Source organism: Pseudomonas sp. RIT-To-2 (genome assembly GCF_029623465.1).
GTDB lineage: Bacteria > Pseudomonadota > Gammaproteobacteria > Pseudomonadales > Pseudomonadaceae > Aquipseudomonas > Aquipseudomonas silvicola.
Window position 1 is genome coordinate 1 of the sequence record NZ_JAPYKM010000008.1, and the last position, 111,065, is coordinate 111,065.

General features: G+C 62.9%; 111 protein-coding genes, 1 other RNA gene and 1 pseudogene (1 of these 113 running past the window's edge). 55 read left to right on the forward strand and 58 right to left on the reverse strand.

The features are described from left to right. Nucleotides 1-342 precede the first annotated feature (342 nt). From tnpC to QBK88_RS09185, 5 genes and pseudogenes are all read right to left on the reverse strand, one after another. Nucleotides 343-1,872: pseudogene (gene tnpC, locus QBK88_RS09165) on the reverse strand (IS66 family transposase). Between the two features lie 148 nt (nt 1,873-2,020). Continuing rightward, a complete protein-coding gene (locus tag QBK88_RS09170) occupies nt 2,021-2,461 on the reverse strand; it encodes a hypothetical protein (protein WP_277961823.1) in 441 nt (146 codons plus the stop codon). A gap of 204 nt (nt 2,462-2,665) precedes the next feature. Continuing rightward, nucleotides 2,666-4,159, reverse strand: coding sequence for a YifB family Mg chelatase-like AAA ATPase (locus QBK88_RS09175; protein ID WP_277961824.1), 1,494 nt, complete (start codon nt 4,157-4,159; stop codon nt 2,666-2,668). A gap of 199 nt (nt 4,160-4,358) precedes the next feature. Continuing rightward, nucleotides 4,359-5,270, reverse strand: coding sequence for a LysR family transcriptional regulator (locus tag QBK88_RS09180; protein WP_277961825.1), 912 nt, complete (start codon nt 5,268-5,270; stop codon nt 4,359-4,361). 115 nt (nt 5,271-5,385) lie between these two features. After that, nucleotides 5,386-5,646 carry an accessory factor UbiK family protein gene (locus QBK88_RS09185; RefSeq protein ID WP_277961826.1) on the reverse strand — a complete coding sequence of 87 codons (261 nt, stop codon included), beginning with the start codon at nt 5,644-5,646 and terminating at the stop codon, nt 5,386-5,388. A gap of 411 nt (nt 5,647-6,057) precedes the next feature. Here QBK88_RS09185 and glnK point away from each other — a divergent pair, with 411 nt between their 5' ends. The 4 genes from glnK to sutA all read left to right on the forward strand — a co-directional run bounded on the left by glnK (nt 6,058) and on the right by sutA (nt 8,840). Next, nucleotides 6,058-6,396: a P-II family nitrogen regulator gene (glnK, locus tag QBK88_RS09190; RefSeq protein ID WP_002555808.1), complete on the forward strand. Its 339-nt coding sequence runs from the start codon at nt 6,058-6,060 to the stop codon at nt 6,394-6,396. A 36-nt stretch (nt 6,397-6,432) separates the two neighbouring features. Further along, nucleotides 6,433-7,779 carry an ammonium transporter gene (locus QBK88_RS09195; protein WP_268146400.1) on the forward strand — a complete coding sequence of 449 codons (1,347 nt, stop codon included), beginning with the start codon at nt 6,433-6,435 and terminating at the stop codon, nt 7,777-7,779. A gap of 210 nt (nt 7,780-7,989) precedes the next feature. Further along, entirely contained in the window at nt 7,990-8,415 is a 426-nt protein-coding gene (locus tag QBK88_RS09200) for a secondary thiamine-phosphate synthase enzyme YjbQ (RefSeq protein ID WP_277961955.1), read from the forward strand. A gap of 101 nt (nt 8,416-8,516) precedes the next feature. After that, the gene (sutA, locus tag QBK88_RS09205; protein WP_268146398.1) at nt 8,517-8,840 is read left to right on the forward strand and encodes a transcriptional regulator SutA; all 324 of its coding nucleotides are present in this window, start codon (nt 8,517-8,519) and stop codon (nt 8,838-8,840) included. Between the two features lie 111 nt (nt 8,841-8,951). On the opposite strand, the gene QBK88_RS09210 is transcribed toward sutA, so the two are convergent. Genes QBK88_RS09210 through lptM form a run of 6 tightly spaced genes read right to left on the reverse strand, consistent with a single transcriptional unit; the run spans nt 8,952 to nt 13,544 of the window. Next, nucleotides 8,952-9,650, reverse strand: coding sequence for an HAD family hydrolase (locus QBK88_RS09210; protein WP_277961827.1), 699 nt, complete (start codon nt 9,648-9,650; stop codon nt 8,952-8,954). Beyond that, a complete protein-coding gene (gene xerC, locus QBK88_RS09215) occupies nt 9,647-10,546 on the reverse strand; it encodes a tyrosine recombinase XerC (RefSeq protein WP_277961828.1) in 900 nt (299 codons plus the stop codon). The genes QBK88_RS09210 and xerC overlap by 4 nt, the downstream gene beginning before the upstream one ends. Nucleotides 10,547-10,548: 2 nt before the next feature. Then, on the reverse strand, nt 10,549-11,286 hold the full coding sequence (locus QBK88_RS09220; RefSeq protein WP_277961829.1) for a DUF484 family protein: 738 nt from the start codon (nt 11,284-11,286) through the stop codon (nt 10,549-10,551). Nucleotides 11,287-11,299: 13 nt separating this feature from the next. Further along, on the reverse strand, nt 11,300-12,130 hold the full coding sequence (gene dapF, locus QBK88_RS09225) for a diaminopimelate epimerase (protein ID WP_158156033.1): 831 nt from the start codon (nt 12,128-12,130) through the stop codon (nt 11,300-11,302). A gap of 4 nt (nt 12,131-12,134) precedes the next feature. Then, on the reverse strand, nt 12,135-13,382 hold the full coding sequence (lysA, locus tag QBK88_RS09230; protein WP_277961830.1) for a diaminopimelate decarboxylase: 1,248 nt from the start codon (nt 13,380-13,382) through the stop codon (nt 12,135-12,137). A 9-nt stretch (nt 13,383-13,391) separates the two neighbouring features. Next, complete coding sequence (gene lptM, locus QBK88_RS09235; RefSeq protein WP_158156037.1) at nt 13,392-13,544, reverse strand: LPS translocon maturation chaperone LptM; 153 nt, start codon at nt 13,542-13,544, stop codon at nt 13,392-13,394. A gap of 246 nt (nt 13,545-13,790) precedes the next feature. On the opposite strand from lptM, the gene cyaY reads away from it, so the two are divergent. Continuing rightward, entirely contained in the window at nt 13,791-14,117 is a 327-nt protein-coding gene (gene cyaY, locus QBK88_RS09240) for an iron donor protein CyaY (RefSeq protein ID WP_268146386.1), read from the forward strand. A gap of 2 nt (nt 14,118-14,119) precedes the next feature. Beyond that, nucleotides 14,120-14,344, forward strand: coding sequence for a DUF1289 domain-containing protein (locus QBK88_RS09245; protein WP_277961831.1), 225 nt, complete (start codon nt 14,120-14,122; stop codon nt 14,342-14,344). Here QBK88_RS09245 and QBK88_RS09250 read toward each other — a convergent pair whose 3' ends face one another. The 4 genes from QBK88_RS09250 to argH form a co-directional block, all read right to left on the reverse strand. Next, nucleotides 14,345-17,188 (reverse strand): class I adenylate cyclase, encoded by a 2,844-nt coding sequence (locus QBK88_RS09250; RefSeq protein ID WP_277961832.1) that lies wholly within the window; start codon nt 17,186-17,188, stop codon nt 14,345-14,347. Between the two features lie 152 nt (nt 17,189-17,340). Next, a complete protein-coding gene (locus tag QBK88_RS09255) occupies nt 17,341-17,586 on the reverse strand; it encodes a TIGR02647 family protein (protein ID WP_268146378.1) in 246 nt (81 codons plus the stop codon). Between the two features lie 123 nt (nt 17,587-17,709). Then, the gene (locus tag QBK88_RS09260) at nt 17,710-18,006 is read right to left on the reverse strand and encodes a hypothetical protein (protein ID WP_268146376.1); all 297 of its coding nucleotides are present in this window, start codon (nt 18,004-18,006) and stop codon (nt 17,710-17,712) included. A 94-nt stretch (nt 18,007-18,100) separates the two neighbouring features. Beyond that, nucleotides 18,101-19,495: an argininosuccinate lyase gene (argH, locus tag QBK88_RS09265; RefSeq protein WP_277961833.1), complete on the reverse strand. Its 1,395-nt coding sequence runs from the start codon at nt 19,493-19,495 to the stop codon at nt 18,101-18,103. 94 nt (nt 19,496-19,589) lie between these two features. Between argH and QBK88_RS09270 the strand changes: the two genes are divergently transcribed. From QBK88_RS09270 to rsd, 8 genes are all read left to right on the forward strand, one after another. Then, the gene (locus QBK88_RS09270; protein WP_277961956.1) at nt 19,590-20,678 is read left to right on the forward strand and encodes a sensor histidine kinase; all 1,089 of its coding nucleotides are present in this window, start codon (nt 19,590-19,592) and stop codon (nt 20,676-20,678) included. Further along, nucleotides 20,675-21,421: a LytR/AlgR family response regulator transcription factor gene (locus QBK88_RS09275; protein WP_268146370.1), complete on the forward strand. Its 747-nt coding sequence runs from the start codon at nt 20,675-20,677 to the stop codon at nt 21,419-21,421. The genes QBK88_RS09270 and QBK88_RS09275 overlap by 4 nt, the downstream gene beginning before the upstream one ends. Nucleotides 21,422-21,512: 91 nt before the next feature. Next, nucleotides 21,513-22,454 carry a hydroxymethylbilane synthase gene (hemC, locus tag QBK88_RS09280; RefSeq protein WP_277961834.1) on the forward strand — a complete coding sequence of 314 codons (942 nt, stop codon included), beginning with the start codon at nt 21,513-21,515 and terminating at the stop codon, nt 22,452-22,454. Next, nucleotides 22,451-23,215 carry a uroporphyrinogen-III synthase gene (locus QBK88_RS09285; protein WP_277961835.1) on the forward strand — a complete coding sequence of 255 codons (765 nt, stop codon included), beginning with the start codon at nt 22,451-22,453 and terminating at the stop codon, nt 23,213-23,215. Before hemC ends, QBK88_RS09285 begins: the two co-directional genes overlap by 4 nt. Nucleotides 23,216-23,242: 27 nt before the next feature. Beyond that, the gene (locus QBK88_RS09290; RefSeq protein WP_277961836.1) at nt 23,243-24,367 is read left to right on the forward strand and encodes a uroporphyrinogen-III C-methyltransferase; all 1,125 of its coding nucleotides are present in this window, start codon (nt 23,243-23,245) and stop codon (nt 24,365-24,367) included. Beyond that, a complete protein-coding gene (locus QBK88_RS09295; protein ID WP_277961837.1) occupies nt 24,364-25,602 on the forward strand; it encodes a heme biosynthesis HemY N-terminal domain-containing protein in 1,239 nt (412 codons plus the stop codon). The genes QBK88_RS09290 and QBK88_RS09295 overlap by 4 nt, the downstream gene beginning before the upstream one ends. A gap of 243 nt (nt 25,603-25,845) precedes the next feature. Next, nucleotides 25,846-26,340: a disulfide bond formation protein B gene (locus QBK88_RS09300; protein ID WP_277961838.1), complete on the forward strand. Its 495-nt coding sequence runs from the start codon at nt 25,846-25,848 to the stop codon at nt 26,338-26,340. Nucleotides 26,341-26,589: 249 nt separating this feature from the next. Continuing rightward, entirely contained in the window at nt 26,590-27,063 is a 474-nt protein-coding gene (gene rsd / locus QBK88_RS09305) for a sigma D regulator (protein ID WP_277961839.1), read from the forward strand. 2 nt (nt 27,064-27,065) lie between these two features. Here rsd and QBK88_RS09310 read toward each other — a convergent pair whose 3' ends face one another. Next, complete coding sequence (locus QBK88_RS09310; RefSeq protein WP_277961840.1) at nt 27,066-27,731, reverse strand: FKBP-type peptidyl-prolyl cis-trans isomerase; 666 nt, start codon at nt 27,729-27,731, stop codon at nt 27,066-27,068. Nucleotides 27,732-27,970: 239 nt separating this feature from the next. Between QBK88_RS09310 and QBK88_RS09315 the strand changes: the two genes are divergently transcribed. Next, the gene (locus QBK88_RS09315) at nt 27,971-28,960 is read left to right on the forward strand and encodes an AlgP family protein (protein ID WP_277961841.1); all 990 of its coding nucleotides are present in this window, start codon (nt 27,971-27,973) and stop codon (nt 28,958-28,960) included. Here the strand turns inward: QBK88_RS09315 and QBK88_RS09320 are convergent. Beyond that, nucleotides 28,957-29,424: a TIGR02444 family protein gene (locus QBK88_RS09320; protein ID WP_277961842.1), complete on the reverse strand. Its 468-nt coding sequence runs from the start codon at nt 29,422-29,424 to the stop codon at nt 28,957-28,959. The genes QBK88_RS09315 and QBK88_RS09320 overlap by 4 nt on opposite strands. A 50-nt stretch (nt 29,425-29,474) precedes the next feature. On the opposite strand from QBK88_RS09320, the gene QBK88_RS09325 reads away from it, so the two are divergent. Together QBK88_RS09325 and QBK88_RS09330 are read left to right on the forward strand one after the other, a co-directional pair. Then, a complete protein-coding gene (locus QBK88_RS09325) occupies nt 29,475-31,385 on the forward strand; it encodes an ATP-binding cassette domain-containing protein (RefSeq protein ID WP_277961843.1) in 1,911 nt (636 codons plus the stop codon). 167 nt (nt 31,386-31,552) lie between these two features. After that, nucleotides 31,553-32,185 carry a LysE family transporter gene (locus tag QBK88_RS09330; protein ID WP_277961844.1) on the forward strand — a complete coding sequence of 211 codons (633 nt, stop codon included), beginning with the start codon at nt 31,553-31,555 and terminating at the stop codon, nt 32,183-32,185. Nucleotides 32,186-32,251: 66 nt separating this feature from the next. Here the strand turns inward: QBK88_RS09330 and QBK88_RS09335 are convergent, their stop codons facing one another. Continuing rightward, a complete protein-coding gene (locus tag QBK88_RS09335; RefSeq protein WP_268146348.1) occupies nt 32,252-32,782 on the reverse strand; it encodes a DUF5384 family protein in 531 nt (176 codons plus the stop codon). An 8-nt stretch (nt 32,783-32,790) separates the two neighbouring features. Continuing rightward, nucleotides 32,791-33,297 carry a hypothetical protein gene (locus QBK88_RS09340; RefSeq protein ID WP_268146346.1) on the reverse strand — a complete coding sequence of 169 codons (507 nt, stop codon included), beginning with the start codon at nt 33,295-33,297 and terminating at the stop codon, nt 32,791-32,793. Between the two features lie 250 nt (nt 33,298-33,547). Here QBK88_RS09340 and QBK88_RS09345 point away from each other — a divergent pair, with 250 nt between their 5' ends. Next, nucleotides 33,548-34,000, forward strand: a complete 453-nt coding sequence (locus QBK88_RS09345; protein ID WP_268146344.1) for a YaiI/YqxD family protein — start codon at nt 33,548-33,550, stop codon at nt 33,998-34,000. A 36-nt stretch (nt 34,001-34,036) separates the two neighbouring features. Here the strand turns inward: QBK88_RS09345 and elbB are convergent, their stop codons facing one another. Together elbB and QBK88_RS09355 are read right to left on the reverse strand one after the other, a co-directional pair. Further along, on the reverse strand, nt 34,037-34,690 hold the full coding sequence (gene elbB, locus QBK88_RS09350) for an isoprenoid biosynthesis glyoxalase ElbB (protein ID WP_277961845.1): 654 nt from the start codon (nt 34,688-34,690) through the stop codon (nt 34,037-34,039). An 80-nt stretch (nt 34,691-34,770) separates the two neighbouring features. Continuing rightward, entirely contained in the window at nt 34,771-35,355 is a 585-nt protein-coding gene (locus QBK88_RS09355; RefSeq protein WP_268146340.1) for a DedA family protein, read from the reverse strand. Between the two features lie 395 nt (nt 35,356-35,750). Here QBK88_RS09355 and ppk1 point away from each other — a divergent pair, with 395 nt between their 5' ends. Further along, the gene (gene ppk1, locus QBK88_RS09360; protein ID WP_277961846.1) at nt 35,751-37,976 is read left to right on the forward strand and encodes a polyphosphate kinase 1; all 2,226 of its coding nucleotides are present in this window, start codon (nt 35,751-35,753) and stop codon (nt 37,974-37,976) included. Here the strand turns inward: ppk1 and ppx are convergent. The 5 genes from ppx to QBK88_RS09385 form a co-directional block, all read right to left on the reverse strand. Beyond that, the gene (gene ppx / locus QBK88_RS09365) at nt 37,963-39,465 is read right to left on the reverse strand and encodes an exopolyphosphatase (RefSeq protein ID WP_277961847.1); all 1,503 of its coding nucleotides are present in this window, start codon (nt 39,463-39,465) and stop codon (nt 37,963-37,965) included. The two genes, ppk1 and ppx, sit on opposite strands and share 14 nt — an antisense overlap. Before the next feature lie 164 nt (nt 39,466-39,629). Beyond that, nucleotides 39,630-40,355: an amino acid ABC transporter ATP-binding protein gene (locus QBK88_RS09370; protein WP_268146334.1), complete on the reverse strand. Its 726-nt coding sequence runs from the start codon at nt 40,353-40,355 to the stop codon at nt 39,630-39,632. Next, nucleotides 40,342-40,992, reverse strand: a complete 651-nt coding sequence (locus tag QBK88_RS09375; protein WP_268151240.1) for an amino acid ABC transporter permease — start codon at nt 40,990-40,992, stop codon at nt 40,342-40,344. The genes QBK88_RS09370 and QBK88_RS09375 overlap by 14 nt, the downstream gene beginning before the upstream one ends. Then, nucleotides 40,989-41,654: an amino acid ABC transporter permease gene (locus QBK88_RS09380; RefSeq protein ID WP_268146332.1), complete on the reverse strand. Its 666-nt coding sequence runs from the start codon at nt 41,652-41,654 to the stop codon at nt 40,989-40,991. The genes QBK88_RS09375 and QBK88_RS09380 overlap by 4 nt, the downstream gene beginning before the upstream one ends. Before the next feature lie 15 nt (nt 41,655-41,669). Further along, on the reverse strand, nt 41,670-42,455 hold the full coding sequence (locus QBK88_RS09385; RefSeq protein ID WP_277961848.1) for a transporter substrate-binding domain-containing protein: 786 nt from the start codon (nt 42,453-42,455) through the stop codon (nt 41,670-41,672). 246 nt (nt 42,456-42,701) lie between these two features. Here QBK88_RS09385 and QBK88_RS09390 point away from each other — a divergent pair, with 246 nt between their 5' ends. The 6 genes from QBK88_RS09390 to QBK88_RS09415 all read left to right on the forward strand — a co-directional run bounded on the left by QBK88_RS09390 (nt 42,702) and on the right by QBK88_RS09415 (nt 50,006). Next, nucleotides 42,702-43,391: an FCD domain-containing protein gene (locus QBK88_RS09390; RefSeq protein WP_277961849.1), complete on the forward strand. Its 690-nt coding sequence runs from the start codon at nt 42,702-42,704 to the stop codon at nt 43,389-43,391. A 121-nt stretch (nt 43,392-43,512) separates the two neighbouring features. Next, the gene (gene trxA, locus QBK88_RS09395; protein WP_027979977.1) at nt 43,513-43,842 is read left to right on the forward strand and encodes a thioredoxin TrxA; all 330 of its coding nucleotides are present in this window, start codon (nt 43,513-43,515) and stop codon (nt 43,840-43,842) included. A 247-nt stretch (nt 43,843-44,089) separates the two neighbouring features. Continuing rightward, nucleotides 44,090-45,349, forward strand: a complete 1,260-nt coding sequence (gene rho, locus QBK88_RS09400) for a transcription termination factor Rho (RefSeq protein WP_027979976.1) — start codon at nt 44,090-44,092, stop codon at nt 45,347-45,349. A 155-nt stretch (nt 45,350-45,504) separates the two neighbouring features. Continuing rightward, nucleotides 45,505-47,502, forward strand: coding sequence for an acyltransferase family protein (locus tag QBK88_RS09405; protein ID WP_277961850.1), 1,998 nt, complete (start codon nt 45,505-45,507; stop codon nt 47,500-47,502). 69 nt (nt 47,503-47,571) lie between these two features. Further along, entirely contained in the window at nt 47,572-49,038 is a 1,467-nt protein-coding gene (gene ubiD / locus QBK88_RS09410) for a 4-hydroxy-3-polyprenylbenzoate decarboxylase (protein WP_277961851.1), read from the forward strand. Beyond that, the gene (locus tag QBK88_RS09415; protein ID WP_277961852.1) at nt 49,038-50,006 is read left to right on the forward strand and encodes a CDP-6-deoxy-delta-3,4-glucoseen reductase; all 969 of its coding nucleotides are present in this window, start codon (nt 49,038-49,040) and stop codon (nt 50,004-50,006) included. Before ubiD ends, QBK88_RS09415 begins: the two co-directional genes overlap by 1 nt. 8 nt (nt 50,007-50,014) lie before the next feature. On the opposite strand, the gene QBK88_RS09420 is transcribed toward QBK88_RS09415, so the two are convergent. Beyond that, entirely contained in the window at nt 50,015-50,491 is a 477-nt protein-coding gene (locus QBK88_RS09420) for a sn-glycerol-3-phosphate transporter (RefSeq protein ID WP_277961853.1), read from the reverse strand. A 345-nt stretch (nt 50,492-50,836) separates the two neighbouring features. On the opposite strand from QBK88_RS09420, the gene QBK88_RS09425 reads away from it, so the two are divergent. Further along, on the forward strand, nt 50,837-51,484 hold the full coding sequence (locus tag QBK88_RS09425) for a gamma-glutamylcyclotransferase (protein ID WP_277961854.1): 648 nt from the start codon (nt 50,837-50,839) through the stop codon (nt 51,482-51,484). An 82-nt stretch (nt 51,485-51,566) separates the two neighbouring features. Here QBK88_RS09425 and QBK88_RS09430 read toward each other — a convergent pair whose 3' ends face one another. Then, a complete protein-coding gene (locus tag QBK88_RS09430; RefSeq protein ID WP_277961855.1) occupies nt 51,567-52,715 on the reverse strand; it encodes a hypothetical protein in 1,149 nt (382 codons plus the stop codon). A gap of 107 nt (nt 52,716-52,822) precedes the next feature. Beyond that, nucleotides 52,823-53,800: an NADPH:quinone oxidoreductase family protein gene (locus QBK88_RS09435; RefSeq protein ID WP_277961856.1), complete on the reverse strand. Its 978-nt coding sequence runs from the start codon at nt 53,798-53,800 to the stop codon at nt 52,823-52,825. Between the two features lie 148 nt (nt 53,801-53,948). Between QBK88_RS09435 and QBK88_RS09440 the strand changes: the two genes are divergently transcribed. Beyond that, entirely contained in the window at nt 53,949-54,362 is a 414-nt protein-coding gene (locus QBK88_RS09440; RefSeq protein ID WP_277961857.1) for a flagellar basal body-associated protein FliL, read from the forward strand. A gap of 3 nt (nt 54,363-54,365) precedes the next feature. Here QBK88_RS09440 and QBK88_RS09445 read toward each other — a convergent pair whose 3' ends face one another. Then, on the reverse strand, nt 54,366-54,815 hold the full coding sequence (locus QBK88_RS09445) for an EVE domain-containing protein (protein WP_277961858.1): 450 nt from the start codon (nt 54,813-54,815) through the stop codon (nt 54,366-54,368). A 197-nt stretch (nt 54,816-55,012) separates the two neighbouring features. On the opposite strand from QBK88_RS09445, the gene QBK88_RS09450 reads away from it, so the two are divergent. Next, complete coding sequence (locus QBK88_RS09450; protein ID WP_268146307.1) at nt 55,013-55,153, forward strand: hypothetical protein; 141 nt, start codon at nt 55,013-55,015, stop codon at nt 55,151-55,153. Between the two features lie 91 nt (nt 55,154-55,244). Here QBK88_RS09450 and QBK88_RS09455 read toward each other — a convergent pair whose 3' ends face one another. From QBK88_RS09455 to QBK88_RS09470, 4 genes are all read right to left on the reverse strand, one after another. Next, nucleotides 55,245-55,847, reverse strand: a complete 603-nt coding sequence (locus QBK88_RS09455) for a 5-formyltetrahydrofolate cyclo-ligase (protein WP_277961859.1) — start codon at nt 55,845-55,847, stop codon at nt 55,245-55,247. 88 nt (nt 55,848-55,935) lie between these two features. Beyond that, nucleotides 55,936-56,114: non-coding RNA, 6S RNA (ssrS, locus tag QBK88_RS09460), on the reverse strand. Between the two features lie 31 nt (nt 56,115-56,145). After that, nucleotides 56,146-56,463 (reverse strand): cell division protein ZapA, encoded by a 318-nt coding sequence (locus tag QBK88_RS09465; RefSeq protein WP_268146303.1) that lies wholly within the window; start codon nt 56,461-56,463, stop codon nt 56,146-56,148. Next, complete coding sequence (locus tag QBK88_RS09470) at nt 56,460-56,669, reverse strand: TIGR02449 family protein (protein ID WP_268146301.1); 210 nt, start codon at nt 56,667-56,669, stop codon at nt 56,460-56,462. Before QBK88_RS09470 ends, QBK88_RS09465 begins: the two co-directional genes overlap by 4 nt. 131 nt (nt 56,670-56,800) lie before the next feature. Between QBK88_RS09470 and QBK88_RS09475 the strand changes: the two genes are divergently transcribed. From QBK88_RS09475 to gcvP, 9 genes are all read left to right on the forward strand, one after another. Then, nucleotides 56,801-57,352: a YecA/YgfB family protein gene (locus tag QBK88_RS09475; protein ID WP_268146298.1), complete on the forward strand. Its 552-nt coding sequence runs from the start codon at nt 56,801-56,803 to the stop codon at nt 57,350-57,352. 20 nt (nt 57,353-57,372) lie between these two features. Next, entirely contained in the window at nt 57,373-58,713 is a 1,341-nt protein-coding gene (pepP, locus tag QBK88_RS09480; RefSeq protein WP_277961860.1) for a Xaa-Pro aminopeptidase, read from the forward strand. Further along, nucleotides 58,710-59,903, forward strand: a complete 1,194-nt coding sequence (ubiH, locus tag QBK88_RS09485) for a 2-octaprenyl-6-methoxyphenyl hydroxylase (protein ID WP_277961861.1) — start codon at nt 58,710-58,712, stop codon at nt 59,901-59,903. Before pepP ends, ubiH begins: the two co-directional genes overlap by 4 nt. 58 nt (nt 59,904-59,961) lie before the next feature. Beyond that, entirely contained in the window at nt 59,962-61,179 is a 1,218-nt protein-coding gene (locus QBK88_RS09490) for a 2-octaprenyl-3-methyl-6-methoxy-1,4-benzoquinol hydroxylase (protein WP_277961862.1), read from the forward strand. Between the two features lie 133 nt (nt 61,180-61,312). Further along, nucleotides 61,313-62,314 carry an extracellular solute-binding protein gene (locus tag QBK88_RS09495; RefSeq protein WP_277961863.1) on the forward strand — a complete coding sequence of 334 codons (1,002 nt, stop codon included), beginning with the start codon at nt 61,313-61,315 and terminating at the stop codon, nt 62,312-62,314. 10 nt (nt 62,315-62,324) lie between these two features. Next, nucleotides 62,325-63,932, forward strand: a complete 1,608-nt coding sequence (locus tag QBK88_RS09500; protein WP_277961864.1) for an ABC transporter permease — start codon at nt 62,325-62,327, stop codon at nt 63,930-63,932. Between the two features lie 171 nt (nt 63,933-64,103). Then, a complete protein-coding gene (gene gcvT, locus QBK88_RS09505) occupies nt 64,104-65,186 on the forward strand; it encodes a glycine cleavage system aminomethyltransferase GcvT (RefSeq protein ID WP_277961865.1) in 1,083 nt (360 codons plus the stop codon). Nucleotides 65,187-65,230: 44 nt separating this feature from the next. Continuing rightward, a complete protein-coding gene (gene gcvH / locus QBK88_RS09510) occupies nt 65,231-65,614 on the forward strand; it encodes a glycine cleavage system protein GcvH (protein ID WP_277961866.1) in 384 nt (127 codons plus the stop codon). A gap of 83 nt (nt 65,615-65,697) precedes the next feature. Continuing rightward, the gene (gene gcvP / locus QBK88_RS09515) at nt 65,698-68,574 is read left to right on the forward strand and encodes an aminomethyl-transferring glycine dehydrogenase (RefSeq protein ID WP_277961867.1); all 2,877 of its coding nucleotides are present in this window, start codon (nt 65,698-65,700) and stop codon (nt 68,572-68,574) included. A gap of 153 nt (nt 68,575-68,727) precedes the next feature. On the opposite strand, the gene QBK88_RS09520 is transcribed toward gcvP, so the two are convergent. The 3 genes from QBK88_RS09520 to QBK88_RS09530 all read right to left on the reverse strand — a co-directional run bounded on the left by QBK88_RS09520 (nt 68,728) and on the right by QBK88_RS09530 (nt 71,361). Beyond that, the gene (locus tag QBK88_RS09520) at nt 68,728-69,048 is read right to left on the reverse strand and encodes a DUF2388 domain-containing protein (RefSeq protein WP_268146284.1); all 321 of its coding nucleotides are present in this window, start codon (nt 69,046-69,048) and stop codon (nt 68,728-68,730) included. A 76-nt stretch (nt 69,049-69,124) separates the two neighbouring features. Next, nucleotides 69,125-70,906: a type II/IV secretion system protein gene (locus QBK88_RS09525; RefSeq protein WP_277961868.1), complete on the reverse strand. Its 1,782-nt coding sequence runs from the start codon at nt 70,904-70,906 to the stop codon at nt 69,125-69,127. A 131-nt stretch (nt 70,907-71,037) separates the two neighbouring features. After that, nucleotides 71,038-71,361: a hypothetical protein gene (locus QBK88_RS09530; protein WP_277961869.1), complete on the reverse strand. Its 324-nt coding sequence runs from the start codon at nt 71,359-71,361 to the stop codon at nt 71,038-71,040. A gap of 126 nt (nt 71,362-71,487) precedes the next feature. Between QBK88_RS09530 and QBK88_RS09535 the strand changes: the two genes are divergently transcribed. Next, nucleotides 71,488-71,955, forward strand: coding sequence for an Lrp/AsnC family transcriptional regulator (locus tag QBK88_RS09535; RefSeq protein ID WP_268146277.1), 468 nt, complete (start codon nt 71,488-71,490; stop codon nt 71,953-71,955). A gap of 20 nt (nt 71,956-71,975) precedes the next feature. Here QBK88_RS09535 and QBK88_RS09540 read toward each other — a convergent pair whose 3' ends face one another. Further along, nucleotides 71,976-73,343, reverse strand: coding sequence for a CYTH domain-containing protein (locus QBK88_RS09540; RefSeq protein WP_277961870.1), 1,368 nt, complete (start codon nt 73,341-73,343; stop codon nt 71,976-71,978). Between the two features lie 138 nt (nt 73,344-73,481). Between QBK88_RS09540 and argE the strand changes: the two genes are divergently transcribed. Both argE and argA read left to right on the forward strand, forming a co-directional pair. Then, on the forward strand, nt 73,482-74,636 hold the full coding sequence (gene argE, locus QBK88_RS09545; RefSeq protein WP_277961871.1) for an acetylornithine deacetylase: 1,155 nt from the start codon (nt 73,482-73,484) through the stop codon (nt 74,634-74,636). A gap of 130 nt (nt 74,637-74,766) precedes the next feature. Beyond that, nucleotides 74,767-76,068, forward strand: a complete 1,302-nt coding sequence (gene argA, locus QBK88_RS09550) for an amino-acid N-acetyltransferase (RefSeq protein WP_268146270.1) — start codon at nt 74,767-74,769, stop codon at nt 76,066-76,068. A 48-nt stretch (nt 76,069-76,116) separates the two neighbouring features. On the opposite strand, the gene gshA is transcribed toward argA, so the two are convergent. The 3 genes from gshA to QBK88_RS09565 form a co-directional block, all read right to left on the reverse strand. After that, complete coding sequence (gshA, locus tag QBK88_RS09555) at nt 76,117-77,700, reverse strand: glutamate--cysteine ligase (protein WP_277961872.1); 1,584 nt, start codon at nt 77,698-77,700, stop codon at nt 76,117-76,119. A gap of 199 nt (nt 77,701-77,899) precedes the next feature. Beyond that, nucleotides 77,900-78,283: a PaaI family thioesterase gene (locus QBK88_RS09560; RefSeq protein ID WP_158156155.1), complete on the reverse strand. Its 384-nt coding sequence runs from the start codon at nt 78,281-78,283 to the stop codon at nt 77,900-77,902. Beyond that, nucleotides 78,283-80,604 (reverse strand): Tex family protein, encoded by a 2,322-nt coding sequence (locus tag QBK88_RS09565; protein ID WP_277961873.1) that lies wholly within the window; start codon nt 80,602-80,604, stop codon nt 78,283-78,285. The genes QBK88_RS09560 and QBK88_RS09565 overlap by 1 nt, the downstream gene beginning before the upstream one ends. Nucleotides 80,605-80,818: 214 nt before the next feature. Here QBK88_RS09565 and ompR point away from each other — a divergent pair, with 214 nt between their 5' ends. Both ompR and QBK88_RS09575 read left to right on the forward strand, forming a co-directional pair. Continuing rightward, on the forward strand, nt 80,819-81,550 hold the full coding sequence (ompR, locus tag QBK88_RS09570) for an osmolarity response regulator transcription factor OmpR (protein WP_268146263.1): 732 nt from the start codon (nt 80,819-80,821) through the stop codon (nt 81,548-81,550). A 107-nt stretch (nt 81,551-81,657) separates the two neighbouring features. Then, nucleotides 81,658-82,971 (forward strand): ATP-binding protein, encoded by a 1,314-nt coding sequence (locus tag QBK88_RS09575; RefSeq protein ID WP_277961874.1) that lies wholly within the window; start codon nt 81,658-81,660, stop codon nt 82,969-82,971. Between the two features lie 34 nt (nt 82,972-83,005). Here the strand turns inward: QBK88_RS09575 and rimK are convergent, their stop codons facing one another. From rimK to QBK88_RS09590, 3 genes are read right to left on the reverse strand one after another with little or no spacing between them, the layout of a single operon-like run. Next, nucleotides 83,006-83,911, reverse strand: a complete 906-nt coding sequence (gene rimK / locus QBK88_RS09580; protein ID WP_158156163.1) for a 30S ribosomal protein S6--L-glutamate ligase — start codon at nt 83,909-83,911, stop codon at nt 83,006-83,008. Further along, nucleotides 83,908-84,390: a retropepsin-like aspartic endopeptidase RimB gene (rimB, locus tag QBK88_RS09585; RefSeq protein ID WP_268146258.1), complete on the reverse strand. Its 483-nt coding sequence runs from the start codon at nt 84,388-84,390 to the stop codon at nt 83,908-83,910. The genes rimK and rimB overlap by 4 nt, the downstream gene beginning before the upstream one ends. Then, entirely contained in the window at nt 84,377-84,580 is a 204-nt protein-coding gene (locus tag QBK88_RS09590; RefSeq protein WP_277961875.1) for a hypothetical protein, read from the reverse strand. Before QBK88_RS09590 ends, rimB begins: the two co-directional genes overlap by 14 nt. A gap of 108 nt (nt 84,581-84,688) precedes the next feature. On the opposite strand from QBK88_RS09590, the gene QBK88_RS09595 reads away from it, so the two are divergent. Next, entirely contained in the window at nt 84,689-85,087 is a 399-nt protein-coding gene (locus QBK88_RS09595) for an RNA-binding S4 domain-containing protein (RefSeq protein WP_268146254.1), read from the forward strand. Here the strand turns inward: QBK88_RS09595 and QBK88_RS09600 are convergent. Further along, complete coding sequence (locus QBK88_RS09600; protein WP_268146252.1) at nt 85,084-85,881, reverse strand: phosphatase PAP2 family protein; 798 nt, start codon at nt 85,879-85,881, stop codon at nt 85,084-85,086. The two genes, QBK88_RS09595 and QBK88_RS09600, sit on opposite strands and share 4 nt — an antisense overlap. A gap of 110 nt (nt 85,882-85,991) precedes the next feature. Here QBK88_RS09600 and hslO point away from each other — a divergent pair, with 110 nt between their 5' ends. The 4 genes from hslO to QBK88_RS09620 all read left to right on the forward strand — a co-directional run bounded on the left by hslO (nt 85,992) and on the right by QBK88_RS09620 (nt 90,456). Continuing rightward, the gene (gene hslO, locus QBK88_RS09605; RefSeq protein WP_268146250.1) at nt 85,992-86,894 is read left to right on the forward strand and encodes an Hsp33 family molecular chaperone HslO; all 903 of its coding nucleotides are present in this window, start codon (nt 85,992-85,994) and stop codon (nt 86,892-86,894) included. A gap of 179 nt (nt 86,895-87,073) precedes the next feature. After that, a complete protein-coding gene (locus QBK88_RS09610; RefSeq protein WP_277961876.1) occupies nt 87,074-88,618 on the forward strand; it encodes a phosphoenolpyruvate carboxykinase in 1,545 nt (514 codons plus the stop codon). 177 nt (nt 88,619-88,795) lie between these two features. Beyond that, nucleotides 88,796-90,031, forward strand: a complete 1,236-nt coding sequence (locus QBK88_RS09615; protein WP_277961877.1) for a 3-hydroxyacyl-CoA dehydrogenase — start codon at nt 88,796-88,798, stop codon at nt 90,029-90,031. Next, nucleotides 90,028-90,456 carry an acyl-CoA thioesterase gene (locus tag QBK88_RS09620; protein ID WP_277961878.1) on the forward strand — a complete coding sequence of 143 codons (429 nt, stop codon included), beginning with the start codon at nt 90,028-90,030 and terminating at the stop codon, nt 90,454-90,456. The genes QBK88_RS09615 and QBK88_RS09620 overlap by 4 nt, the downstream gene beginning before the upstream one ends. 35 nt (nt 90,457-90,491) lie before the next feature. On the opposite strand, the gene QBK88_RS09625 is transcribed toward QBK88_RS09620, so the two are convergent. From QBK88_RS09625 to yrfG, 3 genes are all read right to left on the reverse strand, one after another. Beyond that, complete coding sequence (locus QBK88_RS09625) at nt 90,492-90,959, reverse strand: glycine zipper domain-containing protein (protein WP_277961879.1); 468 nt, start codon at nt 90,957-90,959, stop codon at nt 90,492-90,494. Between the two features lie 222 nt (nt 90,960-91,181). After that, nucleotides 91,182-92,000, reverse strand: a complete 819-nt coding sequence (gene fdhD / locus QBK88_RS09630) for a formate dehydrogenase accessory sulfurtransferase FdhD (RefSeq protein WP_277961880.1) — start codon at nt 91,998-92,000, stop codon at nt 91,182-91,184. Nucleotides 92,001-92,098: 98 nt separating this feature from the next. Next, the gene (gene yrfG, locus QBK88_RS09635) at nt 92,099-92,761 is read right to left on the reverse strand and encodes a GMP/IMP nucleotidase (RefSeq protein ID WP_277961881.1); all 663 of its coding nucleotides are present in this window, start codon (nt 92,759-92,761) and stop codon (nt 92,099-92,101) included. 91 nt (nt 92,762-92,852) lie between these two features. Here yrfG and nudE point away from each other — a divergent pair, with 91 nt between their 5' ends. Together nudE and cysQ are read left to right on the forward strand one after the other, a co-directional pair. Continuing rightward, a complete protein-coding gene (gene nudE, locus QBK88_RS09640) occupies nt 92,853-93,419 on the forward strand; it encodes an ADP compounds hydrolase NudE (protein WP_277961882.1) in 567 nt (188 codons plus the stop codon). Beyond that, nucleotides 93,416-94,243: a 3'(2'),5'-bisphosphate nucleotidase CysQ gene (gene cysQ, locus QBK88_RS09645; protein ID WP_268146235.1), complete on the forward strand. Its 828-nt coding sequence runs from the start codon at nt 93,416-93,418 to the stop codon at nt 94,241-94,243. Before nudE ends, cysQ begins: the two co-directional genes overlap by 4 nt. Before the next feature lie 85 nt (nt 94,244-94,328). On the opposite strand, the gene QBK88_RS09650 is transcribed toward cysQ, so the two are convergent. Genes QBK88_RS09650 through rfbB form a run of 7 tightly spaced genes read right to left on the reverse strand, consistent with a single transcriptional unit; the run spans nt 94,329 to nt 101,393 of the window. Beyond that, on the reverse strand, nt 94,329-94,784 hold the full coding sequence (locus tag QBK88_RS09650; protein WP_277961883.1) for a YiiD C-terminal domain-containing protein: 456 nt from the start codon (nt 94,782-94,784) through the stop codon (nt 94,329-94,331). A gap of 4 nt (nt 94,785-94,788) precedes the next feature. After that, nucleotides 94,789-96,177 (reverse strand): sigma-54-dependent transcriptional regulator, encoded by a 1,389-nt coding sequence (locus QBK88_RS09655; RefSeq protein ID WP_268146231.1) that lies wholly within the window; start codon nt 96,175-96,177, stop codon nt 94,789-94,791. Next, nucleotides 96,174-97,982, reverse strand: a complete 1,809-nt coding sequence (locus tag QBK88_RS09660) for a sensor histidine kinase (RefSeq protein WP_268146229.1) — start codon at nt 97,980-97,982, stop codon at nt 96,174-96,176. Before QBK88_RS09660 ends, QBK88_RS09655 begins: the two co-directional genes overlap by 4 nt. Nucleotides 97,983-98,024: 42 nt before the next feature. After that, a complete protein-coding gene (gene rfbD / locus QBK88_RS09665) occupies nt 98,025-98,900 on the reverse strand; it encodes a dTDP-4-dehydrorhamnose reductase (RefSeq protein WP_268146226.1) in 876 nt (291 codons plus the stop codon). Then, nucleotides 98,897-99,442: a dTDP-4-dehydrorhamnose 3,5-epimerase gene (rfbC, locus tag QBK88_RS09670; protein ID WP_268146224.1), complete on the reverse strand. Its 546-nt coding sequence runs from the start codon at nt 99,440-99,442 to the stop codon at nt 98,897-98,899. Before rfbC ends, rfbD begins: the two co-directional genes overlap by 4 nt. After that, the gene (gene rfbA / locus QBK88_RS09675; protein ID WP_268146222.1) at nt 99,439-100,314 is read right to left on the reverse strand and encodes a glucose-1-phosphate thymidylyltransferase RfbA; all 876 of its coding nucleotides are present in this window, start codon (nt 100,312-100,314) and stop codon (nt 99,439-99,441) included. Before rfbA ends, rfbC begins: the two co-directional genes overlap by 4 nt. Beyond that, the gene (gene rfbB, locus QBK88_RS09680; RefSeq protein WP_277961884.1) at nt 100,311-101,393 is read right to left on the reverse strand and encodes a dTDP-glucose 4,6-dehydratase; all 1,083 of its coding nucleotides are present in this window, start codon (nt 101,391-101,393) and stop codon (nt 100,311-100,313) included. Before rfbB ends, rfbA begins: the two co-directional genes overlap by 4 nt. A gap of 195 nt (nt 101,394-101,588) precedes the next feature. On the opposite strand from rfbB, the gene QBK88_RS09685 reads away from it, so the two are divergent. The 5 genes from QBK88_RS09685 (at nt 101,589) to QBK88_RS09705 (ending at nt 108,607) form a co-directional block, all read left to right on the forward strand. Next, nucleotides 101,589-104,486, forward strand: a complete 2,898-nt coding sequence (locus QBK88_RS09685) for an aminotransferase (protein WP_277961885.1) — start codon at nt 101,589-101,591, stop codon at nt 104,484-104,486. Between the two features lie 197 nt (nt 104,487-104,683). After that, on the forward strand, nt 104,684-105,562 hold the full coding sequence (gene aguB, locus QBK88_RS09690) for an N-carbamoylputrescine amidase (protein ID WP_268146216.1): 879 nt from the start codon (nt 104,684-104,686) through the stop codon (nt 105,560-105,562). 6 nt (nt 105,563-105,568) lie between these two features. Beyond that, nucleotides 105,569-106,675 (forward strand): agmatine deiminase, encoded by a 1,107-nt coding sequence (aguA, locus tag QBK88_RS09695; RefSeq protein ID WP_277961886.1) that lies wholly within the window; start codon nt 105,569-105,571, stop codon nt 106,673-106,675. Between the two features lie 183 nt (nt 106,676-106,858). Continuing rightward, nucleotides 106,859-107,059 carry a hypothetical protein gene (locus QBK88_RS09700; RefSeq protein WP_277961887.1) on the forward strand — a complete coding sequence of 67 codons (201 nt, stop codon included), beginning with the start codon at nt 106,859-106,861 and terminating at the stop codon, nt 107,057-107,059. Between the two features lie 270 nt (nt 107,060-107,329). Continuing rightward, on the forward strand, nt 107,330-108,607 hold the full coding sequence (locus tag QBK88_RS09705; protein ID WP_277961888.1) for an OprD family porin: 1,278 nt from the start codon (nt 107,330-107,332) through the stop codon (nt 108,605-108,607). A 38-nt stretch (nt 108,608-108,645) separates the two neighbouring features. On the opposite strand, the gene QBK88_RS09710 is transcribed toward QBK88_RS09705, so the two are convergent. Both QBK88_RS09710 and QBK88_RS09715 read right to left on the reverse strand, forming a co-directional pair. Beyond that, nucleotides 108,646-109,275 (reverse strand): CatB-related O-acetyltransferase, encoded by a 630-nt coding sequence (locus tag QBK88_RS09710; RefSeq protein WP_277961889.1) that lies wholly within the window; start codon nt 109,273-109,275, stop codon nt 108,646-108,648. 19 nt (nt 109,276-109,294) lie between these two features. Continuing rightward, nucleotides 109,295-110,200 (reverse strand): glycosyltransferase family 2 protein, encoded by a 906-nt coding sequence (locus tag QBK88_RS09715; RefSeq protein WP_268146206.1) that lies wholly within the window; start codon nt 110,198-110,200, stop codon nt 109,295-109,297. Between the two features lie 167 nt (nt 110,201-110,367). On the opposite strand from QBK88_RS09715, the gene QBK88_RS09720 reads away from it, so the two are divergent. Next, nucleotides 110,368-110,955, forward strand: a complete 588-nt coding sequence (locus QBK88_RS09720; protein WP_277961890.1) for a hypothetical protein — start codon at nt 110,368-110,370, stop codon at nt 110,953-110,955. Nucleotides 110,956-111,029: 74 nt separating this feature from the next. Here QBK88_RS09720 and QBK88_RS09725 read toward each other — a convergent pair whose 3' ends face one another. Then, nucleotides 111,030-111,065 carry the 3' portion of a DUF3828 domain-containing protein gene (locus tag QBK88_RS09725; RefSeq protein WP_277961891.1) on the reverse strand. The gene runs 408 nt beyond the window's last position, so the window shows 36 of its 444 coding nt (coding positions 409-444); the start codon falls outside the window, past its right edge; the stop codon is at nt 111,030-111,032.

Genomic DNA, 111,065 nt, shown 5'->3' on the forward strand with positions numbered 1-111,065 from the left:
CGTATTAGGCCATTTTCAGGGAATAGCGCCGATTGCCTGGCGAATTACGGCTTGCCATCGCTGCGCGGCAAGTTGATCGGAGCATCCTTAGCGATCATGAAATAGGCATAAGCGCTTAGCGTCCGGTTTATTAGTTGTGTTTGCAGCCTCCGCCCTGAATCACATTGGTATCCAAGCGAGCTTCGTATCTCGTTGCCAAGCCCATAGCCGTTTCACTGAGACGCCGCTTAACACACTTTTTCCAAGGCCGACGTGCTTGTGATTTCGTGCTAGGTCACTGGGGGAATGAGATGATTCGTAAGCGCTCCATGAACCCCACCTACCGCAAGGTGAGGCCATCTTTTACCGTGGCATTTTCGGTGAACAGTTCCACGGCAACAGCGCTTCATAATCTGCCACCGACTGCGCATGGGGCAGCCGCTCCAGTGCGTGGCGCAGCCACGTATAGGGCTCTTGGCCGTTGATCTTGGCGGTCTCGACTAAACTGTAGAGCTGAGCACTGGCGGCGGCACCCTTGGGCGTGTCGCTGAACAGCCAGGCTTTGCGGCCAATCACAAATGGCTTTATTGCGCGCTCTGCCGGGTTGTTGTCGATCGGCAAATACCCAGCCTCCACATAACGCTCCAGCCGACTCCAATTGCTCGCCAGGTAATTCACAGCCTTGCCGAGCACACTTTGCGACGTCACATGCGGATGCGTTTTGTCCAGCCAACTTTTCAACTGTCCCAGGATCGGTAGGCTCTTCTCCTGCCGGCCAGTCAATCGCTGCTCATCGCTGGCGTCCTTCAGTTCACGCTCGATGCCATACAGCTTATTGATCAATGACAGCGCCATATCCGCGCGCCCAGCTTTGCCCTTGGGCTGCACTTTCTGAGCGTCAACAAACTTGCGACGCGCATGTGCCATGCACGCCAATCGTTCGACACCCGGCTGCAACGCCAAGGCGTTGTAGCCCGCGTAATCGTCCGTCATCACATAGCCGCGATAACTTTCCAGCAAGCGCAACGGCACATCCTGCGCACGGCTGGAGGTGTAGTCGAACAGCACGACCTTCCGATCCGGTGGCCCACTGGCTTGCACCCACATCCAGGATTGGCTGGTCGGGTCTCGATCCGGTTCTTTAAGGACTTGGACGCGCGTTTCATCACAATGGATGACCGGGCTTTCCAGCAATCGGTCGCGTATCAGATTCAGCAGGGGTTGCAGGTGCTCACTGCACTGAATCACTCAGCGCGCCAAGGTCTGACGCGGAATTTCGATACCGTGTCGGCTCAGCACCGTTTCAAAACGGTGCAGCGGTAAGCCATCGACATACTTGGTAGTCAACAGCATGGCCAGCACGGTCGGGCTGGCCATGCTCTTTTCGATCAACTGAGCAGGTTTGTCAGCGGTGACCGGGGCAGTTTCGCAACCACGGCAGCCGTAAACTTTACGGATGTGTTTGATCACACGGATCTGCATTGGCACGATATCCAGCTGCTCGCTGGTTTCGTCACCGATCACGTGTTTGCGGCAACCGCAGGCACAGGTCAGCTCGTGCTCGGGCAGTTCGTGGATGACTTCAATGCGCGGTAGGTCAGCGGACAGCGGTTTGCGCTTGCCGCGACGCGGGCTCGGGGTAACCACTTCCTCGTCTTCATCGACCGGAGGTGTCGACAGGCTTTCCGGCTCGTTGAACAACGCGAGCTGCGGGGTATTGGTTTCAACTGTCTGCTCGGACTTGCGACTGAACAGACGGTCGCGCAGCAGCTTGACCTGCTCTTTGAGATCGACGATCTGGCCCTTATCGACCGTGCGCTCCATCAATAACTGCGCAAGCATCTGCTTAAGCAGTACGGGGTCATCGGGAAGGTCTTCGGGCATGGAAATCATGCCCCGGATCGTGCGGTACAGCCTCGTGCAAGCGGTTATCAAGGTTGGTCCGAATATCTGTGGTAGCTGGCTTGCCTGCGAACCGTTCGGGTCTCAACCGTTGCCAGCAAGCCAGCCACCACGCCTGAACCTGAAGTCACTTGAAGTTTTAAGCAGAACCTAGTCTGGCAATCAGGTTATTGACGGCATTGCCGAACGCGATTGACGACAGTAGTTCGGAAATTCCGGATATGAGTTGGATTTCATTCGAACAAATCAACTCTTGGCCGGCAAATTTCAAGGTGCATGGAAATCCCTCGACATGTTGTTTCCAGCCTGCCGCGACTTCTGACGCCGTCTTGTTTTTTTTAGTTAGCGAAAGCTGGAGTACGTCTTCCTGGAAGTACTCCGACTCAATACGGTTGAGTTTTTTCAATCGGTTAGCAGCTTGGCTGAGCGTAGAGGATGCGCGCTCCAGCTTTAGTTCACCGGGTTCAAAATCCTTCAGGTCTGAATTGATCTTCTCGAACACAGCATCAATTTTTATTAAAGTAAGCTTTGAGCTATTGGCCTTTGAAACGCTTTGTGTGACGAGATCAAGGAAACTCATGTTGCCACCTTCTTTAAGCTACACATAACTGGAAAATGGTCGGAGACATCTATCCAGTTTTCCTCAAGTGACAGTTCCACCACGCTATCTTCAATTCCATATGTGAGCCCTAGGTTGCGTTGGAGGCTGTCTGTTCTTGAAGGGCAGACGTTAAGCGTGCTCAGGTTGACGGTCAAGGCAACGCGGTAAAAGCAGAAATTTCCTTCACGAACTTGTAGGACGATACTGCAACGCCTCCGCCACATGCCCGCGTCCTATCTGCGCGACTTCCTCCAGATCGGCCAACGTCCGCGCCACCTTCAACAGCCGGTGCGCAGCCCGCAACGATAACGTCAGCCGCTCGCACGCGGTTTCCAGCCAGTGCTCATCGGCTGTGGATAACTTGCAATGGGCTTTCAGCCCCGGCAGGTCGAGGAAGGCATTGGCACAACCCTGGCGCTTGAACTGCCGTTCGCGGGCGGCGGCCACGCGGGCTGCGGCATGAGCAGTGTCGTCGCCGGGTTGCGGGGTGGGGTTCAGGGCCGTGGTTTCGCGGGCGACGGTCAGGTGCAGGTCGATGCGGTCCAGCAGCGGCCCCGATAGCTTGTTGCGGTACCGGGCGATCTGGTCGGTGCTGCAACTGCAGCGGCTGCTGGGGTCGCCGAGATATCCACAGGGGCAGGGGTTCATGGCGGCGACCAGTTGAAAGCGCGCCGGGAAGCGGATCTTGTCGCGGGCGCGGGCGATGACTATTTCGCCGGACTCAAGGGGTTCACGCAGCACCTCCAGTACCTTGCGATCGAATTCAGGAAGTTCGTCGAGGAAGAGCACCCCATGGTGGGCCAAGGTAATTTCCCCTGGTTGCGGACGGCTGCCACCCCCGACCAGCGCGGCGCCGGAAGCCGAGTGGTGGGGATGGCGGAACGGCCGCTGCGGCCAGTGCGTCAACGGTGCGAGGCTGGCGACTGATTGAATGGCCGCCACCTCCAGCGCTTCGCGTTCGTCCAACGGCGGCAACAGCCCGGGCAGGCGGCTGGCGAGCAGGGTCTTGCCGGTACCCGGGGGGCCGCTGAACAGCAGGTTATGCGCTCCCGCGGCAGCGACCAGCAATGCGCGCTTGGCGGCCTGCTGGCCCTGTACCTCGCTGAGGTCCGGGTAGGGGCGGTTGAGCAGGATGAGGCCATTGGAGCTGAACGGGCTGATACGCTGCTGCTCATTGAAGTGACAGACCAGCTCCAGCAGGTTGCTGGCGGCTATGACCACCAGCCCGGAGGCCAGGCTGGCTTCCTCGGCGTTCTCGCAAGGCACCACCAGCGCCCGTCCCGCCTCCCGCGCCGCCAGTGCCGCAGGCAGCACGCCCTGAACCGGGCGTATGGCGCCGGACAGCGCCAATTCGCCCAGGCATTCCACATCACGCAGTGCCGCGCTGGGAAACTGGCCACTGGCGGCGAGTATGCCCAATGCGATGGCCAGGTCGTAGCGCCCACCGTCCTTGGGGAGGTCGGCGGGTGCCAGGTTCTGGGTGATACGGCGTGCCGGGAAGTTGAGCTGCGAATTGACGATGGCGCTGCGCACGCGGTCCTTGCTCTCCTTGACCGAGGCTTCCGGCAGGCCTACCAGCGTGAGCGAAGGCAGGCCATTGGCAAGGTGGGTTTCCACCGTGACGGCCGGCGCGCCGACACCGACCTGGGCGCGGCTGTGGACGATGGCTAGGGACATGGTTGCTCCGTGCGTTGAAGGGGGGCCGCTTCCTGCGGTGTCTGAAGGGTAGTGGGTGGCGGGCCGGCTGGGCGCTGGATATTGCGGCAGGGTGTTTCCGCGGTGCCTGCTTCCCGAGCTTTGCCCGGTCCCACAAGGAGCCTTCAAAAGCGCTTGGCGTAGACAAGGCTCGCTACGGCATCGTTTGGAATCTGCCTGGTTACCTCGGCAAATCACTCATGAACGCCTCTAACCGCGACCTCAACCATCGCTCGCCAGGATCGGTGTCCATCACGCTCAGCCACACCATCGACAAATCCAGCGTCGGCGTATCGAACGGCAACGGCTCGGTGTACAGGTTCCCATACCCCACCATGGCATTCGCCGCATAGTCCGGCGCCCCGGCGAGCAGGTCGGTGCCTGCCAGCAGCGCGGGCAGGGCGCTGTATTGGGGTACCGAAAGCACGACGTTGCGCTTGCGTCCGATCTCTTCCAGCCACTCATCCACCACGCCACTGGTATTGGCCATGTGTGACACCAGCACGTGGGGGCGGGCGCAGTATTCGTCCAGGGTCAGGGGGTGGTCGGATTTGTCGGCGCGCAGGATGCGTGGCTGGATGCGGCGCAGCAGTTTGCGCTTGGCGTTCGCCGGCAGGCCGCGAGTCTGGCTGATGCCCACGGTGATTTCGCCGGAGGCGAGCAGGTCGGGGACCCGCCAGTAGTCGACGTGCTGGACCACGAACACCACCTTCGGCGCTTCCAGGCGCAGGGCGCGCAGCAAGGGCGGCAGCAGGCCGAATTCGACGTCGTCGGACAGGCCGATGCGGAAGGTGGAGGTGCTGATGGCCGGGTCGAAGTCGTGGCTGAGGCTGATGGCGATGGACAGGGCGTCCAGGGCCGGGGACAGGTGGCGGGCCAGTTCTTCGGCGCGGGCGGTGGGCTCCATGCGGTGGCCGACGCGCACGAACAGCGGGTCGTTGAACATGGTGCGCAGGCGGTTGAGCGCCGAGCTGATGGTGGGCTGGCCAAGGAACAGCTTTTCCGCGACGCGGGTGACGTTGCGTTCCAGCATCAAGGTCTCGAACACCACCATGAGGTTGATGTCGGCCTTGCGCAATTCGTTGCGGTTCATCGGCGTGTGCCTCCAGTCCTTCAGATGAAGGCTGGAGTGTAGAGCGTGTGGGAGCCGGCTTGCCAGCAAGCGTTGGGGAAAAGCGCGCTGGCAGGCCAGCTCCCGCAAAGGCTGACTATGGGGTGGGGGGCGTCAGGCGCGCTTCCAGTTCAGCCATCTTGGCCTCCAGCGCTTCCAGGCGCGCGCGGGTGCGTGCCAGCACGACCATCTGGCTGTCGAATTCTTCCCGGCTGACCAGGTCCAGTTTGCTGAACCCGCTTTGCAGCAGCAGCTTGAACTGGCTTTCCAGTTCCGCGCGCGGTTGGGCGGTGTCGCTGCTGAACAGGCGCGAGGCGTGGTCGCCGAGGGCGTCGAGGAAGGCTTTGGGCGCAAGCATGGTGAAATTCCTGAATCTGATGGCCTGGAGTGTACCACGGGGCCGTCTATAGTCAGTTCGTGGCGCGCGCACGGTTTTTGCGCATCGCCGTGATCCACGGCGCACCAGTTTGGCGCGCAACCGTTGATCAGGTGTGGGGCAAAGCAGGGCGCTGGCGGTAAATAGGCCGAATTTGTTGAGTTGCGCGGACATGGCAAGGTTTCTGCTTAGACACCATTGACCCATGCACTGATGCAGTCGATGTGACGAATGCAGTGCGCAGGCGGAGCGGGAAGTGTTTCGTCAGGAGCGGTTCTGGTGGTCGGTCAGGGGATGCAGGATCGACGACGCGTTACAAAGCCAGACACTGCGCTTAGACTTGAGCTGGGTTTGTTTTCCTGGGGCAAGTCCACTAATTCGGGAGAAAGTTTCATGAAGCTAGTCACTGCCATCATCAAGCCGTTCAAATTGGACGATGTACGCGAGTCGTTGTCCGAAATCGGCGTGCAGGGCATTACCGTTACCGAGGTGAAAGGCTTCGGGCGGCAGAAGGGTCACACCGAGCTGTATCGCGGCGCGGAGTACGTGGTCGACTTCCTGCCCAAGGTGAAGATCGATGTCGCCATTGACGACAAGGATCTGGACCGTGTGATCGAGGCGATCACCAAGGCCGCCAACACCGGCAAGATCGGTGACGGCAAGATTTTCGTGGTCAATCTGGAACAGGCGATTCGCATCCGTACCGGCGAAACCGACACCGACGCGATCTAAGCCGCCCCAAACCCCAACGCCCCAGGAGATAACAACATGACTCTGCGTCGCTTCGCAGGGCTAGGAGCCCTTTTGTCCCTCGTTTTGCCAACGCTTGCGATGGCTGCAGACGAGGTGGCAACCCCAGCCGCCCCCGTGCTCAACTCCGGCGACACCGCCTGGATGCTCACGTCCACCGCGCTGGTGCTGTTCATGACCATTCCGGGCCTGGCGCTGTTCTACGGCGGCATGGTGCGGTCCAAGAACATCCTCTCGGTAATGATGCAGTGCTTCGCCATCACGGGCCTGGTCAGCATTCTGTGGACCATCTACGGTTACAGCATGGCTTTCGACACCACCGGTATGGAAGCGGGCGTAGTCAACTACAACTCCTTCGTGGGCAGCCTGGCCAAGGCTTTCCTGGCCGGCATCACCCCTGCCAGCATCACTGGCCCCGCAGCGCTGATTCCTGAAGCGGTATTCGTCACCTTCCAGATGACCTTCGCCATCATCACCCCGGCGCTGATCGTCGGTGCCTTCGCCGAACGCATGAAGTTCTCGGCCATGCTGGTGTTCATGGGCATCTGGTTCACCCTGGTCTACGCACCGATCGCACACATGGTCTGGTCCGGTCCTGGTTCGCTGCTGGGTGACTGGGGCGTGCTGGACTTCGCCGGTGGTACCGTGGTGCACATCAACGCCGGTATCGCTGGCCTGGTGGCGTGCCTGGTGCTGGGCAAGCGCAAAGGCTTCCCGACCACCCCGATGGCTCCGCACAACCTGGGCTACACCCTGATGGGCGCTGCCATGCTGTGGGTAGGCTGGTTCGGCTTCAACGCCGGCTCCGCCGCGGCCGCCAACGGCACCGCCGGCATGGCCATGCTGGTTACCCAGATCGCCACTGCCGCCGCCGCACTGGGCTGGATGTTCGCCGAGTGGATCACCCACGGTAAACCCAGCGCTCTGGGCATCGCCTCGGGCGTGGTCGCAGGCCTGGTAGCCATTACCCCTGCCGCCGGTACCGTGGGCCCGATGGGCGCGCTGGTCATCGGCCTGGCTGCTGGCGTGGTGTGCTTCTTCTGCGCCACCACCCTGAAACGCAAACTGGGCTACGACGACTCCCTGGACGCCTTCGGCGTGCACGGTATCGGCGGTATCCTGGGCGCTATCCTCACCGGTGTGTTCGCCGCACCGTCGCTGGGTGGCTTCGGCACCGTGACCGACATCGCCGCACAAGTGTGGATTCAGTGCAAAGGCGTGGCGTTCACCATCGTCTACACCGCGGTGGTCACGTATGTGATCCTCAAGGTGCTGGACATGGTCATGGGCCTGCGCGTCAACGAAGAAGAAGAGTCGGTGGGCCTGGACCTGGCTCAACACAACGAGCGTGGCTACAACCTGTAACCACCCATGAAAAATGCCCGGCTCGCCGGGCATTTTTTTGCCCGCGATTTGTCATTTGCTCAGGGCGCAAACGGTTTGCGCGCGGGAACTTCCAGCTTGTTGCCGGCATCGATTCGGTGTAGGCATTTGGCTTACACGCATTGATGAATTTAGCCCCTTTGCTTTTTCCCAGAGCGCGCTAGAATGCGCCCCGAACGTGTGGAGAATGGTATGTGGCAGCAACGGTTGATCACCTTGAAGCCAAGGCCGCGCGGCTTCCATCTGGTAACGGATGAACTGCTGGCCGACTGGCCCGAGTTGCGTGCATGCCGCATTGGCCTGCTGCACCTGATGCTGCAGCATACGTCGGCGTCGTTGACCATCAACGAAAACGCCGACCCCGCGGTTCGTCGTGACTTCGAGCGTTTCTTCAACCGCCTGGTACCCCAGGGTAACAGCGGCTATGAGCACAACGACGAAGGCGCGGATGACCTGCCGGCACACTTCAAGGCCAGTTTGCTAGGCTGTCAGTTGACGTTGCCAGTGCGGGACGGGCGGTTGGCGGTGGGTACCTGGCAAGGCGTGTATCTGGGTGAGCACCGTGATCACGGCGGTGCTCGCAGGGTGGTCGCCACGTTGCAGGGCGACACCCGATGACCGTCGGCAAACCGACGGATATGAATTTTTCCTGGCAGCCATCGACAGAAGGTCAGGCTGGGCTATAAATAATCTGCTTTTCGCAAGTCATGAGGTAGAACATGAGCGACGATGATCTGGAAAACGACGAACTCGAAGTAGGTGACGAGGACGATACCGAGGAAGGCCTCGAAGCGGCGGCTGAAGACGTTGCCGACGACGATGGCGGCGACGTCCCTGCACCCGCGGCCAAAGGCAAGTCCAAGGCTGCGGTGTCGGTAGACGAACTGCCTAGTATTGAAGCCAAGAACAAGGAGCGCGATGCCCTTGCCCGTGCCATGGAAGAGTTCCTGGCCCGTGGCGGCAAAGTGCAGGAAGTGGAGGCCAATGTGGTCGCCGATCCGCCCAAGAAGCCGGACAACAAATATGGCAGCCGCCCTATCTGAGTCCCTGCTTCCCTGAAAAAGCCCGCCGTCGCTGCGGGCTTTTTCATGCCCGGGATGTGTGGCGCCCGGTGCTGCCGGCGCATAGCGGGCCCTGCAGGACCGCGCGGGGCGTTACTTCCAGCTTGCCAGAACCTGGGCGATTTCCAGCAGGCTACGCACCTCGGCATCCGGCTTGTGGTCCGCTTCCCACGGCTTGCCCTGTGGGTTGTACCAGATGGCCTTGAGGCCGGCTTGCTGCGCGCCCAGGATGTCATCGCCGGGGTGGTCGCCCACATGCACGGCTGCGCTGGCGGCCACGCCACCACCGCGCTTGAGCGCTTCGATGAAGGGGGCCGGGTCTGGCTTGCCGATGCCCAGGTCTTCGGCGCACAAAGCAAAGGCGAAGTGGTCGGCCAGCCCCAGGCGGCGCACGTCGGCGTTGCCATTGGTGACCACGCCCAGGGTGTAATGCTGGCCCAGTTGCTCTAGGGCCGGCAGTGCGTCGGGGAACACCTCGATCTGATGCCGAGCGTGCAGGAACACCTCGAAGCTCTTCTGCGCCAGGTGCGCCGCCTCTGGCTCCGGGTAACCAGCTTCGCGCAGTGCGTGCAGCAGCACCAGGCGGCGCAACGCACTGATGCGGTGCTTGAGACCAGGCTCGGCATCCACGAGGCGTTTGCGAATGGCGAACAGATGTTCCACCTCGATCGGGCCCAGTTTTGGTGCGTGCTCGCCCAGCCAGTCTCGCAACACGGCTTCGGCGGTGACAATAACCGGGGCGGTGTCCCACAGGGTGTCGTCCAGGTCGAAGGTGATCAGCTCGATGCTCATGTGTCACTGTCCTTGCTGCGTTTGGCCCGTGGGTGGGCGCTGTCATAGACGGTTGCCAGGTGCTGGAAGTCCAGGTGGGTGTAGATCTGCGTGGTGGCGATGTCGGCGTGGCCCAGCATTTCCTGTACCGCGCGCAGGTCCTGTGATGACTCCAGCAGATGGCTGGCGAAAGAGTGCCGCAGCATGTGCGGGTGGAGGTTCTGGCCCAGCTCGCGTTCGCCAGCGGCCTTTACCCGCAACTGAATGGCCCGTGGCCCCAGGCGGCGGCCTTGCTGGCTGACGAACACGGCGTCATCGGCCGGGTTGCTCAACCCGCGCAGGGGCAACCACTGCTGCAGAGCGTCGCGGGCCTTGCGGCCGACCGGCAGCACGCGGGTCTTGCTGCCCTTGCCATGCACTTGTACCAGGCCGTCGGCCAGGTCCAGTTGCTCCAGGTTGAGGCTGGTCAGCTCGGACAGACGCAGCCCGGAGGAGTAGAACAGCTCCAGCATGGCCTGGTCGCGGTGGGCGAGGAAATCGTCCTCAACGGCACCTTCCAGCAATTGCAGGGCACGGTCGGTGTCCAGAGTACGCGGCAGCCGGCGTTCGCCCTTGGGGGGCGACAGGCCGTTGGCCGGGTCGTGGTTGCAGATGCCTTCGCGGTTCAGGTAGCGGTATAGCCCGCGCACTGCCGACAGCAGGCGCGCCAGGCTGCGTGATGATTGCCCTTGCTGGTGCAGGCGGGCGACCAGGCGGCGCAGTTGCTGGATGTCCAGGGCGCCCCAGTCGCGCAACTGTTCCTTCTCGCAAAAGGCCAGCACCTTGTCCAGATCGCGGCGGTAGGCTTGCAGGGTATGGTCGGACACCTGCCGCTCACTGCGCAAGTGAGCGCAGTAGGCATCAAGGTGCGCCTGCATGGTCAGCGTACCGAGCGCAGGCTGCTGGTGAAGCGCGGTACCACGCGGCCCAGGACCTCGGCGATATAGTTGAGGAACAGCGTGCCCACCGAGCTTTTGTAATGCTGCGGGTCGCGGCTGCCGATGGCCAGCACCCCATGCAGGCCCTGATGGCTCAGGGTGGCCACGGCGGTGGAGCCGACTTGCTTGCGCTGTTCCTCGCCAAACAGGAAGTCCAGCTCATGATCGCGCAAGGTGCCGCTGACCGGCTTGCCGCCCGACAGCAGCGCGCCGATGGCCTGGTGCGCTTCGCCCGTGCTGACCCAGCGGCCCACTGGCGTGGCGATGTCGCTGAACAGGATGAGGCTGACGAAGGGTACCTGGAATTCCTGGCGCAGGCTGTCTTCCACGGCGATCACCACTTCTTCCAGGCTGCCTGCATCGAGAATGTCGAGAATCAGCCGCCGGGTCTTGTCGAACAGGCGGTCGTTGTCACGGGCCACGTCCATCAAATGAGAGAGGCGGTGGCGCATCTCGATATTGCGCTCGCGCAGTACCTTCATCTGCCGCTCCACCAGCGACACGGTGTCACCGCGCTGGTGGGGCAGGCGCAGGCTGACCAACAGGTCTTCCTGCTCGGCGAAGAAGTCAGGGTTGGCGCGCAGGAAGGCTGCGACCGCCTCGGCCCCGGGGGCCGACGCCGTATTGCCCTCGACGGTATCAAGGGGCTGTGGTGCAGGTGCCTGGGGCTTGTCGGTCATGGTCGTTGCTCACTCATAGACGCACTTGGCCTTCGTAGACCCGCACAGCGGGGCCGGTCATCAGCACAGGCTGGCCGGGGCCAGCCCACTCTATGGACAGGCGCCCGCCGGGCAGGTCGATCAACAACGGTGAGTCCATCCAGCCCTGGCTGATGGCTGCCACGGCGGCAGCACAGGCGCCAGTACCACAGGCCTGGGTTTCCCCGGCACCACGTTCCCACACCCGCAGTTGCGCGCGCTGGCGGTCGACCACGTGCAGGAAGCCTACATTCACTCGCGCAGGAAAACGCGGGTGGTGTTCGATTTTTGGCCCCAGTTCGTGGACTGGCGCGGCGTTGATATCGTCGACCTTCAAGACGGCGTGGGGGTTGCCCATGGACACGGCGGCGAGGTTTACCACCTGGCCATCCACTTCCACATCGTAGTTCTTCGCCTGGGCATCGGCCACGAACGGGATATCAGCGGGAACCAGCCGTGGCGGGCCCATGTCGACGCTGATCTGGCCGTCGTTGCGGATATCCAGTTCGATGATGCCGCTCTTGGTTTCCACGCGAATGCGTTTCTTTGCGGTCAACCGCTTGTCCAGCACAAAGCGGGCGAAGCATCGCGCGCCGTTGCCACATTGTTCCACTTCCGAACCGTCGGAGTTGAAGATGCGGTAGCGGAAGTCCACGTCCGGGTTGCTCGGCGCTTCGACGATCAGCAGCTGGTCGAAGCCGACGCCAGTGTGGCGGTCGCCCCACTGCTTGGCGTGCTTGGGCAGGATATGCGCGTGTTGGCTGACCAGGTCCAAGACCATGAAGTCATTGCCCAGCCCATGCATTTTGGTAAAGCGCAGCAGCATGGGTTTACTCCGGCAACAGGCTTTCGCCCGCGAACAGTTCAGCGACCGTTTCACGGCGGCGCACTTCATGGGCCTGGTCACCAGCGACCAGAATCTCGGCGGCACGCCCGCGGGTGTTGTAATTGGAACTCATGACGAAACCATACGCCCCGGCGGAGCGCACGGCCAGCAGGTCGCCTTCTTCAAGAGCCAATTGGCGGCCCTTGGCCAGGAAATCACCGGTTTCGCAGATCGGCCCGACGATATCGTAGGCGCGGCCTTCGCCCGTGCGTGGCTGCACGGCGCTGACGTCCATCCAGGCTTCATACAGGGCCGGGCGGATCAGGTCGTTCATGGCCGCGTCGACCACGGCGAAGTCCTTGTGCGCGGTGTGCTTGAGGTACTCGACGCGCGTCAGCAGCACACCGGCGTTGGCGACGATGTAGCGGCCTGGTTCGAATACCAGGGCTAGGTCGCGGCCTTCCAGGCGCTCGCGCACCGCCTTGATGTAGTCGCCGGCCAACGGTGGTGCTTCGTCGCGATAACGCACGCCCAGGCCACCACCCAGGTCGATGTGCTGCAGGAAGATGCCGCAGTCGCTCAGGCGGTCGACCAGGCCCAGCAGGCGGTCGAGGGCGTCGAGGAAGGGTTCCAGGCTGGTCAGTTGCGAGCCGATGTGGCAATCGACGCCGATCACGTCCAGGTTCGGCAACTGCGCGGCGCGCACGTAGACATCCTCGGCGGCGACGATGTCGATGCCGAACTTGTTCTCGGCAAGGCCCGTGGAGATGTACGGGTGGGTACCGGCGTCGACGTCGGGGTTGACCCGCAGCGACACCGGGGCGCGTACGCCCAGCTCGGCGGCTACCGCCTGCAGGCGTTCAAGTTCTTCGGCAGACTCGACATTGAAGCAATGGACGCCCACTTCCAGGGCGCGGCGCATGTCTGCGCGGCTCTTGCCAACGCCGGAGAACACCACGCGGTCGGCACGGCCGCCAGCGGCCAGGACGCGTTCCAGCTCACCACCGCTGACGATGTCAAAGCCTGCGCCCAGGCGTGCCAGAAGGTTCAGCACGCCCAGGTTGGAGTTGGCCTTGACCGCGAAGCAGACCAGGTGCGACATGCCGGCAAGGGCGTCGGCATAGGCCCGGTACTGCTGCTCGATGTGCGCACGGGAATAGACATAGGTTGGCGTGCCGAAACGCTCGGCGATGGAGGCCAACGACACGCCTTCCGCGAACAGTTCACCGTCGCGGTAGTTGAAAGCGTCCATGGTCTTCCCTTACATCATGTGTTTGTGCGATTTCGACGGGTTGTCTTGTTCAACGGTGGATTTTTGCCCGTCAGGCAGGTACAGAGGGCCTTTCTGGCCGCAAGCGGACACGAGGCAGGCAACCGCGACCAGCGCAGCGAGGGCGGAAATCAGGCGCTTCATGGCGAAATCCTTTGTAAAAGCGTTAATTGCGCCCGAGTATACCGGCCACCCGGCAGCTTGCCTATGCAACCCGGATTGAGGGGGGGTGGCATCCTGCGGCCCCTGGACCGCGCCCAGTGTGCTGCTGCGCGAAGGCAGCGCAACGTTGAATGCGCAGTTCCACAGGTCGTAATACTTTGCATTCGGGGCGCGCTGCTCGTATCTTCGCGCGCTTGCAGTGTGCAGACACGTATAGAGGTTCCCACCATGAGTTTGACCGAAGCGCGCTTTCACGACCTGGTCGATGCCACCCAACAGGCATTGGAAGAACTGTTCGAAGACCATGCCGATGACATTGAGATTTCGTCCGGCCTGATGACCATCAAGTTCGACAACGGCAGCCAGCTGATCATCAGCCGCCAGGAGCCGCTGCGCCAACTGTGGCTGGCCGCGCGTTCCGGTGGTTACCACTTCGACTATGACGAGGAGTCGGGCAAGTGGGCCTGCGAGAAGTCCGAAGAGCTGCTGGGCGAGATACTCACCCGCGCCACCTGGGAACAGGCTGGCGTGAAGCTGGACTTCGAAGAGATCTGAGCGTGACCACTCCCACCCCGGCGGTGCGCCCGCCCAAGCCCCTTTACAGCAACGTCAGCCCGGCGGTGCCTTCGCCATGCATCAGCCTTTGCCGGCTGGACGAGGAGAAAGTCTGCAAGGGCTGCTTCCGCCATGTGGAAGATATCCGCGAATGGCGTTCGGCGGACGACGAGCGCCGTCGGCAGATCTGTCACCAGGCCAGCGAGCGCCGCGCCAGCGTCGGTTGATCACAGCTGGCTCAAGGCGTGGTTCAGCGACCGCTCCAGGTCCGCTTTGTAGCGCAGGTACAGGTGGGTGGCGCCCGGGGCGTCGCCCAGCAGCCCGCACAGGTCCAGGTCGGTGATGTAGCAGCGGTAGGCCGTGGCCTCGGTGCGCTGGGCCAGGATCTGCCGCGCGACCACGGCGTACAGCTGGTCACCGTGTTCGAGCTCGGAAAATTCCCGCTGGTTGCAATACAAGGTCACCTGGATCCTGCCCGGCGCTGAGCGCTCGACAATCGCCTGCACGTCATAGAAACGCTTGTCGCCGGCTTCCTCCGGGCCGGGCCGCGGCTCAATACCGCGCGCCCGCCCCGCGCCCGTGGGCAACAGTTGATAGTAGAGCACCTCCAGTGCCGGGTGGGCGCTGGCTTCAACCGGCAACAGGGCGTTGCGGCGGTACAGCACCGATTGCAGGAAGCGTTGCAGCGGCACCAGCAAGCTGGGCTCGTCGTGGAACGGCAGCCGCTGGTGCCACAGGGCATTGAGCTCGTCCAGCACGTAGACGTCCGCCCAACTGTCCTGCAGGCGGTAGAACAGCTGGATGCTCTCGGGCTGGCCCAAGGGCAGGATCAACCCCAGGTCGTGTTCATCCAGGGCGTGGCTGTCAAGGTGCAGCGGGCTGTAGCTGGCCAGGTCCTCGCCCAGGTACTGCACCAGTGCCGCCACGGTCGCAAGGGCCACATGGCGAACCTTCCCCGGCACCAGTTCCAGCACGTGATAGTCCTGCTGTACCCGGATCAGGTAGCGGTGATTCAGGCCCTTTTTCAACAGCGCCTGGGCGGTATTGAGCAGGGCTTCCACGCGCTGGGCGATGGCGGGGGCACGGTTGTGGCAGAAGCAGCGCACCCGTACCCGCGGCGGCTGGCCAGGTGGCAGGTGGTTCAAGTAATCGCGCAGGCAGTCGAGCAGGGCGTGGGGGCCATCGAAACGCTCGGTCAGCACTTCGCTCCAGCTATTGAGGGTGACCTGGTCCAGGGTCAGTACGAGGTTCTCGCGCACGCCGGCATAGCTCAACGAGTCGGTGCGCTCGGTGGTCATCAGGATGTTCAGGTCGCGGTGGTGCTTGAGTGGGTCGACACCCACGTTGACCAGCAACAGTACTTCCACGGGCACGCTTTTGCGCAGCAACTGCTCATCCGCCACGGTGGTCAGGGGCAGGGGAATGCTCTGCTGAAGGCTGGCGATCAGGTTGAACAGTTCGAACTCGGTCAGGTCGCTCTCGCCAGGGTGCAGGGCCAGGCGCGTGCTGCTGTCGATCACGCCGTTGCGGTGGCACCAGGTGAGCAGCTGCAGCAGTTGCCGGTTGCGCTTGAATGGGGCGAAGTGCTCCCACTCGTAGGCTCCCAGGTTGCCGTTGTACAACCCCCACTGAGTGTGCCCCGGTTCCTTGCGATTGGGCGATTGCACCAGGGTGAGGGTGTCTTCGGCCAGGTCCGGGGCGATGCCCGGGTTGATGAATTCGACCTTGCCGGCCTTGCGCTCGAACGCGGCGTACAGCCTGCGGCCAAGAATATTGAGGTCGCGGTTGTTGATCAGGCTGACAGCCTGTTCGCTGCGGGCAAACTGGTTGAGGAACCGGTAGCTGTAGTTCAGCTCGTTGACCAGCGCCCGGCGCTCGCTGACCACCTGGCGTACTTTCCATTGGCTGCGGCTGTCCAGCAGCGCCAAGTGCCGCGGGTCCCAGTTCCACTCGGCCGCCAACCGCTGCAGCAGCAGGCGCTGCCAACTGGGCGGGCGCTGCCGTGACACGGCGCTGAGCTTCTTGTTGACCTTCAGGTACAGCGCGCGGCGCACCAGCTCAAGGCGGTCGACGTCGCCGCGAGCCAGCAGGTACTCCTCGATGCGGCGGTAGACCACCATGTAGGGGTCCAGCTCATCCAGGTCGACCTGGTTGGCGAACACTGCCTGTTTGAAGCGCAGGCTCAGGCATTGGACAGTGGGGTGTTCGCTGGCATAGACCTCGGTGAGCAACAGCTTGAGCACCGACTTGTACGGCGACTCGATGCCCTTGAACAATTGCCACAGGCCGGCGCCGACGAATTCGCCCGCAGGGATATGGGCCAGGTGGCCCAGGTCCAGCACTTCATCGGCGCGAATGAAGCGCTTGCCCAGTAGGGTGTCGGTGTACTCGGCGTAGCGCCGCTCCTCATAGACGGGCACCAGCCACCACAGCGGCGTGCGGCCTGCCAGCCAGATGGCGGTGCGGTAGAACTCATCCAGCAGCAGGTAATGCTGGCTGGTGCCGCAGTCTTCGGAACTGAGCTGGCTGTCGCGTTCGCCGCGCACGAAGCGCGGCGGGTCAATCAGGAAAAAGTGCGCCTCGGCGCCCTGGGTCGCGGCCCAGGCTTCAAGCAACTGACATTTCTTGCGCAGCTCAGCCACTTCCTCGCCGGTCAGTTCGGTGTCGTGGCACACCCAGAAGTCCATGTCGCTCTGTTCCGCCTGGGCCAGGGTGCCCAGGCTGCCCATCAGGAACAACCCATGCAGCGGCCGGGGCGGGCTGCCATGGCGCACCTTGTAGGAAAACGAGCGGGTCAGGCGTTGTGCCTCGGCCAGGGTCTCTGCGTCAGGCTCGAAATTCGAGAGGCCCGCAGGGGTGGCGCCGGACACGTAACCGGGCAGCAGCGGATGGTTGACGTGGAAGAACAGCGGCAACAGTTTCAGCACTTGTTGCTGGCGGCTCGACAGCCCTTCCAGGGCGCGGTCCAGGCGGCCGCGGTTGAGGGTCAGGAAGCGGGTGCGCAGTTGCCCGAGCACCTTGCGGTCTATTCCCTCATCCAGGTCGGGGCGTATTTCATGGTTGCGCGGCATCGGAAGCTCGAATCGACGGCTGGGCGGCGTGACTGTGGAACGACGGAACACCCGCCTTCACCCCGTTATCGGCAACCTTGAGCGTAATTTGAGCCTGTACGATGAAAAACGGAACGCCGGTGCCAGGAGGGCGCCGGCGTGGTTCGCCGCGTTCAAGCGGCTTCAGTGACGCCCAGTACCGTCAGCAGGGCTTGTGCATGCTGTGCGGCCTGCAGCCCGCCACTGGTCAGGTAGCCACCATCGACCTGGGTGATCAGTTCCTTGTCGTGCAAGCGTTTGGCGGCCGCTATGGCCTGTGGCGTGGCGGTGTGATGGATCTTGAGGCCTTCTTGCGTGTTGTCCAGATTGAACAGCGCGAGGATTTCCAGTTCGGCGACCAGCTCAGGGGTATACGACATAGGTACTCCGGACTTTTCCAGGAATAGACGGCCGCCAACGGCAGGCCGTGGAGGCCCCGGTTTCCTTGCGGGGCAGCGGGGCAATTCCAGTGTAGTAAGGCCGAAGCATTCCTGCCGGGAAAGTCAGTCTTGCTCGGCCTTGGCCTCGGGGGGCAGTTCAGGCAGTGCGCGCAGGGCTGCTTCATACCAAACGGTATCGAATGCGCGGTCTTCTTCCAGGATCTTGTCGATTTCCACGGCCAGTACGTGAGCCATCATTTCCAGGATATCTTCACGTTCGTAGCCGACCAGCGTCAACTTGTTGAACGTGGCCTTGGCGGCGGGCGGGTTGTCGCTTTCGATCTGGTTCTCGATGGCCTGGATCAGGGTGTCTTCGGCGAATTGTTCGTCGTCGTTCTGGATATCGGTAGGCTCGCTCATGGCGCGGCTCCTGAAAGGGGGTGGTCGGAAGAGCTCCTGTGGGACCGAGCTTTGCCCGGTCCCACAGGTAGAGCGTCTGCCGTGGGTGGTGCTATCAGCGCTGGGCCAGCAGCGACTGGCCGCGGATAACGGCGGCGCGGACCTGGGCCGGCGCGGTGCCGCCGATGTGGTCACGGGCGTTCACCGAGCCTTCCAGGGTCAGTACTTCGAAGACGTCCTGGTCGATCTGGTCGCTGAAGCGGCGCAGTTCTTCCAGGCTCATCTCGGCCAGGTCCTTGCCACTGTCGACACCGTATTTCACCGCATGGCCGACGATTTCGTGGCAGTCGCGGAACGGCAGGCCACGGCGCACCAGGTAATCGGCCAGGTCTGTCGCGGTGGAGAAACCGCGCAGTGCCGCTTCGCGCATGATGGCGTGCTTGGGCTTGATGGCCGGGATCATGTCGGCGAAGGCGCGCAGCGAGTCGCGCAGGGTATCGGCGGCGTCGAACAGTGGTTCCTTGTCTTCCTGGTTGTCCTTGTTGTAGGCCAGGGGCTGGCCTTTCATCAGGGTCAACAGGCCCATCAGGGCGCCAAACACGCGGCCGCTCTTGCCACGAACCAGTTCCGGCACGTCAGGGTTTTTCTTTTGCGGCATGATCGAGCTGCCGGTGCAGAAACGGTCTGGCAGGTCGATGAACTGGAACTGGGCGCTGGTCCACAGCACCAGCTCCTCGGAGAAGCGCGACAGGTGCATCATCGCCACGCTGGCGGCAGCGCAGAATTCGATGGCGAAGTCACGGTCTGACACGCTGTCCAGCGAGTTGCCGCCCACGGCTTCGAAGCCCAGCAACTGGCAGGTCAGCTCGCGGTCGATCGGGTAGGTGGTACCGGCCAGCGCAGCACTGCCCAGCGGCATGCGGTTGGTGCGCTTGCGGCAGTCCACCAGGCGCTCGTAGTCGCGGCTGAGCATTTCGAACCAGGCCAGCAGGTGGTGGCCGAAGGTCACGGGCTGGGCAGTCTGCAGGTGGGTGAAGCCGGGCATGATGGTCTCGGCTTCGCGCTCGGCCTGCTCCAGCAAGCCTTTCTGCAGGCGAGTGATCTCGCCCAGGATCAGGTCGATCTCGTCACGCAGCCACAGGCGGATGTCAGTGGCCACCTGGTCATTGCGGCTGCGGCCGGTATGCAGCTTCTTGCCGGTGACGCCGATGCGGTCGGTCAGGCGTGCTTCGATGTTCATGTGCACGTCTTCCAGGTCCACGCGCCACTCGAAAGTGCCGGCTTCGATTTCGCCCTGGATGGTTTTCAGCCCGTCGACGATGCTGTCGCGCTCGGCATCGGTGAGCACGCCGACCTTGGCCAGCATGGTCGCGTGGGCGATCGAGCCCATGATGTCGTGACGGTAGAGTCGCTGGTCGAAGTTGACGGAGGCGGTGAAGCGGGCGACAAAGGCGTCGACGGGTTCACTGAAGCGGCCGCCCCAGGACTGGTTGGTCTTGTCAGTACTCATGAATTCGCTCGTTGAAGGCGTGAACGGGAAATTGCCTGCAATAATAACAGGGCTTCAATCCTGACGGGGGTTGAGTGCCCAGTGGAATGCGCATATGCCTACAGATGGACGCAACCCGGCACGCCGCGAGCGTGCGCAACAGGAATTTTTCCTACCGGTGCTGTGCGAAGCCCAGGCGCTGCTGGTGCTGGTGATGCTCGCCGAACTGCTGGTGATGGTATTGGTATTGGCCGAGCCCATGGCCGCCGGCTTCGACTGGTCGCGGTTGGCGCTCACCTCGCTGTTCGTGCAGTGGATAGTGTTGCTCTCGGCGGCCGTGCTGTGCGGGTTGCGGCCCTGGCTGGCAGGCCTGAACCCTGGCGTGGCCGGCGGGTTGTGCTGTGCCCTGGTGGTTGCCCTGACCGTGGCCGCCACCGGGCTGACCGACTCTTTGCGGTTGGCCGGTTACCCCTCGGACATTTCCTTCGCCAGTTTCAATCGTTACCTGCGCCATGGGCTGATTGCGCTGATCATCTCGGCGTTGTTGTTGCGCTACTTTTACTTGCAGAGCCAGTGGCGCATCCAGCAACGCGCAGAACTGCAAGCACGCCTGGAAGCCTTGCAGGCCCGTATCAAGCCGCACTTTCTGTTCAACACCCTCAACAGCATCGCCAGCCTCGTGGCAGTGGATGCGGTGCGGGCCGAACAGGCGGTTCTGGACCTGTCCGACCTGTTTCGCGCCAGCCTGGGGAAGGCTGGCACCCTGGTGACCTGGGGGGAGGAACTGGCATTGTCGAAACGATATTTACGGATTGAGCAATATCGTCTTGGCGAGCGTCTACAGTTGGACTGGAGGATCAACGCAATTCCCGATGACTTGCCGATTCCGCAGCTAACCTTACAACCGTTACTGGAAAACGCTCTGGTTCACGGCGTGGCCCCTCGCATAGACGGGGGTGTGATCCGGGTAGAAGCTGACTATAAAGGGGGAGAGTTCATATTGTGTGTAAGCAATCCCTACGACGAAACTGCCTGCGGGCAGGTTTCGAGCGGTACTCACCAGGCACTGTCGAATATTGGTGCTCGACTTGCGGCACTTTTTGGCCCGCGCGCGAGTCTGAGCGTGGATCGCCGTGACGGTCGTCACTTCACCTGTCTACGCTATCCTTGTGCGAGACTCACGCAGGAATCCAGTGCAATATGAATGTCCTGATCGTTGATGACGAACCCCTAGCCCGCGAGCGCTTGAGCCGACTGGTCAGCGATCTCGAGGGATACAGTGTCCTGGAGCCCAGCGCCACCAATGGCGAAGAGGCCCTGACCCTGATCGACAGCCTCAAGCCGGATGTGGTCTTGCTCGACATCCGCATGCCCGGCCTTGACGGACTGCAGGTTGCAGCCAAGCTGTGCGAGCGCGAAGCGCCGCCGGCGGTTGTGTTTTGTACAGCCCATGACGAGTTTGCCCTTGAGGCGTTCCAGACCAGTGCCCTGGGCTACCTGGTCAAGCCGGTGCGCCCCGAGCACCTGCTCGAAGCGTTGAGAAAGGCCGAGCGCCCCAACCGCGCGCAACTGGCCGCCCTGACCCGCCCGGCCGCCGAAAGCGGCAGTGGCCCGCGCACCCATATCAGTGCCCGCACGCGCAAAGGCATCGAGCTGATTCCGCTGGATCAGGTCATCTACTTCATCGCCGACCACAAGTACGTGACCTTGCGCCACGAGGGCGGCGAGGTGCTCCTGGACGAGCCCCTGAAGGCCCTGGAGGACGAGTTCGGTGACCGCTTCGTGCGTATCCACCGCAATGCCCTGGTCGCCCGAGACCGTATCGAGCGCCTGCAGCGCACGCCGCTGGGGCATTTCCAGTTGTTCCTCAAGGGGCTCAACGGTGATGCGCTGATCGTCAGCCGCCGCCATGTGGCCGGTGTGCGCAAGATGATGCAACAGTTGTGAGGCGCGCCGGGGAGGGCTTGCCCGCTCCGAGCGCCATGCTGTTCCCGGGATGCTGGTATGATCGGCCTATCTACCCAGCACGGATTGATTCATGCCTACTCGCGAGATCCGCATCGCCACCCGTAAAAGCGCCCTGGCCCTGTGGCAGGCCGAGTACGTCAAGGCGCGCCTGGAAGAGGCGCACCCCGGCCTGGTCGTGACCCTGGTGCCCATGGTCAGCCGCGGCGACAAGCTGCTCGACTCGCCCCTGTCGAAAATTGGCGGCAAGGGCCTGTTCGTCAAGGAGCTGGAGAACGCCCTGCTCGACAACCAGGCCGATATTGCCGTGCACTCCATGAAGGACGTGCCCATGGACTTCCCCGAGGGCCTGGGCCTGTTCTGCATCTGCGAGCGTGAAGACCCGCGTGATGCCTTCGTTTCCAACAGCCACGCCAGCCTGGCGGCATTGCCTGCCGGCAGCGTCGTGGGCACCTCCAGCCTGCGTCGCCAGACCCAGCTGCTGGCGCGGCGCCCCGACCTGCAGATCCGTTTCCTGCGTGGCAACGTCAACACCCGCCTGGCCAAGCTGGACGCAGGTGAGTACGACGCCATCATCCTGGCAGCCGCGGGCCTTATCCGCCTGGGCTTCAAGGATCGCATCACCGACAGCATCAGCATCGAAGACAGCCTGCCAGCGGGTGGGCAAGGTGCCGTGGGCATCGAATGCCGCACCGCCGACAGTGAGATCCATGCCCTCCTTGCGCCGCTGCACCACCATGACACTGCCGCGCGGGTCACTGCCGAGCGTGCCTTGAACAAGCACCTCAACGGCGGCTGCCAGGTGCCGATCGCCTGCTACGCCGTGCTGGAGGGCGAGCAGCTCTGGCTGCGCGGGCTGGTAGGCGAACCCGATGGCGGGCGCCTGCTCAGTGCCCAGGCTCGCGCACCCCGTGCCGATGCCGAGCGCCTGGGAGTCGAGGTCGCCGAAGCCCTGTTGCATCAGGGGGCCGATCAGATCCTCAAGGCGGTATACGGCGAGGAAGGCCATCCGTGACGGCCTGGCGCCTGCTGTTGACCCGCCCGGCCGAGGAATCGGCCGCGGTGGCGCAAGAGCTCGCCGCCGCTGGCCTACATAGCGCCAGCCTGCCGTTGCTGGACATCCAGCCGTTACCCATCAGCGAAACAATGCGCGCCCAGGTGCTGAACCTGGCGCAATACTGCGCGGTGATCGTGGTGAGCAAGCCCGCGGCACGGCTTGGCCTGGACCTGATCGACCAGTACTGGCCGCAACCGCCCATGCAAAGCTGGTTCAGCGTGGGCGCCGCTACTGCGGCGATTCTCGATGACTACGGCCTGCGCGTGCATTTCCCGCCCCAGGGTGACGACAGCGAAGCCCTGCTGGCCCTGCCGGCATTGGCCGAAGCATTGGCCCAACCTTACCCCAAAGTGCTCATCCTGCGTGGTGAGGGCGGGCGTGAGCGCTTGGCCGAGCACTTGCGCGACCAGGGTGCTACTGTCGATTATCTGCAACTCTACCGCCGTTGCCTGCCGCACTACCCGCCGCAGGCGTTACACCAGCTGGTCACGGCGGAACGCCTGAACGCGCTGGTGGTCAGCAGTGGGCAGGGTTTCGAGCATTTGCAACAGTTGGCCGGTGAACACTGGCCCCAATTGGCCGGGTTGCCGTTGTTCGTGCCCAGCCCGCGAGTTGCCGCCCAGGCCCAGGCCGCCGGCGCTCGCCATGTAGTGGATTGCCGTGGTGCGAGCACCGCGGCCTTGCTGGCGGCCCTGCGTGAACACCGCCTACCCGGGTGAAACCTGCCCAATGCAAAGGATGGATACGTGAGCGAAACAGTCTTGCCCCAAGATGATGTGCAGTCGACGCCCGAGGCGGCTGTCCTCCCTGCGCCAAAGAAGTCCGGCCGCGGTGCCGCCGGTATCGCGGTCGTGGCACTGCTGCTGGGCGCCGCGGGCGTCGCGGTTGGCGGCTGGAGCGCCTGGCAATTGCGCCAGCTGCAGGCCGGCCACCAGGCGCAATCCGGGCAATTGCAGGCGCTGGACAACCAGGCCCAGGCCTTGAGCCAGGGCGAACAGGCCTTGACGACGCGCCTGGGTACGCTGCCCAGCGCGGATGAACTGGAAGAGCGCCGTCGCCTGGTGGCCCAGCTGCAGGGTGACCAGCAGCGCCTGAGCCAGCGCCTGGAAAGCGTGCTGGGTGCCAGTCGCAAGGATTGGCGCCTGGCAGAGGCCGAGCACTTGCTGCGCCTGGCCAGCCTGCGCCTGTCGGCCTTGCAGGACATTGTCAGTGCCAAGGCACTTGTGCAGGGGGCCGATGAAATCCTGCGTGAGCAGGACGATCCGTCTGCCTTTGCGGCGCGCGAGCAACTGGCCAAGTCCATGGCCTCTCTGAACAGCGTCGAGCAGCCAGACCGTACCGGGCTATTCCTGCAGTTGGGCGCCTTGCGTGACCAGACCGTGGGGTTGTCGGCGCTGGCGCCGGAGTTCCAGGCTCAGGGCGACGCCGAACGCGTGCGCCTGGCTGATGATGGCGACCGCTGGGAACAGTGGTGGGCGAAGATTTCCAGTTACTTTCGCGTCGACTTCCGCCCTGACGAAAACATTCGTCCCCTGCTGGCTGGCCAGAGCCTGAACCAGGTACGCCTGGCCTTGAGCCTGGCGCTGGAACAGGCCCAATGGGCGGCACTCAATGGCGAGCCAAAGGTCTTCGGCCAGGCCCTGGATGAAGCCCGCAGCATTCTGCTGGCCAGCTTCAACCAGGACAACACCGAAAGCCGCTCCATGCTGGCGCGCATCGACGAATTGAAAGGCCAGCCGGTGTCAGTGGTCACCCCGGACCTCAACAGTAGCCTGGAGGCGGTGCAGAATTACCTGGAACACCGGCACATGCCCGCCGAAGCATTGATGACCCAGCCGGGGGCTCAGCCTAAACAGGAGGCGCGCCCATGAAGCGCGTCTACGTCATTCTCTTTCTGGCCGTTGCCATTGCTGTGGGCCTGGGCCTGGGGATAGCCAAGCACCCGGGCTATGTGCTGATCGATTACCCACACGTGTTCCGCTACGAGTCGGGGTTGTGGTCGACACTGGCAGCGCTGGTAGCCATCGTACTGGTGGTGTTTGTGGTCTGGGTGTTGCTGCACCTGGTATTGACCTCTGCGGGGGTGGTCAACCCCTGGTCGGGCCGTAACCGCGAGCGTCGTGTGCAGATCGCCGTGGAGCAGGGCCAGCTAGACCTGGCCGAGGGCCGCTGGGCCAGTGCCCAGCGCAACCTGCACCGGGCGGCTGAAGGCGAACGTCAGCCCCTGCTGTACTACTTGGGCGCGGCCAAGGCAGCCAACGAACTGGGCCGCCATGAAGACAGCGATAACCTGCTGGAACGCGCGCTGGAACGCCAACCCCAGGCCGAGCTGGCCGTGGCATTGACCCACGCGCAGCTGCAAGTGGACCGTGGCAACGCCGAGGGTGCCCGGGCCACCCTGGAAGCCATGCGCGAGCGTCACCCGGGCAACGTTCAGGTACTGCGTCAATTGCAGCACCTGCACCAGCAACGGGGTGACTGGTCGGCGCTGATCCACCTGTTGCCCGAGTTGCGCAAGAGCAAGGCAGTGACGGCAGCTGAACTGACTGAGCTGGAACATCGGGCCTGGGGTGAAAACCTCACGCTGGTGTCGACCCGCGAAGAAGGCGAGGCGGCCCTGGAGGCCTTGAAACGCGCCTGGGAACAACTCAGTGCCGGGCAGCGGCAAGAACCTGCGCTGGTGTTGGCCTATGCCGATCAACTGCGCCAGCTGGGTGCCCAGGCCGAGGCCGAGTCAACCCTGCGCGCCGCGCTCAAGCGTGGTTATGACAGCCACCTGGCTCGCCTGTATGGCCTGGTGGTGGGCAGCGATCCGGCCAAGCAACTGCACACAGCCGAAGGCTGGCTGAAAGAGCATGCCGATGATTCGAGCCTGCTGTTGACCCTGGGCCGCCTCAGCCTGCAGAACAGCCTGTGGGGCAAGGCGCGTGACTATCTGGAAAACAGCCTGCGCCTGCAGCGTAATCCGGAAGCCTGCGCGGAGCTGGCGCGGCTGCTGGCGCGGTTGGGTGAAACCGAACGCAGTAACCAGCTGTTCCAGGAGGGGTTGGGCCTGCTCGACGAACGCCTGCTGGCGCTGCCCCTGCCAGAGCCTGCCCGTGCCTGACAAGCATCCCCCGATCCTGTAGAAGCTGGCTTGCCAGCGAGCTTATTTGCAACGCCAAACAGCTCGCTGGCAAGCCGCTTCCTACTAGGTTCGCAAAGTCCTACAGAGACTTCTCCAACGTCTTCCTCAGCTTGTCGGATTACCCTTACACGATCCCCGGAAATGCCTCTCGGGCAACCGGTTGATAGCCTTTGCGCCTTTCCTCTAACGTAGTTTTCCACCTACTGCGTTACTGGATTTGTCATGGTATTGGCTAGCTCGCGCTCCTTGTTTTTGCTGGGTTTTGTTCTGTCCACCGTCATGCTGGGGACGGCGTACTACCTTGAATGGCAGGTCGGTTTGATCCCGTGCTCCCTCAGCCAGGTGCAGCGGCTGTGCGTTGCGTGTTTCGGCATTTCCAGCCTGGTTGCTTTCGTCCACGCCGTGTCACGGCGCGGTGCGCGCCTGTATCTGGCAGGCCACACGCTGCTGCTGTGCATGGGGTTGGCAGCCTCGCTGCGTCACCTATGGGTACAAGCCAATGGCGAGCAACCCAAGGTGGTTTGCCAGCCGGGGCTCGACTATCTCTTTGCCTCGCTACCCTGGCATGACGTGCTCAAAACCTTGTTGCTGGGCACCCCGGAATGCGCCCGCGTCAATTGGACGCTACTGGATCTCAGCGTTCCAGAGTTGAGCCTGTTGGCATTGGCGGGGCTGGCACTGGTGACGGTGCTGGGCTGGCTGCAAGCGCTGCGTTGAGCGCTGGAGTAGCCTTGAGCTGCGGTTTTGGCTCCAGCCTGCGGGGGCCATGCAGTACCGGAGCGTATGAAACGCTTGTATGAACTTTATCGCCGAGGCACCTTGAAGCTACAGGCGCGCGGGCATAATCTCCCAGCACGCACCATAGAAAACAGCTGCTTTGATTGCTGCGCTTTTGCGAACGGTTCCTCTTCCACGTTGTCTGGAAATGGGCCGATGGCGGCATGACCCAAAAGGGAAGAAAAGACCATGTTGGAAAGTTGTCAGAATGCTCAGGAACGCTGGGGTGGGGTGCACAAGCTGATTGATCGCTGGCTGCAGGAGCGTCAGAAGCTGGTGGAAGCGTTCGATACGTTAGGCGAGACGCCGGAGGCGCTGGCCGGTAACCGCAAGAAGCTCAAGGAGTTCTGCGGCGTGCTGGTCGACTACGTGTCGGCGGGGCATTTCGAAATCTATGAGCAATTGATCGCCGAGGCCAAGGCGTTCGATGACGAGCGCGGTCTGGAGCTTGCCGATACCCTCTTTCCGCGCATCGACCTGATCACCCGGTTTGCGCTGGACTTCAACGATCATTGCGACAAGGGCGATTGCTCCTCCGCGCCGGACCTGATCAGCAAACTCAAGGAGCTGGGTTCAAGGCTGCACGAGCGTTTCGAGCTGGAAGACTGCCTGATCGAAGTGCTGCACAACGCGCACAAGGAAGAAGCCGCGGTCCAGGCCTGAGATCAGGCGCCCACGTCCAGCAGGCTGATTTCGAACACCAGAGGGGTATAGGGCGCGATCAGGTCGCCCGCGCCGTCGGCTCCGTAAGCTTGGTCCGACGGTATCACCACTCGCCACTTCGCACCCTTGGGCATCTGCTGCAAGGCGCTGCGCCATCCGCTGATCACGCTGTCGAGCCGGAACCACTGGGGTTGCTGGTTCTGATCGAACACCGTGCCGTCCGGCAGCATTCCCACGTAGGTCACCTGCACCCGGCCATCGGCCGTGGGGTGTGGCCCGTTACCGGATGCCAACTCACTCATCAGAATGCCATCGGCAAGTTCATGGACGCCGGCCTTGGCGCGCTCGGCAGCCATGAAGCGTTGCTCAGCCATCATCGCTTTTTCCGTGGGGGAGGGCGCCGGCGCTTCATTGGCCTGGGCATCGCGCTCGCGCAGAATCTGTTCGATACGTTCGGGGGGCAGGGCCAGGGGCTTGTTTTCATAAGACTGTTGCAGGCCCTCGACCAGCGCCTGTATGTCTACCCCGGGCGCTTCTTCACGCAAGCGCTCGCCCAGGCTGGCGCCAAGGCTGTAGCCCAGGTCGTGGGGGCTGGTGGCAGCAACGGGCTCGGCGGCATATGCGGCGGTAATCAGCAGCCATGGCGAAAAAAGCAGGTAACGCGACATGGAGAATATCCCTGTTCGAAGGCGGGCAATTATGCCAGTCTCGCAAGTTGCCAGGCGAAGAGTTTTGCGCCCGATGACGGCAGACTTTCACACAACTTCTACACTTGTTTTCGAACGGCCCTAACAACAACTTTGCCCAGGCATGAAACGTGGCTCGATCGGCACTGTCAACAATGTCTAGCGGTGACACTTGCACAGGTCTAGTATGAGCCGCAATCACGTCAGCCAGGAGGTAACCCATGTCGGCTAACAAGAAGCCAGTCAATACCCCGTTGCACTTGCTCCAACAGCTTTCGAGCAGCCTGCTCGAACATTTGGAAGGCGCCTGCTCCCAGGCCCTGGCTGATGCTGAGAAACTACTCGCCAAGTTGGAAAAGCAGCGCGGAAAGGCTCAGGAAAAACTGCACAAGTCGCGTAGCAAACTTCAGGATGCTGCCAGCGCTGGCAAAGCCAAGGCGCAGGCCAAGGCAAAAGCGGCTGGTGAAGAACTTGAAGCACTGCTCGATGCGCTGAAAGAGCGTCAGGCTGAAACACGCCACTACATCGTGCAACTCAAGCGTGACGCCCAGGAAAGTTTGAAGTTGGCGCAGGGTGTGGGGCGTGTGCATGAAGCGGCCAGCAAGGCGCTGAGTTCGCGTTCGGCCAAGCCTGCGGCCGCACCCGCGGCGAAGAAGGCGCCGGCGCGCGCTGCCAGCAAAGCCTCGGCGGCCAAGGCTACTGCGGCCAAGCCAACCGCCAAGCCTGCCGCTGCAGCCAAGCCTGCGACCAGAGCTGCTGCTGCAAAACCGGCAACCAAATCGGCAGCGGCCAAACCTGCTGCCAAGCCAGCGGCAGCGAAACCCGCCGCCAAGGCTGCTGCAAAACCGGTTGCTGCCAAACCGGCCGCCAAGCCTGCGGCTGCCAAAGCGCCGGCCAAAACCGCTGCCAAGGCGGCCCCGGCCAAGGCCGCTGCAGCGAAGCCAGCTGCCGCCGCGAAGCCTGCGGCTGCGAAACCCGCCCCGGCAAAAGCGGCTCCAACTGCGAAGCCGGTGGCCAGCAAAGCCGCGGCCAAGCCTGCGACCCGCTCGGCAACCCGCCCTGCCGCGAAAAAGGCTCCTGTGCCAGCCGCCAAGCCAGCCGCTGCGCCAGCCTCGGCAAGCACCAGCGCTTCGGCACCTGCCGTGCCTACCCCGGCTTCCACGCCGTCGAGCCCGGCCAACAGCAGCGCGCCAGCGCCAAGCGCCTCTTAATCGGCGAGACTCGCGGCGTGCAGCTTTTGCAGCGCGCCGCGTTGTTTTTCCCGAGCAGCGGGCGGTGCGATACCGTCCAGCCAGGCACCCATGTCATCGGCGCCTTCGGCCTGCCAATCCTGGGCAATCCACTCGATTCTCTGCAACAACTGCCTTTCGGCTTCCAGCTCCAATGCCTTGACCTGGTCGCGTAGCGCGTCCAGTTCCGGGTCGTGGGCGGCTGCCTCGCGCCAGCTCTGGCGCAAGTGGCGCAAGGGGCGTATCACCTCGTCGTGCCAAGGCTCGCCCAGGTCGCGCAAGCGTGCCAGGCGGTCGCCGTTGCAGGCCACGCCCAATTGCCCCAGCCAGGCGGCGCCCAGCAGCAGGCACACGTTGGCACCTTCGGCCTGCAACTCAAGGCAGGCTTGCTCAATGCCAAGGCGAGTGTAAATATCCAGCGAAAAGCTCCACAGGTCAGAGTGCATAGTCCTTCTCGCGCCAGTTGTCGTCGAAGCTGGTAGACTCCGCCGCCATTATGATTCGACTTCAAAGCCTTACTTTACAGCGTGGCCCGCAGCGTCTGCTAGAAGACGCCGAGCTGACCCTGCACGCCGGTCAGAAAGCCGGCCTCATCGGTGCCAACGGCGCCGGCAAATCCACCCTGTTCGCCTTGCTGCGCGGCGAGCTCGTGCCCGATTCCGGTGACTGCCAGTTGCCGGCTGATTGGCGTATAGCTCACATGCGTCAGGAAGTCGATACACTCGAGAGAATAGCCGTAGACTACGTTCTCGACGGGGATTTGCGCTTGCGCGAGGTTCAGCAGCAGCTGGCCGCCGCGGAAGCGGCCCATGACGGCGCCGCGCTTGCCCGCCTGCATGCCGAGCTCGACAGCGCCGACGGTTACACCGCCGACGCGCGGGCGCGCAAGTTGCTGGCCGGATTGGGCTTCACCAACGAGCAGATGGACCGCCAGGTCGGCAGTTTCTCCGGTGGCTGGCGCATGCGCCTGAACCTGGCCCAGGCCTTGATGTGCCCCTCTGACCTGCTGCTGCTCGACGAGCCGACCAACCACCTGGACCTGGACGCCATCCTGTGGCTGGAAGAGTGGCTCAAGAGCTACCCCGGCACCTTGATGCTGATTTCCCACGACCGGGACTTCCTCGATGCCGTGGTCGACCACGTGGCTCATGTCGAACAATGCAAGCTGACCCTGTACCGCGGCGGCTATACGGCGTTCGAGCGGGCCCGTGCCGAACGCCTGGCCCAGCAGCAGCAAGCCTACGAGAAACAGCAGGCCCAGCGCGCGCACATGGAAAAGTACATTGCGCGCTTCAAGGCCCAGGCCACCAAGGCCCGCCAGGCGCAAAGCCGGATCAAGGCACTGGAACGGATGGAAGAATTGTCCGCCGCCCACGTGGATTCGCCGTTCGACTTCGTGTTCCGCGAGTCCCACAAGATCTCGAGCCCGTTGCTGGACCTGTCCGAAGGCCGCCTTGGCTATGGTGACAAGGTGGTGCTGGAGAAGGTCAAGCTGCAACTCACCCCGGGCGCGCGCATCGGCCTGCTGGGCCCCAACGGCGCGGGCAAGTCGACCCTGATCAAGAACCTGGCCGGCGAGCTGTCGCCCATCGGTGGACGCCTGGTGCGCGGCGAAAACCTCACTGTGGGGTATTTCGCCCAGCACCAGCTGGACTCGCTGGACAGCAAGGCCAGCCCGTTGCTGCACCTGCAACGCCTGGCACCTACCGAGCGCGAACAGACCCTGCGTGACTTCCTCGGTGGTTTCGACTTCCGTGGCGGGCGTATCGACGAGCCAGTGCTGAATTTCTCCGGCGGTGAAAAAGCTCGCCTGGCGCTGGCGCTGATCGCCTGGGAACGCCCGAACCTGCTGTTGCTCGACGAACCGACCAACCACCTGGACCTGGAAATGCGCCTGGCGCTGACCATGGCCCTGCAAGAGTTCAGCGGCGCGGTACTGGTGGTTTCCCACGACCGGCACCTGCTCAAGAGCACCACCGACGACTTCCTGCTGGTGGCCGATGGCAAGGTCGAGGCCTTTGACGGCGACCTGGATGACTACACCCGTTGGCTGGCGGACTACCGTCAGCGCAACGCGCCGGTCAGCAATACCCCGGTCAACGCCGACAAGACCGACAAGAAAGCCCAGCGCCAGGCCGCGGCTGCCCTGCGCCAGCAGCTGGCCCCGCACAAGCGCGAGGCCGACAAGCTGGAAGCCGAGCTGGGCAAGCTTCATGAACAGTTGGCCAAGGTCGAGGCTGCATTGGGTGATAGCGGCATTTACGAAGCGGGTCGCAAGGACGAGCTGCGCGATCAGCTGGCCCAGCAGGCCAAGCTGAAAGTGCGTGAAGCCGAGCTTGAAGAAGCCTGGATGATGGCGCTTGAAACCCTGGAAACGATGCAGGCGGAGCTTGAGGCGTTGTCCTGACCTGGTAGGGCCGGGCGAAGCCCGGGAAAGCAGCACCGCGGTGTATCCTTAAACTACGCCGCCCGCTTCCCGAGCTTCGCCCGGTCCCACAGGCGCATATTTGCGTAGCCATTTCCTTCGGCAAGCAGTAGGTTTACCGATCTACCGATTTTGTTACGAGGTGCGTCATGGCGCTGCAAACCTGGCTGGCATTCCTTGCCGCTTGCTGGATCATCAGTCTTTCCCCTGGCGCTGGCGCCATTGCTTCAATGTCCTGCGGCCTGCAGTACGGGTTCGCACGTGGCTACTGGAATGCGCTGGGCCTGCAACTGGGCCTTATCCTGCAGATCGCAATCATTGCCGCCGGCCTCGGTGCGGTGCTGGCGACCTCCGCCACCGCCTTTACCCTGATCAAATGGTTTGGCGTGTTCTACCTCGTCTACCTGGCGATCAAGCAGTGGCGTGCACTGCCCATGGACATGGCTGCCGATTCGGCCGTGCGCCCTATCGGCAAGCCGCTGAGCCTGGTGTTTCGCGGCTTTCTGGTCAACGTCAGCAACCCCAAGGCGCTGGTGTTCATGTTGGCGGTGCTGCCGCAGTTCATCGACCCTCACGCACCGCTGACGGTGCAGTACGTCACCATCGCGGTAACCATGGTCGCGGTCGATCTGCTGGTCATGGCGGGGTACACCGGTCTGGCGGCCAAAGTGCTGCGCCTGCTGCGCACGCCGAAGCAGCAACAGCGGGTGAACCGTACATTCGCGGGCCTGTTCATCGCCGCGGCGACGCTGCTGGCAACGTTGCGCCGCGCCCCTGTCTGACCCCTGGATTCTTTCGGCTCCATAAAAAAACCCACCTGATGGTGGGTTTTTTCATCGCGGGGCGTTTCAGTTGCCGAACAGTTTGTTCGACCGGTTCACGTCGGCCTTGCCGGTGTCTTCCAGCAACGCTTTGGTGCCCGAGCTGACGTTGCGCGTGGCGTCGGCCTTGGACTGCACTACGTCGGTCTGGGCAGCGCTGCTGCGCAGCTCGGCGTCGATGTAGTCGTTGGCACGGTCGGCCTTGGCTTTCATCGCTTGCAGCTTGAGCTTGCGCTCTTCGATTTCCAGGGCGCGGTCTTCGTCTTCCTGCTGCTCGGCGCGGGTACGCAGGCGGGTGTTTTCCTGGGCCACGGCCTTGCGTTCGGAGGCGGCCTGCTCGGCAGCGCGGGCTTGGGCGGCGGCACGGGCGCGGCGGTTGGCGTCTTCGCGAGCCTGGGCCTTGGCCTGCTGCTCTTCCCACTGGCGCTGGTAGGCGGCCTGCTGGGCGGCTTCCACTTGCTGTTGCTGGACTTCAATCTGGCGCAGCTGATCGAATTGCCCGGCATCGGCCTGGGCGGCCAGCAGCGACAGGGTCAAGGCAATGAGTGTGCGGTTCATGTTCAGCTTCAGCCTTTGGCAGGTTCAGGGCAGGTGGCGTTTGGCTGGATGCGTGTTTCGTTGTTGAGCATCATGACCATCAGCGAGATGCTGCCTGGGGTGAACTGGCATGGCTTGCCGACCTGGGCAGAGGTGTAGATCTTGCCTTCTTCCGAGTAGCCGATCAGTACACCAGGTACCAGGCTGCTTTCGCTGACCATGGAACCGGCCAGGGCACCTGCCGCGCCGCCACCGACCGCGCCAACCAGAGCGGTATCACGGTTGTGGCCGGCACCCAGGGCGCCGCCGCCGACTGCGCCCAGCAGGCCACCGACCACTTGGGCGGTCTGGCGGTTCTTGGCGTTGCTGACTTTGATCTTGGTAGGCGATACGGTCAGGATCTGTACGGTCCTGGCAGGGGTCTTGGTGTTTACCTGGCTGGCGTCGAATACATCGGCCTGGTAATCCTCGCCAGTGGCCTGGCAGCCGGCCAGCAACGTGGCGAGGGACAGGACAGCCATGGTTTGCTTGAACATGAACAAAACTTCCTTACATCCATTGAGGTTTATTACGGCTTCCTTGCGCCCATCGGTCTTGCCACGCAATGAAATCGATTGGTTTCACAATTTGAGAGTGTCAAATTGACATCAGTAAATTGTAACCAAACCTAACTTTTTAGTGAACTATTTAATTGCTCGGCGGTCATTCGCGTCCAGGTTTTCCGGCGCCGGACGGCTGGCCTGGCGTACACTGACGCCCGTTTTCGCCACTGCAATGAGTACCCCCATGCGTGTCTGGATTGATGCCGATGCTTGCCCAAAGGCAGCGAAGGACCAAGTCATCAAATTTGCCCTGAAGCGTCAGTTCGACGTACTGATGGTGGCGGGTGTGCCGCTGATCAAGCCGGCGTTCGCCTGTGTGAAGCTGGTAGTGGTGCCCGCCGGGCCGGACGCCGCCGATGATTACCTGGTGGAGCATGCCGTGCCGGGTGAATTGGTGATCTGCAGCGACGTGCCGTTGGCCGACCGCCTGGTGAAAAAGGGCGTTGCCTGCCTGGACCCGCGCGGCAAGGAGTTTGACGAACGGAACATGGGTGAGCGCCTGGCGGTGCGCAACCTGTTCACCGACCTGCGGGAGCAGGGGCAGGTAGGGGGCGGCCAGGCCGGTTACAGCGACAAGGACAAGCAGGCCTTCGCCAACAGCCTGGACCGTATTCTCACGCGCTTGGCCAGGGCCTGACCGCGGGAAGCAGGTGCCGCGGTCTGTCAGGTGGGTTCAGGCTAGCTCCAGCACCCGGTCCACCAACTTGTTGATACCCTCGGCTGCCTCGCCGATGGACTTGGCGCTCATGTACGCCGGGGTGCTCACCAGCTTGCGCGCGGTATCTTCGACGATGTCGCTCACCGGGCACGACTCATGGGTGCCGCCCATCTTGTCGATGGCCTTGGCCGTTTCTTCATCGCTGCCAATGGTGCATTTCACGCCAGGGCCGTAGATCTTGGCCGCCAGGGCCGGGGAAATGCAGATCAGCCCCACCGGCTTGCCGGCTTCGGCGAAGGCTTCGGCCAGTTCCAGCAACTGCGGGTTTACCGTGCAGGCGGCGCCTTGGGTGGCGAAGTTGGAGAGGTTCTTGGCGGCGCCAAAACCACCGGGCACGATCAGCGCATCGAAGCTGTCGACGTCCGCATCCGCCAGGTCCCTGACCTCGCCCCGGGCGATGCGGGCTGACTCGACCAGCACGTTGCGGGTCTCGGGCATTTCTTCGCCGGTGAGGTGGTTGATCACGTGCATCTGGTCGATGTTCGGCGCAAAGCATTGCACCTGGGCGCCGCGCTGGTTGAGGCGCAACAGCGTGATCACGCTTTCGTGGATCTCTGCGCCGTCGTATACCCCGCAGCCGGACAGGATCACTGCAACTTTCTTGGCCATGCTCGATTCTCCCTGAGCTGTGTGTGTATCTGAGCTTATCAGTACATGGATCACCAGGGAGGCGCTGGGTTCAGCGGGTTTCAGTCTGCGTGCTGGCTGGCGGTCTTGCGTGCCACCCGCGCGGCCTTGATGCGCCGGCGCAGCCACAGCGCGCCACCGAGCAACAGCAGCGCGCCGAGCACCCACAGTTCGTACTTCTTGATGTTGCCCAGCAGGCCTTCAAGAATCGCCCCGAAGTGGTACGCCGCCAAGGCCAGTACCGTGGCCCAGACAATGGCGCCGATACCGTTGAGCAGCAGGTAGCGCCTGGGCGGGTAACCGGACAGGCCGATGGCCACCGGCATCACGGTGCGCAGGCCATAGACGAAGCGAAAGCTCAGCACCCAGATATCCGGGTGCTTGCGAATATGCTCCAGCGCCCGGTCGCCCATGAGCTGCCAGCGCGGCTTGCGGGCCAGCAGTTTGCGCCCGTGCTTGCGCCCCAGGAAATACCACAGCTGGTCACCGGCGTAGCTGCCCAGGAAGGCAACCACCACCACCAGGTTGATGTCCATGTAACCGCGGAACGCAAGAAACCCGGCCAGGACCAGAATCGTCTCGCCTTCGAAAAACGTACCAAGGAACAGGGCCAGGTAGCCGAAATCCTGCAGAAATTGTTGGAGCATTGTCTGGATGCTGGCGAAATGAACGCGCAGCCTAACCCGTCGCGGCCATTCGTGAAAGTGTCGAAATGTGTCTCGACGTGAACAGTCCGCGGAATGACAATGCTGGAAGCTGTCTGCGAGGGGGCTGACGCGGGTTTGTCATGCAACCGTCATAATGGCGGCTTATAACTGTCGCGCCGGCCCGCACGCGTGGGCCCAGGAGTTTGCCGTGAGCCGTGCCCGCGCCCTGCGCCTGCCCCCCAGCCACCGTCAGTGTGATGAGTTGGCGTCCCGCCTCGTCAGTGCTTGTGAAGACACTGTCGACGATATGATCGTGCCAATGGCATCCTCACCTGATTCGCAAACCGTGCCGCTCAACTGAATGAGAGGGCAATTGAGCCCTTCAGGAACGCTAGATGAATAACGAAGGACTTCACGAAAACGCCGTGAAAGAAGCGCAGCCCGTGCTGGAGCAGGTCATCGAGACCCCGCCGGCCATGGAGCCCGTGGAAGCGCCGGTGACGGAAACCACCACAACCACCCCGCCAGCACCCATTCCCGTGCCGGGCCTGGATGACAGCAGCCTGTATATCCACCGCGAGCTGTCGCAGTTGCAGTTCAACATCCGCGTGCTGGAACAGGCCCTGGATGAGTCTTACCCGCTGCTGGAGCGCCTGAAGTTCCTGCTGATCTTCTCCAGCAACCTGGACGAATTCTTCGAGATCCGCGTGGCGGGCCTGAAGAAGCAGATCACCTTTGCCCGTGAACAGGCTGGCGCCGACGGCCTGCAGCCGCACCAGGCGCTGGCACGCATCAGCGAACTGGTACACGGCCATGTGGACCGCCAGTACGCGATTCTCAATGACATCCTGTTGCCGGAGCTGGAAAAGCATCAGGTGCGCTTCATTCGTCGCCGCCACTGGACCACCAAGCTCAAGACCTGGGTGCGCCGCTATTTCCGCGACGAGATCGCGCCGATCATCACCCCCATCGGCCTCGACCCGACGCACCCGTTCCCGTTGCTGGTGAACAAGAGCCTGAACTTCATCGTGGAGCTGGAAGGCATCGACGCCTTCGGCCGTGACTCTGGCCTGGCGATCATTCCGGCGCCGCGCCTGCTGCCGCGGGTTATCCGCGTGCCCGAAGAAGTCAGTGGCCCTGGCGACAACTACGTGTTCCTGTCGTCGATGATCCATGCCCACGCCGATGACCTGTTCCAGGGCATGAAGGTGAAGGGCTGCTACCAGTTCCGCCTGACCCGAAACGCCGACCTGGCCGTGGATACCGAAGACGTCGAAGACCTGGCCCGCGCCCTGCGTGGCGAGCTGTTTTCGCGCCGCTACGGTGACGCCGTGCGCCTGGAAGTGGCTGATACCTGCCCCAAACACCTGTCGGACTACCTGCTCAAGCAGTTCAGCCTGGCTGAGTCGGAGCTGTACCAGGTCAATGGCCCGGTCAACCTCACGCGCCTGTTCAGCATCACTGGGCTGGACAGCCACCCGGAGCTGCAATACAAGCCGTTCACCCCGGCGATCCCCAAGCTGCTGCAGAACAGCGAGAACATCTTCAGCGTGATCAGCAAGCAGGACATCCTGTTGCTGCACCCCTTCGAGTCGTTCACTCCTGTGGTCGACCTGCTGCGCCAGGCCGCCAAGGACCCGCACGTGCTTGCGGTGCGCCAGACCCTGTACCGCAGCGGCGCCAATTCGGAAATCGTCGATGCGCTGGTGGACGCCGCGCGCAACGGCAAGGAAGTGACCGCGGTCATCGAGCTGCGCGCTCGTTTCGACGAAGAGTCCAACCTGCAGATGGCCAGCCGCCTGCAAGCGGCCGGTGCCGTGGTGATCTACGGTGTGGTGGGCTTCAAGACCCACGCCAAGATGATGCTGATTCTGCGCCGCGAAGCCGGTGAGATCGTGCGTTACGCCCACCTGGGTACCGGCAACTATCACGCCGGCAACGCGCGCCTGTACACCGACTACAGCCTGCTGACCTCCGACGACGCCCTGTGCGAAGACGTGGGCAAGCTGTTCAGCCAGCTGATCGGCATGGGCAAGACCCTGCGCATGAAGAAGCTGCTGCATGCGCCGTTCACCCTGAAGAAAGGCATGCTGGACATGATCCAGCGCGAAACCCAGTTCGCCCTGGAAGGCAAGCCCGCGCACATCATCGCCAAGTTCAACTCGCTGACCGATCCCAAGATCATCCGCGCGCTGTACAAGGCCAGCCAGTCGGGCGTGCGTATCGACCTGGTGGTGCGTGGCATGTGCTGCCTGCGCCCGGGCATCGCCGGGGTGTCGCATAACATCCAGGTACGCTCGATCATCGGCCGCTTCCTGGAGCACACCCGGGTGTTCTACTTCCTGAACGGCGGCGAGGAACAGATGTTCCTGTCCAGCGCCGACTGGATGGAACGCAACCTGGACAAGCGCGTGGAGACCTGCTTCCCGGTAGAGGGCAAGAAGCTGATTCTGCGGGTGAAGAAGGAGCTGGAAAGCTACCTGACCGACAACACCCACTCGTGGATCCTGCAGCCCGACGGCCGCTACGTGCGCAGCTCGCCCACCGGCAACCAGAACCCGCGCAGCGCCCAGGACACGCTGCTCGAGCGCCTGAGCATCCCGATTCTTACCGTACGGTAAGGGTCATGTTGACCCGGGTCAGCCATTCCGCTTCCAGCGCGAAGTCGGCCTGGGTCAGCTGGTTCTCGTCCAGCCAGCCGGTGGGGAACTCCACTTCCAGGCTGTTTTCCCCGGCGTAGAGTTTCACGGCCGGCATTTCCTGGGTGCCACGGATGTGGTGGAACAGGATCGCAAAGCGCAGCAGCACGCACAGGCGGATCAGTTGCCGCCCTTCTTCGCCGAATTCGGCAAACTTGTCCTTGGGAATGTTGCGGCGGTGACCACGTACCAGCAGGGCCAGCATTTGCTGGTCTTCGCGGGAGAAGCCGGCCAGGTCCGAGTGCTCGATCAGGTAGGCGCCGTGCTTGTGGTAATGGTAGTGAGCGATGTCCAGGCCCACTTCATGCACCTTGGCGGCCCAGCTCAGCAATTCGCGCCATACCCCTTCCTCCAAGCCCCAGTCGGCCGCTACCTGGTCAAACGCGTGCAGGGCCTTGCGCTCGACGCGGGCAGCCTGTTCCAGATCCACGTGGTAGCGTTCCATCAGCGAGCTGAGGGTGCGTTCACGCACGTCTTCATGGTGGTGGCGGCCCAGCAGGTCGTACAGCACGCCTTCACGCAGGGCGCCTTCGCAGTGGTCCATGCGCTGCAGTTCCAGGGCGTCGAAGATCGCCTCCAGAATGGCCAGGCCCGCCGGGAAGATAGAGCGGCGGTCCGGCTTGATGCCGTCGAAGTCGATCTTGTCGACGTCGCCCAGCTTGAATAGCTTGCGCTTCAGCCAGGTCAGGCCGTCGGCGTTCACCTCGCCGCTGCCGTGGCCGTTGGCCTTCAAGGCCAGGCCGATGGCGCGGATGGTGCCCGACGAGCCGATGGCCTCATCCCAGCTCAGGCGGTGCAGGGCATTCTCGATGCTCATGATCTCCAGGCGTGCCGCGGTGTAGGCCTGGGCGTAGCGGGCCGGGGTGATCTTGCCGTCCTTGAAGTAACGCTGGGTGAAGCTCACGCAGCCCATCTGCAGGCTTTCGCGCAGCAGCGGTTCGAAGCGCTGGCCGATGATGAACTCGGTACTGCCGCCGCCGATGTCGGCCACCAGGCGCTTGCCGGGGGTGTCGGCCAGGGTGTGAGACACGCCCAGGTAGATCAGGCGGGCTTCCTCGCGGCCGGAAATGACCTCCACGGGGTGGCCCAGGATTTCTTCAGCGCGGCGAATGAAGTCGCCGCGGTTGCGGGCTTCGCGCAGGGCGTTGGTGCCAACGATACGTACAGCGCCCAGGGGCAGGCCGTTGATCAGTTGGGCGAAGCGCTTGAGGCAGTCCAGGCCGCGCTGCATCGACTCTTCGTCGAGGTTGCGCTGCTCGTCGATGCCGGCAGCCAGCTGAACCTTCTCCCCCAGGCGCTCGAGAATGCGGATTTCAGTGTGGTGGGCCTTGGCCACGACCATATGAAAGCTGTTCGAGCCCAGATCGATCGCGGCGATCAGGGAAAGGTTCTTGGCGGTGGCTTGCGGCATGATGTAAGGATCCCGGTCGATAACCCTGCCATCGTGCCACGAACCAACCCTGCCGCCAACGCGTTTGGTTCGGTGGTGCCTGCTTCCCCAGCGTCACCTGGCCCCACAGGCTTCACACCGCGCCTGTGCGACCGGGCGAAGCCGGGGAAAGCAGCGGCATGGCCCTACTGCATACCGATGAAAGCCGCCAGTTCGGGTGTCTGCGGCTCTGCGAACAATTGTTTCGGATGCCCCACTTCATGCACCTTGCCCTGGTGCATGAACACCAGCTTGTCGCCCACCTCGCGGGCAAAGCGCATTTCGTGGGTGACCATGATCAGCGTCATGCCATCCTGAGCCAGTTGGCGCACCACGCTGAGCACTTCATTGACCAGTTCCGGGTCCAGGGCCGAGGTGATCTCGTCGCACAGCAACACCTTGGGCGACATGGCCAGTGCCCGGGCAATGGCCACACGCTGCTGCTGGCCGCCGGACAGGCGGTCCGGGTAGGCGTCGAACTTGTCCGCCAGGCCTACCCGTTCCAGCATCTCGCGTGCCAGGCCAAGGGCCTTGGCCCGCGGTACCTTCTGCACCACCTGGGGGGCCAGCATCACGTTCTCGCCCACACTCAGGTGCGGGAACAGGTTGAACTGCTGGAAGACCATGCCGACCTTCTGGCGCAGGCTGCGCAAGTCGGCGCGGGCGGCGTCCAGGTACTCGCCATCGACCTCGATCACGCCGTCATTGATCGACTCCAGGCCGTTGAGGGTGCGCAGCAAGGTACTTTTGCCCGAGCCGCTGCGGCCGATGATCGCCACCACCTGGCCTTGCTCGACACTCAGGTCGATGCCTTTGAGCACATGGTGGTCGCCGTAGTATTTGTGCAGGGCAGACACTCTAAGCAGAGGCATGCAGTCTCCTTTCCAGGTAGCGGGCGCTGAGCGACAGCGGGTAGCACAGGGCGAAATACCCCAGTGCTACCAGGCCGTAGACAGTGAAGGGTTCGAAGGTGGCGTTGGCGAGCATGCCGCCGGTCTTGGTCAGTTCGGTAAAGCCGATGATGGAGGTCACCGCCGTGCCCTTGACCACCTGCACCGAGAAGCCCACGGTGGGGGCCACGGCGATGCGCAGGGCCTGGGGCAGAATGACATGGCGCAACTGCTCGTAGGGCGTCATGGCCAGGCTGGCCGAAGCTTCCCACTGGCCATGGGCGATCGACTCCACACAGCCGCGCCAGATCTCCGCCAGGTAGGCACTGGTGAACAGGGTCAGCGCCAGCGCGGCGGCGGCCCAGGGCGAAATGTCGATACCCAGCAGGGCCACTCCGAAGAACACCAGAAACAATTGCATCAGCAGCGGGGTGCCCTGGAACAATTCGATATAGGCACGGGCAATGCCGCGGGGCAGGGCCTTGTCGGCGATGCGCAGGGTCATCACCAGCAAGCCGATGACCCCGCCGCCGACAAACGCCACCAGGCTCAATGCCAGCGTCCATTGCAGGCCAATGAGCAGGTTGCGGACAATATCCCAGAAGGTGAAGTCCATCAGCGGCTCCTTGCCAGGTAGCGACGCCCTGCCCAGTTGAGCAGGGCGCGGATCAGCATGGACATGGCCAGGTAGATCAGGGTGGTCAGCACGTAGGTTTCAAAGGCGCGGAAATTACGTGACTGAATGAAGTTGGCGTAGAAGCTCAGCTCTTGGGTGGCGATCTGCGAGCACACCGCCGAACCCAGCATGACGATGATGATCTGGCTGCTCAAAGCCGGCCATACCTTGCCCAGGGCGGGTACCAGCACCACATGGCGAAAGGCTTCCGCCCGGCTCATTGCCAGGGCCGCGGCCGCCTCCAGTTGCCCGCGGGGAATGGCCTGAATACCCGCACGGATGATCTCTGTGCTGTAGGCCCCCAGGTTGACGACCATGGCAAGCACGGCTGCCTGCCATTCGCTGATCTGCACACCCAGTGAGGGCAGGCCGAAGAAAATGAAGAACAACTGCACCAGAAACGGTGTGTTGCGGATCAGCTCGACGTAAACGCCGAAGATGCCTGCGAACGGCTTGATCTTCCAGGCGCGCACCACGCCACCCAGTACCCCCAGGCTTACCCCGAGCAGGGTGCCGACCGCGGTCAGCTCCAGGGTGAACAGCGCGCCCTTGAGCAGCAGGTCGGTGTTGGCGAGAACCGGGCTGAAGTCGAAGTGATAGGCCATGTCGGGTTCGGCGCCTCAGAGGTCGGCAGGCAGCGGCTGCTTGAGCCAGGTTTGCGAATTCTTTTCCAGGCTGCCGTCCTGGCGGGCCTGGGCGATGATCTCGTTGACCTTGGCCAGCAACTGCGGCTCGTTCTTGTTCAGGCCCACGTACACCGGCGAGTCCTTGAGCTTCACCTTCAGCGCCGGTATGCGCTTGGGGTTGCGCTCACTGATGGCGACCATGACCACGTTGCCACTGGCAATCAGGTCCACCTGGCCGGCCAGGTAAGCGGCGATGGTCGAGTTGTTGTCTTCAAAGCGTTTGATGGTCACGCCTTCGGGGGCCACCTTGGTCAGTTCGATATCTTCAATGGCCCCACGGGTAACGCTGATGGTCTTGCCCTTGAGGTCGTCGAGGTTGGCCACGGGCGCGTCGGGCGGGCCGAACACCGCGAGGTAGAACGGTGCGTAGGCGTTGGAGAAGTCGATGACTTTCTCGCGGTCAGGGTTTTTGCCCAGGCTGGAAATCACCAGGTCCACCTTTCCGGTGGTCAGGTAGGGAATACGGTTGGTGCTGTTGACCGGGGTCAGCTCGAGTTTGACCTTCAGCCGGTCGGCGATCAATTGGGCGGTGTCGATATCCAGGCCGCGGGGCTTCATGTCAGGGCCTACGGAGCCAAACGGCGGAAAGTCCTGGGGCACGGCGACTTTCAGGGTGCCGCGCTTGACCACATCCTCCAGGCCGTCGGCGTGGGCGGGGGCCTGGCAGAGCATCAGGCTGGCGAACAGAGCGGTGAGCAGGGCGGTACAGCGCTGGATCATGGCACGGTCTCCGAAAGTGAGTGGAAGGGGCTGTGCACAGGTCATGCCACCGGCGGGGGGTCATCGCTGTGGCCCCTGTTTCCTGGCTCCAGGTGAGGTCTTACTGGTCTGAACAGTTGCGTGGTGCCGCGCGGGTTTTTGCACTACTTTCGCCCAATAAAAACGGGGGTGAACCGTTATCGGGCGTGATTTGCCCTGCCTGGAAATTCGCGCTAAAACGGCAGTTCCACTTAGCCGGAAAGCCCCATGACTTCCCTCAACCAAGCAGTCCCCGACGTCGCTATCCAAGGCATTCGCCAGCTGATTGCCCGGCAAGGCTACGAGGCGGGCGCCGCGCTGCCTTCCCAACGTGACTTGGCCGAGCAACTGGGGGTGAGCAGGGCTTCACTGCGCGAAGCACTGTCAACGCTGAGCGCACTGGGGGTGGTCAGCATCCAGCCGGGAAAAGGAGTCTTCGTGCAGGCCGGCAGTCCGACCGCCGCCGGGTTGGCGTGGCCATTCGCTGCCCAGGCGGCCCCCGAAGACATCTTTCAACTGCGCTATGCATTGGAAGGTTTCGCCGCCGGCCTGGCTGCCGTTCGTCTGACCGCCGATGAGCTCGACTGCCTCGAGGGCAATGTCCAAAGCATGCGCGCCGAGCTGCGAGCCGGGGATTTCGAAGCGGCCGCGCGCCTGGACTTCGAGTTTCACCGGCGCATCATGGTAGCCAGTGGCAATCAGGCCATGGCCAGCATTCTGGTCGCCAGCGCCGACATCTTCCTGGAGAGCCAGAAACTGCCATTTATCCGTGCCGAGCGGGCCATGGAGACCTGGCACGAGCACCGTAAAATCCTTCGCGCCCTGGCGCGCCACGCCGCTGCACCGGCTACCAGGGCCATGCAGGAACATATCCGCGCGGCAGCCTTGCGCACGTCAATCGCCTTCGTGGCGACCTGACCGGCCATTGTTCAAATCTTGAAGCACTATAGTTAGAGACAATCATCATCGGCTTCCTGTAGGCCGCCTGTGCCGTTATGATGGGCCAAGTTATTTCAGAATTTTCCAACGGAGACCCTTCATGAGCAGCGATAAAATCGTGCACGTCACTGATGCCACCTTCGAGGAACAAGTCCTCAAGGCCAAGGGCCCTGTCCTCGTTGACTACTGGGCTGAATGGTGTGGCCCATGCAAGATGATCGCGCCTGTACTGGATGAAATCGCGGGTACCTACGAAGGTAAAGTGACCATCGCCAAGCTGAACATCGACGACAACCAGGAAACCCCTGCCAAGCACGGCGTGCGTGGTATTCCTACGCTGATGCTGTTCAAGGACGGTGAAGTCGCAGCCACCAAGGTCGGCGCCCTGTCCAAGTCGCAATTGGCCGCTTTCCTGGATGCCAGCCTGTAATAGCGCTGTAATATCCAGTGGTAATAGCCCCGCACCTTGCGGGGCTTTTTCTTGGGCCAACGACTAGACGCCCAGAAATTCAGGTGTTACATTCGGCCTCGCACTGGTATCTCTAGTGCCCCCTGCAAGCCGTCGCCGACGCACTCCTACTCGAATTAGTACGCGATCCTGTCGCCTTCTCTGCGGCGCGGCCTCATTAAGCCCAAAGCTTAATTTCTCCCTCCATACATGATTACGTCATTCCCTTATGAACCTGACTGAACTCAAGCAAAAGCCGATTACCGATCTGCTCGAAATGGCCGAACAGATGGGCATAGAAAATATGGCCCGTTCGCGCAAGCAGGATGTGATTTTCTCCCTGTTGAAGAAACATGCCAAAAGCGGCGAGGAAATCTCCGGTGATGGCGTGCTGGAGATTCTCCAGGACGGCTTCGGCTTCCTGCGTTCGGCTGACGCTTCCTACCTGGCCGGCCCGGACGACATCTACGTCTCCCCAAGCCAGATCCGTCGCTTCAACCTGCGCACCGGCGACACCATCGTCGGCAAGATCCGCCCTCCAAAGGAAGGCGAGCGTTACTTCGCCCTGTTGAAAGTTGACACCATCAACTTCGACCGTCCGGAAAACGCGAAGAACAAGATTCTGTTCGAAAACCTGACGCCGCTGTTCCCCACCGTGCGCATGAAGATGGAAGCCGGCAACGGTTCCACCGAAGACCTCACCGGCCGTGTCATCGACCTGTGCGCGCCGATCGGCAAGGGCCAGCGTGGCCTGATCGTTGCTCCGCCGAAGGCGGGCAAGACCATCATGCTGCAGAACATCGCGTCGAACATCACCCGTAACAACCCTGAAGTTCACCTGATCGTGCTGCTGATCGACGAACGTCCGGAAGAAGTGACCGAAATGCAGCGCACCGTGCGCGGCGAAGTGGTTGCCTCCACCTTCGACGAACCGCCAACCCGCCACGTGCAGGTTGCCGAGATGGTGATCGAGAAGGCCAAGCGCCTGGTCGAGCACAAGAAGGATGTGGTCATCCTGCTGGACTCCATCACCCGTCTGGCCCGCGCCTACAACACCGTGATCCCGAGCTCCGGCAAGGTACTGACCGGTGGTGTCGACGCTCACGCCCTGGAGAAGCCGAAGCGTTTCTTCGGTGCCGCGCGTAACATCGAGGAAGGCGGCTCGCTGACCATCATCGCCACCGCGCTGGTTGAAACCGGCTCGAAGATGGATGAAGTGATCTACGAAGAGTTCAAGGGTACCGGCAACATGGAGCTGCCCCTGGACCGCAAGATCGCCGAGAAGCGCGTATTCCCGGCCATCAACATCAACCGTTCGGGTACCCGTCGCGAAGAGCTGCTGACTGCCGACGACGAACTGCAGCGCATGTGGATTCTGCGCAAGCTGCTGCACCCGATGGACGAAGTCGCCGCCATCGAGTTCCTGGTCGACAAGCTCAAGCAGACCAAGACTAACGACGAGTTCTTCCTGTCGATGAAACGCAAGTAACCAGGCCAGCCTGGTTGCTTGAAGATGGCGCCCTGCGGGGCGCCATTTTTTTTGCCTCGAAACCGAACTTTCCAGCGCTCTTGGTACTCCTGTAAACGCCGGCTTGCCTGCGCTTACACTGCTCAGGTCCGAACAACTTATAACAAGGGATTGTCATGGCAGTATTAGCCTATCGTCGCGATATCGACGGGCTGCGAGCAGTGGCTGTAGCAATCGTGGTGCTGTTCCACTTCGGCATCGCCGGGTTCAGCGGCGGGTTCGTGGGTGTGGATATCTTCTTCGTGATTTCGGGCTTCCTGATCACCTCCATTCTCTGGCGTCAGCACCAGGCCGGCCAATTCAGCTTCCTGGAGTTCTGGACGCGTCGGGCGCGGCGTATCTTGCCCGCGCTTTTTCTGGTGATGGTGGTGTGCATGGTGGTGGGCTGGTTCCTGCTCACCCCTCATGACTACAGTGACCTGGGGCGCTCAGTTCGCTACCAGGCGATGTTCGCGTCCAATATTCTGTTCCAGCGTCAGGACGGCTACTTCGACACGGCATCGGACCTCAAGCCGTTGCTGCATACCTGGTCGCTGGCGGTGGAAGAACAGTTCTATATCGTCTTCCCGCTGTTGCTCGGGCTGCTCATCCGTTACCTGCGGCGCTGGCGCCTGTGCTTGCTGGGGTTGCTGCTGGTCTCCCTTGCATTGAGCGTATGGGCCGTGCGGCATGATCCTTCCGCGGCATTCTTCCTGCTGCCCATGCGCGCCTGGGAGCTGTTGGCCGGCGCGCTGCTGGCGGTCACGCCCATTGCCGCCAGCCGCCAAGCGCCCTGGGTGTACCAGTTGGCCAGCCTGGTGGGTGTGGCGATGCTGGTGGCCGCTACGGTGTTTTACGATGCCCACACCCCCTTCCCGGGTGTCGCGGCCCTGTTGCCGGTAGTTGGAACGCTGGCGCTGATCTGGGCCAATGGTGCGCACGCTACCTGGGTAGGCCGGGTGCTGAGCACGCGGCTAATGGTGGGAACAGGGCTGATTTCCTATTCCTGGTACCTGTGGCATTGGCCCGTGCATGTGTTTGCGTCGTATGCAGCCGTGGACGGGTTGAGCGCCCTCCAGGTGGCTGGCCTGCTGGTATTGAGCCTGGTGCTTGCCTATGCATCCTGGCGCTGGTTCGAGCGGCCGCTGCGTCAGGGGCGGGTTTCGGCCAGCGCCCGGCAGGTGCTGGCCTGCGCATTGGGGTTGATGGTATTGGTTGGGGTAGCTGGCCAGGCGCTGCGCCAGGCCGATGGCGTGCCGTCGCGCCTTTCCCCGCAAGCGCTGCGCTATGCCCAGGCACGGGAATGGAATGCCGGGCAGCGCGACTGCCTGTCTGACCGCAAAGCGCAACAGCCAGTGTGCACCCTTGGCCCCGCAGGCCCCCCGCCACCGGCAATGCTGGTGTGGGGCGACAGCCACGCGGCGGGCATGGGGCCTGCGCTGGCCCTGGCCGCCAAGGATCACGGCACCCCAGTGTCGTTGGCCGCGCGCGCCGGCTGTATCCCCGTGCCGGGGCTGGAGGGCAAGCGCGCCTGCCGTGACTTCAATGGCACAATGTTGGCCCTGGCCCAGGCGCCCGCCGTCCACGACGTAGTACTGGCCGCCCGCTGGAGCTTGTACCTGTATGGTGACGGGCTGGGCGACACCACCTATATGCTGCACACCCCTCAAGGCCGCGCCGACCGCCACTACGCCGAGCAACAGCTGGCTACCCAACTCGCCGCACTGGTGGCCCGCTTGCGTGAACAGCACCGCAGGGTATGGCTGGTGGAGGAAGCGCCTTTGCAGAAGCAACGGGTGCCCTACCGCCTGACGCGCCTGGCCATGCTTGGCCGCCCGGTAGCCAATGAAGGGTTGCCGCTGGCGGAGCATCGCCGTCGGCAGGCCTTCATCAGCCAGCTGTTCGGCCAACTGGCGGCGGCGGACAGCAACGTGCGAATCATTGATCCGGCGGCGCTGTTCTGCAGTGACGGCCACACCTGCCGTATCGAAGCCGACGGCCAATCGCTGTACATGGATGACAACCATTACGGAGATGGTGCCACGGCTTACCTGCAACCGCTGCTTGCGCCACTGTTCGAGCGCGGGGCCGGGGCCACGGATAGCGGGAGAATTCAGGCCAATTCTGCCGATTGAGGCACCGGCGGCTGCCAGCGCGCGCCAGAGCAGGTACGATGTACGCCTATTTTACGAGTGGCATGGTCAATGAAATTCAAGGATCTTCGGGATTTCGTGCAGCAGCTTGAGCAGCGCGGAGAGTTGAAACGCATTCAGGTGCCGATTTCTCCGGTGCTTGAAATGACGGAAGTCTGCGATCGAACCCTGCGCAGCAAGGGCCCGGCGCTGTTGTTCGAAAAACCCACCGGCTTCGATATTCCGGTGTTGGGCAACTTGTTCGGCACCCCTGGCCGCGTGGCCTTGGGCATGGGGGCCGAGGACGTCAGCGAGTTGCGCGAGATCGGCAAACTGCTGGCCTTTCTTAAGGAGCCCGAGCCGCCCAAGGGCCTGAAGGATGCCTGGTCGAAGTTGCCCATCTTCAAGAAAATCATTGCCATGGCCCCCAAGGTGGTCAAGGACGCAGCCTGCCAGGAAGTGGTCATCGAGGGTGACGACGTCGACCTCGGCATGCTGCCGGTGCAGACCTGTTGGCCAGGTGATGTGGCGCCGTTGATCACCTGGGGCCTGACGGTTACCCGCGGGCCCAACAAAGAGCGGCAGAACCTGGGTATCTACCGCCAGCAGGTCATCGGCCGCAACAAGGTCATCATGCGTTGGCTGAGCCACCGTGGCGGCGCGCTGGATTTCCGCGAGTGGTGCGAGAAACACCCGGGCCAACCGTTCCCGGTCTCGGTAGCGCTGGGCGCCGACCCGGCCACTATCCTGGGCGCGGTCACACCGGTGCCCGATAGCCTTTCCGAATATGCCTTCGCTGGCCTGCTGCGTGACAACCGCACCGAACTGGTGAAGTGCCGTGGCAATGACCTGCAGGTGCCGGCCAGCGCGGAAATCGTCCTGGAAGGGGTGATTCACCCTGGCGAAATGGCTGACGAAGGCCCTTACGGTGACCACACCGGCTACTACAACGAAGTTGACCAGTTCCCGGTGTTCACGGTGGAGCGCATCACCCACCGTACCAAGCCGATCTACCACAGTACCTATACCGGCCGGCCGCCCGATGAACCGGCGATTCTGGGCGTGGCGCTCAATGAAGTGTTCGTGCCGATCCTGCAGAAGCAGTTCCCGGAGATCACCGATTTCTACCTGCCGCCCGAGGGCTGTTCCTACCGCATGGCGGTGGTGACCATGAAGAAGCAGTACCCGGGCCATGCCAAGCGCGTCATGCTGGGTGTGTGGTCGTTCCTTCGCCAGTTCATGTACACCAAGTTCGTCATCGTCACCGACGACGACATCAACGCCCGGGACTGGAACGACGTGATCTGGGCCATTACCACGCGCATGGACCCCAAGCGCGATACGGTGATGATCGACAACACCCCCATCGACTACCTCGACTTCGCCTCGCCGGTATCGGGCCTGGGCTCGAAGATGGGGCTGGATGCCACCAACAAGTGGCCAGGCGAGACCAACCGTGAGTGGGGCCGGGTGATCGTCAAGGACGATGCCGTGACCCGTCGCATCGATGAACTGTGGAACCAGCTAGGGATAGATTGATGCGCGTAACCTTGCAGCCATCGGGCGCGGTGCTGGAGACGCAGCCCGGAGAACGGATTCTTGAAGCGGCCCAGCGGCTGGGCCATGAGTGCCCGCAGAGCTGTCGCAATGGCAACTGCCATGTGTGTTCGGCCTTGCTGGTAGAAGGGCGGGTCCGCCAGGAAGGGGTGGAGCATGACCATGGCGAGATCTACACCTGCATCGCCGAACCGCTGGAAGACTGCGTGCTGCTGTGGGACGGCGTGCTGGCGCTGGGGGAGCTGCCTGTGCGCAGCTTTGCCTGCCAACTGAGCGAATGTGCGCCGGTGGGCGGCGACGTCTGGCGGGTGCGCCTGCGCGCCCCGGCCGGCAAACCACCGCGCTACCACGCCGGCCAGTACCTGATGATCGAGCGTGAAGGTGGGGACAAGTCGGCATTTTCCCTGGCCTCGGCGCCCCACGCCGGGCGCGACCTGGAAATGCACGTGCTGGTGCGCGAAGCCAGCGCCCAGAACCTCATTGCGCAGTTGCAGCACACTGGCATGGCCCGGGTGGAACTGCCATTCGGTGACACGCACCTGGCCGAGCTGCCGGATGGGCCGCTGGTGCTGATCGCTGCCGGTACCGGCATGGCGCAAATGCACAGCCTGATCGAGCACTGCCGGGCCCAGGGCTTCAAGCATCCGGTGCATTTGTACTGGGGCGTGCGCAGGCCAGAGGATTTCTACCAGATCGAACACTGGGACCAGTGGGAGTCGCTGCCCAACCTGTTCCTGCACAAGGTCGTCAGCGACCTATGCGGGTGGGAAGGGCGCTGCGGCATGCTGCACGAGGCGGTGTGCGAGGACATTGCCGACCTTGCGGGCGTGCACGTGTATGCCAGCGGCTCACCCGCCATGATCTATGCCACGCTGGATGCCCTGGTAGCGGCGGGCATGGACGCGCACCAGATGCGTGCGGACGTCTTCGCCTACGCCCCACGCCCCTGAGCTGGGGTTCAGAAACGCAGACCGACGTTGACCATGGTGGCTGCCAGCCCCAGCAGCACCGCCTCGGCGGCGACGGGGCCCCAGTGGGCCCCTATTGCCGGAATCACCGCAGGTGCCACGCCAAAGCGGTTCAGGGGCAGTTTGTCGCGGTACTTGCCCCGGTAACCGTGGATCAAGCCGGCGCTGAGCTTGTAGTAAACCGCCGAGTCAGGCACGTCAAAGCGTTTTCCAATGTAGGCGTATTCCGAGCGTTGGCTGAAGGAATTGCGGAATGCAGCGCCGCCCATGATCAGGCCCGAAGCCTGGTTGCGCTCAAGGCCCAGTAGATCCTGATGATTGTTGTAGTTGCCGTTGCTGGCGAAATGACGGGTAAAGACACTGCCCTGCAGGTACCAGAATCCTTCCTCCGATGCCCCCAGCGCAGGGGCGGCGGCAAGCAGTGTGGCGAGGGTGGTGCCGGCAAGGGTGAGGCCAGGGTATTTCATGAGGTCAACCGCTATCAATCAGGGAGGCGGGCTTTTTCTCGCAAGTCGATAGGAAGTTTCTAGACATGAAACCTCTGAATATATCGTAGGAAAGTTTACTTGGTCGTCAAGTGCACTATTCTCACGCACAGGAAGCACGCCACATGGCTGCGAAAGAGCCAGTTCGGTGCGCTTCATTGGGCCATGACCCGCTTCGGTGCTTATAACCAACGTAAAATGCGTTTCTTATAAGAAAACGCAAGGGCTTGATTTTCAGAGGTTATCTGCCGTACGGTAACAACACTGTTGTAACAATCAGTTAAAGTGAGCCGACGCTGTCGATTCACGGGGATATCAGGCGACACCATGTCGGCTATCGAAACTGCACACTTCAATGTGGTTTATCCGCCTTCGCTCGATCTCGGGCCGCAATTGACCCACGAGCAGTTGGTGCACTCACTCGAAACGACCATGGCCCGCCACAAGGGTGGGCCGGTCTGGCTTTTTGCCTACGGCTCGCTTATCTGGCGTCCGGAATGCAGCGCCGTCGAGCGCAGGCGTGCTCGCGTCCACGGTTACCATCGAGGTCTTTACCTCTGGTCCCATGAGCACCGTGGCACCCCCGAGTGCCCTGGCCTGGTGTTTGGCCTGGACCGAGGCGGCTCCTGCAGCGGCTTTGCGTATCGCTTGCCTCAGGAAGAGCTGCAAGACTCCCTGCTGGCGCTATGGCAACGGGAGATGCCTTATCCCTCTTACCGTCCTCATTGGCTCAACTGCCGCCTGGAAGACGGTACGAAGGTGCAGGCGCTGGGCTTCGTGCTGGAACGCCACCTCCCCAGCTACGCGGGAAACTTGCCCGACAACCTGCTGAGCCATGTGCTGGAAAGTGCCAGCGGGCGTTTTGGCAGCACCCTTGAGTACGTCCAGCAGACCATCAGCGCGCTGCGTACCCATGAGATGCCGGACCGCAACCTGGAGGCACGGATAAAACGCTGCCATTGCCGGGACAACTAGGCGATGCAAGCGGCTTGATAGGCTGAACCAGGGGACAGGTGGGGGGCTGCAGGCCAGCCCCTCGCCTCGATTCACGATGGGTTTATTTGCCCTCCAGCAGTTCACGATAGAGCGTGTGCCCGCCGTGTACCGGGGCGGAAAGGCCCACTTTAGGTGTGTATTTATCGCCTTTCACTCTGGAAAAGGCCTCCCATTCCTTGCCCAGGCTGATGGCTCGGTCTGGACCTTCCGATTCCCTTAACTTGGTGTAGCTGTGTTGGCGCATGTCGATGAACTTTTGGTCGTGCTTGTGCATGGTATCGTGGGCACGGGCCAGTTCGTCCCCAGTGAAATTCAGGCATTTGGCCAGGTTCACGCCCCATCGGCGCAGGCAGGTTTCTGCCAGGTGGCGAACAACCATGCCGGGCTCGGGCAGGATCCTGAGCCCCTCTACCCCATCCAGCGCGGCATTGCCCACCAGGGTGGCGTGGCGTCCAGGTAACGGAAACAGACGAGTCGTGGTGGTGCCATCAGTTTCCGGCACCACGCAGGCGAAACCGCGGGAGCGCTCGTCACGGGCAAAGAAACCCACGTACTCGCGCACATTCGGCCCCAGCTTCACTCGCTCGGGCTGGAAGTTGAAGAGACCTGGTACCGGGTCGACCGCAAAGATGTTCACGGGGACGTGCTTGAGTTCCGGGTCGGCGAGCATCGCGTTGGCAAGCATGTGGCAGCTCACTGCGCCGCGGCTCCACCCGACGATATTGACCTGTTCTGGTATCTTGCCGCCCTTGCGGTGCCGATTGACGATTTCCTGTTGCAGTTGCTGTGGCGTGACCTTGCGGTCGCCGTAGTCATAGACGCGGGACCAGAAGGTGCCTTTGACATCCACGTCGTCAATCGGAATGCCAGCGTCTTGCAGTGTCTTGTGTTGCTCGGCGGTCAGCTTCTCACGCTGCCATTCGAACTGCCCCTTGATCATGTTCATGGCGTGCCGCACGTTGGTTTCCCAGCCTTTGCCAAACAGCACGCCCGCATAAGGGTGGTCTTTTGACTCCACCGTCAGTTCATCGGCCTGCAGGTTGCCGCTGCCAGGGCCATCCACCACTATCCAATGGGAGAACTCACGATCGAGCGTATTGGCGGCGAGGGTGGCAACCAGTTCGCCGTCCCAGTAATTCTTGTTATGGCTGTCGAAATGGGTAGCGCTGGTACCGCAAAAATAGATGGTAAAGGTGCGTGACTCTTCCATGATGAACTCCCTGTTCAAATGACATTGGGGCCGGGTGGCATGCCGGCCAGTTCAACGTCATGTGGCGATGCAGGGAATCCTGAAGCTTTTCCGCCAAGGGAAGCGTTTTACCGTACTTCGACGACCAGCTTGCCCACGGCCTGGCGCCGGGCGAGCGCGTCGATGGCAATGCCTGCCTCGGCCAGTGGATAGGTTCGCGAGACCAGTGGTTTGACCTTCCCTTGGGCAAACCACTGGAAAAGTTGCTGGAAATTGGCGGCGTTGTCCTGTGGTTGGCGTTGGGCAAACGAGCCCCAGAACACCCCGACCACCGCCGCACCCTTGAGCAGCGCCAGGTTGACCGGCAGCTCAGGAATACGGCCACTGGCAAACCCCACCACCAGCAAGCGGCCGTTCCAGCCAATGGAACGCACCGCCTGGTCAAACAGGTCGCCGCCCACGGGGTCATAGATGACATCCACGCCATTACCCCCGGTCAGGCGCTTGATCTCCTCTTTCAGGCTGGTTTCGGCGTAGTTGATCAGTTCGTCGGCCCCGGCCGCCTTGGCCACGGCCAACTTGTCGGCACTGCTGGCGGCCGCGATGACCCGGGCACCCATGGCCTTGCCTATCTCCACGGCCGCAAGGCCGACGCCACCGGAAGCGCCCAGCACCAGCAATGTTTCGCCCGGCTGCAGGTTGGCGCGCTGCTTGAGCGCGTGCATCGAAGTGCCGTAGGTCATGCTGAAAGCGGCCGCAGCGGTGTAGCCCATGCCGTCGGGGATGGGTAGAACGTTATAGCCCGCAACGGCGACTTCCTCGGCGAAGCTGCCCCAGCCGGTCAGGCCCATCACCCGGTCACCCACTTTCAGGTGGCTGACATGCTCGCCTACCGCGCGCACCACGCCCGCCGCTTCGCCACCCGGGGAGAACGGGAAGGGGGGCTTGAACTGGTATTTGCCTTCGATGATCAGCGTATCCGGGAAATTGACCCCGGCGGCGTGTACTTCCAGCAGCACTTCGTTCTTTTTGATCGCCGGGCTGGCGACCTCTTCCAGCACCAGTGTTTCGGCAGGGCCGAAGGCTTTGCACAGCACAGCTTTCATCGGGCTATTCCTTTGCAGGTTGTGGCCGATAGTGTAGGTGTGACGAAAATGCGGTCAACGAGCATGCCGCCAGCTGATAGCCAACCATAAGCACTGGCGCCTGGGTTAACCTTGGTATGCTTGCGCCAACAGAAAGAGGATTGAATTTGTGAAAGCGTGGATCTTGATGGTGTTGGCCCTGACGCTACCCGTGTCGGCCGTCATGGCCGAGGAAGGCAAGGAAGAAGGCGGCCCGCCCAAAGTCAGCTACATCACCCTGAGCCCGCCCTTCGTGGGCAACTACGCGCTGGATGGCAGCCCGCGGCTGCACGTCTACAAGGCCGATGTGGCGTTGCGCGTCACGGGCCCCGAAGCTGAAGCCGCGGTCAAACGCCAGGACCCGCTGATCCGCAACCAGTTGGTGACATTGTTCACCCAGCAGACCGCAGACTCGTTCAGCAACGTCGAGTCCAAGGAAAAACTGCGCCAGGAAGCACTCAAGCAGGTCCAGGATGTGATGGCCAATGAGGAAGGCAAGCCCATGGTCGAGGACTTGCTGTTCAACAACCTGATCGTGCAGTAACCCTCAGCGCAGTGCCAGCACTGCCGCCCACTGTCCGGCGGTGACTGGCATGACCGAAAGGCGGCTGCCTTTCTGAACCAGCGGCAACTCTGCCAGGGCGGCCTGCTGTTTGAGGTAGCCCAGCCCCAGGACCTTCGCGAAGGTCTCTACGTGCCCCACGTCGACAGCGCTCCAGGGGTTTTTGTCGGCATTGGCCTTGGGGTCATGGTAGGGGCTTTGCGGGTCCAGGGCCGCAGGGTCGTCATAGGCGGGCGCAGTGATGCGGGCGATACCGGCGATGCCTGGTTCAGGGCAACTGGAATGGTAGAAAAAGAACTCGTCCCCCACGGCCATGGCGCGCAGAAAGTTGCGTGCCTGATAGTTGCGCACGCCATCCCAGCGGGCTTCGCCCAGGCGGGCCAGGTCCTTGATGGAAAGCTCGTCGGGCTCTGATTTCATCAGCCAGTAGGCCATGGTTCTTGCTCCAAATTTGCAACAAAATCTGTCTATGTGGCGTTTTTACGACAACCCGACGGTCGGTTGACGTCAGCGTTTGCGTGTAGCGTCATGTTGCCGCAGAATGCGCGCATTTTACGCTTCACGTAAACACAGGGGCCATTTTCCCGCTTCGTGTTGCACACCACCATGATTTGCCTGCAGGGGGGCAATTGATGCGCCGCAAACCGGATTTGCTTTGGATATTGGTCATTTTGTTCGGTTTGGGCGTGGTGACCACGGGCTACGCGCAGTCCCTGTGGGACCGCAAGGCCAATGCCCCGGTTGAAGTGACGGCGCCTGCGCCTTATCGCTGATGCATGGTGTACATGAAAAAGGCCCATCGGTTTTTGCCGATGGGCCTTTTTTGTTGGCGTGGATTCTGGCCGCCAGGTGCACCCGCGATCATCAGGCCAGGTACCAGCGCCGGTCCGAGACGGTGCCTTGCAACGGCACATCCCAACTGGCCTGCGCCAGCCGCTCGACCTTCTGGCACTCATGGGCCAGCCCCAGCAGTACCGGCTTGTGCCACGCGGTGCGGCGACCGCGGTAGGCCAGGCTGCGATCGTAGAACCCGCCGCCCATGCCCAACCGGCCACCCACCTCGTCAAACCCCACCAGCGGCAGCAGGATCAGGTCCAGTGCCCAGATGACCCTCTGGCGCCCCGGGTTGATATGCGGCTCGTGGATACGGAAGCGGTTGCGACGATATGCCTCACCCGCACGGACCTGTTGAAACACCATTTTGGTCCGCGGCCAGGCGCTGAGCACCGGCAAATAGGTTTTCTTGCCACGGCGCTGGGCTTCGGCCAGCAGCAGGCGCGGGTCGATTTCGCTGTCGTTGGGCAGGTACAACGCCACATGGCGGGCGCGGCGAAACAGAGGGTGTTGAGCCAGTTGGCGGTACAGCCCGCGAGCGGCGGTGCGTTGCTGGGCTGGGGTCAGTGCGCGGCGCGCATCGCGCAAGAGGCGGCGTAGCTGCGGGCGCGACAGAGGTGCGGCTTCGGTCATGGCGTGGGCCATCCTGAAACGCCCGGGCCACATAGCGTGGCGGGGCTTGTGCCCATGCCGGCAAGGCCTGGCACAGGCAAGTAAAGCGAGACTCCCCGACGAACCGCTGTCGGTGTAGCCCTTGAACCCGAAAGTTCAAGGTGGAGATTGCAGGAGGCGTTAAGGCTTTCCGTCAAGCGGACATGCGCACCGGCCCCAGCGTGCAACCCCCGTGGTTGTGCGTATCGGCTCAGGGACATGACCGACTGGCAAGCACTCCAGGGAGCGGCGCAAGTATACCCGAAACAATCACAATGTTTCAGCCCCGGGTTTCATCCTGATCAGTGGCCAGTACCAGATCGACGCGGTCGAGCAGGTCGCGAACCTGCTCACGGGTCGACCCGCTGGCGGCCACGTCGGGTGTCTCCTGCTTGTGCAGCAGGTCATGGGTGATATTCAACGCAGCCATCACTGCGATGCGGTCGGCGCCGATCACTTTGCCGCTGCTGCGGATCTCGCGCATCTTGCCGTCCAGGTAGCGCGCGGCGCTCACCAGGTTGCTGCGCTCTTCCTGCGGGCAGATGATCGAGTACTCTTTGTCGAGGATCTGAACAGTGACGCTATTGCTTGAACTCATGAGTCTTGCTCCAGGGCCTTGAGGCGCGAAATCATCGATTCGACCTTGTGCCGGGCGATTTCATTTTTTTCAATGAGGTGTGCGCGCTCCTCGCGCCAGGTCTTTTCCTGAGCTAATAGGAGTCCGTTTTGCCGTTTTAGTTGCTCGACACGGTCGATCAACAGCTCGAGGCGGCCCATCAGCGCTTGCAGGTCGTTCTGTTCCATGGGGTCCCGTTCGATAAGATCGGTGAGTGGCGTGTTAACGAGTTGGCCGCTTCGATGGTCTTGGCGCGCCTGCCGGTGCTAGGATACAAGGTCTTCATTCTAGTCATTGCGCCGCCTGGCGCCTAGTTGCCATGTCTATTCAGAAATCCCCGTATCAAGGCTTCGCCGACCTGCTCAACGCTGGCGGTCACCCCGTTTCCCCTGCCGAGCTGCATGGCTTGCTGCTGGGCCGCAGCTGCGCCGGCGCCGATTTCGACGCCGAAGGGTGGCTGGCGGACGCAGCATTGTCGCTGGACACCGAACCTGCGGACAACGTGCGCAATGCGCTGGTTGGCCTGCAGCAGATGGTTCAGGGCGAACTGACCGGCGATGACGTCACCATCGTCATCCTGTTGCCGGCCGACGAGACGCCGCTGACCGAGCGTGCCACCGCCCTGGGCCAGTGGTGCCAAGGCTTCCTGACCGGCTTTGGCCTGCACTCGGGTGGCAAGAACCTGAGCCAGGAAGCCCAGGAAATCCTGCAGGACATGGACGCCATTTCCCAGGTGCAGGAAGCGCTGGAAGAGTCCGAAGACGCCGAAAGCGACTATATGGAAGTCATGGAGTACCTGCGCGTGGCGCCGATGTTGCTCTTCACCGAGTGCGCCAAGCCAGTGGCGGCTGCCAAGCCTTCCCTGCACTGATGCCAAAAAGGGCCCCCCTTGTGCCAGTAACTCATATCCCGAAGTCGGAATACGCTCGTCGACGCAAGGCTCTGATGGCGCAGATGGAGCCCAACAGCATTGCCATTCTGCCGGCCGCCGCGGTGGCCATCCGCAACCGCGATGTGGAGCACGTGTACCGCCAGGACAGCGACTTTCAGTACCTCAGTGGCTTTCCCGAGCCTGAGGCGGTGATTGCCCTGATCCCTGGTCGCCAGCACGGCGAGTACGTGTTGTTCTGCCGCGAGCGCAACCCCGAGCGCGAGCTATGGGATGGCCTGCGCGCAGGCCAGGAAGGCGCGGTGCGGGACTACGGCGCCGACGACGCGTTCCCCATTGCCGATATCGATGACATCCTGCCTGGCCTGATCGAAGGCCGCGACCGGGTGTACACGGCCATGGGCAGCCACCCCGAGTTCGACCGGCACCTGATGGAGTGGATCAACGTGATTCGCTCCAAGGCCAACCTGGGTTCCCAGCCGCCGAATGAATTCGTGGCGCTGGACCACTTGCTGCACGACATGCGCCTGTACAAGTCGGCGGCCGAGGTGAAGGTCATGCGCCATGCCGCGCAGATCTCCGCCCGTGCCCATGTGCGTGCCATGCAGGCCTGCCGCGCCGGGCTGCACGAGTTCAGCCTGGAAGCCGAGCTTGACTACGAATTCCGCAAGGGCGGGGCGAAGATGCCGGCCTATGGCTCCATCGTCGCCGCCGGCCGCAACAGTTGCATCCTGCACTATCAGCAGAATGATGCCGTGCTCAAGGACGGTGATCTGGTGCTGATCGATGCAGGCTGCGAGATCGACTGCTACGCCAGTGATATCACCCGCACCTTCCCGGTCAGCGGCACCTTTTCCCCCGAGCAGAAAGCTATCTACGAGCTGGTGCTCAGGTCCCAGGAAGCGGCTTTCGCTGCCATCGGCCCCGGCAAGCACTGGAACCAGGCTCATGAAGCCACGGTGCAGGTGATTACCGAAGGCCTGGTGGAACTGGGCCTGCTGCAGGGCGACGTCGATGAGTTGATCGCCGCCGAGGCCCATCGCGCCTTCTACATGCACCGTGCTGGCCACTGGCTGGGCCTGGACGTGCATGACGTTGGCGAATACCGCGTGGGCGGTGAGTGGCGAGTACTGGAGCCGGGCATGACCCTGACTGTCGAGCCGGGCATCTACATCAGCCCTGACAACCAGCACGTCGCGAAAAAATGGCGTGGCATTGGCGTGCGCATCGAGGACGATGTGGTGGTCACTCGCACCGGCTGTGACATTCTGACCGGCGACGTGCCCAAGTCCGTCGCCGAAATCGAAGCCCTGATGGCTCAAGCACGTACCGAGGCCGCATGAACCGCGTGAACCTGGCAATCATCGGCGGCGGCCTGGTCGGCGCCAGCCTCGCCCTGGCCCTGCAGGCCGGCGCCAAGGCCCGCGGCTGGAAGATCATGCTGATCGAGCCGTTCGCCCCCGGCGATACCTACCAGCCCAGCTACGACGCACGCTCCTCGGCGCTGTCGTTCGGCACCCGGCAGATCTACGAACGCCTGGGGTTGTGGCAGGCTATCCACCGTCGCGCCGAACCCATCAGGCAAATCCATGTGTCCGACCGCGGCCGCTTTGGCGTCACCCGCCTGACGGCCCTGGAGGAAGGCGTGCCGGCCCTTGGCTACGTAGTGGAAAACGCCTGGCTGGGCCAGTGCCTGTGGCAGGCCCTGGACCCTGAAGTCGTGAGCTGGCGCGTGCCCGCCGAGGTTACCCGCCTGCAGGTGCTGGAAGACGGTTACCGCCTGACCCTCAACGACGACACCAGCCTGGACTGCGACCTGGCGGTACTGGCCGACGGCGGCCGCTCGGGCCTGCGCGAGCAATTGGGCATCGCCGTGCGCCGCCGACCTTATGACCAGAGCGCCCTGATCGCCAACATCAGCCCCAGCCAGCCCCATGAAGGCCTGGCGTTCGAACGTTTCACCGATGACGGCCCGATGGCCCTGCTGCCGCTGCCGGACAACCGCTGCGCGCTGGTATGGACCCGCCAGGGAATGGACGCCAAGCGCCTGGCCGAGATCGACGAACGCAGTTTCCTCAAGGAACTGCAAGGTGTGTTCGGCTACCGGCTGGGCACGTTGCAGCAGGTGGGTGCCCGGCACCTGTACCCGCTCACCCTGGTGGAAGCCGAAGAGCAGGTACGTTCGCACCTGGTGGTGCTGGGCAACGCCGCCCATGCGCTGCACCCGATCGCCGGCCAGGGTTTCAACCTCTCCCTGCGAGACGTGCAGGCCTTGGCCGACACCCTCCTGGCGAGCCAGGCGCCGTTGGGCGACTTCGCTACCCTGCAACGCTACCGCGAGGCCCAGCGCCCCGATCAGGACCTGACCGTGGGTTTTTCCGACAAGGTCACGCGCCTGTTCGGCTCCTCCCAACCACTGGTGGCGGCCGGCCGCAACCTGGGCTTGCTGGGCCTTGACCTGCTGCCCCCGGCCAAGCGCTGGTTCGCACGCCAGGCCATGGGCCTGGGAACCCGCGCCGACAGGCAGGGTTGAACATGGCGATTTCGGTTTTCCTTCCCTTCAACTCCGTGGAACAGGCTTGAGCATGGAAATGCGTGCAGATCTGGTAGTAGTCGGCGCCGGCATGGTGGGCAGTGCGCTGGCCCTGGCGTTGCAGAACAGCGGCCTGGAAATCCTGGTAGTCGATGGCAGCCCTTTGAGCGTCAAGGCGTTCGATGCACAGGCGCCCTTCGAACCACGGGTCAGTGCCTTGTCGGCGGCCAGCCAGCGCATCCTGCAGCGCCTGGGTGCCTGGGACGGTATTGCGCGCCGCCGGGCCAGCCCCTACGGTGACATGAGCGTGTGGGACGGTAGCGGCACAGGGCATATCCACTTCAGCGCTGCGAGTGTGCATGCCGAAGTGCTGGGCCACATCGTCGAGAACCGTGTGGTGCAGGATGCCTTGCTCGAACAGTTGCACGACAGTGACATCGGCCTGCTGGCCAATGCCCGCCTGGAGCAGCTGCGCCATTCCGGCGATGACTGGCTGTTGACCCTGGCTGACGGCCGCACCGTGCGCGCTCCGCTGGTGGTCGCTGCCGATGGTGCCCATTCCGCGGTACGGCGCCTGGCCGGTTGCGAGACGCGCGAGTGGGACTACCTGCACCACGCCATCGTCACCAGCGTGCGCTGCGCGCAACCTCACCAGCGCACTGCCTGGCAGCGTTTCACCGATGACGGCCCGCTGGCATTCCTGCCGCTCGAGCATGCCGACCAGCAGCACTGGTGCTCGATTGTCTGGTCGACCACGCCCGCTGAAGCCGAGCGCCTCATGGCCCTGGACGATGAGCGCTTCTGCGCGCAACTGGAGCGTGCCTTCGAGGGGCGCCTGGGCACGGTCGAGCATGCCGACAGGCGCGTGTGCGTGCCCTTGCGCCAGCGCCACGCCAAGCGCTACGTCGCCCCTGGCCTGGCCCTGATCGGCGACGCCGCCCACACCATCCACCCGTTGGCGGGCCAGGGAGTGAACCTGGGCTTCCTGGACTCGGCGGTGCTGGCCGAGGAACTGATGCATGCCCACGGCCGTGGCGAACGCCTGGCCGATGTGCGTGTGCTCAGCCGTTACGAGCGCCGGCGCATGCCCCACAACCTGGCGCTGATGGCGGCCATGGAAGGGTTCGAGCGCCTGTTCCAGGCCGACCCGCTGCCCCTGCGCTGGCTGCGCAACAGCGGCCTGAAGTGGGTGGAACAGATGCCTGAAGCCAAGGCCGCGTTCGTGCGCCAGGCGCTGGGCCTCAGCGGCGACCTGCCCGAGCTCGCCCGCTCGTAACCTAGCTGGTCCTGCAGGCAACCACTGCGATCGTCGGGGGAAACATCTGGTAACTGCTTGCTTCACGCATCGATTGAGATGGCAAATGCGTTTCTCTACCATTTGCCCCTCATTCGATCCGGGGCTTCTTTCCATGCTGGCAACCAAGCGCATTCTCACCGCATTGGCATTGACCCTGTTCGCCAACGAGGCCCGAGCCGCCGATGAGGTGGTGGTGTATTCCTCGCGCATCGACGAGCTGATCAAGCCTGTGTTCGACGCCTACACCGCGAAAACCGGCGTGCCGATCAAGTTCATCACCGACAAGGAAGCGCCGCTCATGCAGCGCATCAAGGCCGAGGGCGAGCACGCCACCGCCGACCTGCTGTTGACCGTGGACGCCGGTAACCTGTGGCAGGCCGAACAGATGGGCATCCTGCAACCCATCCGTTCCAGCGTCATCGACGCCAATATCCCCGCGCAATACCGCGCCGCCAGCCATGACTGGACCGGCCTCAGCCTGCGGGCGCGTACCATTGTCTATTCCACCGAGCGGGTGAAACCCCAGGAGCTGTCCACTTACGAGGCCCTGGCAGACAAGCAATGGGAAGGACGCCTGTGCCTGCGCACGGCCAAGAAGGTCTACAACCAGTCGCTGACCGCCACCCTGATCGAAACCCACGGCGCGGCGCAGACCGAAACCATCCTCAAGGGCTGGGTCAACAACCTGTCCACCGACGTCTTCTCCGACGACATCGCGGTGCTGCAAGCCATCAAGGCTGGCCAATGCGACGTGGGTATCGTCAACACCTACTACTACGGGCGCCTGCACCGCCAGGACCCGCAACTGCCGATCAAGCTGTTCTGGCCCAACCAGGGCGACCGTGGGGTGCACGTCAACCTCTCGGGCATCGGCCTGACCCGTCACGCCCCGCACCCGGAAGCGGCCAAGGCTTTGGTCGAATGGATGACGGGCGCCGAAGCGCAGAAGATCTTCGCCGATACCAACCAGGAGTTCCCGGCCAACCCAGAGGTACAGCCTTCTGCCGAAGTGGCGGGCTGGGGCAGCTTCAAGGCCGATACCCTGCCGGTGGAAGTGGCAGGCAAGCGCCAGGCCGAGGCCATCCGGTTGATGGACCGCGCTGGCTGGAATTGACGCTCCAGCCATGAAGCGTTCCGGCCAGCGCCGCTGGTACCCGCCCGTACTGGCCATGGCGGCGCTGGTGCTGTTGCCTTTGAGCGTCCTGTTGCTATCTTGGCAGAGTATCGACGTGGCCATCTGGGAGCACCTGTGGGCCACCCAACTGCCGCGCTTGTTGGGCAATACCCTGACGCTGCTGCTTGGCGTTGGTGTGGGTGTCACCGTTCTGGGGGTGAGCCTGGCCTGGCTCACCAGCCTCTGCCAGTTCCCGGGCCGGCGTTGGCTGGATTGGGCACTGATGCTGCCTTTCGCCATCCCTGCGTACGTGCTGGCCTTTGTTTTCGTTGGCTTGCTGGACTTCGCCGGCCCACTGCAGACAGTGCTGCGCGAATGGCTGGGCAACGGGCTGCGGTTGCCTCGTGTGCGTTCCACCGGTGGCGTCATCACTGTCCTGGTGCTGGTGTTCTACCCCTATGTGTACCTGCTTGCGCGCACTGCTTTCCTGGCCCAGGGGCGCGGTTTGATGGAGGCGGCGCGGGTGCTGGGCCAGTCGCCCTGGCAGGCGTTCTGGCGCGTGGCGCTACCCATGGCGCGTCCGGCCATCGGCGCGGGAGTGGCCTTGGCCATGATGGAAACCCTGGCGGATTTCGGCGCCGTGGCGGTCTTCAATTTCGACACCTTCACCACGGCTATCTACAAGACCTGGTACGGCTTCTTCAGCCTGGCCAGCGCGGCGCAACTGGCCAGCCTGCTGCTGGTGGCAGTGGTTCTGGTGCTGTATGGCGAACGCCGGGCCCGCGGCGCGGCTCATGCTGGCAGCGAGCGTGCGCGCGGGCAGTTGCGCTATCAACTGCGGGGCTGGAAGGCGTTCGCCGCCAGCCTCTGGTGTGGGCTGGTACTGGCCTGTGCATTCGTGGTGCCGGTGCTGCAATTGCTAGCCTGGTGCTGGCAGCGCGGCCGTTTCGACCTGGACGAGCGTTACCTGGGCCTGATTCTTCACACCCTCTACCTCGGCACCCTGGCGGCGCTGCTCACCGTGACCCTGGCCCTGGTGCTGGCATTTGCCAGGCGCCTGGCGCCGACGCCCGTCATCGGGGCTGGCGTAGGGCTCGCAAACCTGGGTTATGCGTTGCCAGGCTCCGTGCTGGCGGTGGCGATCATGCTGGCCTTCAGTTACCTGGACAAAGCTCTGGTGATACCCCTGGCCGGGCGGCCGCTGTTGCTGGGCAGCCTGGCGGCACTGGTACTCGCCTACGTGGTGCGGTTCATGGCCGTGGCCTACGGCCCGCTGGAAAGCAGCCTGGCGAAGATTCGTCCGTCACTGCCTGAAGCATCCCGAAGCCTGGGGGTTGGCGGGCCGCAGCTGTTCTTTCGCGTCTACCTGCCCCTGCTGGTGCCAGGGGTATTGAGCGCCGCTTTGCTGGTGTTCGTCGACGTTCTGAAGGAAATGCCCGCTACGCTGTTGATGCGCCCCTTCGGCTGGGACACGCTGGCCGTGCGGGTATTCGAGATGACCAGTGAAGGTGAATGGGCGCGGGCTTCGTTGCCCGCCCTGACGCTGGTGCTGGTGGGATTGCTGCCGGTGATCGGTTTGATTCGACGTTCGGCACGGCGTATCGGTCAAAGCCAGTGACGCCTGTGCCCAAAGGTGTCAGGGCCGCGGCTTGCGGCTACAATGCGCGGCATTCAGCGCGGCCGATCATTGTGATCGGCACTTATAGGCACCCTTGAAAGCCCTGTTCCAGAGCCTTCAAGGTGTTCAGCCCAGTACTCGCGCCTTCGCCAAGCCCGGAAGGAGAAACCCATGGGACAGCGTACGCCTCTCTATGACCTGCACCTGGCGCTGGGCGCCAAAATGGTTGATTTTGGCGGTTGGGACATGCCCCTGCATTACGGCTCGCAAGTTGAGGAGCACCATCAGGTGCGCCGTGACTGCGGTGTGTTCGATGTGTCGCACATGACCGTGATCGACATTGCCGGCCCACAGGCCCAGGTCTTTCTACGGCACCTGCTGGCCAACGATGTAGCGCGCCTTTGCGCCGTCGGCGCGGCGCTTTACAGCGCCATGCTCGACGAGCAGGGCGGGATCGTCGACGACATGATCGTCTACCTGCTGGAGGACGGTTACCGGCTGGTGGTCAACGCCGCCACCCGTGACCAGGACATGGCCTGGCTCGGCACGGCTGCCGCGGGTTTCGACGTGCGAATACACGAGCGCCCCGAGCTTGCCATGCTCGCCATCCAGGGGCCGAGTGCGCGGCATAAGGTCGCGGAGCTGGTGACCCAGGCGCGGGGCAACCTGATCGCGCAGCTCAAACCTTTCCAAGGCCTGACTGACGGCGATTGGTTCATCGCCCGTACGGGTTATACCGGTGAAGACGGTTTGGAGATCGTCCTGCCCAGGGATCAGGCCCCGGCCTTTTTCAACGACCTGGTGGGCGCCGGCCTTTCGCCAATCGGCCTTGGGGCCCGGGATACGCTGCGTCTGGAGGCTGGCATGAACCTTTACGGCCAGGATATCGACCAGGCCCATTCACCTCTGGTGTCCAACATGGCCTGGAGCATTGCCTGGGAGCCGGCCGAGCGCGATTTCATCGGCCGCGCGGCGCTGCTGGCCGAGCAAGGCAGGGGCATCGAGGAAAAACTGGTTGGCCTGGTGCTCGAAGAACGCGGGGTGCTGCGTGCCCACCAGGTAGTTCGTATCGCAGAAATTGGCGAAGGGGAGATCACCAGTGGTAGTTTCTCCCCTACGTTGAGCAAATCGATCGCCCTGGCGCGCGTACCGATGGCCACCGCCGACCGAGCCGAGGTGGAAATCCGCGGCAAGTGGTACCCGGTACGGGTAGTGCGGCCCACCTTCGTGCGCCATGGCAAAACCCTGATCTGATGACTGTGCGGGCCTGCCGCCGACCCTGTTGAGGACAAGAAACCATGAGCAATATCCCCGCTGAACTGCGTTTTGCCGAAAGCCACGAATGGGCGCGCCTGGAAGCCGATGGCACCGTCACCGTCGGTATCTCCGACCACGCTCAGGAAGCCCTGGGGGACGTGGTGTTCGTCGAGCTGGCCGAAGTGGGCAAGGTCTTCACTGCTGGCGACGCCGCCGGCGTGGTCGAGTCGGTAAAGGCTGCCTCGGACATCTACGCACCTGTGTCGGGCGAAGTGATCGCCGTCAACGAAGAATTGGCCGACAGCCCGGAGGCATTGAACGAGGAGCCTTACAGCGCGTGGATCTTCAAGCTCAAGCCAAGCGACAAGGCTGAACTGGACAACCTGCTGGACGCTGCGGGCTACAAAGCCGCCATCGGCGAGTAACTTCCCGGCGCAGGCGGCAATCTCTTTCTAGACTGAACAGGCCTCGACCCGTCGAGGCCTTGTTTCCGGAAGAGAGAGCCGCCATGTCCCGGTTGCCAGCGCTGAGTGAACTGCAAGACCCCGATGCCTTCTCCCGGCGCCACCTTGGCCCCGATGCCGCTGAACAGCGCGCCATGCTCGACGCCCTGGGCCTTACCAGCCGTGCCGAGCTGATCGAACAGACCGTCCCCCCGAATATTCGCTTCAGCGGCCCGCTGCAGTTACCCCCGGCGCTGGACGAAAACGCCGCATTGGCAAAGTTGCGCGGCTACGCCGAGCAGAATCAGGTATGGACCAGCCTGATCGGCATGGGCTACCACGGCACGCTGACCCCAGCCGTGATACTGCGCAACGTCCTGGAAAACCCTGGCTGGTACACCGCCTATACCCCTTACCAGCCTGAAATCGCCCAAGGCCGGCTGGAGGCCCTGCTCAGTTTTCAACAACTGACCATCGACCTTACTGGCCTGGAACTGGCCAATGCCTCGTTGCTCGATGAAGCCACCGCGGCGGCCGAAGCCATGGCCCTGGCGCGGCGGGTGAGCAAGTCGAAAAGCCCGCGCTTCTTTGTCGACAGCCACTGCCACCCACAGACCCTGTCGGTGGTGCAGACCCGTGCCGACGGGTTTGGCATCGAGCTGGTGGTCGACACTGTGGATAACCTGGCGAGCCATGAGGTGTTCGGGGCGCTGTTGCAATACCCCGACACCCATGGCGAGGTTCGCGACCTGCGGCCACTGATAGCGCAACTGCATGCCCGGGAGGCCATCGCCTGCGTGGCCGCCGACCTGCTGAGCCTGCTTGTGTTGACCCCGCCCGGTGAGCTGGGCGCCGACGTGGTCTTCGGCTCCAGCCAGCGCTTTGGCGTGCCCATGGGCTATGGCGGCCCACACGCTGCCTATTTCGCCAGTCGTGAGGCCTACAAGCGCGCCATTCCCGGGCGCATCATCGGCGTGTCCAAGGATGCCCGTGGCAACGTGGCGCTGCGCATGGCGCTGCAGACCCGCGAACAGCATATTCGCCGGGAGAAGGCTAATTCGAACATCTGTACCGCGCAGGTACTGCTGGCCAATATGGCTGCCTTCTATGCCGTGTACCACGGGCCTGAGGGCTTGCGGCGCATCGCCCAGCGGGTGCACCGGCTGACGCAGGTGCTGGCGGCTGGCCTCGAGCGCAAGGGCCTCAGGCGCCTGAACACGCATTTCTTCGACACCCTGACCCTTGAAGTAGGCGGCGCCCAGACCGCCATCCTCGAAAGCGCCCAGGCGGCACGGATCAACCTGCGCATTCTGGGGCGTGGGCAGTTGGGCGTTAGCCTGGATGAAACCTGCGATGCCGCCACCGTTGGCACGCTGTGGGACATTTTCCTGGGCGTCGACCATGGCCTCGACGTCGCGACACTGGATGCCGAGGGGCTGGCGCCTGGCATACCCGATGAGTGGGCGCGCACCTCGACGTACCTGACTCACCCGGTGTTCAACCAGCATCACAGCGAAACCGAGATGCTGCGCTACCTCAAGCAACTGGAGAACAAGGACCTGGCCCTCAACCAGTCAATGATTCCACTGGGCTCCTGCACCATGAAGCTCAACGCCACCAGCGAGATGATCCCCATCACCTGGCCCGGCTTTGCCCAGTTGCACCCCTTTGCCCCGGTGGACCAGGCCCGTGGCTACAAGGCCCTGATCGATGAACTGGAACAATGGCTGTGCGCGATCACCGGCTTCGATGCCATCTGCATGCAGCCCAACTCCGGCGCCCAGGGCGAATACGCCGGGCTGCTGGCGATCCGCAGGTACCATGAAAGCCGCCAGCAGGGGCAGCGGAACATTTGCCTGATTCCGGCCTCAGCGCACGGCACCAACCCGGCGTCGGCGCAGATGGCGAGCATGCAGGTGGTAATCGTCGAATGCGACCAGGCCGGCAACGTCGACCTCGACGACCTCAAGGCCAAGGCCCAGGCCGCGGGCGACAAGCTTTCCTGCCTGATGGCCACCTACCCCTCCACCCATGGGGTGTACGAGGAAGGTATCGTCCAGATCTGCGAGGTGGTTCACCAGCACGGCGGCCAGGTGTACATGGACGGTGCCAACCTCAACGCCCAGGTTGGCCTGGCACGGCCCGCCGATATCGGCGCCGATGTATCGCACATGAACCTGCACAAGACGTTCTGCATACCCCATGGTGGCGGAGGCCCGGGCATGGGCCCAATCGGTGTGCGCGCCCACCTGGCCCCCTTCGTGGCCAACCATCCGGTGGTGCCCATCGAGGGTCCCTTGCCGAACAACGGCGCCGTCAGCGCCGCGCCGTGGGGCAGCGCAAGCATCCTGCCGATCAGCTGGATGTACATCGCCATGATGGGGCCGCGGCTGGTGGATGCCACCGAGGTAGCGATCCTCTCGGCCAATTACCTGGCGCAGCAATTGGGCGCGGCATTCGCGGTGCTCTACAGCGGCCGCAATGGCCGGGTGGCGCATGAATGCATCATCGACCTGCGGCCATTGAAAGCGCAGACCGGCATCAGCGAGGAGGATGTGGCCAAGCGGCTGATCGACTACGGCTTTCACGCTCCGACCATGTCTTTCCCGGTGCCAGGCACGCTGATGATCGAGCCGACGGAAAGCGAGTCAAAGGCCGAACTGGATCGCTTCGTCGAAGCCATGCTGGCCATTCGCGCCGAAATTGCCCAGGTCGGCAGCGGCCACTGGCCGGCCGAGGATAACCCGCTCAAGCACGCGCCACACACCCTGGCAGACATCACCGGAGCATGGCAGCGGCCCTACTCGATCGCTCAGGCGGTTACCCCCAGCAGCCACACAAAGGCGCATAAATACTGGCCAGCAGTGAACCGGGTGGACAATGTGTATGGGGACAGGAATCTGTTCTGCGCGTGCGTGCCGATAGCCGACTACCGCGGATGAATACGTGTTGCCCCAGGGGCACGCCGCGGTGTCCCACAGGGAAATGCCCGCGCTGCAGCCAACTCTGTGGGACCGGGCGCTAGCTCGGGAACCAGGCGCCGCGGTGTGTCAGGCTGTTCGCGGTGCAACGTTCCCGAGCCGGGGGCAGTGTGATCAATCAGCCGCGGGCTCGGCGCCCTTGATCAGGATGGCGTTGGCCAGTTCCATGTCGGTCGCTTTCAAGCCAGGGTTGTCGGTGCGCACTTGCTGCATCGCTGCTTCCAGGTACGGCCCCTTGATGCTGCCGTTGCTGGCCACATAGCTGCCGGCGTCGTCCTGGGCGGCGACGATCAGTTTGTGGTGGCGGAAAGTCAGGTAGGTGGAACCGGTGGTAGCACCGGACGACAGCACATCGCGCAGGAAACCGTCGGCCATGGCTGAACCGACGGGTACCGAGAGCAGGGCGAGCGTTACAACGGCAGTTTTCAAACGCATGATGGGTGACTCCGACAGGGATGATCTCGGTATTTTGATTCGCAATTGATTGGCGTAGTTCCCGCGTCACGGTGGACTATTTCAAATCGTGGCGCGGCGTCACGCGCAGCACTTCTTCCACCGTGGTCTGGCCGGCCGCTACCTTCTGCGCCCCCGACAGACGCAGGCTGCGCATACCCTCCATTACCGCGCGGCGCTTGAGCGACAACAGGTCTGTCTCGGCCTGGATATGCGCTTTCACGGTGTCGGTCATCTGCAATATCTCGTACACCCCGGCGCGCCCACGAAAGCCAGTGTCGCGGCATTCGGTGCAGCCAATGGCGCGGTGGGCGTTGGCGGGGCCGGGCGCGTGCCAGGGGCGCGTCAGTGTCAGCCAGTCTTCCTCGGCCACCGCGTGGGGCACCTTGCAGTGCGGGCACAGGGTACGCAACAGACGCTGGGCCATCACGCCCAGCAGGGTCGCCTTGATCAGGTAGTGCGGCACGCCCAGCTCCAGCAGGCGGCTGATGGCACTGGGCGCGTCGTTGGTGTGCAGTGTCGACAGCACCAGGTGACCGGTGAGCGCGGCCTGTATCGCCATCTCGGCAGTCTCCAGGTCGCGAATTTCGCCGATCATGATGATGTCCGGGTCCTGTCGCATCAGTGCGCGGACGCCACTGGCGAAGGTCAGGTCGATGTTGTGCTGTACCTGCATCTGGTTGAAGGCCGGCTCCACCATTTCGATAGGGTCTTCGATGGTGCACAGGTTGACCTGGGGCGTGGCTAGGCGCTTGAGCGTGGTGTAGAGGGTCGTGGTCTTGCCCGAGCCGGTGGGGCCGGTAACCAGAATGATGCCGTTGGGCTGGCTGATCATGTCCTGCCAGCGGCGCAGGTCGTCACTGGCCAGGCCCAGTTCGTGGAAATCCTTGAGCAATACCTGCGGGTCGAAGATACGCATCACCATTTTCTCGCCGAACGCCGTGGGCAAGGTCGACAGGCGCAACTCCACCTCGCCGCCTTCCGGGGTCTTGGTCTTGACCCGGCCGTCCTGGGGTTTGCGCTTTTCTGCGACATTCATGCGCCCCAGGCTCTTGAGGCGGCTGACGATGGCCATGGTGACCTGGGTAGGGAACTGGTAGACATTGTGCAGGATGCCGTCGATGCGAAAGCGCACAGTGCCCTGTTCTCGGCGTGGCTCGATGTGGATATCGCTGGCGCGTTGCTGGAATGCGTACTGGAACAGCCAATCGACGATATTGACGATATGGGCGTCGTCGGCATCGGGTTCCTGGTCGCTGGCACCCAGGTTGAGCAGTTGTTCGAAGTTGCCCGTGCTGGTGCCGCGCATTTCCGTGGTGTTGGCCCCGCTGACCGAGCGGGCCAGCCGGTAGAACTCCACGGTGAAGCGCTGGATCTCGGCGGGGTTGGCCACTACCCGCTTGATCGGGCGCTTGAGCACGTGGGTGAGGTCGGCTTCCCAACTGCACACGAAGGGCTGGGCGCTGGCCACGGTGACAGCGGTGCGCGATACCGCCACGGCCAGGATCTTGTGGCGTTGGGCAAAACCGTAAGACATCAGGGGCGTGAGCGCCGCCACGTCAATCTTCAACGGGTCGATACGCAGGTAGGGCTGGCCGGCCTGCTGGGCCAGCCACACGGTCAGTTGTTCGAGGTCCAGGCACTTGCCTGGTCGGCTCAGGTCTTCCAGCTGCTGTGCGGCAATGAATTCCAGGGGGTGCAGGTGGCTGTTATCCAGCGCGCGGCGCATGGCGATAGCATTTTCAGCGCAGTCCTGTTTGAGAAAGCCCTGGGCAACCAGGTCGCGCAGCAGTTCATTCAAATCCAGCCAGCGGTCCTCAATAGCGGTAACGACGGACATGCGGGCTCCTTGACTCGGTCTACAGTAAACCGACCGCGCACAGGGGCGCGGCCCGGTTGCAAGGGTAGACCGGGGAATCAGGTCGAGGTTGCCGAGGCGGCCGGTAAAAAGTTACCGACGGTTGCCGGGTTTCAGCCGTTGGCGGCGACGCCCAGCGTGGCGGGGTTTCGCAGCTCCACCGAGAGTACGCAGATGAGGTTGCGCATTTTGTTGCCGATCACTTCAGCGCGGTGCCAGCTGAGGCCGTCGACCTGCAGTTCGATGTGCAGCAGGTCATCCTGGCGCACCACGTCGAGCCTCAGGGGAATCAGGTACTGCATGGCCAACAGGTTGAGCACACGGCACAGGCTGTCCGGTTCGGCTTCGGCCACCAATTGGTAGTGAGCAACGGTGGTCGGCTGGTGGGCGCCCCAGCTGTCGGTGCGGGTAGGCAGGTGGGCTTCGTGAACGGTCATGGTGCTGCTCCGGGAACGATGGGCATAGCTTCACATGGCCTTGCGGGTATTTCTTGTCTCAATCAGGCAGATATCAAATTGATTTGAATTGTATGATTCAAGTCTACGCCGTCACGGGGAATAATTATGCAAGGCGAGCTGGATCACTACGACCGGCGCATCCTGGCGCTGTTGCAAGAAGATGCGTCGCTGTCCAGTGCGCAGATCGCCGAGCAGGTCGGCCTGTCGCAGTCGCCGTGCTGGCGGCGTATCCAGCGGCTGAAGGAAGAAGGGGTGATACGGGGGCAGGTGACACTGCTGGACCGCAAGAAGATCGGCCTGAACACGCAGATTTTCGCCGAGGTCAAACTCAATGCCCACGGGCGCTCCAATTTCACTGAATTCACGGAGGCGATCCGCGGCTTTCCGGAAGTGCTGGAGTGCTATGTGCTGATGGGGTCGGTGGACTTCCTGCTGCGCATCGTGACCCCGGACATCGAGGCCTACGAGCGGTTTTTCTTTGAGAAACTGTCGCTGGTACCGGGCATCCAGGAAGTGAACTCGACGGTTGCGTTGTCGGAAATCAAGTCCACCACCAGTCTGCCGGTTCTATGAAGATCGCAGGCTGACCGCTGCTACTTGCGCAGGATCTGCTTCCAGGCACGGCTCTGGGATACGGTCAGTGCCTGCTGCACGCGTGCTTCCAGCACTTCGTCGCTGATGTCGGTATCAGCCAATTCGTGCAGCTTGTTCAGCTCGCCGAACAGGCGGTCCACTTCCGGCAGGTCCAGGACCTGACGGGCATGGTGCAGCCAGCTCTGGATGCGTTCGATGCGCGGCAGTTGTTCAGCCAGGTCTTCAGGTTGCTGCTGGTAACGGCCCAGTTGCAACGCGGCGGCTTCTTCGCCCAGGAAGTGGCTCAACCAGTTGACCAGCTGCGCGGCGCCCTGGCGGTTGCCACGGTTGTTGCGCTCCACGGTCCAGGCGCGCTCCATCAGCCAGCGGGAGGTGTTCAGCGAGAACAGGCCCCAGCGGGTGTCCTGCAGTTCTTCGGCGAATTGCTCAGGGGCAGCCTGGCGGACGTCTTCGTCTTCGTTGCCGGCCTGCACCAGCGGGCGCCAGTCTTCCAGCAGGGCATCGAGGCTCACGCGCAGTTCGTGGGTAGTGCTGCGTGGGGCAGCCTGGCCCAGGCTGCCGGCCAGGGCACGGAGCTCGATCAACTGGGCTACCCAGTCCTGCAGCAAGCGCCAGTGGCCATTGAAGCGGTACTGCTCGGCCAGGCGCTGGCTGGTGCCCAGCAGGTGCCATGCCAGGGCGGCGAAGGCATCGTCCAGGGGCATTTCGGCGTTCAGTTCCGGCGCCGGCAGGCTCAGGGCGTAGCTGCCGGGCTCGGCCAGACGGTAGCCACGTTCGGCCTTGCTGATGTCGCATGGCATCAACGGCAACTTGATGGCCAGTTCGGCAGCCAGTTCCAGCAGCGCGGCGGGCTCGCCTTCGCGCAGCTCCAGCTCCAGCTCGCAGATCTCTTCGGACTGCTTGCCGACGATGACCTTGCCCAGGTCCAGCGCCGCCTCGATCACCACCTTGGCCTTGCCGCGGCCCCAGGCAATTTCCGCGCGTTCGCGGACGAAGTCGGTGGTGAACACCGGCTTGATGGTTTTCTTGTCCAGCTCGGCCAGTTCTTCAGGCCAGCATTCGCCGTCCAGCTTCTTGAGGTCCAGCTTGGCCTTGGTCAGGTCCCAGTTGTACTCGTTGCGCTCGGACAGGCCGGCAATGCTCTGGCCGCGGGTCTTGAGGGTCTGGATGACCTCGTCGCCATCCTTGCGCAGGCGCAGCGCGACCTTGGCCGCGGCGAGTTCGCCGGTGGGCGTGTCGAAATACTGATTGAACAGCTCACGGCGTTCCCAGCCACTCTTGTTGCGCTTTTTCAGCAACGGGTGTTCGCGCAGTTCAGCCAGGGTTTCGGGGCTGACGCGCAGTTTGATTTCGGTTTCTTTTTGCATGGCGGGAGAATCCAGGCGCTGTTCTGATAGGAGCGCAGATGACTGCTAAGGCCGTGCAGTGTACAGCAGTCCCATCCCGGCGGTTTATTCTCGGTACTCAATGGCTCTATGATGGGGCTCGCCAACGGGAGAACGACCATGCCGCTGCCCTCATTCAAAGAGCAATTCGCCGCCTTGATCGCCGCGCCTTCGGTGAGCTGCACCCAGGCCAGCCTGGACCAGACCAACAAGCCGGTGATCGACCTGCTGGCCAGTTGGCTGGGGGACCTGGGGTTCTCCTGTGACATTCATGAAGTGTCGCCGGGCAAGTTCAACCTGCTGGCCAGCCGCGGCACCGGCCCTGGCGGCCTGGTGCTGTCGGGCCACAGCGACACCGTGCCGTATGACGAAAAGCTCTGGCAGACCGACCCGCTCAAGCTCACCGAAGTGGACGGGCGCTGGGTAGGCCTGGGCAGCTGTGACATGAAAGGTTTCTTCGCCCTGATCATCGAGGCTGTGCGGCCATTGCTTGTGCATGACTTCAAGCAACCGCTGCTGATTCTCGCCACCTGTGACGAGGAAAGCTCCATGGCCGGGGCCAAGGCCCTGGCTGCGGCCGGCTGGCCGCTGGGCCGGGCGGCAGTGATCGGCGAGCCCACGGGCCTCAAACCCGTGCGCCTGCACAAGGGTGTGATGATGGAGCGCATCGATATCCTGGGGCGCAGCGGCCATTCCTCTGACCCAAGCCTTGGCCATAGCGCCATGGAAGCGATGCATGGCGCCATCAGCGAGCTGATGGGCCTGCGCAAACAGTGGCAGGTGGAATACAACAACCCGCAGTTCAGCGTGCCACAGCCAACCCTGAACTTTGGCTGCATCCATGGCGGCGACAACCCCAACCGTATTTGCGGCCAGTGCTCTCTGGAGTTCGACCTGCGGCCGTTGCCAGGCATGGACCCCACGGTGCTGCGCGACGCCATTCGCCAGAAGCTGCAACCCTTGGCCGAGTTGCACCAGGTGAAGATCGACTATGCGCCGCTGTTCAGCGAAGTGCCGCCCTTCGAGCAGGCCGCGGACTGCGAGCTGGTACAAGTAGCCGAACGTCTCACCGGCCATCGGGCGGAAGCGGTGGCATTCGGCACCGAAGCACCTTATCTTCAGCGCCTGGGTTGCGAGACCCTGATTCTGGGCCCTGGCGACATAGCCTGCGCGCACCAGCCAGGGGAATTCCTGGAAATGTCACGTCTGGACCCTACTGTGCGTCTATTGCGTGAACTGATCGAACATTACTGCCTGAAGCCGGTCAGCCTTTAAAGGTTGGCATCAGCCATTCGTACATGACCAGAGGAGAGTTGCGCGTGTCGCCAAGCCTGTTACGACGATAACCAGCAGCCAGCTGTGCGTTCCCATGTTGCTCGTCCACTTTTTCACAGGCTTTTGAGTTATGCCCGAATACGTCAATTGGCTTCGCCACGCGTCTCCCTACATCAACGCCCACCGGGATTGCACCTTTGTCGTCATGCTGCCCGGCGATGGTCTTGAACACCCGAATTTCGGCAACATCGTCCACGACCTGGTGTTGCTGCACAGCCTGGGCGTGCGCCTGGTACTGGTGCACGGCTCGCGCCCACAGATCGAAAGCCGCCTGGCGGCCCGTGGTCTGACCCCGCACTACCACCGTGGCCTGCGCATCACCGATGCCGCTACCCTGGAATGCGTGGTCGACGCCGTCGGCGCTTTGCGCATCGCCATCGAGGCGCGCCTGTCCATGGACATGGCGTCATCACCCATGCAGGGCGCACGCTTGCGCGTGGCCAGCGGCAACCTGGTCACGGGTCGCCCCATCGGTGTGGTCGAAGGCATTGACTACCACCACACGGGCGAAGTGCGCCGCGTTGACCGCAAGGGTATCAACCGCCTGCTGGACGAGCGCTCCATCGTTTTGCTGTCGCCGCTGGGCTACTCGCCCACCGGCGAGGTGTTCAACATTGCCTGCGAAGACGTCGCTACCCGCGCGGCCATCGACCTTGAAGCCGACAAGCTGCTGCTGTTCGGCGAGGATCGCGGCCTGATCGACGCCAACGGCAAACTGGTACGTGAACTGCGCCCGCAGCAGGTGCCAGCGCACCTGGAACGCCTGGGCATGGAAAACTACCAGGCCGAGCTGCTGGATGCCGCGGCTCAGGCCTGCAAGGGCGGTGTTGGCCGCAGCCATATCGTCAGCTATGCCGAGAATGGCGCGCTGCTGACCGAGCTGTTCACCCGCGACGGTGGCGGTACTCTGGTTGCCCAGGAACAGTTCGAGCAAGTGCGTGAGGCCGCTATCGAGGACGTCGGTGGCCTGCTGGACCTGATCAGCCCGCTGGAAGAGCAGGGCATTCTGGTGCGTCGTTCGCGTGAGGTGCTGGAACGCGAGATCGAGCAATTCAGCGTGGTGGAGCGCGAGGGCATGATCATCGCGTGCGCGGCGTTGTACCCCATTGCCGACTCCGAAGCCGGTGAACTGGCGTGCCTGGCCGTTAACCCGGAATACCGCCATGGCGGCCGTGGTGACGAGTTGCTGGAGCGCATCGAAGACCGTGCGCGGGAGATGGGCCTCAAGACCCTGTTCGTGTTGACGACCCGTACCGCTCACTGGTTCCGCGAGCGTGGCTTCGAGCCTAGCGGTGTGGAACGCCTGCCGGCGGCGCGAGCGTCGCTGTACAACTACCAGCGCAACTCGAAGATCTTCGAAAAAGCCCTCTGAGGGCATGCTGCAAGCTGCAGGCTAAAAGCTGCAGCTTGCAGCGGCTGCTTAGTTGCTGATCGCCAGGATGCTGGCCTGGTACGAGCCGACGAAGGTGTCGAAATCACCCACTTCGGTCTGTTCCAGCTCGGCCTGCTCGGCAATGGACTTGCGCGCCATTTCCTCGAATTTCGCCTGTTCTTCGCTACTCAATGCCTGGCTGCGGAAGAATTCCGCATGGGCCTGGCTCTGGCGCAGGGAGAACTGGGCGAAGCTCTCCTTGTGCTCCGCCATGCTTGCCAGCACCTGCGCCGAGGGGGTCAACGACGGGTCGCTGACTTTCGCTCGCTGGGCGGCCAGGGCTTTGGCGTGTTCATCGCTGCCATGGCTCCGGTCGAGCAGTTCGGCCAACGGCGCGATCTGCTCCAGCAGGTCGCTGGCCCATTCCTTGAGGTCCACGGCCTGGCCGTCGCGCTGCAATTGCAGGCCTGGCTTGCGCCCTTCCTTGACCACGCTGAGGAAGTTGTTGCTGGCGCCGCCGCACTCGGTGGTTTCCAGCAGCGGGCTGTCCTGCAGGGCGCAGTACAGCAGGAAGGCGTCCATGAACCGCGCTTCCGGCAGGTCGATGCCAGTGGGCAGGAACGGGTTGATGTCCAGGCAGCGTACTTCCACGTACTGCACGCCACGGGCCATCAGCGCCTGGATAGGCCGCTCGCCGGTGTAGGTCACGCGCTTGGGGCGAATGTTGGAGTAGTACTCGTTTTCGATCTGCAGGATGTTGGTGTTCAGCTGCACCCACTCGCCATCCTTGTGGGTGCCGATTTGCACATACGGCGCATACGGCGTGGCCACGGCCTTGCGCAGGCTATCGGTGTAGCTGGGCAGGTCGTTGTAGCAAGGGGTCAGGCCGGCCTGGGCGTTGCTCTGGTAACCCAGGTCGCTCATGCGCAGGCTGGTGGCGTACGGCAAATACAGGGTGTCAGCGTCCAGTTGCTCCAACTGGTGGCTGCGCCCGCGCAGAAAACCGGCGTCCAGGGCTGGCGAGGCACCGAACAGGTACATCAGCAGCCAGCTGTAGCGGCGGAAGTTGCGGATCAGGCCAATGTAGGCCGAGGACTGGTAGTCACGGTCGGTCTGCACGGCGCCTTCGGCTTCGCGCAGCAGCGGCCACAGCTGCTCGGGCAACGAGAAGTTGTAATGGATACCGGCGATGCACTGCATGGTGCGGCCGTAGCGCAGGGCCAGGCCCTGGCGGTACACGTACTTGAGCTGGCCGATGTTCGAGGTGCCGTAGTAGGCGATCGGGATGTCTTCTTCAGCCGGCAGCGGGCAAGGCATCGACGGGCTCCAGAGGAACTCGTTGCCCAGCTTGGTGTAGGCGAAGCGGTGGATCTTCTCCAGGCTCTGCAGGGTTTGCGCTGGATCTTCGAGGGCTGGGGTGATGAACTCCAGCAGCGACTCGGAATAGTCAGTGGTGATCTGTTCATGGGTCAGCGCGGCGCCCAGCGCTTCGGGGTGCGGGGTCTGTGCCAGGCGGCCCTGGGCAGTGACACGCAGGCATTCGCGCTCGATGCCGTGCAGGCAATGCTCGAGCAGGGTCAGGTTGGCTCGCTCGCCCAAAAGGCGCAGGCGGCGGTTGAGAAGTTCGCTCAAGTTGGATTCCTTCACGCGTCAGTCGCCCCAATATGGGGGTAGAGTTGACGGTCTACAAGGGTGACGAAAGGAACCGGCGTTGTCGCCTGGTTATGTTGCTTAGTGTCAGAATTTTCGTCTGACGTTCCGCTTTTTCCAGGTAGTCGATTCCGGCACCGCGTACGCAGTGCCGAAATTAACTCATTAGGGATACAAATCGCTAGAGAACCACGAAGGTCCCCTGTGCTTTTGCCATCAGTTTGTCGCCCTGAAGCACTTCGGCGTCGACCACCAGCGTGCGCTTGCCACCGTGAACGATGGTAGCCACGCACACCACCTCGCCCTGGGCGACTGGGCGCATGTAGTTGATCTTGCACTCCAGGGTCACGCTCTGCTGGTCGAAACCGTGGTGGCTTGAGCAGGCCAGGCCCATGGTGATGTCCACCAGGCTGAACAGCGCGCCGCCGTGCATCACCTGGCCGCGGTTGCGCAGGTGCGGCTCCAATGCCAGGGCCACCTCGGCCTTGCCCTTTTCCAGGCTCAGCAGGCGGCAGCCCAGCATCTGGCTGAAGGCGCTGTGTACCAGCGCTTCAGGGATATCCATCAGCGTTTCTTCAACTGCTTGGCATTGGCGAACAGCGAAGCCATGGCGTTGTTCACCGGCGCCGCGGCAGGTTCTTTCTGGCGTGCTGGCGCGCCCTGCTGGCGCGGGCTGGCGCCTGGGCGGCTGCCACGGGCACCATCGACTTTCTCGCCCGGGGTGTCGCTCATGCGCATCGACAGCCCCACGCGCTTGCGGGGGATGTCGACTTCCATGACCTTGACCTTGACCACATCACCGGCCTTGACCGCTTCGCGAGGGTCCTTGATGAACTTCTCCGACAGCGCCGAGATGTGCACCAGGCCGTCCTGGTGCACGCCGATGTCGACGAAGGCACCGAAGTTGGTGACGTTGGTCACCACACCTTCGAGGATCATGCCGGGTTCCAGGTCCTTGAGGTCTTCGACACCATCCTGGAAGGCGGCAGTCTTGAACTCCGGGCGCGGGTCGCGGCCGGGCTTGTCCAGTTCCTGGAGGATGTCGGTGACGGTCGGCAGGCCGAAGGTCTCGTCGGTGAACTTCTTCGGGTCCAGGCGCTTGAGGAAGGCGCTGTCGCCGATCAGCGAGCGAATATCGCGGTCGGTTTCGGCGGCGATGCGCTGTACCAGCGGGTAGGCTTCGGGGTGGACCGCCGAGGCATCCAGCGGGTTGTCGCCGTTCATCACGCGCAGGAAGCCTGCGGCCTGCTCGAAGGTTTTCTCGCCCAGGCGGCTGACTTTCTTCAGCGCCGCGCGGGTCTTGAAGGCGCCGTTCTCGTCACGGTGGGCAACGATGTTCTGCGCCAGGGTGCTGTTGAGCCCCGAAATGCGGGCCAACAGGGCGACCGACGCGGTGTTCACGTCCACGCCCACGGCGTTCACGCAGTCCTCGACCACGGCGTCCAGGCCACGGGCCAGCTTGAGTTGCGAAACGTCATGCTGGTACTGGCCGACACCGATGGACTTGGGGTCGATCTTCACCAGTTCTGCCAGCGGGTCTTGCAGGCGGCGGGCAATGGACACGGCGCCACGGATAGACACGTCCAGGTCAGGGAATTCCTTGGCCGCCAGTTCCGAGGCCGAATACACCGATGCCCCGGCTTCGGAGACCATGACCTTGGTCATCTTCAGGCCTGGGTATTTCTTGATCAGGTCGGCGGCCAGCTTATCGGTCTCGCGGCTGGCGGTGCCGTTGCCGATGGCGATCAGGTCCACCGAGTGCTTGGCGCACAGGGCGGCCAGCACAGCGATGGTCTGGTCCCATTTGTTGTGCGGTACGTGAGGGTAGACGGTGGCGGTGTCCAGCACCTTGCCGGTGGCGTCGACCACGGCCACCTTGCAGCCGGTGCGCAGGCCCGGGTCCAGGCCCAGGGTGGCGCGCGGGCCGGCAGGGGCGGCCAGCAGCAGGTCGTGCAGGTTGTGAGCGAAGACGTTGATGGCTTCGGCCTCGGCACCGTCGCGCAGCTCGCCGAACAGGTCGGTTTCCAGGTGGGTATACAGCTTGACCTTCCAGGTCCAGCGCACTACCTCACCCAACCACTTGTCGGCAGGGCGGTTCTGGTTTTTCAGGGCGAAATGCTCGCCGATCATCATTTCGCACGGGTGCAGGGTGCCCGGCGCTTCATCGCCGACTTTCAGCGTCGAGCTGAGCACGCCTTCATTGCGGCCACGGAAAATCGCCAGGGCGCGGTGCGAGGGCATGCTCTTTAGCGGCTCGTCATGTTCGAAGTAGTCGCGGAACTTGGCGCCTTCCTCCTCCTTGCCCGCCACGACGCGGGCACTGATGGTGGCTTCCTGCTTGAGGAAGTTGCGCAGCTTGTCCAGCAGCTTGGCGTCTTCGGCGAAGCGCTCCATGAGAATGTACTTGGCGCCTTCCAGGGCGGCCTTGGTGTCGGCCACGCCCTTGTCGGCGCTGACGAAACGGGCGGCCTCGGATTCGGGCGTCAGCATCGGGTCGGCCAGCAGGCCATCGGCCAGCTCGCCCAGGCCGGCTTCCAGGGCGATCTGGCCCTTGGTGCGGCGTTTCTGTTTATAGGGCAGGTAAAGGTCTTCGAGGCGGGTCTTGGTGTCGGCGAGGTTGATGTCGCGGGCCAGCTCCGGGGTCAGTTTGCCCTGCTCCTCGATGCTGGCCAGAATGCTGGCGCGGCGGTCATCGAGTTCGCGCAGGTAGCGCAGGCGTTCTTCCAGGTTGCGCAGTTGGGTGTCGTCCAGGCTCCCGGTCACTTCCTTCCGATAGCGGGCGATGAAAGGCACCGTGGAGCCTTCATCCAAAAGAGCCACGGCCGCTTCGACCTGCTGTGGGCGTACGCCGAGTTCTGCGGCGATGCGGCTGTTGATGCTGTCCATAAGACCACCTGACCAATTGTGAATGCAGAGCCGCCGGGCACGCCCGGCCTGAAAGGGGCGCATTATAACCAGCGATTCCGGGTTGGGGCATGATGGCAAAGTCACCTGTCGGCGTGTCTGCCATGGCAACCCAGGTAAAATCTGCTAACAATGCACACAGCACACTGTTTCGGCAGCTGCGCCATAATGCACGCCGAGATCACAGGAGTAAGCCATGAGCAGTACTGCACAAGCACCAAAGATTCTGATTGTTGACGACGATCAGGTCATCCGGGATCGGCTGGTGCGCTTCCTCACCGAAAACACCGACTTCAATGTCCGCGCCGTGGGGGACACCAAGGAAATGGACCGCCTGTTGGCGCGCGAGTCCTACAACCTGATCGTGCTCGACCTGATGCTGCCCGGCGAAGACGGCCTCACGGCCGCCGCGCGCCTGCGTCGCGAGAAGGCCAACCCCATCCCGGTGATCATGCTCACCGCGAAGGGTGACGACCAGGACCGCATCCGCGGACTGGAGCACGCCGACGACTACCTGGGCAAACCATTCAACCCCCACGAGCTGGTGGCGCGTATCAAGGCGGTGCTGTTCCGCCGTGTCGCCCCGGTGCCCGGCGCCCCGGCCAGCGAGGACGAGGTGGTTACCTTCGGCGACTATTCCCTGTCGCTGGCCACCCGCGAGCTCAAGCGTGGCGACGAAGTGCACATGCTGACCACCGGCGAGTTCGCCGTGCTCAAGGCACTGGTCATGCACGCCCGCGAGCCGCTGACCCGCGACAAACTGATGAACCTGGCCCGCGGCCGCGAGTGGGACGCGCTGGAGCGATCCATCGATGTACAGATTTCCCGCCTGCGTCGTATGATCGAGCCCGACCCGTCCAAGCCGCGCTACATCCAGACCGTGTGGGGCGTGGGTTACGTGTTCGTGCCGGACGGCAACAGCAAGTGATGGGGCATTTGTAGGAGCGAGCCGTTCCGGCGCGATGGCCCGGAAGGCTCGTTATCCGCAACCTGCGCGAGCGGCGCTCGTTCCTGCGATGTTTATGGCTGTTGTTTATGAAAACCCCGGTTTGGTTTCCCCAGAGCTTTTTCGCCCGCACGCTGTGGCTGGTGCTGATCGTCGTGCTGTTCTCCAAGGCGCTGACCCTGGTTTATCTGTTGATGAACGAGGACGTGCTGGTGGACCGGCAATACAGCCATGGTGTGGCGCTGACCCTGCGTGCCTATTGGGCGGCCGACGAAGATGACCGTGAACGCATCGCCGATGCCGCTGGCCTGATCCGCGTGGTGGGTGGCGGTGTGCCCGAAGGCGAACAGCACTGGCCCTACAGCGAGATCTACCAGCGACAGATGCAGGCCGAACTGGGTGAGGACACCGAGGTACGCCTGCGTGTGCACGCCCCACCTGCCTTGTGGGTACGGGCGCCAAGCCTGGGGGCTGGCTGGCTGAAGGTGCCGCTGTACCCGCATCCTTTGCGCGGGCAGAAGATCTGGAGCGTGCTGGGCTGGTTCCTGGCCATCGGGTTGCTGTCCACGGCATCGGCGTGGATCTTCGTACGCCAGCTCAACCAGCCACTCAAGCGCCTGGTATTCGCCGCCCGGCAACTGGGGCAGGGGCGCAGTGTGCGCCTGCCAGTCAGTGACACGCCCAGCGAGATGACCGAGGTGTACAAGGCATTCAACCAGATGGCCGAGGATGTCGAACAGGCGGGGCGCGAGCGTGAGTTGATGCTGGCAGGGGTTTCCCACGACCTGCGCACGCCATTGACCCGACTGCGCCTGTCCACCGAGTTCATGGACCCCAGCAGCGACCTGGCCGCGGACATGCAGCGGGACATCGAAGACATGGACGCGATTCTCGACCAGTTCCTGGCCTTCATCCGGGATGGCCGCGACGAGGCCATCGAGGAGGTCGACCTGGCGCAGTTGGTCGAGGAAGCCGTGGCGCCGTTCAATCAGCCCCACGAGCAGGTGCGCCTGTGCCTGGAGCCGATACCGCCGTTCCCGTTGCGCCGGGTCTCGATGAAACGCTTGCTGACCAACCTGATTGGCAATGCCCTGCACCATGCGGGTGATGGCGTGGAAGTGGCGGCCTATGTGTCGGGGGACAACAGCGCGCCTTATGTGGTGCTCAGCGTGCTGGACCGGGGTGCGGGTATTCCGGAAGAAGAGCTGGCGAGTATTTTCGACCCGTTCATTCGCGGCGACCGTGCGCGCAGTGGCAAGGGCACCGGGTTGGGCCTGGCCATCGTGAAGCGCATTGCCGCCATGCATGGCGGCAACGTCGAACTGCGCAACCGCTCGGGTGGCGGGCTGGAAGCGCGAGTGCGCTTGCCGCTTGGCCTGATGCTGCCCCGCGACGCCACCTGACGGTGCGCGTCGCCTGATTCCAAACGGTACTGGATCAGCCTTTGCCCTTGGTCCTGGTCTGATTGGGCCCGCCGTTCTTCTCCAGGTGCTCGATGATCATCCCGGCCACGTCCTTGCCGGTGGTCACTTCAATACCTTCCAGCCCTGGCGAGGAATTCACTTCCATCACGAGCGGCCCGTGGTTGGAGCGCAGGATATCCACGCCAGCCACGCTCAAGCCCATGACCTTGGCCGCGCGAATGGCGGTCATGCGCTCTTCGGGGGTGATCTTGATCAGGCTGGCGCTGCCGCCGCGGTGCAGGTTTGAGCGGAATTCACCCGGTTTGGCCTGACGCTTCATCGAGGCGATGACCTTGTCACCCACCACGAAGCAGCGAATGTCGGCGCCACCGGCTTCCTTGATGTATTCCTGCACCATGATGTTCTGCTTCAGGCCCATGAAGGCCTCGATCACCGATTCGGCCGCCTTGGTGGTTTCGCACAGCACCACGCCGATGCCCTGGGTCCCTTCCAGTACCTTGATCACCAGCGGTGCGCCGTTGACCATCTGGATCAGGTCGGGAATATCATCGGGGGAGTGAGCGAACCCTGTCACCGGCAGGCCGATGCCGCGGCGCGACAGCAACTGCAGCGAGCGCAGCTTGTCGCGGGAACGGGCGATGGCCACCGACTCGTTGAGCGGGTACACCCCCATCATTTCGAACTGGCGCAACACCGCGCAGCCATAGAAAGTCACCGAGGCGCCGATGCGTGGAATCACTGCGTCGAAGCCTTCCAGCGGTTTGCCGCGGTAATGGATCTGCGGCTTGTGGCTGGCGATGTTCATGTAGGCGCGCAAGGTATCGATCACTACCATTTCATGCCCGCGAGCGACCCCGGCTTCAACCAGGCGGCGGGTGGAATACAGACGCGGGTTCCGCGACAGCACAGCGATCTTCATGCAACACCTGTGGAAGAGGTAGTAGAGGCCGGGAACACCGGCTTGTCTTGAACGTAGGTAACGCCTGGGTTGACCACCAGTTGGCCATGCACCAGGGCTTTGGAGCCCAGCAGCAGGCGATAACGCATCGCCTTGCGGCAGGCCAGGGTAAATTCCACATCCCACACCCGGTCGCCCAGCGCCAGGGTGGTGCGGATGACGTAGCGGGTCTGTGCGTGGCCGTTGGAGCTCTTGATGGTCTTCATTGCCACCAGCGGTGCTTCGCAGCGCCGGTGGCGCAGTTGCACCACGGAGCCCAGGTGGGCATTGAAACGCACCCACTTTTCGCCATTGCGCTCGAACGGCTCTATTTCCGTAGCGTGCAGGCTTGAGGTGCTGGCGCCGGTATCGATTTTGGCACGCAGGCCGGCGACCCCCAGGTCGGGGAGCGCCACCCACTCGCGCAGGCCGATAACGGTCAAATGATCAAATGTTTTCAAAAGGGCAACCGACGATAAAAGGTTTCCGGTCGGCCCATGCTCCACGGCGCGCCGGGCAGGGCAAATTCAACCCCAGCATAGCCGCCGGTAACGGAGCGCGGAACGACGTGACGCGCAAAGCGCGGTATTCACGCAGAAACCGGTGCAAATGGCGATAGATATTGAGTAACAACCTGAAGATTTCGTTCATCCCTGCCTCCGTCGGGCCTACCTTGAACTGTACCCGTCGGGCGTCCGACCTTGCATCCGACAGGCACGGTAGTACAGTTCCATTAAATTCCTGAGTTGAGGTATCGCAGTGGCACAAAAACAGGAAGAGGACGACAAGGTTCGTCTGGACAAATGGCTGTGGGCAGCGCGTTTCTACAAAACGCGTGCTCTGGCCAAGGCGGCCATAGAAAGCGGCAAGGTGCATTGCCGGGGCGAGCGCTGCAAGCCGGGCAAAGAGCCCAGGGTGGGGGATGAATTCCAGCTGCGCACCGGCTTCGACGAGCGCACGGTGGTGGTCAAGGCACTGTCGGTAGTGCGCCGTGGGGCGCCCGAAGCACAGCAGCTATATGAGGAAACGCCACAGAGCGTGGCCAAGCGGGAAGAGGCAGCGCAGTTGCGCAAGGCGGGGTCGCTGGGTGTGACCACCGATGGGCGGCCGACCAAGAAACAGCGTCGGCAGCTCCATCAGTTCCACAGCGAGTCTTAAGCGCTGACCACGCTCAGGCAGCGTACCAGCGGAATACGCTGCAACACTTTGAACAGCGGCTGGGTCACGCGCAGCAACCAGGTCGAGACGCAGGCGGCGAACGGGGTGTAATAGCCCCAGCCCAGCGCCAGCAGGGCCATGGCCACGCCACCGATGTAGTCATCCTGGCCCCAATGGGCACCAGCGACCAGGCGTGGCATTGAAAACAGCAGCACCAGCCCCCAGATCACGAAATACTGGCCGAACCGGCGAGCGAAAATGCTCATGAACATGCCCCAGATCAGCAACACCGAGGCGTGGTCGCCAGGGAAGCTCTGGTTCGAGCCGTCCTTGAGTTCCAGGTGCGGGTTGATGTTGGGGTACAGGTCGCCCAGCTTGATGGCATCGGGCAGTACCAGCGACGGGCTGTGATGTTGCCAACCCATGGCATCGCAGACCTTGTCGAACACCGCCCGGATGACCAGCAGCAGTATCAGCATCGACACGAAGGCGATGGTTGCCTGACGCGCATGGATCGCCTCGATCACCCAGTCACCGCGAATCAGCAGGGACAGCAGGATCAACCCGACGATGATGTCGAACGGGCGCATGCTTGCCACTGCCCATATCGAACGCCACACGGTGTGGTCCGCCAATGGCTGGTTGAGCAGGTGGAACAGCCATTCGTCGAAAGACGTGAACAGCGCATGACCGGACGGCAGCAACCACAGCCCAATCAGCGCCAGCGGTACTAGATTACACAGCAGCAGCCCTCGTACGTTCCACCTTGCTTGGAACAGTGCGGGTTTGTTCATAAGATACCTCTATGTCAGACAGAGCGATCCGCACCAGGCTGGTGCTCTAAAACGGGCTTTTATAGGCCCTTGTAAACATCTTGTCACTATTATCAGATACCCAGACTCCTATGCACGACACACCGGATACCGATTACACCCAACGTTTCATCTTCGACGAATGCGACATTCGTGGTGAGATGGTCTCGCTTGAGCGCAGCTACGCCGAAGTACTGGCCAAGCACCCCTACCCGGAACCGGTGGCCCAGCTGCTGGGTGAGTTCATGGCGGCCGCGGCATTGCTGGTCGGCACCCTGAAGTTCGACGGGCTGCTCATTCTTCAGGCTCGCTCCGACGGCCCGGTGCCGTTGCTGATGATCGAGTGCTCCAGCGAGCGCGATATCCGCGGCCTGGCGCGCTATGAAGCCGATGCCATTCCTGCGGGCGCGACCCTGGCCGACCTGATGCCCAACGGTGTGCTGGCAATGACCGTAGACCCAAACAAGGGTCAGCGCTACCAGGGCATCGTCGAATTGGACGGCGCCGACCTGTCGGAGTGTTTCACCAACTACTTCAAGGTCTCCGAGCAGTTGGGCACGCGGTTCTGGCTGCACGCCAATGGTTCCCGTGCTCGCGGCATGCTGTTGCAGCAACTGCCGGCCGACAAGCTGAAAGATGCCGAGGAGCGCGAAGCCAGCTGGCAGGACGCAACCGTGCTGGCCGGTACCCTCACCGCTGAAGAGCTGCTGGGGCTGGATAACGAGACCGTGTTGCACCGCCTTTACCATGACCAGGCCGTGCGCCTGTTCGATGTGCAACCGCTGCGCTTCAATTGCAGTTGCTCGCGAGAGCGCTCTTCCCGTGCGCTGATCAGCCTTGGCGAAGCCGATGCCCAGGCATTGGTGGCCGAACGTGGCGGTGTGATCGAGATCGATTGCCAGTTCTGCAGCCAGCGCTATCTCTTTGATAGCACTGAAGTTACCCAGCTGTTCGCCGGTGGGGGTCTGGAGGTCCCGTCAGATACCCGTCACTGAAACGTTTAAGTTAAGCAGGATCATGCCAGTAGCGTCGGGTTGTCGCCGTTTCGACAGGAGGCCTCTACTTTTTCTGGACGTTTCTGGCATAATCCGGCCCACTTTTAGAGCTGTAGTAGTTTTTTTGTCTCTACTACAAAACGTTTGGAGTACTCGGCCCTTGGCCGACGGGGAACCTCATGACGCAAGCTAATAACACCGTGTACACCGATCTGAGCATCGATGAGCTGGTACAAGAAGCCCTGAAGCGCGGTGAAGGCGAGCTCGCCGATACCGGCGCGCTGGTCGTGAAAACAGGTCACCGTACCGGTCGTTCGCCGGTTGACCGCTTTATCGTCGAAGAAGCCTCCACCCAGGACGCCATCGCCTGGGGCCCGATCAACCGCAAGTTCCCCGCCGACAAGTTCGACGCCCTGTGGGACCGCGTTGCCGCCTACCTGGGCGAGCGCGAGCGTTTTGTCTCCCACGTTCACGTAGGCTCTGACGAAGCGCACTACCTGGCCGTCAAGATGACCACCGAGACTGCCTGGCACAACCTGTTCGGCCGTTGCCTGTTCATCAACCCGGAAAGCTACAACCCGGGCGCCAAGCAGGAATGGCAAGTCATGAACGCCCCTTGGTTCGTGTGCGAACCAGAGCGTGATGGCACCAACTCCGACGGCACTGTGATCATCAACTTTGCCGCCAAGAAAGTACTGATCGCTGGCATGCGTTACGCCGGCGAGATGAAGAAAGCCATGTTCTCGGTGCAGAACTTCCTGCTGCCGGCTGTTGACGTACTGCCAATGCACTGCGCGGCCAACATGGGCGAAGACGGCGACGTCACCTTGTTCTTCGGCTTGTCGGGCACCGGCAAGACCACCCTGTCGGCTGACGAAAGCCGTTACCTGATCGGCGACGACGAGCACGGCTGGGGCGAAGGCGTTGTCTTCAACATCGAAGGCGGCTGCTACGCCAAGTGCATCGACCTGTCCGAGAAGAACGAGCCCGTCATCTGGAAAGCCATCCAGCACGGCGCGGTTCTGGAGAACGTGGTCCTGGACCCGGTCACCAAGAAAGCCGACTACGCCGACGACAGCCTGACCCAGAACAGCCGCGCCGCTTACCCGCGCGAGCTGATCGAAAAGCGCGCACCGAAAAACCTCGGTGGCGAGCCCAATGCCGTTATCTTCCTGACCTGCGACCTGACCGGCGTGCTGCCGCCAGTGTCCATCCTCAGCGAAGAGCAGGCCGCGTATCACTTCCTGTCGGGCTACACCGCACTGGTGGGCTCCACTGAAATGGGCTCGGGCGCCGGCATCAAGTCGACCTTCTCCACCTGCTTCGGCGCGCCGTTCTTCCCGCGCCCGGCTGGCGAGTACGCCGAACTGCTGATCAAGCGTATCCGTGGCTTCAACTCCAAGGTGTACCTGGTCAACACCGGCTGGACCGGTGGTGGCTACGGCGTGGGCAAGCGCTTCAACATCCCTACCACCCGTGGCGTGATCGCGGCCATTCAGAGCGGTGCTCTGATTGGCGCGGAAACCGAGCACCTGGGCACCATCAACCTGGACGTGCCAAAAGCCGTTCCAGGCGTCGACACCGTGCTGCTCAACCCGCGCAACACCTGGGCTGACCACGCTGCCTACGACGAAGCCGCCAAGGGCCTGGCCAAGCTGTTCATCGAGAACTTCAAGAAGTTCGAGGTGAGCGACGCCATCCGTAACGCCGGTCCGCAGCTGTAATAGCAGTGGTCTGAAAAAAACCGCCCTCCGGGGCGGTTTTTTTGTGCGCTCGATAGGCTATCGCCCCGTACCGATTCACCCCCTGAATAACCCCCATCACACGAATAAAGTTCAAAACCCGCCCCCGCTGTTCTATGGTTTGTGGATTGCCCAGCTACCTTCATCAGAGGATCTGCCATGAGCCAAAGCACCTACGACATTCAGCGCGCCGCCGTGATCGGGGCCGGAACCATGGGGCGGGGCATCGTGATGTGCCTGGCCGCTGCCGGCATCCAGGTCAAATGGATGGACACCAATCCGCAGATGCTCAACCAGGCGCTGGAAACCGTCGGGCATACCTGGACCCACAATGTCGAGCAAGGCCGAATCGACCGGGCCGAGGCGGACAGGCGCCTGGCGCGCATTGTTAAGGTTGCCGATTACCCGGCGATTTTCGACGTGGACCTGGTGATCGAGGCCGTGTACGAAAACCTCGAACTCAAGCAACAGATCTTTCGCGAGCTGGACCGGCTGCTCAAGCCCGGCGCCATCCTTGCCAGCAACACCTCGGCGCTGGACATCGATGCCATCGCTGCGGTCACCAGCCGTCCCGAACAGGTCCTGGGCCTGCATTTCTTCAGCCCCGCGCACATCATGAAGCTGCTGGAAGTGGTGCGGGGCGCCAAGACCTCCCCTGAAGTGTTGCAAGCAGGCCTGGCGCTGGGCGATCGCATGGGCAAGGTCAGTGTGGTGTCCGGGAATTGCCACGGCTTCATTGGCAACCGCATGTTGCACCCTTACGCCAAAGAGGCGCGGATGATGCTGCTGGAAGGTTCGCTGCCGTTTGAGGTGGACTCGGCGTTGCAGGGCTTCGGCTTCGCCATGGGGCCTTTCCGCATGTACGACGTGGTGGGCATCGACCTGGAATGGCGTACGCGGCAAATGTCGGGCAAAGGCATGGATGCACCTGAGGTGCAGGTCGACAACCGCCTCTGCGAGATGGGCCGCTTCGGCCAGAAAAGTGGTGACGGGTATTACCACTACGAACAGGACAGCCGTCAGGCCGAGCACGACGACGAGGTCGACGCCCTGGTGGTCGGTGTCAGCCATGGCATGGGCTACGACCGCCGCGCCATCGGTGCCGAGGAGATCGTCGACCGCTGTGTGCTGGCCCTGGTCAACGAAGGGGCGAAGATCCTGCAGGAGGGCATCGCCCAGTCGGCCCACGACATCGACCTGGTGTACCTCAACGGTTACGGGTTTCCCAAGGAAGGTGGCGGCCCCATGGCCTGGGCCGACAAGCAGGGGTTGGCCGAGATCGAGCGACGCCTGCTGGAATTCAAGGGGCGCTTCGGCGAGCATTGGCAGCCGGCTGAACTGATCAGCCGCCTGGCCCGCGAGGGCGGTACTTTTGCACAGGTGAACCACGGATGAGCGAAGCAATGCCCCAGCGCGAGGACTACCGGCACTTTCAGCCGCTCATCACGCGCTGGCACGACAACGACGTGTACGGCCACGTCAACAACGTCACCTACTACAGCTTCTTCGACACGGCGGTGAACACCTACCTGATCGAAAAGGGTGGGTTGGATATTCATGACGGCGCAATAGTGGGTTTCGTAGTCAGTTCATCGTGCGACTACTTTGCTTCCATCGCCTTTCCCGAACGCATCGAGATAGGCCTGCGGGTGGGCAAGCTGGGCAACAGTTCGGTGCAATACGAGCTGGCGGTGTTCAAGGCCGATGAAGCCGAGGCCTGTGCGGCGGGGCGCTTCGTGCATGTGTTCGTCGACCGCGCCAGCAACCAGCCGGTGCCGATCCCGGCCAACCTGCGCGAGGCCCTGCAGCGGCTACTCTGATTCGCCACCCCTGCAGGGCCGGGACCCCTCAGGGCTTAACGGCGGTGCCAGTCGCGACGGTCGCGGTGGTCCCAGTGGCGACGGTCATGGCCGCGGTAGTTGCGACGGTCGTCGTAGTGCCCGCGGCTATGCGCCTCACGGTTGCTTTCGTTGCCCATGTAGTTACCCAGCGCGCCACCCGCGCCACCCCCTGCTGCCGCGCCGATCAGGCCGCCGGTGCTGCCGCCCACGCTATGGCCAAGCACGTTGCCGCCTGCCGCGCCCAGGCCACCGCCAATGGCTGCCTGGCCACGGCTGTGCTTGTTGGCGCCTACCGCAGCACCGCCAGCACCACCCAGGCCGGCACCGATGGCCGCGCCGGTGCTGCCGCCCAGCTGCTGGCCGACCGCTGCGCCCAGTACCCCACCCAATGCGCCGCCGATACCTGCTTCTGCAGTGCCGCCAGCCGACGCGAAGCCGCTGACCAGGCTCAGGGACAACAAGAGAATCGAGGTGTACTTCATAGACAAAGTCTCAGTGGAATGACGGCGCGATCCTGAGGCTCTGTAACATGGCTGACAATGAAAAACCGACGAATAACACGACTTGTACACAATTCGATAACTCATTGTTTTCAAGATGAAACTTTATGAGTTTTGCTCGGTCAGATGTACTTCGGGAAGGCCTTTTCAGCAATGAAAAGGCCTTTTTCGCAGGCTTTTTCCACATGAAGAAGCTGAAGAAAATCAGCTCCCGAGCACTGTGGAAGCGCTGTACACACGCGGCCCGTTTTTCTGTGGAAGATGAATCAGGTTCAAGTTGTGCCGCCGCGCCCACTGCAGCGCCAACCCCGTGGGCGATGACAGGCTGACCAGGGTCTGAATGCCGGCGCGCAGCACCTTCTGGATCAACTCCAGGCTGCAACGGCTGGTGACGATCGCCACCCCACCCCGAGTATTGATCTGTTGGCGAACAAGGCCGCCGATCAGCTTGTCCAGGGCATTGTGGCGGCCAATGTCTTCGCGGCCCATCAGCAGTTCGCCTTGCCCGTCCATGAACACCGCCGCGTGTACCGCGCCGCAATGCTGGCCGAGGGGCTGGAACTGGCTGATACGCTGGCGCAGGCCATCGAGCCACTGTATGGGCGGCAGCGGCGCGCCAGGCAACACGTCCAGCTCTGGCAAGGCCTGCTCCACCGCTTCCACGCCACACAGCCCGCAGCCACTGGTGCCGGCCAACTGGCGCCGCTGGTCCTTGAGGTTCCAGAAAGCACGGCTGGAGATTTCCACTTCAGCCTGCATGGCCGAGCCACAGCCGCTGAGTTTCAGGTCATAGATCTCGTCCGCCGAAGCGATGATGCCGCTGCCCATGCTGAAACCGACGATAAAGTCTTCCAGGTCAGTGGGGCTGACCAGCATCACGGCCTGGCTGATGCCGTTGTAGGCAATGGCCAACGCCACTTCCTCGGCCAGCGCGGTGCTGGCTTCGTCGCCCTGGTCCAGGTTCTGGTAGCTGTAGGTCTGGCTAGCCGCGGGCGCGGCAAGATCCAGGGCGGGCGTATTCATGGCGCGGTACCGGCGTGGAGATTGCCACAAGCCTATGCCCCTGGCCGGTATGCCGTCCAGTTGCCTGTGCCGATGCCGTCATAGACCGCTTCGATCAGTCACAACCCCTGGAGCAGTTCCAGATAGCTGTCCACTGCGCTGAATTCTTCGGTGTCCTTGGGTCCTTTGCGGCTATCGGGCTCGCGCACGGCCAGAAGATGGGCGATGCCGAAGGTACGGGCACTGCGCAGAATGGCCAGGGTGTCGTCGATGAACAGGCTGCGGGCCGGGTCGAAGGCAATATCGTCCTGCAGCGCGCTCCAGAAGTTCTGGCTCTCCTTGGGAAAGCCATAGTCATGGGAGCTGATCAAGCGTTCGAAATAGGGCGCCAGCGCCACACGCTCAAGCTTCACCGACAGCGAGTCACGGTGGGCATTGGTGATCAGGACCACCCGCTTGCCGGCCTGGCGCACGGCGGCCAGAAAGGTGTCGGCGTGGGCGCGCAGGGCGATCAGGTGCGCGGTTTCCAGCTTCAGGTCGCGTATTGGCAGGCGCAGCTCGGTGCTCCAGAAGTCCAGGCAGTACCAGTTCAGTGTGCCGGCGTTCTTTTCGAACAGTGGCCGCATCTCCATTTCCGCCATCGCCCGGCTTACGCCGTGGGTTTCGGCATAGCGCTGGGGCAGGTGCTCCAGCCAGAAATGGTTGTCGTAATGCAGGTCCAGCAGGGTGCCGTCCATGTCCAGCAGGACTGTGTCTATATCGCGCCAGGTTATGGCTTGCATACCAAAGATTCTCAGGCTGTAAGTGGACAAGAATGGCATTTGCGCCGCCAAGCCACGGTATAGTAACCCGTTCACGCCAAGGAGCCGCCCCATGCGCCAGAAACCCACCGTTCTTGCCCGCGAAATTGTAGCCAATAGCCGTCTGTTCCGGGTCGAGGAGGTGCAACTGCGCTTTTCCAACGGCGTGGAGCGCACCTATGAGCGGTTGGTGGGGCGCGGTAACGGTTACGGCGCAGTGATGATCGTGGCCATGCTCGACGCCGAACACGCGGTGCTGATCGAAGAGTATTGCGGCGGCACCGATGCCTATGAGCTGTCCTTGCCCAAGGGTTTGATCGAACCCGGCGAAGACGTGCTGGCCGCGGCGAACCGGGAGCTGAAAGAGGAAGCCGGTTTCGGTGCCCACCAGTTGGAGCACTTGACCGAGCTGTCGTTGTCACCGGGCTACATGAGCCAGAAGATCCAGGTGGTGCTGGCCACCGACCTCTACGAAGAGCGCCTGGAAGGTGACGAGCCCGAGCCCATGGGGCTGGACAAGGTCAACCTGCGCGAGCTGGCGGCCCTGGCCACCCACCCGCAATTTTCCGAGGGCCGGGCGCTTGCCGCCCTGTACCTGGCCCGTGACCTGCTGATCCAGCGTGGAGCATTTACCCTATGACCTTTCCCCACCCGTTGCTGCCGGGCGTGATCGAACTGGCACACAAGGCTGGCGAGGCCATCCTGCCGTTCTGGCGCGCCGATGTGGCGGTGACCTCCAAGGCGGACGATTCGCCCGTGACTGCCGCCGACCTGGCCGCGCACCACGTTATTGTCGCGGGCCTGCAGGCGCTGGATGCCACCATCCCGATTCTGTCGGAAGAGGACTGCGGTATCTCCCTGGCCGAGCGCCAGCGCTGGACCCGCTGGTGGCTGGTAGACCCGCTGGACGGCACCAAGGAGTTCATTTCCGGCAGTGAAGAGTTCACCGTCAACATCGCCCTGATCGACCAGGGCCGCGTGGTGTTCGGGGTGGTATCCACGCCTACCGATGGTTGCTGCTACTACGGTGGCGCGGGGTTGGGGGCCTGGCGTGCCAGGGCCGGCCAGGCGCCGGAAGAAATTCGGGTACGCAACCAGCCGCCAGCAGGTGAAGCGTTTACAGTGGTGGCCAGCCGCCGGCATTCCAGCCCGGAGCAGGAGCGTTTGCTGGCTGGGTTGGCCGATAGCCAGGGGAAACTGGCACTTGCCAGCGTTGGCAGCTCGTTGAAGTTCTGCTTGCTGGCTGAGGGGGCGGCTGATTGCTACCCGCGGCTGGCGCCCACCTCGCAATGGGATACCGCGGCCGCCCAAGGGGTGCTGGAGGGTGCTGGCGGTGAAGTCCTGGATATCGAGGGGCAGGCGTTTACTTACCCGGCACGGGAGTCGTTGCTCAATACCTTTTTCCTGGCGTTGCCGGCCCAGGCGGCTTGGCGTGAGACCTTGTTGCGGTTGGCCAGGGTCTGAGTACGGCGTCGCCGTTTTCCCGCGCTTCGCCCGGTCCTGCAAGGGTTCCACAAGGCTCATGCGGCCCTGTGGGAACGGCGCACCGCTACCGGTGCAGAACGTACTGGCCCGTGAACGTAACAGCCTGCTCACTGCTTCCCTGGTTCACCAGGTAGCTCCTGAGCTCCAGCCGCGCCCGCCCATACCGCTGCCACATCGCCACGAAGCGCTTCCAGGTCTTCTCATCCGGCGCCTCGCATACCGCCTCGGCATCCCCGGTGACCGGCAACGGATAGCTGATCTGCCCTTCCTGAATCACGATATGCCCGCCCTCGACGCCCGCCTCGCGCAAGCGCAGGTGCAACCAGCCCCAGCCCGCCAGCACGGCACCGCAATACAGGCTGCCACCAAACATGGTGCTCTTGTGGTTGACGTTGGGTGCCAGGGGTAAATGCAGGCGCAAGGCGCTGCCCTGCCAGCCGCGCACTGTCAGGCCCATGTCGCGGGTCAGGGGGATGTCGTGGTGCAGGATGGCCTGCAATTCAATGCAATCCTGGTTCATGGTCTCAGGCATCTCCCTCGTCGGCGGCGGCAAAGGTCAGGCCGTGTTTGCGCAGTTTATCGTGCAGGGTCTTGCGCGGGATGCCCAGTGCTTCGGCCAGGCTGCGCATGGAGTTGTGGTGCCTGGCCATTTCCGCGGCAATCAATGCACGCTCGAAGCTTTCCACCTGTTCGCTCAGGCTGCCGGTCATGGGCACGGGGGCCGGCTGATGTGATGCCGTGACGTGGCTCTCAAGCTCCAGGTCAAGGCCCAGGGCGAACCGCTCGGCGGCGTTCTGCAGTTCACGCACGTTGCCGGGCCAGCCGTGGCGCATCAGCATGGCGCGTTCCCCGGGTTGCAGCTGGTTGGGCAGCAGGCCGTGGCGGTCGCTGGCGGCAGTGGCGAAATGCTCGAACAGAATCAGGGCATCCTCACCACGTTCGCGCAGCGGCGGAATGCGCAGCGAGGCGACGTTCAGGCGGTAGTAGAGGTCGGCACGGAAACGGCCCTGGTCGGCGGCCTGGCGCAGGTCTTCCTTGGTGGCGGCGATAATGCGGATATCCAGCGGGATCAGCTGGTTGCCGCCCAGGCGCTCGACCACGCGCTCTTGCAGCAGGCGCAGCAGCTTGACCTGTACGTCCAGGCTCATGCTTTCGATCTCATCGAGAAACAGCGTGCCGCCGTTGGCAAATTCGAACTTGCCGATACGGCGCTTCTGCGCCCCGGTGAAGGCCCCTGGCTCGTGGCCGAACAGCTCGCTTTCCACCACCGACTCGGCCAGTGCCCCGGCGTTGATGGCCACGAAGGGGCCGTTGCGGCGGCTGGAGAGGTCATGCAGCGCCCGGGCCACTACTTCTTTGCCGGCGCCGGTTTCACCCAGGATCAGCACGTCGGCCTTGGTCGCGGCCAAGGCTCCGATCTGCTGGCGCAGGCGCAGGATCGACGGCGACTGGCCCACCAGCCGTGCGCTCAACTCGTGACGGTCACTGAGCGCCAGGCGCAGGCTGCGGTTGTCCAGGACCAGGCGGCGCAGTGCCAGCGCACGGCGCACGCTGTCCAGCAGCGCGTCGCTGGCGAAGGGTTTTTCCAGGAAGTCGTAGGCGCCAGCGCGCATGGCCTGCACCGCCAACGGCACATCGCCGTGGCCGGTGATCAGCAACACCGGCAGCTCGCTGTCCTGAGCATGCAGTTGCTGCAGCAACGCCAGGCCGTCCAGCCCTGGCATGCGGATGTCGCTGACCACCACGCCAGGCCAGTCGCGTTCGATACGCTCGGCCAGGCCATTGGCGTCACCCAGCGGCAGAATTTTCAGGCCGGCCAGGTCCAGGGTCTGGCTCAGGGCCTGACGCAGGTGAGGGTCGTCATCGATCAGTACTACCTGTGTCTGGCTGTCGATGGCGGAAACCGTGGTCATGCGGAGGGATCCTCTGGCGGTTGAAGGTTGACGCCCGGTGGCGCGCTACGCAGGCGCACGGTCAGCTGTGCGCCGCCTTGCGGGTGGTTGGCCAATACCAGCTCGCCGCCGAGGGCGCGCATCAGGGTATCGCAGATCGCCAGTCCCAGGCCAAGGCCCTGGGTACGGGTCTTGGTGGTGAAGAAGGGCTCGCGGGCACGGGCCAGGGATTCGCGGGTGAAGCCGGGACCGTTGTCGCGGATCAGCAACTCGACGCCGTCGGCCGTCTGTTCGGCGCTTATCCACAGGCAACGCGGGTTGGCCTTTTCGGTCAAGGCATCAAGGGCGTTGGCCAGCAGGTTGCTCAGCACCTGACGCAGGCGGGTTTCCCCGGCCTGCACCCACAGGGGGGCATCCGGCAGATCACGGAACAGCTCCACCGCCATGGCCCGGCGACGTTTGGCCAGCAGCGCCAGGGCATCATCCAGGGCGGGCTGCAAGGCAACGCTTTCCAGGGCGTGGCGGTCGCGGCGAGCGAAGGCGCGCAGGTGGGCGATGATGGACGCCATGCGCCCGGTCAGTTCGCCGATCAGCTTGAGGTTGCCCCGCGCGTCATCGGTGCGTTGGTGGTCGAGCAGTACCTCGGCGTTCTCTGCATAGCTGCGGATAGCGGCCAGTGGCTGGTTGAGTTCGTGGCTGATACTCGCCGACATGGTGCCGAGCACCGACAGCTTGCCCGCCTGCACCACTTCGTCCTGCACCCGCACCAGCTCCTGCTGAGCCTGCTCGCGTTCCAGTACTTCCTGTTTGAGGCGGCTGTTGAGCGCCTCCAGATCGCTGGTGCGCTCCATTACGCGCATTTCCAGCTCACGACGGGCCTTGGCCTCGAAGGCGATACGGTCCAGGTAATTGCGCCGCCGTTGCATCATCAGGCCCAGTAGCAGCATCACCACCAGCAAGGCAGCACCCCCGATCGCCACTACCGTGCGCACCGGGCGGTCGATCAACGCGCGAGGCGCAAGGATGCTGGCGTTCCACCCGGTTTCGGCGATGGGGTGGGTCTGCATCAGCCAGGCTTTTTCGTCGAGGCTCAGGGGTTGAGGGGCTTGGGTGGGGTAGGGCTGGATCGAGGCGATGGCCTGGTGTTCTTCGTCGGTCAGTGGCCGGGTAGCGCGGAAACGCCATTCAGGGCGCGATGTCAGGATCACCACGCCATGCTGGTCGGTGAGCACCAGTTGTTCCGGGGTTTTGCCCCACAGGGTCTCGGTGTGGTCCAGGTCGACCTTGACCACCAGCGCGCCGACTACCTTGGCGCCTTCGTGCACGGCGGCGGCGAAGAAGTAACCGCGCTTGCCCGAGGTGGTGCCCATGCCGAAGAAGCGCCCTACGCGGCCGGCGATGGCATCGCTGTAATAGGGCCGGAAGGCGAAGTTGCGGCCCACGAAGCTGTCCTTGGCCTGCCAATTGGATGCAGCCAGGGTATTGCCGCTGGGGTCGAGCAGGTACATGACTTCGGCGCCGGTCTGCTCGCAGATGTCCTTGAGCAGACGGTTGGCGTGGTCCACTACCTGCGGGTCGCTGGGTGATTGCAGCGTGCTGCGCAGCGCGGGCAGGTCACCAAGAATTTGCGGCAAGGTCTCATAGCGGTGCAGCGTGCCCAGCAGGTTGGCCACGTACAGGTCGAGGGTCTGGCGGTTCTGGCTGACCAGCTCACTGCGGTAGTAGCGCTCGGCCAGGTGCTGCAACGGCCACAGCAGCGGCGCCAGGCACAGGGCCAGCAAGGCAAGGCTACGCCAGCGAGGGCGGCGGGGAAGTGGGGGGGTCATGTAGGAAGCCAATGCGCCGGAGAGTATCCGGCGCATTATGCGTCATGCCAGGGGTGCCAGGCACTCGATCAACGCTTCACGCCAGTTCGGCAGTTGCACGTTCCACTGCTGTTCCAGGCGGCTGCAATCCAGGCGCGAGTTCAGCGGGCGAACGGCCGGGGTGGGGTAGGCGCTGGAAGGGATAGGCTCCAGCGTGGCGCAGGGCTTGTCCTGGGCCAGCAGGTGCTTGCCGATTTCCTGGGCAAAGCCGAACCACGAGGTTTCACCCTTGGCGGTCAGGTGGTAGGTGCCCCATGGGCCGCCCTGGCCGTTGAGCCAGTGTTCGACGAGTGCCTGGGTGGTACCGGCGATGGTGCCAGCCCAGGTGGGCGCGCCGATCTGGTCAGCCACCACGCGCAACTCGGGCTTTTCCTGCAGCAGGCGCTGCATGGTCAGCAGAAAGTTGCGCCCGTGCAGGGAATACACCCAGCTGGTGCGCAGGATCAGGTGCTTGCCACCGACGAAACGAATGGCTTTCTCACCTTCCAGCTTGCTGCGCCCATAGACGCCCAGCGGGTTGGTTTCGTCATCCTCGTTGTAGGCGCCTTCCTTGCGGCCGTCGAACACGTAGTCGGTGGAGTAGTGGATCAGGGGAATGTCCAGCGCGGCGGCTTCCTCGGCAAAGATGCCGGGGGCCGTCGCGTTGATGGCAAATGCCAGGTCTTCCTCGGTTTCCGCCTGGTCCACCGCCGTGTGCGCGGCGGCGTTGATGATCAGGGTGGGGCGCAGCGTGCGCACCACCTCGCGGATGCCCTCGGGCTGCGCCAGGTCCAACTGGTCGCGGCCCAGCACATGCAGCTCGCCAAGCTGGCCAAGGCGTTGCTGCAGTTCGCGCGACACCTGGCCGAACTGGCCGCTGATGAGGATCTTCTGGCTCATGGGAACAGGTCAGCCTCTTCTAGAGATTTGCCTTGTTGATCCTTCGCCGACAACTGGGGCGCATCCTGCAGCTCCCAGTTGATGTTCAGTGTCGCGTCGTCCCAGCGGATGCAGCGCTCGGCGGAAGGGGTGTAGTAGTCGGTGGTCTTGTACAGGAACTCAGCATAGTCGCTGAGCACCACAAAGCCATGGGCAAAGCCCTTTGGCACCCACAATTGACGGTTGTTCTGCGCGCTCAGACGCACGCCTACCCACTTGCCGAACGTTGGCGAGCTGCGGCGGATATCGACGGCGATGTCCAGGACTTCGCCAGCGGTCACGCGCACCAGCTTGCCCTGGGCATTTTCGATCTGGTAGTGCAGGCCGCGCAGCACGCCTTTCTGCGAGCGTGAATGGTTGTCCTGAACGAAGGCGTCGGTGATGCCGGTAGCCTGTTCGAAAGCCTTGGCGTTGAAGCTCTCGTAGAAGAAGCCACGTTCGTCACCAAATACCTTGGGCTCGATGATGAGCACTTCGGGTAGTTCGCTGGCGATCACATTCATCTGGTTTCCCCCGCGATACTGAACAGGTACTGGCCATAGCCTGTCTTGCCGAACGCCTTGGCGCGCACCAGCAGTTGTTCACGGTCGATCCAGCCGTTCTGGTAGGCGATCTCTTCCAGGCAGGCGACTTTCAGGCCCTGACGGTGCTCGATGGTCTGCACGTACTGGGAGGCTTCGATCAGGCTGTCATGGGTGCCGGTATCGAGCCAGGCGAAACCGCGGCCGAAACGTTCGACGCGCAGGTCGCCGCGCTCCAGGTAGGCGTTGTTGACGTCGGTGATTTCGTACTCGCCGCGTGGCGATGGCTTGACGTCCCTGGCGATCTTCACCACGTCATTGTCGTAGAAATACAGGCCGGTGACCGCGTAGCTGGACTTGGGCTCGGTGGGTTTCTCTTCGATGGACAGGGCCTTGCCGTCCTCGTCGAAGTCGATCACGCCGAAGCGCTCCGGGTCTTTGACCCAGTAGCCGAACACGGTGGCGCCCTTGGGCTGGCTGGCGGCACGTTGCAGCTGTTCGCTGAAGTGCTGGCCGTGGAAGATGTTGTCGCCCAGGATCAGGCACACCGGGTCGTCGCCGATGAACTCCTCGCCGATCAGGAACGCCTGGGCCAGGCCGTCCGGGGAAGGCTGCTCGGCATAGCTGATGTTGACCCCGAACTGGCTGCCGTCGCCCAGCAGCTGACGGTACTGAGGCAGGTCGGCCGGGGTGGAGATCAGCAGGATTTCACGGATGCCCGCCAGCATCAGCACCGAGATCGGGTAGTAGATCATCGGCTTGTCGTAGATAGGCAGCAGCTGCTTGGAAACACCCAGGGTGATGGGGTGCAGACGGGTGCCGGAACCGCCGGCCAGTACAATGCCCTTGCTCATGCAATCAGATCCTTTGGTTCGCTATTGCCCAGGCGTTCGCCCTGATAACTGCCGTCTTGTACGCGGCCACACCACTCCTGGTTGTCCAGGTACCACTGAACGGTCTTGCGCAGGCCGCTCTGGAAGGTTTCCGCCGGTACCCAGCCCAGTTCACGTTCGATCTTGCTGGCGTCGATGGCGTAGCGCAGGTCGTGGCCCGGGCGGTCCTTGACGAAAGTGATCAGGTCGGCGTACTGGCTGATGCCAGCCGGGTGCTGGGGCGCGAGCTCGTCCAGCAGGCTGCAGATGCTGCGCACCACTTCGATGTTCTGCTGCTCGTTGTGGCCGCCGATGTTGTAGGTCTCGCCCACCTTGCCTTCGGTCACTACCTTGAACAGGGCGCGGGCGTGGTCTTCCACGAACAGCCAGTCGCGCACCTGCTTGCCGTCGCCATACACCGGCAGCGGCTTGCCTTTCAGGGCATTGAGGATCACCAGCGGGATTAGCTTTTCCGGGAAGTGGAACGGCCCGTAGTTGTTCGAGCAGTTGGTGATCAGCACCGGCAGCCCGTAGGTACGCTGCCAGGCGCGGACCAGGTGGTCGGAGGCCGCCTTGCTGGCCGAGTAGGGCGAGCTGGGAGCGTACGGGGTGGTTTCGGTGAACAGATCGTCCACGCCGTGCAGGTCGCCATACACTTCGTCGGTGGAAATGTGGTGGAAGCGGAAGGCTTCCTTTTCCGCCGCGGGCAGCTTGGCCCAGTAGGCGCGCGTGGCCTCCAGCAGGCTGTAGGTGCCAACGATGTTGGTCTGGATGAAGTCCGACGGGCCATCGATGGAGCGGTCCACATGGGACTCGGCCGCCAGGTGCATGATGGCATGGGGCTCGAAACGGGCCAGTACGGCGCTCACCGTGGCCTGGTCGACGATGTCGGCCTGGACAAATTCGTAACGGCTGTTGCTGGCAATGCTGGTCAGGGACTCAAGATTGCCCGCGTAGGTCAGCTTGTCGAGGTTAAGCACCTCATGCTCGGTATTTTCAATCAGATGGCGAACGAGGGCCGAGCCAATGAAGCCGGCACCTCCGGTGATCAGGATTCGCATGTCGATTTGCCTTCTTCCATAAACTGACAGTGAGCGGTTGGAGCATAGCTTGTGGGTAAGTATTGCCCGGCGCAAGCTCGATTCTTTGACAAATAGTCACAAAAAACCGTGAATTGATAATTTCGGATACAGACTTGCCTAACTTGAGGCCCAGTGGCGATATATGGCAGCTTAAAACTACAAGAGGTTGCCGCAATGTCGCTCGCCACGTTGATCCACCGGTCCGGCCGGCCCAGCCCCTGCGTGAGTACCGCCCAGGCACAGGTGCTGGTGCAGGCCCACTATGGGCTGCGCGGGGCATTGACACCCTTGGGCAGCCAGCAAGACCTCAACTTCCTGGTCGACACCCGTGATGGACGCTTCGTACTCAAGATCTGTCACGGCGATTACGCCGCCGTCGAATTGCAGGCTCAGCATGCGGCGCTCAGGCACTTGGCCGGCAAAGGGCTGGCAGTGCCGGGCGTGCGCCTGGCGTCCAATGGCCAGGACCTGTTGAGCGATAACGTCGACGGGCAGGCCATCCAGTTGCGCCTGCTCGATTATATCGAGGGTCAGCCTCTGACCCGCAGGCCTCACGTAAGTGCCCGGTTGCTGGAAAATATGGGGCGACTGTGCGCGGACGTCGATAGTGCCCTGGCCGATTTCGACCACCCCGGGCTCAACCGCGTCCTGCAGTGGGACCCGCGCCATGCCCAGGCGCTGATCACCCAGCTGTTGCCCGTGTTGGCCGACACCGAACGGCGCAGCCAGGTGGCCGATGCTGCCGCTCAGGCCCTGGAGCGCTTGGCGGCCGTGGCGCAGGACCTGCCCTGCCAGGCCGTGCACCTGGATATCACCGATGACAACAGCGTATGGCATCGCGATGCCCAGCGCCGCTGGCAGCTCAGCGGCCTGATCGACTTCGGTGACCTGGTCCGCACCTGGCGCGTGGCCGACCTCAGCGTGACCTGCGCGGCAATGCTGCACCATGCCGAGGGCGACCCCTTCGCCATTTTGCCGGTGGTCAAGGCCTGCCACGCTCGCAACCCGCTGACCCAGGCTGAAGCGCTGGCGCTGTGGCCCATGGTGGTGGCGCGGGCGGCGGTGCTGGTGCTCAGCAGTGAACAGCAACTGAGCGTGGCCCCGGGCAATGCCTACATCGCCGGCAATATCGCCCATGAATGGCAGATATTCGATACGGCAACCTCCGTGCCCTTCGACCTCATGGAGGCTGCTGTCCAACAAGCCGTGGGCCAGTTCCCGCGGCCGCTGGACCTCACGCAATGCCTGCCCTTGTTGCCGAGCCTTGCAGCCAGCGCTTTTCGGACGGTGGACCTGGGCGTGCTCAGCGAGCACTTCGTCGATGGCAATTGGCAGCAGCCCGGTATCGATGAGCGCCTGCTTGGCGCCTGTGGGCAGAGCAGCACGCTGTATGGGCAATACCGCTTGTCGCGCACGCGCATCGACTGCGCCACGGAGCCTGACACCTGCGCCCTGCATGTCGAGTTGAACGTGCCGGCCGGTGTGCCGGTACAGGCGCCATTCGCCGGTTTGCTGCGCCGCACCGCGGACGCTGGCCTGTGGTTGCAAGGCGAAGGCGTCAGCCTGCACCTGTGGGGTGTGGACACCGAGCTGGCTGCGGACACCCCGCTCGCCGCCGGGCAGCCTCTGGGTGCAGGCAATGGCACTATTGTGGTGCAGTTGTGCCGTGCCGATGAGGTCAGCCCGCCACTGTTCGCCACGCCCTCACGGGCATCGGCGTGGCTGGCGCTGTGCCCGTCGCCGCGTGCGCTGCTGGGGTTCGATTGCGATGCGCCGCCGCTGGCCGACCCGCAGGCCTTGCTGGCGCGGCGCGAGGCCAGCTTTGCCCGTTCGCAGAAGCATTATTATCAGGCCCCGCCGCAGGTAGAGCGTGGCTGGCGCAACCACTTGATCGACCTGCAGGGCCGGTCCTACCTGGACATGCTCAACAACGTCGCGGTGCTGGGCCACGGCCACCCGCGCATGGCGGCCGTGGCAGCGCGCCAGTGGTCACTGCTCAACACCAATTCGCGGTTTCATTACGCCGCCATCGCCGAATACTGCGAGCGCTTGCTGGCCCTGGCCCCGACCGGCTTCGACCGGGTCTTCCTGGTCAATAGCGGTACCGAGGCCAATGACCTGGCCATTCGCCTGGCGTGGGCCGCCAGCGGCGGGCGCGACATGCTCAGCGTGCTCGAGGCTTACCATGGTTGGTCGGTAGCCACCGATGCTATCTCCACCTCCATCGCCGACAACCCCCAGGCCCTGAGCACGCGGCCCGACTGGGTGCACCCGGTCACGGCACCCAATAGCTACCGGGGCGCCTTCCGGGGCCCGGGCAGTACCGCGGGCTATGTGCAAAACGTCGAGCAAACCCTGGCACGCCTCACGGCGCAGCACCGCCAAGTGGCTGGCTTCATCTGTGAGCCGGTGTACGGCAACGCGGGCGGAATCGCGTTGCCGCCAGGTTACCTGCAGCAGGTGTATGCCAAGGTGCGTGCGCTGGGCGGTGTCTGCATCGCCGACGAAGTACAGGTGGGGTATGGCCGCCTCGGTGAGTACTTCTGGGGTTTCGAAGAACAAGGCGTGGTGCCCGACATCATCACCATGGCCAAGGGCATGGGCAACGGCCAGCCCCTGGGTGCGGTCATTACCCGCCGCGAGATTGCCGAGGCGCTCGAAGCCGAGGGCTACTTCTTTTCGTCGGCGGGCGGCAGCCCCGTCAGTTGCCAGATCGGCCTGGCGGTGCTGGACGTGATGGCCGAAGAGGGGCTGTGGGAGAACGCCCGCGAAGTGGGCGGGCATTTCAAGGCACGGCTGCAAGCGTTGGCAAGCCGGCACCCACTGGTGGGGGCGGTGCATGGTTCGGGCTTTTACCTGGGGGTGGAGCTGGTGCGCAACCGCGAGACCCTGGAACCCGCCACGGAAGAAACTGCCCTGCTGTGCGAGCGCCTGCGTGAGCTGGGTATCTTCATGCAGCCAACGGGGGACTACCTGAATATTCTCAAGATCAAGCCGCCCATGGTGACCACGCGCCAGAGCGTGGACTTCTTCGTCGACTGCGTGGACAAGGTCCTCTCAGAAGACCTCTGAAACAGATTATTATCGGTAATATTCACCCCTCTATAGGCGCTTTTTTGCCAGTAAGCTTTGAAGGAGCAAAGGCTTATTGGCAAGATTGTGCCAAGATCTGTTGGTGTTTTCGGCACGTCTCCACTTCCAGGGTAGATAAATATCGGCTATAACGTATTCCAGATATTTATCGGTCTTTCTTGCTGAGGAGATTGTTCATGAGCCGTATCGTCACCGTCGCCGCCACCCAGATGGCCTGTTCCTGGGATCGCCAAGCCAACCTGGCCACCGCCGAGAAGCTGGTGCGCGAAGCTGCTGCCAAGGGCGCGCAGATCATCCTGATTCAGGAACTGTTCGAAACCCCCTACTTCTGCCAGAAGCCGAACCCGGACTACCTGCAGTTGGCGACGCCTACCGAGACCAATGCGGCCATCGAGCATTTCCAGGCCATCGCCCGCGAGCTGCAGGTGGTACTGCCCATCAGCTATTTCGAACTGGCAGGGCGGGCACGCTTCAACAGCATCGCCATCATCGACGCGGATGGCCGCAACCTGGGCGTCTACCGCAAGAGCCACATCCCTGACGGCCCCGGCTACCACGAAAAGTACTACTTCAACCCGGGTGATACCGGCTTCAAGGTATGGCAGACCCGCTACGCGAAAATCGGCGTGGGTATCTGCTGGGACCAGTGGTTCCCCGAGTGCGCCCGCAGCATGGCGCTGCAAGGCGCGGAAATACTCTTCTACCCGACCGCCATCGGCAGCGAGCCCCATGACAAGAGCATCAGTTCGCGCGACCACTGGCAGCGTGTGCAGCAAGGCCACGCCGGTGCCAACCTGATGCCGCTGGTAGCCAGTAACCGCATCGGCACCGAGGCGCAGGACGGTTACGACATCACTTTTTACGGCAGTTCCTTCATTGCCAACCCGTTCGGTGAAAAGGTCCAGGAGTTGAACGAAACCCAGGAAGGCGTGCTGGTGCACAGCTTTGACCTCGACAAGCTGGAGCATGTACGCAGCGCCTGGGGCACCTTCCGTGACCGTCGCCCGAACCTGTATGGTGCACTTAAAACTCTCGATGGTTCCCTGGAGTCCTGAACAACCATGACCACTTTGACAACTACCCCGCGCGCCGACGGCTTTCACATGCCCGCCGAATGGGCTCCGCAAACCCAGGTGTGGCTGGTGTGGCCAGAGCGCCCCGACAACTGGCGCCTGGGCGGCAAGCCTGTGCAGGCCGACCACGTGACATTGGCCAAGGCCATCGCGCGCTTCCAGCCGGTGACCGTCGGCGTTTCCGCTGCCCAGTACGACAACGCCCGCGCGCGCCTGGATGCCCCGAACATCCGCGTGGTGGAAATCAGCAATGACGATGCCTGGGTACGTGATACCGGCCCGACCTTCGTCATCAACGGCCAGGGCGAGGTACGTGGCGTTGACTGGGGCTTCAATGCCTGGGGCGGCTTCGACGGCGGCCTGTATGCACCATGGAACCGTGACGAGCAACTGGCCAGCAAGGTGCTGGAAATCGAACGCTGCGCGCGCTACCACACCGAAGGCTTCGTGCTTGAAGGCGGTTCCATTCACGTCGACGGCGAGGGCACCCTGGTGACCACCGAGGAATGCCTGCTCAACCGCAACCGCAACCCGCACCTGACCCGCGAGCAGATCGAAGCGGTATTGAGCGACCACCTGGCCGTGGACAAGATCATCTGGCTGCCGGATGGCCTGTTCAACGACGAAACCGACGGCCACGTCGACAACTTCTGCTGTTACGTTCGCCCAGGCGAAGTGTTACTGGCCTGGACAGATGATTCCAATGACCCCAACTACAGCCGGTGCCGTGCGGCGTTGAATGTATTGGAGAACACACAGGACGCTCGCGGGCGCACCATCATGGTGCACAAGATGCCCATTCCCGGACCTTTGTATGCAACTGAAGACGAATGCGCGGGTGTCGATCTGGTAGCCGGCAGCCAGGAGCGCAACCCCTCCGTACGCCTGGCCGGTTCGTACGTGAACTTCCTGATCGTCAACGGCGGCATCATTGCCCCAAGCTTCAACGACCCGAAAGATGCCGAAGCCAAGGCAATTTTGCAGCGCATCTTCCCCGATCATGAAGTGATCATGATTCCTGGCCGCGAGATGCTCCTGGGCGGTGGCAACATTCACTGCCTGACCCAGCAGCAACCGGCGCCCACGAAGGCCTGATCCAGGAGTCAAATGAAGAACCCGTCATCTGGCGGGTTTTTTGTACCAGTTCGGACATTCTGCTATACCGTGGCACAGGTTTTGTATCGTAACCGGTGGCTTAAAGGGCGGTACGTGTCAGTCGTACTGTCATAAAGCGTGGGTAACTTTGCCGCTCACGAAACCGGGAAAACAGGTGTCTACATGAACGTAATGAGTGAGCCGGCTTCGCACCCATCCGCCGTCCCTGCCGAATCCCTGCAGCGGCTGGCGCAATGGCTGAAATGCAACGGCAGTATCAAGATCCAAGCCCCTGACCCAGTCCAGGCGCTTGCCGAGCGCTACCCTGCGGGGTTGCTCACGCAGGCTGAACTGGAGGCCTTGCTGGGTTCGTTTAACCACTAGCAGCAGCGGTCACGACGCCGCGTCCCCCAGAGGCATGGAGCCTCCTTCCATCCCCCGCCAATGCCTGCGCGCTTTTGGTTATAAGCTGCGAACTCCTTGTAAATTGACACCTTGGCCGGGCCGCCGCTAGGATTCCGCCCAACGCCTGTGGCTATCCGCCATCTGTCCAGTATTCGATAAGGCCCGCGTTGCATTCTTGCACGCGGGCCTTTGCGTTTAACGTCGGGGAAACGGCTGGGCGGCGTCTTAACCAGCAATAAGGAAAACAAGATGTTGAATAACCGTATCGGTCTGATCGCTCTGGGCTTGATGAGCGCAACCCAAGCCTTTGCAAGCGATCAAGACGATGCCAAAGGCTTTGTCGAAGACAGCCACCTGTCGGTGCTGGCGCGCAACGCCTACATCAATCGCGATTACAAAGACGGCAACAAGGACAAGGCCGAGTGGGGCCAGGCCTTCATCGGCACCTTCACCTCCGGTTTCACTCAAGGCACTGTAGGCGTCGGTGTTGACGCCTTCGGCCTGTATGCCAAGAACCTGGACCAGAAAGCCAGCCGCAGCGGTGCCGGTGGTATCGACTTCTTCCGTCAGGGCGACGACGGCAAGCCGGCAAGCGACCTGGCTCGCGCGGGCGCGGCGGTCAAGTTCCGCTTCTCCAACACCGTGCTCAAGTACGGTGACCAGATGCCGTCGCTGCCGATACTGAGCTACGACAACAGCCGCCTGTTGCCGGAAAGCTACACCGGTACCCTGATTACCTCGAAAGAGATCAAGGGCCTGGAACTGAACGTCGGTCACTTCACCGAAGAAGCGCAGAAGAGCGCCGAAGGTCGTGACAGCGGCGAGCTGAAGAGCCTGAACGTTTATGGCGGCAGCTATGCCTTCAACGACCAGTTCAAGGCGTCGCTGTATGGCACCACCATCGAAAACGTCGGCAAGAAGCAATACCTGGGCGCGACCTACGTATTGCCGCTGCAGAAAGACCAGTCGCTGACTTTTGATTTCAACGGTTACAAGAGCGAACTGGACCAGAAGCAGGTCACCAAGGCCGAGCTCGATGGCAGCTCCAACACCATCTGGAGCCTGGCGGCCACCTACGCCGTGGGCCCGCACTCGTTCATGGTCGCGCACCAGCGCAGCACCGGCAGCACCGGTTACAACTACGGTGGCTACCAGCGCAAGGGTGGCGTGGGTGACGGTGGTACTTCCATCTACCTGACCAACTCCTACTGGTCGGACTTCAACGGTCAGGACGAGCGCTCCTGGCAGTTGGCCTACGGCCTGGACTTCGGTGCCTACGGCATCCCTGGCCTGACCTACAAGGTGGCGTACGTGCGCGGTGACAACATCACCGCAGGCGACGAAACCGGCGGTACCGAGCGCGAAATCTTCAACCAGTTCCAGTACGTGGTTCAGCAAGGCCCGGTCAAAGACCTGACCGTGCGCGTACGTAGCTCTATCCTGCGTGTGTCTGACAATGTCAGCGCTTACAACGTGAGCGGTAACGAAGTACGCGTGTTCGTCGACTACCCGATCAATATTTTCTGATCCTGTCGGCCACAGCGCAATAACAGCAAGCCCCGCTTTCAGCGGGGCTTGCTGTTTCTGGCCTCGGCCAATGCCAGAAAGGCTTCGATATCATTGCTGCACAGGTACCGGGCCGCGGCTTTGACTTCCTCGTACGGCCAGTCCCACCAGGCGCTGGCTAGCAGGCGTTCACGCACGTCTTCCTCGAACCGCCAGCGGATGAACCGGCACGGGTTGCCACCCACTACCGCATAAGGCGGTACATCGCGTGTGACCACAGCGCCCGCGCCAACCACGGCGCCATGGCCGATGGTCACGCCGGAAAGAATCATCACCCCACGGCAAATCCAGCAATCGCTGCCGATAACCACGTCGCCCTTGGTGGGTTTGTAATCGCCAGCGTCCTCCAGCCCATCGACGAAGGCCGGGAAGGGGAAGCAAGTGACCCAATCGGTGCGGTGGCCACCGCCCAACAGCACTGTGACCTCTTCGGCGATGGACGAGTAGGCGCCTACCGAGAACGTGGTGTCGTCGCCGAACTCGACTACCTCCGGCTTGCCGTAACTGGCCGCGCCGATCTCATACTTCGGGTAGCGCAACTGCAACTTCGCCTGGCCGCGCTGCAGTTTTTCCAGTTTGCGCAGCTGCTTGAGCTGTTTTCTTGTTCTGAGTTTTTCGAACAGGTTCATCGTTGTCTCATTCGGTGTTTCAGCGTGGTTTGCGGCGGCTCAGCAGCAAGCTCTTGAGCCGCCGCAACGTCACCGCGTTCCAGTAGCGCAGCGGAATGGAGCGCAACAGGCGCCATGCCTCTTTCTTGTCTGCCTTCACCGCGTACTTCAACGCTTTGTTGATCGTGACCGCCCGCCCCAGTGGGTAGCCCGGATGGGCCTGGAAGGGGGCCAGCGCCAGCAGGTCGGCCTCCAGCAGTGTGCGGTAGCGCCGCGAGAGATTCTGCGGATGGCGGCGGTAACGAGTCACGTGCAGGGGTAACTGGTGCACCTCGTAGCCGTGGCTGGCGACGCGCAGGGTGATCTGCAGGTCCTGAACCTTGATCGCCGGGTCGTAGAAGCCGGCTTTCTGCAGCGCGTCCATGCGGTACAGCGACACCGGTGCGCCCATCACAATGGCACCACTGACGATTTCGTCCAGCTTCAGGCGGCGCAGGCCCCGGGGCCGCTGCTGCTTGATCTCGTTGCCGTGGCGGTCCATGTAGATGATCAGCGCACCCACGCAGCCCACCTCGGGGTGCTTGTCCAGGTAGTCGGCGCGCACCCTCACCGATTCGGGCAGCATGATGTCATCCAGGTCCGGTGTGGCCACGTACACGCCACGGGCGTGGCGCAGGCCATGGTTCAGCGCGGCGCTGACGCCCTGGTTGGGCTGGCTGTAGAGCTGGAAATCGTAGGTCTGGCGCAAGGCTTGGAGCATCTCCAGGCTGGCGTCGGTGGAACCATCGTCGACGATGATGACTTCGAAATTGGGGTAGTCCTGAGCGAAAATGCTTTGCAGCGAGCTTTCCAGATACTGCTGCGCGTTGTAGCAAGGCGCGACGATGCTGACCAGGGGGGCGTTTGGCCGGGCGGGGCTATCCTGGGCGGACGATGGTTCGGTCATGATTACCGATATTCCTTGAAGCCCGCGGCATGCGCCTTGGGGGCCAACTGGACTGTATCCATTTGAACAAGATGTTCGTGCAAGGCCTTTAGGTTGCGGCAGCCAGGTTTTGTTCCGTGAGCCTTGAGTTACTATCGGCAGCTTTCCATTACAGGACGTTACTTCTCATGTCGCGATTCCTCCCTGCCTGGGCCACCCGCCTGGCCGTTGCCACTGGCCTGCTGTTGACTGCCGCTATCAGTGTGGGCGCGCAAGACGTACCTGCCTTGAGTGCAGCGGAACAGGAAAGGGTAGACGGATTCATCAAGAATGATGGCCGAACGCAGTATCAGAATGTGGTGTTCGGGTTTGGCGTGATGCCAGGGGTAGCCGATGTGTACCAGGGCAATGGCACCGACGATGGTGTGCTCATCCCCCTGGGAGGGGACCGCGAGATGGCGGTCAACGCCAGTTACGATGCCGCGGAGCTGGGCAGCACCAAGGCGCTGATGGACAGTGAGCTATCGGACGTGGACCCCGCCAGCGTGCAGCGCCAGGCCGTGGTGCTGGATTCGCAGCCTGCCGAGCAAGCGCAATGGAAGGACAGCGTCTACCTGTACCGCTCCATCGTTGAATACCGCAACACCGGGGCGGATTCGGGCATCAACTACACCTTGCGGTTGAAGACCGATGCGGCGAACCAGCAGGCCGACGAACAGGCCTTCGACGTGCTGGTGAAATCGTTCAAGCACTACCAGATCGAAGATCAGAACTGAGTGCCGACAGGCTTCAGGCGGTGTGCCTGGGGCCGCGCGGTGGCTTGGGCGCGGCCGGGTCCGCTACGGGGCGTTTACTGCTCGGTCGGCACCACTTCTACCGCGGTGAT

Bases quoted from the DNA above. Each gene is read 5' to 3' on its own strand.
- QBK88_RS09170 (WP_277961823.1), bottom strand. From the start codon at position 2,461: ATGAGTTTCCTTGATCTCGTCACACAAAGCGTTTCAAAGGCCAATAGC.
- QBK88_RS09175 (WP_277961824.1), bottom strand. From the start codon at position 4,159: ATGTCCCTAGCCATCGTCCACAGCCGCGCCCAGGTCGGTGTCGGCGCG.
- QBK88_RS09180 (WP_277961825.1), bottom strand. From the start codon at position 5,270: ATGAACCGCAACGAATTGCGCAAGGCCGACATCAACCTCATGGTGGTG.
- QBK88_RS09185 (WP_277961826.1), bottom strand. From the start codon at position 5,646: ATGCTTGCGCCCAAAGCCTTCCTCGACGCCCTCGGCGACCACGCCTCG.
- glnK (WP_002555808.1), top strand. From the start codon at position 6,058: ATGAAGCTAGTCACTGCCATCATCAAGCCGTTCAAATTGGACGATGTA.
- QBK88_RS09195 (WP_268146400.1), top strand. From the start codon at position 6,433: ATGACTCTGCGTCGCTTCGCAGGGCTAGGAGCCCTTTTGTCCCTCGTT.
- QBK88_RS09200 (WP_277961955.1), top strand. From the start codon at position 7,990: ATGTGGCAGCAACGGTTGATCACCTTGAAGCCAAGGCCGCGCGGCTTC.
- sutA (WP_268146398.1), top strand. From the start codon at position 8,517: ATGAGCGACGATGATCTGGAAAACGACGAACTCGAAGTAGGTGACGAG.
- QBK88_RS09210 (WP_277961827.1), bottom strand. From the start codon at position 9,650: ATGAGCATCGAGCTGATCACCTTCGACCTGGACGACACCCTGTGGGAC.
- xerC (WP_277961828.1), bottom strand. From the start codon at position 10,546: ATGCAGGCGCACCTTGATGCCTACTGCGCTCACTTGCGCAGTGAGCGG.
- QBK88_RS09220 (WP_277961829.1), bottom strand. From the start codon at position 11,286: ATGACCGACAAGCCCCAGGCACCTGCACCACAGCCCCTTGATACCGTC.
- dapF (WP_158156033.1), bottom strand. From the start codon at position 12,130: ATGCTGCTGCGCTTTACCAAAATGCATGGGCTGGGCAATGACTTCATG.
- lysA (WP_277961830.1), bottom strand. From the start codon at position 13,382: ATGGACGCTTTCAACTACCGCGACGGTGAACTGTTCGCGGAAGGCGTG.
- lptM (WP_158156037.1), bottom strand. From the start codon at position 13,544: ATGAAGCGCCTGATTTCCGCCCTCGCTGCGCTGGTCGCGGTTGCCTGC.
- cyaY (WP_268146386.1), top strand. From the start codon at position 13,791: ATGAGTTTGACCGAAGCGCGCTTTCACGACCTGGTCGATGCCACCCAA.
- QBK88_RS09250 (WP_277961832.1), bottom strand. From the start codon at position 17,188: ATGCCGCGCAACCATGAAATACGCCCCGACCTGGATGAGGGAATAGAC.
- QBK88_RS09255 (WP_268146378.1), bottom strand. From the start codon at position 17,586: ATGTCGTATACCCCTGAGCTGGTCGCCGAACTGGAAATCCTCGCGCTG.
- QBK88_RS09260 (WP_268146376.1), bottom strand. From the start codon at position 18,006: ATGAGCGAGCCTACCGATATCCAGAACGACGACGAACAATTCGCCGAA.
- argH (WP_277961833.1), bottom strand. From the start codon at position 19,495: ATGAGTACTGACAAGACCAACCAGTCCTGGGGCGGCCGCTTCAGTGAA.
- QBK88_RS09270 (WP_277961956.1), top strand. From the start codon at position 19,590: ATGCCTACAGATGGACGCAACCCGGCACGCCGCGAGCGTGCGCAACAG.
- QBK88_RS09275 (WP_268146370.1), top strand. From the start codon at position 20,675: ATGAATGTCCTGATCGTTGATGACGAACCCCTAGCCCGCGAGCGCTTG.
- hemC (WP_277961834.1), top strand. From the start codon at position 21,513: ATGCCTACTCGCGAGATCCGCATCGCCACCCGTAAAAGCGCCCTGGCC.
- QBK88_RS09295 (WP_277961837.1), top strand. From the start codon at position 24,364: ATGAAGCGCGTCTACGTCATTCTCTTTCTGGCCGTTGCCATTGCTGTG.
- QBK88_RS09300 (WP_277961838.1), top strand. From the start codon at position 25,846: ATGGTATTGGCTAGCTCGCGCTCCTTGTTTTTGCTGGGTTTTGTTCTG.
- rsd (WP_277961839.1), top strand. From the start codon at position 26,590: ATGTTGGAAAGTTGTCAGAATGCTCAGGAACGCTGGGGTGGGGTGCAC.
- QBK88_RS09310 (WP_277961840.1), bottom strand. From the start codon at position 27,731: ATGTCGCGTTACCTGCTTTTTTCGCCATGGCTGCTGATTACCGCCGCA.
- QBK88_RS09315 (WP_277961841.1), top strand. From the start codon at position 27,971: ATGTCGGCTAACAAGAAGCCAGTCAATACCCCGTTGCACTTGCTCCAA.
- QBK88_RS09320 (WP_277961842.1), bottom strand. From the start codon at position 29,424: ATGCACTCTGACCTGTGGAGCTTTTCGCTGGATATTTACACTCGCCTT.
- QBK88_RS09325 (WP_277961843.1), top strand. From the start codon at position 29,475: ATGATTCGACTTCAAAGCCTTACTTTACAGCGTGGCCCGCAGCGTCTG.
- QBK88_RS09330 (WP_277961844.1), top strand. From the start codon at position 31,553: ATGGCGCTGCAAACCTGGCTGGCATTCCTTGCCGCTTGCTGGATCATC.
- QBK88_RS09335 (WP_268146348.1), bottom strand. From the start codon at position 32,782: ATGAACCGCACACTCATTGCCTTGACCCTGTCGCTGCTGGCCGCCCAG.
- QBK88_RS09340 (WP_268146346.1), bottom strand. From the start codon at position 33,297: ATGTTCAAGCAAACCATGGCTGTCCTGTCCCTCGCCACGTTGCTGGCC.
- QBK88_RS09345 (WP_268146344.1), top strand. From the start codon at position 33,548: ATGCGTGTCTGGATTGATGCCGATGCTTGCCCAAAGGCAGCGAAGGAC.
- elbB (WP_277961845.1), bottom strand. From the start codon at position 34,690: ATGGCCAAGAAAGTTGCAGTGATCCTGTCCGGCTGCGGGGTATACGAC.
- QBK88_RS09355 (WP_268146340.1), bottom strand. From the start codon at position 35,355: ATGCTCCAACAATTTCTGCAGGATTTCGGCTACCTGGCCCTGTTCCTT.
- ppk1 (WP_277961846.1), top strand. From the start codon at position 35,751: ATGAATAACGAAGGACTTCACGAAAACGCCGTGAAAGAAGCGCAGCCC.
- ppx (WP_277961847.1), bottom strand. From the start codon at position 39,465: ATGCCGCAAGCCACCGCCAAGAACCTTTCCCTGATCGCCGCGATCGAT.
- QBK88_RS09370 (WP_268146334.1), bottom strand. From the start codon at position 40,355: ATGCCTCTGCTTAGAGTGTCTGCCCTGCACAAATACTACGGCGACCAC.
- QBK88_RS09380 (WP_268146332.1), bottom strand. From the start codon at position 41,654: ATGGCCTATCACTTCGACTTCAGCCCGGTTCTCGCCAACACCGACCTG.
- QBK88_RS09385 (WP_277961848.1), bottom strand. From the start codon at position 42,455: ATGATCCAGCGCTGTACCGCCCTGCTCACCGCTCTGTTCGCCAGCCTG.
- QBK88_RS09390 (WP_277961849.1), top strand. From the start codon at position 42,702: ATGACTTCCCTCAACCAAGCAGTCCCCGACGTCGCTATCCAAGGCATT.
- trxA (WP_027979977.1), top strand. From the start codon at position 43,513: ATGAGCAGCGATAAAATCGTGCACGTCACTGATGCCACCTTCGAGGAA.
- rho (WP_027979976.1), top strand. From the start codon at position 44,090: ATGAACCTGACTGAACTCAAGCAAAAGCCGATTACCGATCTGCTCGAA.
- QBK88_RS09405 (WP_277961850.1), top strand. From the start codon at position 45,505: ATGGCAGTATTAGCCTATCGTCGCGATATCGACGGGCTGCGAGCAGTG.
- ubiD (WP_277961851.1), top strand. From the start codon at position 47,572: ATGAAATTCAAGGATCTTCGGGATTTCGTGCAGCAGCTTGAGCAGCGC.
- QBK88_RS09415 (WP_277961852.1), top strand. From the start codon at position 49,038: ATGCGCGTAACCTTGCAGCCATCGGGCGCGGTGCTGGAGACGCAGCCC.
- QBK88_RS09420 (WP_277961853.1), bottom strand. From the start codon at position 50,491: ATGAAATACCCTGGCCTCACCCTTGCCGGCACCACCCTCGCCACACTG.
- QBK88_RS09425 (WP_277961854.1), top strand. From the start codon at position 50,837: ATGTCGGCTATCGAAACTGCACACTTCAATGTGGTTTATCCGCCTTCG.
- QBK88_RS09430 (WP_277961855.1), bottom strand. From the start codon at position 52,715: ATGGAAGAGTCACGCACCTTTACCATCTATTTTTGCGGTACCAGCGCT.
- QBK88_RS09435 (WP_277961856.1), bottom strand. From the start codon at position 53,800: ATGAAAGCTGTGCTGTGCAAAGCCTTCGGCCCTGCCGAAACACTGGTG.
- QBK88_RS09445 (WP_277961858.1), bottom strand. From the start codon at position 54,815: ATGGCCTACTGGCTGATGAAATCAGAGCCCGACGAGCTTTCCATCAAG.
- QBK88_RS09450 (WP_268146307.1), top strand. From the start codon at position 55,013: ATGCGCCGCAAACCGGATTTGCTTTGGATATTGGTCATTTTGTTCGGT.
- QBK88_RS09455 (WP_277961859.1), bottom strand. From the start codon at position 55,847: ATGACCGAAGCCGCACCTCTGTCGCGCCCGCAGCTACGCCGCCTCTTG.
- QBK88_RS09465 (WP_268146303.1), bottom strand. From the start codon at position 56,463: ATGAGTTCAAGCAATAGCGTCACTGTTCAGATCCTCGACAAAGAGTAC.
- QBK88_RS09470 (WP_268146301.1), bottom strand. From the start codon at position 56,669: ATGGAACAGAACGACCTGCAAGCGCTGATGGGCCGCCTCGAGCTGTTG.
- QBK88_RS09475 (WP_268146298.1), top strand. From the start codon at position 56,801: ATGTCTATTCAGAAATCCCCGTATCAAGGCTTCGCCGACCTGCTCAAC.
- ubiH (WP_277961861.1), top strand. From the start codon at position 58,710: ATGAACCGCGTGAACCTGGCAATCATCGGCGGCGGCCTGGTCGGCGCC.
- QBK88_RS09490 (WP_277961862.1), top strand. From the start codon at position 59,962: ATGCGTGCAGATCTGGTAGTAGTCGGCGCCGGCATGGTGGGCAGTGCG.
- QBK88_RS09495 (WP_277961863.1), top strand. From the start codon at position 61,313: ATGCTGGCAACCAAGCGCATTCTCACCGCATTGGCATTGACCCTGTTC.
- QBK88_RS09500 (WP_277961864.1), top strand. From the start codon at position 62,325: ATGAAGCGTTCCGGCCAGCGCCGCTGGTACCCGCCCGTACTGGCCATG.
- gcvT (WP_277961865.1), top strand. From the start codon at position 64,104: ATGGGACAGCGTACGCCTCTCTATGACCTGCACCTGGCGCTGGGCGCC.
- gcvH (WP_277961866.1), top strand. From the start codon at position 65,231: ATGAGCAATATCCCCGCTGAACTGCGTTTTGCCGAAAGCCACGAATGG.
- gcvP (WP_277961867.1), top strand. From the start codon at position 65,698: ATGTCCCGGTTGCCAGCGCTGAGTGAACTGCAAGACCCCGATGCCTTC.
- QBK88_RS09520 (WP_268146284.1), bottom strand. From the start codon at position 69,048: ATGCGTTTGAAAACTGCCGTTGTAACGCTCGCCCTGCTCTCGGTACCC.
- QBK88_RS09525 (WP_277961868.1), bottom strand. From the start codon at position 70,906: ATGTCCGTCGTTACCGCTATTGAGGACCGCTGGCTGGATTTGAATGAA.
- QBK88_RS09530 (WP_277961869.1), bottom strand. From the start codon at position 71,361: ATGACCGTTCACGAAGCCCACCTGCCTACCCGCACCGACAGCTGGGGC.
- QBK88_RS09535 (WP_268146277.1), top strand. From the start codon at position 71,488: ATGCAAGGCGAGCTGGATCACTACGACCGGCGCATCCTGGCGCTGTTG.
- QBK88_RS09540 (WP_277961870.1), bottom strand. From the start codon at position 73,343: ATGCAAAAAGAAACCGAAATCAAACTGCGCGTCAGCCCCGAAACCCTG.
- argE (WP_277961871.1), top strand. From the start codon at position 73,482: ATGCCGCTGCCCTCATTCAAAGAGCAATTCGCCGCCTTGATCGCCGCG.
- argA (WP_268146270.1), top strand. From the start codon at position 74,767: ATGCCCGAATACGTCAATTGGCTTCGCCACGCGTCTCCCTACATCAAC.
- QBK88_RS09560 (WP_158156155.1), bottom strand. From the start codon at position 78,283: ATGGATATCCCTGAAGCGCTGGTACACAGCGCCTTCAGCCAGATGCTG.
- QBK88_RS09565 (WP_277961873.1), bottom strand. From the start codon at position 80,604: ATGGACAGCATCAACAGCCGCATCGCCGCAGAACTCGGCGTACGCCCA.
- ompR (WP_268146263.1), top strand. From the start codon at position 80,819: ATGAGCAGTACTGCACAAGCACCAAAGATTCTGATTGTTGACGACGAT.
- QBK88_RS09575 (WP_277961874.1), top strand. From the start codon at position 81,658: ATGAAAACCCCGGTTTGGTTTCCCCAGAGCTTTTTCGCCCGCACGCTG.
- rimK (WP_158156163.1), bottom strand. From the start codon at position 83,911: ATGAAGATCGCTGTGCTGTCGCGGAACCCGCGTCTGTATTCCACCCGC.
- QBK88_RS09590 (WP_277961875.1), bottom strand. From the start codon at position 84,580: ATGAACGAAATCTTCAGGTTGTTACTCAATATCTATCGCCATTTGCAC.
- QBK88_RS09600 (WP_268146252.1), bottom strand. From the start codon at position 85,881: ATGAACAAACCCGCACTGTTCCAAGCAAGGTGGAACGTACGAGGGCTG.
- hslO (WP_268146250.1), top strand. From the start codon at position 85,992: ATGCACGACACACCGGATACCGATTACACCCAACGTTTCATCTTCGAC.
- QBK88_RS09610 (WP_277961876.1), top strand. From the start codon at position 87,074: ATGACGCAAGCTAATAACACCGTGTACACCGATCTGAGCATCGATGAG.
- QBK88_RS09615 (WP_277961877.1), top strand. From the start codon at position 88,796: ATGAGCCAAAGCACCTACGACATTCAGCGCGCCGCCGTGATCGGGGCC.
- QBK88_RS09620 (WP_277961878.1), top strand. From the start codon at position 90,028: ATGAGCGAAGCAATGCCCCAGCGCGAGGACTACCGGCACTTTCAGCCG.
- QBK88_RS09625 (WP_277961879.1), bottom strand. From the start codon at position 90,959: ATGAAGTACACCTCGATTCTCTTGTTGTCCCTGAGCCTGGTCAGCGGC.
- fdhD (WP_277961880.1), bottom strand. From the start codon at position 92,000: ATGAATACGCCCGCCCTGGATCTTGCCGCGCCCGCGGCTAGCCAGACC.
- yrfG (WP_277961881.1), bottom strand. From the start codon at position 92,761: ATGCAAGCCATAACCTGGCGCGATATAGACACAGTCCTGCTGGACATG.
- nudE (WP_277961882.1), top strand. From the start codon at position 92,853: ATGCGCCAGAAACCCACCGTTCTTGCCCGCGAAATTGTAGCCAATAGC.
- cysQ (WP_268146235.1), top strand. From the start codon at position 93,416: ATGACCTTTCCCCACCCGTTGCTGCCGGGCGTGATCGAACTGGCACAC.
- QBK88_RS09650 (WP_277961883.1), bottom strand. From the start codon at position 94,784: ATGAACCAGGATTGCATTGAATTGCAGGCCATCCTGCACCACGACATC.
- QBK88_RS09655 (WP_268146231.1), bottom strand. From the start codon at position 96,177: ATGACCACGGTTTCCGCCATCGACAGCCAGACACAGGTAGTACTGATC.
- QBK88_RS09660 (WP_268146229.1), bottom strand. From the start codon at position 97,982: ATGACCCCCCCACTTCCCCGCCGCCCTCGCTGGCGTAGCCTTGCCTTG.
- rfbD (WP_268146226.1), bottom strand. From the start codon at position 98,900: ATGAGCCAGAAGATCCTCATCAGCGGCCAGTTCGGCCAGGTGTCGCGC.
- rfbC (WP_268146224.1), bottom strand. From the start codon at position 99,442: ATGAATGTGATCGCCAGCGAACTACCCGAAGTGCTCATCATCGAGCCC.
- rfbA (WP_268146222.1), bottom strand. From the start codon at position 100,314: ATGAGCAAGGGCATTGTACTGGCCGGCGGTTCCGGCACCCGTCTGCAC.
- rfbB (WP_277961884.1), bottom strand. From the start codon at position 101,393: ATGCGAATCCTGATCACCGGAGGTGCCGGCTTCATTGGCTCGGCCCTC.
- QBK88_RS09685 (WP_277961885.1), top strand. From the start codon at position 101,589: ATGTCGCTCGCCACGTTGATCCACCGGTCCGGCCGGCCCAGCCCCTGC.
- aguB (WP_268146216.1), top strand. From the start codon at position 104,684: ATGAGCCGTATCGTCACCGTCGCCGCCACCCAGATGGCCTGTTCCTGG.
- aguA (WP_277961886.1), top strand. From the start codon at position 105,569: ATGACCACTTTGACAACTACCCCGCGCGCCGACGGCTTTCACATGCCC.
- QBK88_RS09700 (WP_277961887.1), top strand. From the start codon at position 106,859: ATGAACGTAATGAGTGAGCCGGCTTCGCACCCATCCGCCGTCCCTGCC.
- QBK88_RS09705 (WP_277961888.1), top strand. From the start codon at position 107,330: ATGTTGAATAACCGTATCGGTCTGATCGCTCTGGGCTTGATGAGCGCA.
- QBK88_RS09710 (WP_277961889.1), bottom strand. From the start codon at position 109,275: ATGAACCTGTTCGAAAAACTCAGAACAAGAAAACAGCTCAAGCAGCTG.
- QBK88_RS09715 (WP_268146206.1), bottom strand. From the start codon at position 110,200: ATGACCGAACCATCGTCCGCCCAGGATAGCCCCGCCCGGCCAAACGCC.
- QBK88_RS09720 (WP_277961890.1), top strand. From the start codon at position 110,368: ATGTCGCGATTCCTCCCTGCCTGGGCCACCCGCCTGGCCGTTGCCACT.